At 54.9% G+C, this 111,536-nt stretch carries 127 protein-coding genes, 1 tRNA gene, 1 pseudogene and 1 riboswitch (1 of these 130 only partly in view); of the genes and pseudogenes, 49 read left to right on the top strand and 80 right to left on the bottom strand.

The window, feature by feature from the left end:
* Together JK231_RS11345 and JK231_RS11340 are read right to left on the bottom strand one after the other, a co-directional pair.
* Positions 1-327, bottom strand: partial view of a circularly permuted type 2 ATP-grasp protein gene (locus JK231_RS11345; protein ID WP_097118120.1) — the start only. The gene continues 1,113 nt to the left of window position 1, outside the view; 327 of the gene's 1,440 nt are visible here — the first part of the coding sequence; it begins with the start codon at positions 325-327; the stop codon falls past the left edge of the window.
* A gap of 125 nt (positions 328-452) precedes the next feature.
* Positions 453-1,067 (bottom strand): cupin domain-containing protein, encoded by a 615-nt coding sequence (locus JK231_RS11340; protein WP_034828453.1) that lies wholly within the window; start codon positions 1,065-1,067, stop codon positions 453-455.
* A 253-nt stretch (positions 1,068-1,320) separates the two neighbouring features.
* Between JK231_RS11340 and JK231_RS11335 the strand changes: the two genes are divergently transcribed.
* Positions 1,321-1,803: a YlaC family protein gene (locus JK231_RS11335; RefSeq protein ID WP_097118122.1), complete on the top strand. Its 483-nt coding sequence runs from the start codon at positions 1,321-1,323 to the stop codon at positions 1,801-1,803.
* Between the two features lie 171 nt (positions 1,804-1,974).
* On the opposite strand, the gene JK231_RS11330 is transcribed toward JK231_RS11335, so the two are convergent.
* The 3 genes from JK231_RS11330 to JK231_RS11320 all read right to left on the bottom strand — a co-directional run bounded on the left by JK231_RS11330 (position 1,975) and on the right by JK231_RS11320 (position 7,851).
* Positions 1,975-3,390, bottom strand: coding sequence for a PLP-dependent aminotransferase family protein (locus JK231_RS11330; RefSeq protein WP_211728564.1), 1,416 nt, complete (start codon positions 3,388-3,390; stop codon positions 1,975-1,977).
* A 108-nt stretch (positions 3,391-3,498) separates the two neighbouring features.
* The gene (locus JK231_RS11325) at positions 3,499-5,589 is read right to left on the bottom strand and encodes a bifunctional diguanylate cyclase/phosphodiesterase (RefSeq protein ID WP_211728563.1); all 2,091 of its coding nucleotides are present in this window, start codon (positions 5,587-5,589) and stop codon (positions 3,499-3,501) included.
* 159 nt (positions 5,590-5,748) lie between these two features.
* Positions 5,749-7,851: a bifunctional diguanylate cyclase/phosphodiesterase gene (locus JK231_RS11320; protein ID WP_160833675.1), complete on the bottom strand. Its 2,103-nt coding sequence runs from the start codon at positions 7,849-7,851 to the stop codon at positions 5,749-5,751.
* A gap of 547 nt (positions 7,852-8,398) precedes the next feature.
* Between JK231_RS11320 and JK231_RS11315 the strand changes: the two genes are divergently transcribed.
* The 5 genes from JK231_RS11315 to JK231_RS11295 are packed head-to-tail and all read left to right on the top strand — an operon-like array spanning position 8,399 to position 13,627.
* Positions 8,399-8,968, top strand: a complete 570-nt coding sequence (locus JK231_RS11315) for a spore coat protein U domain-containing protein (RefSeq protein ID WP_045814784.1) — start codon at positions 8,399-8,401, stop codon at positions 8,966-8,968.
* A gap of 22 nt (positions 8,969-8,990) precedes the next feature.
* Entirely contained in the window at positions 8,991-9,506 is a 516-nt protein-coding gene (locus JK231_RS11310; RefSeq protein WP_211728562.1) for a spore coat U domain-containing protein, read from the top strand.
* A gap of 25 nt (positions 9,507-9,531) precedes the next feature.
* Positions 9,532-10,230, top strand: a complete 699-nt coding sequence (locus tag JK231_RS11305) for a molecular chaperone (RefSeq protein ID WP_211728629.1) — start codon at positions 9,532-9,534, stop codon at positions 10,228-10,230.
* A complete protein-coding gene (locus JK231_RS11300; protein WP_211728561.1) occupies positions 10,227-12,665 on the top strand; it encodes a fimbria/pilus outer membrane usher protein in 2,439 nt (812 codons plus the stop codon). The genes JK231_RS11305 and JK231_RS11300 overlap by 4 nt, the downstream gene beginning before the upstream one ends.
* Positions 12,662-13,627: a spore coat protein U domain-containing protein gene (locus tag JK231_RS11295; RefSeq protein ID WP_211728560.1), complete on the top strand. Its 966-nt coding sequence runs from the start codon at positions 12,662-12,664 to the stop codon at positions 13,625-13,627. Before JK231_RS11300 ends, JK231_RS11295 begins: the two co-directional genes overlap by 4 nt.
* Before the next feature lie 167 nt (positions 13,628-13,794).
* On the opposite strand, the gene JK231_RS11290 is transcribed toward JK231_RS11295, so the two are convergent.
* From JK231_RS11290 to exbB, 3 genes are all read right to left on the bottom strand, one after another.
* Positions 13,795-15,117: an MFS transporter gene (locus JK231_RS11290; RefSeq protein WP_160833681.1), complete on the bottom strand. Its 1,323-nt coding sequence runs from the start codon at positions 15,115-15,117 to the stop codon at positions 13,795-13,797.
* A 181-nt stretch (positions 15,118-15,298) separates the two neighbouring features.
* Positions 15,299-15,721, bottom strand: a complete 423-nt coding sequence (exbD, locus tag JK231_RS11285; RefSeq protein ID WP_034828432.1) for a TonB system transport protein ExbD — start codon at positions 15,719-15,721, stop codon at positions 15,299-15,301.
* A gap of 5 nt (positions 15,722-15,726) precedes the next feature.
* Entirely contained in the window at positions 15,727-16,455 is a 729-nt protein-coding gene (gene exbB / locus JK231_RS11280) for a tol-pal system-associated acyl-CoA thioesterase (protein ID WP_072017041.1), read from the bottom strand.
* Between the two features lie 353 nt (positions 16,456-16,808).
* Here exbB and JK231_RS11275 point away from each other — a divergent pair, with 353 nt between their 5' ends.
* The 5 genes from JK231_RS11275 (at position 16,809) to JK231_RS11255 (ending at position 21,733) form a co-directional block, all read left to right on the top strand.
* Positions 16,809-17,783, top strand: a complete 975-nt coding sequence (locus JK231_RS11275; protein WP_097118131.1) for a TRAP transporter substrate-binding protein — start codon at positions 16,809-16,811, stop codon at positions 17,781-17,783.
* 49 nt (positions 17,784-17,832) lie between these two features.
* Complete coding sequence (locus JK231_RS11270) at positions 17,833-18,339, top strand: TRAP transporter small permease (protein WP_097118132.1); 507 nt, start codon at positions 17,833-17,835, stop codon at positions 18,337-18,339.
* Between the two features lie 15 nt (positions 18,340-18,354).
* Positions 18,355-19,641, top strand: a complete 1,287-nt coding sequence (locus JK231_RS11265; protein WP_034828425.1) for a TRAP transporter large permease — start codon at positions 18,355-18,357, stop codon at positions 19,639-19,641.
* A gap of 133 nt (positions 19,642-19,774) precedes the next feature.
* A complete protein-coding gene (metC, locus tag JK231_RS11260; RefSeq protein ID WP_211728559.1) occupies positions 19,775-20,965 on the top strand; it encodes a cystathionine beta-lyase in 1,191 nt (396 codons plus the stop codon).
* 105 nt (positions 20,966-21,070) lie between these two features.
* Entirely contained in the window at positions 21,071-21,733 is a 663-nt protein-coding gene (locus JK231_RS11255) for a DedA family protein (RefSeq protein WP_038644709.1), read from the top strand.
* Between the two features lie 152 nt (positions 21,734-21,885).
* Here the strand turns inward: JK231_RS11255 and JK231_RS11250 are convergent, their stop codons facing one another.
* The gene (locus JK231_RS11250) at positions 21,886-22,794 is read right to left on the bottom strand and encodes an AraC family transcriptional regulator (RefSeq protein ID WP_058961925.1); all 909 of its coding nucleotides are present in this window, start codon (positions 22,792-22,794) and stop codon (positions 21,886-21,888) included.
* A 205-nt stretch (positions 22,795-22,999) separates the two neighbouring features.
* On the opposite strand from JK231_RS11250, the gene dkgA reads away from it, so the two are divergent.
* The gene (gene dkgA, locus JK231_RS11245; RefSeq protein ID WP_034828419.1) at positions 23,000-23,827 is read left to right on the top strand and encodes a 2,5-didehydrogluconate reductase DkgA; all 828 of its coding nucleotides are present in this window, start codon (positions 23,000-23,002) and stop codon (positions 23,825-23,827) included.
* 156 nt (positions 23,828-23,983) lie between these two features.
* Here the strand turns inward: dkgA and ftsP are convergent, their stop codons facing one another.
* The 3 genes from ftsP to parC form a co-directional block, all read right to left on the bottom strand.
* Positions 23,984-25,411: a cell division protein FtsP gene (gene ftsP, locus JK231_RS11240; protein WP_034828418.1), complete on the bottom strand. Its 1,428-nt coding sequence runs from the start codon at positions 25,409-25,411 to the stop codon at positions 23,984-23,986.
* 109 nt (positions 25,412-25,520) lie between these two features.
* On the bottom strand, positions 25,521-26,258 hold the full coding sequence (locus tag JK231_RS11235; protein WP_058961927.1) for a 1-acylglycerol-3-phosphate O-acyltransferase: 738 nt from the start codon (positions 26,256-26,258) through the stop codon (positions 25,521-25,523).
* A 38-nt stretch (positions 26,259-26,296) separates the two neighbouring features.
* Entirely contained in the window at positions 26,297-28,570 is a 2,274-nt protein-coding gene (gene parC / locus JK231_RS11230) for a DNA topoisomerase IV subunit A (RefSeq protein WP_097118135.1), read from the bottom strand.
* Between the two features lie 411 nt (positions 28,571-28,981).
* Between parC and JK231_RS11225 the strand changes: the two genes are divergently transcribed.
* The 6 genes from JK231_RS11225 to JK231_RS11200 all read left to right on the top strand — a co-directional run bounded on the left by JK231_RS11225 (position 28,982) and on the right by JK231_RS11200 (position 34,428).
* Positions 28,982-30,544, top strand: coding sequence for a PRD domain-containing protein (locus JK231_RS11225; protein WP_211728558.1), 1,563 nt, complete (start codon positions 28,982-28,984; stop codon positions 30,542-30,544).
* An 18-nt stretch (positions 30,545-30,562) separates the two neighbouring features.
* Positions 30,563-31,033, top strand: a complete 471-nt coding sequence (locus JK231_RS11220) for a fructose PTS transporter subunit IIA (RefSeq protein ID WP_034828413.1) — start codon at positions 30,563-30,565, stop codon at positions 31,031-31,033.
* Between the two features lie 24 nt (positions 31,034-31,057).
* Positions 31,058-31,372: a fructose PTS transporter subunit IIB gene (locus tag JK231_RS11215; protein WP_211728557.1), complete on the top strand. Its 315-nt coding sequence runs from the start codon at positions 31,058-31,060 to the stop codon at positions 31,370-31,372.
* A gap of 11 nt (positions 31,373-31,383) precedes the next feature.
* Positions 31,384-32,475: a PTS fructose transporter subunit IIC gene (locus tag JK231_RS11210; protein ID WP_034828408.1), complete on the top strand. Its 1,092-nt coding sequence runs from the start codon at positions 31,384-31,386 to the stop codon at positions 32,473-32,475.
* Positions 32,476-32,484: 9 nt separating this feature from the next.
* Positions 32,485-33,336 (top strand): class II fructose-bisphosphate aldolase, encoded by an 852-nt coding sequence (locus tag JK231_RS11205; RefSeq protein WP_211728556.1) that lies wholly within the window; start codon positions 32,485-32,487, stop codon positions 33,334-33,336.
* A 228-nt stretch (positions 33,337-33,564) separates the two neighbouring features.
* On the top strand, positions 33,565-34,428 hold the full coding sequence (locus tag JK231_RS11200) for a ketose-bisphosphate aldolase (RefSeq protein WP_034828403.1): 864 nt from the start codon (positions 33,565-33,567) through the stop codon (positions 34,426-34,428).
* 85 nt (positions 34,429-34,513) lie between these two features.
* Here JK231_RS11200 and JK231_RS11195 read toward each other — a convergent pair whose 3' ends face one another.
* Positions 34,514-35,278, bottom strand: coding sequence for a transporter substrate-binding domain-containing protein (locus JK231_RS11195; RefSeq protein WP_045831819.1), 765 nt, complete (start codon positions 35,276-35,278; stop codon positions 34,514-34,516).
* Between the two features lie 163 nt (positions 35,279-35,441).
* On the opposite strand from JK231_RS11195, the gene JK231_RS11190 reads away from it, so the two are divergent.
* Entirely contained in the window at positions 35,442-36,023 is a 582-nt protein-coding gene (locus tag JK231_RS11190) for an NAD(P)H-dependent oxidoreductase (protein WP_034828398.1), read from the top strand.
* 31 nt (positions 36,024-36,054) lie between these two features.
* Positions 36,055-36,363, top strand: a complete 309-nt coding sequence (locus JK231_RS11185; RefSeq protein ID WP_034828396.1) for a putative quinol monooxygenase — start codon at positions 36,055-36,057, stop codon at positions 36,361-36,363.
* 38 nt (positions 36,364-36,401) lie between these two features.
* On the opposite strand, the gene JK231_RS11180 is transcribed toward JK231_RS11185, so the two are convergent.
* The 6 genes from JK231_RS11180 to nudF all read right to left on the bottom strand — a co-directional run bounded on the left by JK231_RS11180 (position 36,402) and on the right by nudF (position 41,819).
* On the bottom strand, positions 36,402-37,301 hold the full coding sequence (locus tag JK231_RS11180) for a LysR substrate-binding domain-containing protein (RefSeq protein ID WP_211728555.1): 900 nt from the start codon (positions 37,299-37,301) through the stop codon (positions 36,402-36,404).
* A 67-nt stretch (positions 37,302-37,368) separates the two neighbouring features.
* Positions 37,369-39,264 (bottom strand): DNA topoisomerase IV subunit B, encoded by a 1,896-nt coding sequence (gene parE / locus JK231_RS11175; RefSeq protein ID WP_160833686.1) that lies wholly within the window; start codon positions 39,262-39,264, stop codon positions 37,369-37,371.
* A gap of 47 nt (positions 39,265-39,311) precedes the next feature.
* Positions 39,312-39,893 carry an esterase YqiA gene (gene yqiA, locus JK231_RS11170; protein ID WP_058961936.1) on the bottom strand — a complete coding sequence of 194 codons (582 nt, stop codon included), beginning with the start codon at positions 39,891-39,893 and terminating at the stop codon, positions 39,312-39,314.
* A gap of 3 nt (positions 39,894-39,896) precedes the next feature.
* Complete coding sequence (cpdA, locus tag JK231_RS11165; RefSeq protein ID WP_034828383.1) at positions 39,897-40,724, bottom strand: 3',5'-cyclic-AMP phosphodiesterase; 828 nt, start codon at positions 40,722-40,724, stop codon at positions 39,897-39,899.
* Positions 40,725-40,761: 37 nt separating this feature from the next.
* Entirely contained in the window at positions 40,762-41,187 is a 426-nt protein-coding gene (locus JK231_RS11160) for a DUF1249 family protein (RefSeq protein ID WP_034828381.1), read from the bottom strand.
* Positions 41,184-41,819 carry an ADP-ribose diphosphatase gene (gene nudF / locus JK231_RS11155; protein WP_058961938.1) on the bottom strand — a complete coding sequence of 212 codons (636 nt, stop codon included), beginning with the start codon at positions 41,817-41,819 and terminating at the stop codon, positions 41,184-41,186. The genes JK231_RS11160 and nudF overlap by 4 nt, the downstream gene beginning before the upstream one ends.
* Before the next feature lie 212 nt (positions 41,820-42,031).
* On the opposite strand from nudF, the gene tolC reads away from it, so the two are divergent.
* The 3 genes from tolC (at position 42,032) to JK231_RS11140 (ending at position 45,507) form a co-directional block, all read left to right on the top strand.
* Entirely contained in the window at positions 42,032-43,504 is a 1,473-nt protein-coding gene (gene tolC / locus JK231_RS11150) for an outer membrane channel protein TolC (RefSeq protein WP_160868635.1), read from the top strand.
* A gap of 141 nt (positions 43,505-43,645) precedes the next feature.
* Positions 43,646-44,335, top strand: a complete 690-nt coding sequence (locus JK231_RS11145; protein ID WP_097118143.1) for a DUF1190 family protein — start codon at positions 43,646-43,648, stop codon at positions 44,333-44,335.
* Positions 44,336-44,343: 8 nt separating this feature from the next.
* Positions 44,344-45,507: a glutathionylspermidine synthase family protein gene (locus JK231_RS11140; RefSeq protein WP_160833689.1), complete on the top strand. Its 1,164-nt coding sequence runs from the start codon at positions 44,344-44,346 to the stop codon at positions 45,505-45,507.
* 37 nt (positions 45,508-45,544) lie between these two features.
* Here the strand turns inward: JK231_RS11140 and ygiD are convergent, their stop codons facing one another.
* Together ygiD and ribB are read right to left on the bottom strand one after the other, a co-directional pair.
* Positions 45,545-46,330: a 4,5-DOPA dioxygenase extradiol gene (gene ygiD / locus JK231_RS11135; RefSeq protein WP_097118145.1), complete on the bottom strand. Its 786-nt coding sequence runs from the start codon at positions 46,328-46,330 to the stop codon at positions 45,545-45,547.
* A 220-nt stretch (positions 46,331-46,550) separates the two neighbouring features.
* The gene (ribB, locus tag JK231_RS11130; RefSeq protein ID WP_034828370.1) at positions 46,551-47,207 is read right to left on the bottom strand and encodes a 3,4-dihydroxy-2-butanone-4-phosphate synthase; all 657 of its coding nucleotides are present in this window, start codon (positions 47,205-47,207) and stop codon (positions 46,551-46,553) included.
* Positions 47,208-47,318: 111 nt separating this feature from the next.
* Positions 47,319-47,468: riboswitch (FMN riboswitch) on the bottom strand.
* A 171-nt stretch (positions 47,469-47,639) separates the two neighbouring features.
* Here ribB and JK231_RS11125 point away from each other — a divergent pair.
* Complete coding sequence (locus tag JK231_RS11125) at positions 47,640-47,945, top strand: accessory factor UbiK family protein (RefSeq protein ID WP_034828368.1); 306 nt, start codon at positions 47,640-47,642, stop codon at positions 47,943-47,945.
* Positions 47,946-48,181: 236 nt separating this feature from the next.
* Here the strand turns inward: JK231_RS11125 and hldE are convergent, their stop codons facing one another.
* From hldE to JK231_RS11110, 3 genes are all read right to left on the bottom strand, one after another.
* Entirely contained in the window at positions 48,182-49,609 is a 1,428-nt protein-coding gene (gene hldE, locus JK231_RS11120) for a bifunctional D-glycero-beta-D-manno-heptose-7-phosphate kinase/D-glycero-beta-D-manno-heptose 1-phosphate adenylyltransferase HldE (protein ID WP_097118146.1), read from the bottom strand.
* Positions 49,610-49,736: 127 nt separating this feature from the next.
* The gene (gene glnE, locus JK231_RS11115; protein WP_211728554.1) at positions 49,737-52,595 is read right to left on the bottom strand and encodes a bifunctional [glutamate--ammonia ligase]-adenylyl-L-tyrosine phosphorylase/[glutamate--ammonia-ligase] adenylyltransferase; all 2,859 of its coding nucleotides are present in this window, start codon (positions 52,593-52,595) and stop codon (positions 49,737-49,739) included.
* Positions 52,596-52,626: 31 nt separating this feature from the next.
* On the bottom strand, positions 52,627-53,937 hold the full coding sequence (locus tag JK231_RS11110) for an inorganic triphosphatase (protein ID WP_211728553.1): 1,311 nt from the start codon (positions 53,935-53,937) through the stop codon (positions 52,627-52,629).
* A 204-nt stretch (positions 53,938-54,141) separates the two neighbouring features.
* Between JK231_RS11110 and JK231_RS11105 the strand changes: the two genes are divergently transcribed.
* Together JK231_RS11105 and JK231_RS11100 are read left to right on the top strand one after the other, a co-directional pair.
* On the top strand, positions 54,142-54,765 hold the full coding sequence (locus tag JK231_RS11105; protein ID WP_034828360.1) for a TIGR04211 family SH3 domain-containing protein: 624 nt from the start codon (positions 54,142-54,144) through the stop codon (positions 54,763-54,765).
* 141 nt (positions 54,766-54,906) lie between these two features.
* Complete coding sequence (locus JK231_RS11100) at positions 54,907-56,139, top strand: multifunctional CCA addition/repair protein (protein ID WP_211728552.1); 1,233 nt, start codon at positions 54,907-54,909, stop codon at positions 56,137-56,139.
* A 17-nt stretch (positions 56,140-56,156) separates the two neighbouring features.
* On the opposite strand, the gene bacA is transcribed toward JK231_RS11100, so the two are convergent.
* A complete protein-coding gene (bacA, locus tag JK231_RS11095) occupies positions 56,157-56,975 on the bottom strand; it encodes an undecaprenyl-diphosphate phosphatase (protein WP_211728551.1) in 819 nt (272 codons plus the stop codon).
* Positions 56,976-57,166: 191 nt separating this feature from the next.
* The gene (gene folB, locus JK231_RS11090) at positions 57,167-57,526 is read right to left on the bottom strand and encodes a bifunctional dihydroneopterin aldolase/7,8-dihydroneopterin epimerase (RefSeq protein WP_034828354.1); all 360 of its coding nucleotides are present in this window, start codon (positions 57,524-57,526) and stop codon (positions 57,167-57,169) included.
* A gap of 107 nt (positions 57,527-57,633) precedes the next feature.
* Here folB and plsY point away from each other — a divergent pair, with 107 nt between their 5' ends.
* Positions 57,634-58,233, top strand: coding sequence for a glycerol-3-phosphate 1-O-acyltransferase PlsY (plsY, locus tag JK231_RS11085; RefSeq protein WP_034828352.1), 600 nt, complete (start codon positions 57,634-57,636; stop codon positions 58,231-58,233).
* A gap of 30 nt (positions 58,234-58,263) precedes the next feature.
* Here the strand turns inward: plsY and tsaD are convergent, their stop codons facing one another.
* Positions 58,264-59,277 (bottom strand): tRNA (adenosine(37)-N6)-threonylcarbamoyltransferase complex transferase subunit TsaD, encoded by a 1,014-nt coding sequence (gene tsaD / locus JK231_RS11080; RefSeq protein WP_211728550.1) that lies wholly within the window; start codon positions 59,275-59,277, stop codon positions 58,264-58,266.
* A gap of 278 nt (positions 59,278-59,555) precedes the next feature.
* Between tsaD and rpsU the strand changes: the two genes are divergently transcribed.
* From rpsU to rpoD, 3 genes are all read left to right on the top strand, one after another.
* Positions 59,556-59,771: a 30S ribosomal protein S21 gene (gene rpsU / locus JK231_RS11075; RefSeq protein WP_001144069.1), complete on the top strand. Its 216-nt coding sequence runs from the start codon at positions 59,556-59,558 to the stop codon at positions 59,769-59,771.
* 118 nt (positions 59,772-59,889) lie between these two features.
* Positions 59,890-61,635: a DNA primase gene (dnaG, locus tag JK231_RS11070; RefSeq protein WP_045814813.1), complete on the top strand. Its 1,746-nt coding sequence runs from the start codon at positions 59,890-59,892 to the stop codon at positions 61,633-61,635.
* Positions 61,636-61,999: 364 nt separating this feature from the next.
* Positions 62,000-63,844, top strand: coding sequence for an RNA polymerase sigma factor RpoD (gene rpoD / locus JK231_RS11065; protein WP_034828348.1), 1,845 nt, complete (start codon positions 62,000-62,002; stop codon positions 63,842-63,844).
* A gap of 48 nt (positions 63,845-63,892) precedes the next feature.
* On the opposite strand, the gene JK231_RS11060 is transcribed toward rpoD, so the two are convergent.
* The 3 genes from JK231_RS11060 to JK231_RS11050 form a co-directional block, all read right to left on the bottom strand.
* Positions 63,893-64,651: a substrate-binding domain-containing protein gene (locus JK231_RS11060; RefSeq protein ID WP_160833694.1), complete on the bottom strand. Its 759-nt coding sequence runs from the start codon at positions 64,649-64,651 to the stop codon at positions 63,893-63,895.
* 88 nt (positions 64,652-64,739) lie between these two features.
* On the bottom strand, positions 64,740-65,255 hold the full coding sequence (gene mug, locus JK231_RS11055; protein WP_160833695.1) for a G/U mismatch-specific DNA glycosylase: 516 nt from the start codon (positions 65,253-65,255) through the stop codon (positions 64,740-64,742).
* A complete protein-coding gene (locus JK231_RS11050) occupies positions 65,252-65,839 on the bottom strand; it encodes a TetR/AcrR family transcriptional regulator (protein WP_211728549.1) in 588 nt (195 codons plus the stop codon). The genes mug and JK231_RS11050 overlap by 4 nt, the downstream gene beginning before the upstream one ends.
* A 136-nt stretch (positions 65,840-65,975) precedes the next feature.
* Between JK231_RS11050 and JK231_RS11045 the strand changes: the two genes are divergently transcribed.
* Positions 65,976-66,758, top strand: coding sequence for an SDR family oxidoreductase (locus JK231_RS11045; RefSeq protein ID WP_211728548.1), 783 nt, complete (start codon positions 65,976-65,978; stop codon positions 66,756-66,758).
* 203 nt (positions 66,759-66,961) lie between these two features.
* Positions 66,962-67,037 (top strand) — tRNA-Ile (locus JK231_RS11040).
* Between the two features lie 140 nt (positions 67,038-67,177).
* Here JK231_RS11040 and JK231_RS11035 read toward each other — a convergent pair.
* The 8 genes from JK231_RS11035 to JK231_RS11000 are packed head-to-tail and all read right to left on the bottom strand — an operon-like array spanning position 67,178 to position 73,902.
* A complete protein-coding gene (locus JK231_RS11035; RefSeq protein WP_211728547.1) occupies positions 67,178-67,396 on the bottom strand; it encodes an ogr/Delta-like zinc finger family protein in 219 nt (72 codons plus the stop codon).
* A 58-nt stretch (positions 67,397-67,454) separates the two neighbouring features.
* Positions 67,455-68,552: a phage late control D family protein gene (locus tag JK231_RS11030; RefSeq protein ID WP_211728546.1), complete on the bottom strand. Its 1,098-nt coding sequence runs from the start codon at positions 68,550-68,552 to the stop codon at positions 67,455-67,457.
* Positions 68,549-69,034, bottom strand: coding sequence for a phage tail protein (locus JK231_RS11025; protein WP_211728545.1), 486 nt, complete (start codon positions 69,032-69,034; stop codon positions 68,549-68,551). Before JK231_RS11025 ends, JK231_RS11030 begins: the two co-directional genes overlap by 4 nt.
* Positions 69,031-71,706 (bottom strand): phage tail tape measure protein, encoded by a 2,676-nt coding sequence (locus tag JK231_RS11020; RefSeq protein ID WP_211728544.1) that lies wholly within the window; start codon positions 71,704-71,706, stop codon positions 69,031-69,033. Before JK231_RS11020 ends, JK231_RS11025 begins: the two co-directional genes overlap by 4 nt.
* Complete coding sequence (locus tag JK231_RS25665; protein WP_268810652.1) at positions 71,699-71,812, bottom strand: GpE family phage tail protein; 114 nt, start codon at positions 71,810-71,812, stop codon at positions 71,699-71,701. Before JK231_RS25665 ends, JK231_RS11020 begins: the two co-directional genes overlap by 8 nt.
* A 23-nt stretch (positions 71,813-71,835) precedes the next feature.
* Positions 71,836-72,144, bottom strand: a complete 309-nt coding sequence (locus JK231_RS11010; RefSeq protein ID WP_211728543.1) for a phage tail assembly protein — start codon at positions 72,142-72,144, stop codon at positions 71,836-71,838.
* A gap of 60 nt (positions 72,145-72,204) precedes the next feature.
* Entirely contained in the window at positions 72,205-72,720 is a 516-nt protein-coding gene (locus JK231_RS11005; protein ID WP_211728542.1) for a phage major tail tube protein, read from the bottom strand.
* Between the two features lie 12 nt (positions 72,721-72,732).
* Positions 72,733-73,902: a phage tail sheath protein gene (locus tag JK231_RS11000; RefSeq protein WP_211728541.1), complete on the bottom strand. Its 1,170-nt coding sequence runs from the start codon at positions 73,900-73,902 to the stop codon at positions 72,733-72,735.
* Positions 73,903-74,125: 223 nt separating this feature from the next.
* Between JK231_RS11000 and JK231_RS10995 the strand changes: the two genes are divergently transcribed.
* A complete protein-coding gene (locus JK231_RS10995) occupies positions 74,126-74,407 on the top strand; it encodes a hypothetical protein (RefSeq protein ID WP_211728540.1) in 282 nt (93 codons plus the stop codon).
* Between the two features lie 625 nt (positions 74,408-75,032).
* On the opposite strand, the gene JK231_RS10990 is transcribed toward JK231_RS10995, so the two are convergent.
* Positions 75,033-75,641, bottom strand: coding sequence for a recombinase family protein (locus JK231_RS10990; RefSeq protein WP_211728539.1), 609 nt, complete (start codon positions 75,639-75,641; stop codon positions 75,033-75,035).
* A 118-nt stretch (positions 75,642-75,759) separates the two neighbouring features.
* Between JK231_RS10990 and JK231_RS10985 the strand changes: the two genes are divergently transcribed.
* Positions 75,760-76,191, top strand: coding sequence for a tail fiber protein (locus JK231_RS10985; RefSeq protein WP_349291518.1), 432 nt, complete (start codon positions 75,760-75,762; stop codon positions 76,189-76,191).
* Positions 76,191-76,796, top strand: coding sequence for a tail fiber assembly protein (locus JK231_RS10980; RefSeq protein WP_211728538.1), 606 nt, complete (start codon positions 76,191-76,193; stop codon positions 76,794-76,796). Before JK231_RS10985 ends, JK231_RS10980 begins: the two co-directional genes overlap by 1 nt.
* An 87-nt stretch (positions 76,797-76,883) precedes the next feature.
* On the opposite strand, the gene JK231_RS10975 is transcribed toward JK231_RS10980, so the two are convergent.
* The 7 genes from JK231_RS10975 to JK231_RS10945 all read right to left on the bottom strand — a co-directional run bounded on the left by JK231_RS10975 (position 76,884) and on the right by JK231_RS10945 (position 82,283).
* Positions 76,884-77,843, bottom strand: coding sequence for a hypothetical protein (locus JK231_RS10975; RefSeq protein ID WP_211728537.1), 960 nt, complete (start codon positions 77,841-77,843; stop codon positions 76,884-76,886).
* Positions 77,844-77,996: 153 nt separating this feature from the next.
* Complete coding sequence (locus JK231_RS10970) at positions 77,997-78,602, bottom strand: tail fiber assembly protein (RefSeq protein ID WP_211728536.1); 606 nt, start codon at positions 78,600-78,602, stop codon at positions 77,997-77,999.
* Positions 78,602-79,849, bottom strand: coding sequence for a phage tail protein (locus JK231_RS10965; protein WP_211728535.1), 1,248 nt, complete (start codon positions 79,847-79,849; stop codon positions 78,602-78,604). The genes JK231_RS10970 and JK231_RS10965 overlap by 1 nt, the downstream gene beginning before the upstream one ends.
* Positions 79,846-80,454, bottom strand: coding sequence for a phage tail protein I (locus tag JK231_RS10960; protein ID WP_211728534.1), 609 nt, complete (start codon positions 80,452-80,454; stop codon positions 79,846-79,848). The genes JK231_RS10965 and JK231_RS10960 overlap by 4 nt, the downstream gene beginning before the upstream one ends.
* On the bottom strand, positions 80,451-81,365 hold the full coding sequence (locus tag JK231_RS10955) for a baseplate J/gp47 family protein (protein WP_211728533.1): 915 nt from the start codon (positions 81,363-81,365) through the stop codon (positions 80,451-80,453). The genes JK231_RS10960 and JK231_RS10955 overlap by 4 nt, the downstream gene beginning before the upstream one ends.
* On the bottom strand, positions 81,352-81,705 hold the full coding sequence (locus JK231_RS10950) for a GPW/gp25 family protein (protein ID WP_211728627.1): 354 nt from the start codon (positions 81,703-81,705) through the stop codon (positions 81,352-81,354). Before JK231_RS10950 ends, JK231_RS10955 begins: the two co-directional genes overlap by 14 nt.
* A complete protein-coding gene (locus JK231_RS10945) occupies positions 81,705-82,283 on the bottom strand; it encodes a phage baseplate assembly protein V (protein ID WP_211728626.1) in 579 nt (192 codons plus the stop codon). The genes JK231_RS10950 and JK231_RS10945 overlap by 1 nt, the downstream gene beginning before the upstream one ends.
* 92 nt (positions 82,284-82,375) lie before the next feature.
* On the opposite strand from JK231_RS10945, the gene JK231_RS10940 reads away from it, so the two are divergent.
* On the top strand, positions 82,376-82,633 hold the full coding sequence (locus JK231_RS10940; RefSeq protein WP_211728532.1) for a hypothetical protein: 258 nt from the start codon (positions 82,376-82,378) through the stop codon (positions 82,631-82,633).
* 10 nt (positions 82,634-82,643) lie between these two features.
* Here the strand turns inward: JK231_RS10940 and JK231_RS10935 are convergent, their stop codons facing one another.
* The 12 genes from JK231_RS10935 to JK231_RS10885 all read right to left on the bottom strand — a co-directional run bounded on the left by JK231_RS10935 (position 82,644) and on the right by JK231_RS10885 (position 88,471).
* The gene (locus JK231_RS10935) at positions 82,644-83,090 is read right to left on the bottom strand and encodes a phage virion morphogenesis protein (RefSeq protein ID WP_211728531.1); all 447 of its coding nucleotides are present in this window, start codon (positions 83,088-83,090) and stop codon (positions 82,644-82,646) included.
* Positions 83,083-83,514 carry a phage tail protein gene (locus tag JK231_RS10930; RefSeq protein ID WP_211728530.1) on the bottom strand — a complete coding sequence of 144 codons (432 nt, stop codon included), beginning with the start codon at positions 83,512-83,514 and terminating at the stop codon, positions 83,083-83,085. The genes JK231_RS10935 and JK231_RS10930 overlap by 8 nt, the downstream gene beginning before the upstream one ends.
* Positions 83,477-83,719, bottom strand: coding sequence for an Rz1-like lysis system protein LysC (gene lysC, locus JK231_RS25505; RefSeq protein WP_249221684.1), 243 nt, complete (start codon positions 83,717-83,719; stop codon positions 83,477-83,479). The genes JK231_RS10930 and lysC overlap by 38 nt, the downstream gene beginning before the upstream one ends.
* The gene (gene lysB / locus JK231_RS10925) at positions 83,610-84,035 is read right to left on the bottom strand and encodes an Rz-like lysis system protein LysB (protein ID WP_349291520.1); all 426 of its coding nucleotides are present in this window, start codon (positions 84,033-84,035) and stop codon (positions 83,610-83,612) included. Before lysB ends, lysC begins: the two co-directional genes overlap by 110 nt.
* Positions 84,035-84,406, bottom strand: coding sequence for a DNZ54_00345 family protein (locus JK231_RS10920; RefSeq protein ID WP_211728528.1), 372 nt, complete (start codon positions 84,404-84,406; stop codon positions 84,035-84,037). Before JK231_RS10920 ends, lysB begins: the two co-directional genes overlap by 1 nt.
* Before the next feature lies 1 nt (position 84,407).
* Positions 84,408-84,917, bottom strand: coding sequence for a lysozyme (locus JK231_RS10915; protein ID WP_211728527.1), 510 nt, complete (start codon positions 84,915-84,917; stop codon positions 84,408-84,410).
* Positions 84,898-85,110, bottom strand: a complete 213-nt coding sequence (locus JK231_RS10910; protein ID WP_058973331.1) for an HP1 family phage holin — start codon at positions 85,108-85,110, stop codon at positions 84,898-84,900. Before JK231_RS10910 ends, JK231_RS10915 begins: the two co-directional genes overlap by 20 nt.
* Before the next feature lie 3 nt (positions 85,111-85,113).
* Positions 85,114-85,317 carry a tail protein X gene (locus JK231_RS10905; RefSeq protein WP_211728526.1) on the bottom strand — a complete coding sequence of 68 codons (204 nt, stop codon included), beginning with the start codon at positions 85,315-85,317 and terminating at the stop codon, positions 85,114-85,116.
* Positions 85,317-85,781 carry a head completion/stabilization protein gene (locus tag JK231_RS10900; protein ID WP_211728525.1) on the bottom strand — a complete coding sequence of 155 codons (465 nt, stop codon included), beginning with the start codon at positions 85,779-85,781 and terminating at the stop codon, positions 85,317-85,319. The genes JK231_RS10905 and JK231_RS10900 overlap by 1 nt, the downstream gene beginning before the upstream one ends.
* A 100-nt stretch (positions 85,782-85,881) precedes the next feature.
* Positions 85,882-86,529, bottom strand: coding sequence for a terminase endonuclease subunit (locus JK231_RS10895; protein ID WP_211728524.1), 648 nt, complete (start codon positions 86,527-86,529; stop codon positions 85,882-85,884).
* A gap of 3 nt (positions 86,530-86,532) precedes the next feature.
* Entirely contained in the window at positions 86,533-87,600 is a 1,068-nt protein-coding gene (locus JK231_RS10890; protein WP_211728523.1) for a phage major capsid protein, P2 family, read from the bottom strand.
* A gap of 16 nt (positions 87,601-87,616) precedes the next feature.
* Positions 87,617-88,471 (bottom strand): GPO family capsid scaffolding protein, encoded by an 855-nt coding sequence (locus JK231_RS10885; protein WP_211728522.1) that lies wholly within the window; start codon positions 88,469-88,471, stop codon positions 87,617-87,619.
* Between the two features lie 142 nt (positions 88,472-88,613).
* Here JK231_RS10885 and JK231_RS10880 point away from each other — a divergent pair, with 142 nt between their 5' ends.
* A complete protein-coding gene (locus JK231_RS10880; RefSeq protein ID WP_211728521.1) occupies positions 88,614-90,380 on the top strand; it encodes a terminase ATPase subunit family protein in 1,767 nt (588 codons plus the stop codon).
* On the top strand, positions 90,380-91,417 hold the full coding sequence (locus tag JK231_RS10875) for a phage portal protein (RefSeq protein WP_211728520.1): 1,038 nt from the start codon (positions 90,380-90,382) through the stop codon (positions 91,415-91,417). The genes JK231_RS10880 and JK231_RS10875 overlap by 1 nt, the downstream gene beginning before the upstream one ends.
* 55 nt (positions 91,418-91,472) lie before the next feature.
* Here the strand turns inward: JK231_RS10875 and JK231_RS10870 are convergent, their stop codons facing one another.
* The 11 genes from JK231_RS10870 to JK231_RS10820 form a co-directional block, all read right to left on the bottom strand.
* Positions 91,473-91,646: a hypothetical protein gene (locus tag JK231_RS10870; RefSeq protein ID WP_249221671.1), complete on the bottom strand. Its 174-nt coding sequence runs from the start codon at positions 91,644-91,646 to the stop codon at positions 91,473-91,475.
* Between the two features lie 84 nt (positions 91,647-91,730).
* Complete coding sequence (locus tag JK231_RS25500) at positions 91,731-92,270, bottom strand: hypothetical protein (protein WP_249221670.1); 540 nt, start codon at positions 92,268-92,270, stop codon at positions 91,731-91,733.
* Positions 92,271-92,796: 526 nt separating this feature from the next.
* Positions 92,797-92,985 (bottom strand): hypothetical protein, encoded by a 189-nt coding sequence (locus JK231_RS10860; RefSeq protein WP_211727663.1) that lies wholly within the window; start codon positions 92,983-92,985, stop codon positions 92,797-92,799.
* Between the two features lie 101 nt (positions 92,986-93,086).
* The gene (locus JK231_RS10855; protein ID WP_211728518.1) at positions 93,087-95,096 is read right to left on the bottom strand and encodes a replication endonuclease; all 2,010 of its coding nucleotides are present in this window, start codon (positions 95,094-95,096) and stop codon (positions 93,087-93,089) included.
* On the bottom strand, positions 95,089-95,406 hold the full coding sequence (locus JK231_RS10850; RefSeq protein WP_211728517.1) for a DUF5405 family protein: 318 nt from the start codon (positions 95,404-95,406) through the stop codon (positions 95,089-95,091). Before JK231_RS10850 ends, JK231_RS10855 begins: the two co-directional genes overlap by 8 nt.
* Complete coding sequence (locus tag JK231_RS10845) at positions 95,403-95,630, bottom strand: TraR/DksA family transcriptional regulator (RefSeq protein ID WP_211728516.1); 228 nt, start codon at positions 95,628-95,630, stop codon at positions 95,403-95,405. The genes JK231_RS10850 and JK231_RS10845 overlap by 4 nt, the downstream gene beginning before the upstream one ends.
* The gene (locus JK231_RS10840; RefSeq protein ID WP_211728515.1) at positions 95,630-95,857 is read right to left on the bottom strand and encodes a DUF2732 family protein; all 228 of its coding nucleotides are present in this window, start codon (positions 95,855-95,857) and stop codon (positions 95,630-95,632) included. The genes JK231_RS10845 and JK231_RS10840 overlap by 1 nt, the downstream gene beginning before the upstream one ends.
* Before the next feature lie 68 nt (positions 95,858-95,925).
* Positions 95,926-96,264: a DUF5347 family protein gene (locus JK231_RS10835; RefSeq protein WP_211728514.1), complete on the bottom strand. Its 339-nt coding sequence runs from the start codon at positions 96,262-96,264 to the stop codon at positions 95,926-95,928.
* Positions 96,228-96,419, bottom strand: a complete 192-nt coding sequence (locus JK231_RS10830; RefSeq protein WP_110867359.1) for a phage filamentation protein Fil family protein — start codon at positions 96,417-96,419, stop codon at positions 96,228-96,230. Before JK231_RS10830 ends, JK231_RS10835 begins: the two co-directional genes overlap by 37 nt.
* Before the next feature lie 2 nt (positions 96,420-96,421).
* Entirely contained in the window at positions 96,422-96,931 is a 510-nt protein-coding gene (locus tag JK231_RS10825; RefSeq protein ID WP_211728513.1) for a phage regulatory CII family protein, read from the bottom strand.
* A 34-nt stretch (positions 96,932-96,965) separates the two neighbouring features.
* Complete coding sequence (locus JK231_RS10820; protein WP_211728512.1) at positions 96,966-97,202, bottom strand: regulator; 237 nt, start codon at positions 97,200-97,202, stop codon at positions 96,966-96,968.
* An 89-nt stretch (positions 97,203-97,291) separates the two neighbouring features.
* On the opposite strand from JK231_RS10820, the gene JK231_RS10815 reads away from it, so the two are divergent.
* From JK231_RS10815 to JK231_RS10800, 4 genes are all read left to right on the top strand, one after another.
* Complete coding sequence (locus tag JK231_RS10815; RefSeq protein WP_211728511.1) at positions 97,292-97,897, top strand: phage repressor protein CI; 606 nt, start codon at positions 97,292-97,294, stop codon at positions 97,895-97,897.
* A 9-nt stretch (positions 97,898-97,906) separates the two neighbouring features.
* The gene (locus tag JK231_RS10810; protein ID WP_211728510.1) at positions 97,907-98,920 is read left to right on the top strand and encodes a tyrosine-type recombinase/integrase; all 1,014 of its coding nucleotides are present in this window, start codon (positions 97,907-97,909) and stop codon (positions 98,918-98,920) included.
* A gap of 201 nt (positions 98,921-99,121) precedes the next feature.
* The gene (locus JK231_RS10805; protein ID WP_211728509.1) at positions 99,122-100,582 is read left to right on the top strand and encodes an ATP-binding protein; all 1,461 of its coding nucleotides are present in this window, start codon (positions 99,122-99,124) and stop codon (positions 100,580-100,582) included.
* 806 nt (positions 100,583-101,388) lie between these two features.
* On the top strand, positions 101,389-101,862 hold the full coding sequence (locus JK231_RS10800) for a GNAT family N-acetyltransferase (protein ID WP_097118155.1): 474 nt from the start codon (positions 101,389-101,391) through the stop codon (positions 101,860-101,862).
* Between the two features lie 141 nt (positions 101,863-102,003).
* Here JK231_RS10800 and JK231_RS10795 read toward each other — a convergent pair whose 3' ends face one another.
* The 3 genes from JK231_RS10795 to JK231_RS10785 all read right to left on the bottom strand — a co-directional run bounded on the left by JK231_RS10795 (position 102,004) and on the right by JK231_RS10785 (position 104,259).
* The gene (locus JK231_RS10795) at positions 102,004-102,939 is read right to left on the bottom strand and encodes a transposase (protein WP_211728508.1); all 936 of its coding nucleotides are present in this window, start codon (positions 102,937-102,939) and stop codon (positions 102,004-102,006) included.
* Positions 102,940-103,363: 424 nt separating this feature from the next.
* Positions 103,364-103,597 carry a hypothetical protein gene (locus tag JK231_RS10790; RefSeq protein WP_160833699.1) on the bottom strand — a complete coding sequence of 78 codons (234 nt, stop codon included), beginning with the start codon at positions 103,595-103,597 and terminating at the stop codon, positions 103,364-103,366.
* Positions 103,598-103,614: 17 nt separating this feature from the next.
* The gene (locus JK231_RS10785; protein WP_097098556.1) at positions 103,615-104,259 is read right to left on the bottom strand and encodes a DNA methyltransferase; all 645 of its coding nucleotides are present in this window, start codon (positions 104,257-104,259) and stop codon (positions 103,615-103,617) included.
* A gap of 345 nt (positions 104,260-104,604) precedes the next feature.
* On the opposite strand from JK231_RS10785, the pseudogene JK231_RS25495 reads away from it, so the two are divergent.
* Positions 104,605-104,793: pseudogene (locus JK231_RS25495) on the top strand (IS110 family transposase); the annotation flags it as partial.
* Positions 104,794-104,813: 20 nt separating this feature from the next.
* Here JK231_RS25495 and JK231_RS25490 read toward each other — a convergent pair.
* Together JK231_RS25490 and JK231_RS10775 are read right to left on the bottom strand one after the other, a co-directional pair.
* Entirely contained in the window at positions 104,814-105,113 is a 300-nt protein-coding gene (locus JK231_RS25490; protein WP_249221694.1) for a hypothetical protein, read from the bottom strand.
* Between the two features lie 53 nt (positions 105,114-105,166).
* Positions 105,167-105,421 (bottom strand): hypothetical protein, encoded by a 255-nt coding sequence (locus JK231_RS10775; RefSeq protein ID WP_249221693.1) that lies wholly within the window; start codon positions 105,419-105,421, stop codon positions 105,167-105,169.
* Between the two features lie 297 nt (positions 105,422-105,718).
* Here JK231_RS10775 and JK231_RS10770 point away from each other — a divergent pair, with 297 nt between their 5' ends.
* From JK231_RS10770 to JK231_RS10760, 3 genes are all read left to right on the top strand, one after another.
* Positions 105,719-105,946, top strand: a complete 228-nt coding sequence (locus JK231_RS10770) for a hypothetical protein (protein WP_249221669.1) — start codon at positions 105,719-105,721, stop codon at positions 105,944-105,946.
* Between the two features lie 714 nt (positions 105,947-106,660).
* On the top strand, positions 106,661-106,969 hold the full coding sequence (locus JK231_RS10765; protein ID WP_211728507.1) for a hypothetical protein: 309 nt from the start codon (positions 106,661-106,663) through the stop codon (positions 106,967-106,969).
* Positions 106,970-107,200: 231 nt separating this feature from the next.
* A complete protein-coding gene (locus JK231_RS10760) occupies positions 107,201-107,464 on the top strand; it encodes a biofilm development regulator YmgB/AriR family protein (RefSeq protein ID WP_211728506.1) in 264 nt (87 codons plus the stop codon).
* Positions 107,465-107,485: 21 nt separating this feature from the next.
* Here JK231_RS10760 and JK231_RS10755 read toward each other — a convergent pair whose 3' ends face one another.
* The 5 genes from JK231_RS10755 to JK231_RS10745 form a co-directional block, all read right to left on the bottom strand.
* Positions 107,486-107,656: a hypothetical protein gene (locus tag JK231_RS10755; protein ID WP_231568837.1), complete on the bottom strand. Its 171-nt coding sequence runs from the start codon at positions 107,654-107,656 to the stop codon at positions 107,486-107,488.
* A gap of 117 nt (positions 107,657-107,773) precedes the next feature.
* A complete protein-coding gene (locus JK231_RS25660) occupies positions 107,774-107,905 on the bottom strand; it encodes a hypothetical protein (protein WP_255253270.1) in 132 nt (43 codons plus the stop codon).
* Between the two features lies 1 nt (position 107,906).
* Complete coding sequence (locus tag JK231_RS25655) at positions 107,907-108,029, bottom strand: hypothetical protein (RefSeq protein ID WP_254919502.1); 123 nt, start codon at positions 108,027-108,029, stop codon at positions 107,907-107,909.
* 102 nt (positions 108,030-108,131) lie between these two features.
* Positions 108,132-108,368 (bottom strand): hypothetical protein, encoded by a 237-nt coding sequence (locus JK231_RS10750; RefSeq protein ID WP_211728505.1) that lies wholly within the window; start codon positions 108,366-108,368, stop codon positions 108,132-108,134.
* A 203-nt stretch (positions 108,369-108,571) separates the two neighbouring features.
* A complete protein-coding gene (locus JK231_RS10745; protein WP_045816976.1) occupies positions 108,572-108,832 on the bottom strand; it encodes a hypothetical protein in 261 nt (86 codons plus the stop codon).
* A 219-nt stretch (positions 108,833-109,051) separates the two neighbouring features.
* Between JK231_RS10745 and JK231_RS10740 the strand changes: the two genes are divergently transcribed.
* From JK231_RS10740 to JK231_RS10735, 3 genes are all read left to right on the top strand, one after another.
* Positions 109,052-109,576, top strand: a complete 525-nt coding sequence (locus JK231_RS10740; protein WP_249221668.1) for a MerR family transcriptional regulator — start codon at positions 109,052-109,054, stop codon at positions 109,574-109,576.
* 36 nt (positions 109,577-109,612) lie between these two features.
* Complete coding sequence (locus JK231_RS25485) at positions 109,613-109,792, top strand: hypothetical protein (protein WP_249221667.1); 180 nt, start codon at positions 109,613-109,615, stop codon at positions 109,790-109,792.
* Between the two features lie 205 nt (positions 109,793-109,997).
* Positions 109,998-111,158, top strand: coding sequence for a diguanylate phosphodiesterase (locus JK231_RS10735; protein ID WP_211728504.1), 1,161 nt, complete (start codon positions 109,998-110,000; stop codon positions 111,156-111,158).
* 39 nt (positions 111,159-111,197) lie between these two features.
* Here the strand turns inward: JK231_RS10735 and JK231_RS10730 are convergent, their stop codons facing one another.
* On the bottom strand, positions 111,198-111,500 hold the full coding sequence (locus tag JK231_RS10730; RefSeq protein WP_052127596.1) for a hypothetical protein: 303 nt from the start codon (positions 111,498-111,500) through the stop codon (positions 111,198-111,200).
* Positions 111,501-111,536: the final 36 nt, after the last annotated feature.

The raw sequence follows: 111,536 nt of genomic DNA, 5'->3' as shown, positions 1-111,536 counted from the left end.
ATGGTAGATATCATGCAGGAAGGCATTCAGGGCTTGCACGCGCTGGCGGATGCCGCGATCGAGCATCGCCCACTCACTGGCCGGAATAATACGCGGCACGCTATCGAACGGGATGAGCCGCTCCGCGCCGCCGTCTTCACCATAGACGTTGAAGGTGATGCCCACGCGATGAAACAGCAGTTCCGCTTCTTCGCGTTTCCGCGCCACAGCCTCTTTGTCCGCCTGTTGTAACCACTCCCAGTAATGCTGATAGTGCGCACGGTGTTCGCCGTTGCTCAATAACATCTCATCATAGAAGTGTGACGCTATCTGGTAGCTTTCTTTCATGATTTACCCGGCGCTTGTCAGAGGACCTGGATCCTCTCCTGCACAAAGTGTGCCAGAGGCTCACGCCCCAAACGGCACACGCACCCCGATAGTGGAGCAGCGCCGAATAACACTCAGATTGCACCTTACTGGTGCATTAGCTGCTGCGCAATTGGCAGCCAGATATCCGTCATCGCTCCATCGCCCCCCGTGAAAGGATCGCGATGCGGCAAAGGTACGCGCGCGATCTGATCTTTCGCCGCGCGTAAACGAGAAGGTTCATCACGCACGGTTTCCGGGGACATCCCTTCAGGATAGGCGCCAACGGCGAAAAAATCGTCTGAGGCGAACACCTGTTTATGGCCGACACCGGCGGGGATCAGCACCGCATCACCCTCACGTAGCGTCACCATACGGCCGCTATCGCCGCCAAACAGCACTTCCGCCCAGCCCGACGCGACGCCCAGAATTTCATGGGTGTTGGGATGGTAATGGGTGTAAGGGAAGATTGGCGCGCGCCACGCGGCCGGCCAGCCGTTAGCCGTGAAGGTTTTTTCAAACCATTCGGCGCTGTTGCTTTGCAGCTCCTCATCATAGTCAGGCGCAATGCCGGGCCAGATGATCAGCGGCAGCAGATTGTTAGGCACACCGCCTGAGGGCTGCGACAGCATCAAATGCTGCGGATTATTTGATGAACCTGCAGAAAAGGTACCGGCGGCGAAAGACATCAGTAACAGCAGGCTGGAAGTGTTGGCAGTCATACTCTTTCTCCGGGAAGCCACGTTGCTTAATTGTGGCAAACCCCGACGGCATTACAATGTGCGCCCGCCGACAAAATTCACATAAAAGAATGATTTACCTTACTAAAGCCAAATTACCTGGCAACATATTTAACATTTTGTGGGACCGGAAAAGCCGCCAATAAACTGTTATAAAAAAACACCTCAATTCTGTATCTGATTCGCTTCACTGTTATGTGATTAACTGGCAGGCAGTAACATTCAGAGGTGAACTATGGAAGCGATCAAACAAATTCTGCTCGATGAAATCGCCACGCTTAACCGTGAAGGCCAGCGCGATAATCTGCCACGCTTTAGCTTATCATTCCTTAAAACCCATCCGGGGCTGTGGGCGATCATGTATCTGTGTTACGCGCTGTGCGTGGCGCTGATCTTCTCCACCGACATGCTTGGCTGGCCAGCGTTTTGGTTCGCCACCGCCTTTGTATTGGTGATGAGCTTCCTGATGCTGATGGATATCAACCCCAAATACCGCTTTGAGGATATCGACACGCTGGATTTGCGCGTGTGCTACAACGGTGAATGGTATTATGTGCAGCCGGTTTCGCAGCAGGCGCTGGATAAGATCGTGGAAAATCCCGGCACGCCCGACCGCGTGCGCAGCGGCATCGATCGCCTGATGAAGCAGAAAGGTGAGGTGGATTTTTATGATGTTTATTACCTGACATGGGGCAATAAGCAGGCAGCAACTATCTGATGAATATCGTCTTGCACGAGATGCGAGACAGCACAGGCTACAAAAATCTGACGCGATGTTGTCAGGTTGCCCTGCAGGTACAACCGGCACATTGATGACAATTCAGACTGACCACATTGGTCATCCTTTGTGGTCAGTCGTCTCGGGGGCCAACATTTTGCGGCAGAGCCCTTAAGCCGACGCCAACTGAGCAATCAATTTCCCTAACGTCTCCACCGCCGCCTCGGCGCGCGCATCCCACGGCCAGGCGGTGTTGAAGCGAAAACAGTGGCTGAATCCTTCACTGCCCGAGAACAGCTGACCGGGCGCGATGCTGATGCCCTCTTTCAACGCCAGATGATAAAGCTGCGTCGTATTGATCTGTTCCGGCAGCGTAATCCACAGGAAATAGCCGCCCGGCGTATCACCGATCTGCGCATCAGCAGGCAGCACACGGCGCAATGCTTGCTGGGCCAGTTGCTTACGCTTTGCCAGCGTCTGGCGCAGCTTCTTTAAATGCGTGTCGTAACTGCGGGTGCTGAGGAAGTCGACCAATGCCAGCTGCATCGGCGCGCTGGTGGAGAGCGTACTCATGAGCTGAATACGCTGTACGCGCTGTGCATAGCGCCCGGCCGCCACCCAACCGACGCGAAATCCCGCTACCAGGTTCTTCGAAAAGCTGCCGCAATGCAGCACATTCCCCTCGCGATCAAAAGCTTTGGCGGGCAAAGGCTTGTCGTGGCCGCTGTAGAGATCGCTGTAAACGTCATCCTCAATCATCGCGACCTGGTAGCGCGACAGCAGAGTGACCAACTGTTGTTTTCGTTCAGCGCTCAGGGTAAAGCCCAGCGGGTTTTGTCGGTTAGTCATCAGCCAGCAGGCTTTGACCGGCCAGCGTTGCAATGCCTGCTCCAGCTCGTCGAGATCGATGCCCTGCTCAACATCGCTGGCGATGGCAATCGCATTCAGTTTCAGGCGTTCAATCACCTGCAAGGCACCGTAGAAAGAAGGATTTTCAATCACCACCCAATCACCGGGTTCGGTCACCGCTTGCAGGCTGAGGTTGAGCGCTTCCATCGCGCCGTTGGTGATGACGATATCGTCCGGCGACAAGGTGATGCCCTGCTGGGCATAACGTTGCGCCAGAATTTTCCGCAGCGCTTCGTTGCCGGGCGGCAGGTTATTCAAGGCATCACTGGGTTTCAGATTGTGCGAGACTTTGACCAGCGAGCGCATCAACTGACGCTGCGGAAAGAGTTCGGGATCGGGAAAGGCAGAGCCAAACGGCATGATGCCAGGGTCACGCGTGGCTTGCAGCACATCAAACACGAAGCTGTTGGTGTCCGCCTGCTCGGTTTTGGCAATCGCCTGTGTCGGCAAACGTGGGCGGCTTTCGGCAGCACGAGGCGCAACGTAGTATCCGGATTGCGGTTTTGACAGGATCCAGCCCTGGCTTTCCAGCACTTCATAGGCGTGCATCACCGTCATCAGGCTAAGGCCGCTCTGCTCCGCCTGCTGACGTAATGACGGTAGCTTTTCGCCCGGCGGCCAGATGCGCGCTTCGATCTGCTTACGAAGTTGATCGACCAACTGCTGATATTTCGCCACCCTGGCTCCGATATGGGAAATGAGTGCGGCTATTTTCCCTCACCCTGGCCCCTTCCCGCAAGCGCGAGAGGGGATGGTTGGGATGAGACCATCATCGCACACATGCCCTTACGGCAGCTGCACCAGCTGCTGCTCATTTTCGACAAAGTTCGGCAGTTCGTGGATGCGTTCCGGCGGCACCGGTTTGCCCAGCAAATACCCCTGCAAGGTATCGCAACCCAGGCCGGTGAGGAACGCTTGTTGATCCTGCGTTTCCACCCCTTCCGCCACCACTTTGAGATCCAGTGACTGCGCCAGTGCCACAATGGCGGAAACGATGGTGGCATCTTCCGATTTTGCCTGCAGTTCATTGACGAACGCGCGGTCGATCTTCAACTCACTGGCGGGCAAACGTTTGAGATAAAGCAGGCTGGAGTAACCGGTGCCGAAATCATCGATCGAGGCTTTCACGCCCATATCCGTCAGTTGCGTCATGATACGCACACTCTCTTCCGGATCACGCATCGCCGTGGTTTCCGTCACTTCCAGCGTCAGCAATTCGGCCGGGATCTGATGCTTCGCCAGCGCCTGCGTCACGGTTTCCACCAGGTTGCTCTGCTCAAACTGCAGCGCGGAGAGATTCACCGCGACCGACCAGTGTGGATGGCCCTGCAGATGCCAGCAGTGCAATTGACGGCAGGCTTCGTTAATCACCCAGTTACCGATGTTGATGATCATGCCGGTCTTCTCGGCAATCGGCAGGAATTTGTCCGGTGCCAGCAAACCGCGTGTCGGATGCTCCCAACGTAACAGGGCTTCAAAGCCGAGAATCGGGCCGCTCGGCGCACAGTATTTTGGCTGATAGAACAGACGTAACTCTTCGTTATCCAGCGCTTGCCACAGATCGTTATTCAGCTGTAGCTGCGACTGCGCGAGGGTATTCATCGACGGCTGGAAGAAGTTGTAGCCGTTACGACCATTGTTTTTGGTGTGATACATCGCCGCATCGGCGTTAAACATCAGCTCGCGATCATCTTGACCGTCGCCGGGATAGACCGCGATGCCGATACTCAGTGACACCACCAGCTCATAGCGTGAAATATCAAACGGGCGATCGACCGCTTTCACCAATGCATCCGCTACCGCTGCGGCGTCATTGGGCTCATCGATTTCGATCAGCAGCACGAACTCGTCACCGCCCATACGTGCCAGCGTGTAGTGCCCTTTCATCTGGCCGATCATGCGCTCGGCCACGGCAATCAGCAGGTTGTCACCCACATGGTGACCAAAGGCGTCATTGACCGCTTTGAAGCCATCCAAGTCCATGAACATCAGCGCAAACTGCGACTTCTCGCGATTGGCTTTGTTGATCGATTGCTCCAGACGATCTTCCAGCAAAATACGGTTTGGCAGGCGCGTCAGGTTATCGTGCAGAGCCAGTTGCGCCAGCTCGCGATTGGCTTCCGCCAGCGAGTGCGCAAGGATGGAGGTGCGCGCTTGCAGGCGTGCATCCAGCATCGAAACCAGCAACGTAATGCCGAGGATCGCCAGCGTCACCACGGTGACCACAATCGCCAGCCAGTTGCTGTTAACGCCCATGTGCGTGGCATGACTCATCATCGGGAAGCTGGCCGCGGCCATACCGGTGTAGTGCATGCCAGCAATGGCGCAGCCCATTACCACCGAAGCACCGAGACGCAGAATGTTCACGCGACCATGTCCTTCGCGCAGGTTAAAGGCCAGCAACAGGGCCGCCCCCGATGCCACCAGCGCAATCACCACTGAAGCGGCGACCCAGCCCCAATTCCAGACGATGCCCGGCGCAAACATCAGCGCGGCCATGCCCATGTAGTGCATGGCGACCACGCCGGAACCGAGCACCAAAGCCCCGCCCGTTAAGCGCCGCCAGGATAAATCATGCGATGAGCACACCAGCCACAAGGCAAAAATTGATGCCAGGATTGCCACTGCCATCGACGTCGCCGTCAGCAGCGGATCGTAGCTCATCACCATATCCAGGCTCATCGACAGCATGCCGATGAAATGCATCGCCCAGACGCCTACGCCCATGGCGAATCCACCGCCTAATAACCAAACCAGCGCCACCTTGCCAGTTGAAGAAGCCACGCGTCCCGCCATATCCAGCGCGGTAAACGAGGCCAGCATCGCCACCAGAATGGAAACGATGACGGTAAACGAATCGTACGAAGTCACTAACATAGTGATTTCCCAAGTTAAAGCCGTTATCAATCAGCTGTGGTGTTATGAAAAAAAGTCAACGCTATAGGTTTTATGGTGTGTTTTATCGGCAGGAACACTGCCGATTTGAGTCTTTGAACGATGAAACCTTCCGATGCGGAAGAAAATAAAAATGATTTATCAGGCGCTGGTTAAGGGCAGCGGGTGCTCAGCAAACAGTGGCGGTGCATTAAACACAGCGGTAAATTCACCGATACGCTCCGCCGGTGTTGGCTTGCCCAGCAGATAGCCCTGCAGCGTGTCAAAACCGAGCCCGGTCAGCAGACGCTGCTGTTCTTCGGTTTCTACCCCTTCGGCCACCATGCGCAGATTGAGACTTTGTGCCAGCGTCAGCATCGCGCTCACGACGGTGGCGTCCTCGCTGTCGGCACGCAGGCTGTTAATAAAGGCGCGGTCGATTTTCAGTTCGGTGGCTTCCAGATGTTTCAGATGCAGTAAATTGGCATAGCCGATACCAAAGTTATCGATCGCCACTTTCACGCCGAGCTGATGCAATTCTGCAATGCGCTGCTGGCTGAACTGCGGGTCGCGCATCGCGATATTCTCGGTAATCTCCAGCATCAGCGCCCCCTCCGGCAGCTGATAGCGCAGCAGTGCATGACGCAAGCTGTCGATGAGATCGCGCTGATGGAATTGCAACGCCGAAAGGTTAACTGACACGCTCCAGTCGCGGTTGCCTTCATCGTGCCACTGTTTTAACTGACGGCACGCTTCGTTGATCACCCAATTGCCCAGCGCCACGATTTGCCCGGTTTTCTCCGCACGCGGCAGGAACATATCCGGCATCAGTAATCCGCGACGCGGATGTTGCCAGCGCAGCAGCGCTTCGAAGCCCATGAGCACCGTGCCGCCTGCGCGGAATTTTGGCTGATAAAACAGGCACATTTCCTGGTATTCCAGCGCATTCCACAGGTCATTCGCCAGCGCCAGCTGATGCTGTGCCACGGCGCTCATCATCGGTTCAAACAGACACCAGCCGTTTCGGCCGCTGTGTTTGGTGTGATACATGGCGGAGTCGGCGTTGAACATCATCTCCTGCTGGCTACGACCGTGCTGCGGGAACACCACGATGCCGATACTCAACGACACCCGCAGTGAATAACGATCCAATTCAAACGGCGCATCAATCGCATTCACCAGCTGCTGCGCCAGCGCCGAGGCTTGTAAATCATTGTATTGTGGACACAGCAGCACAAACTCATCGCCCCCCAGTCGCGCCAGCAGCACGCCCTCGCCCAGCTGCACGCGCAGACGTTCGGCGACCGCGATAAGCAGGCGATCGCCCACGTGATGGCCCCAGGTATCGTTGACGGCTTTGAAGCCATCGAGATCCATAAACATCAGCGCAAAAGTCTCATCCTGCAACGTGGCTTGCTTGATCTGCGCCGTCAATTGCTGCTCCAGCAGCACGCGGTTGGGAAGCGAGGTGAGATTGTCATGCAACGCCAGCTGGCGCAGTTCACTGTTGGCACGCTTGAGCTTGGCCGCCAGACGCGCCGCGCGTAGCTGAGCGTCCAGCATCGAAACCAGCAGCGTGACGCCGAGAATGGACAGCGTGATAATGGTCACCCATACCGCCAGTCCATCCTCACTGATGCCATGATGTTGCTGCATGGTGCTTGGCACGCTGTACTCCGCTGCCGCCATGCCGGTGTAGTGCATTCCGGCGATGGCAATACCCATCACCAGTGCCGCGCAGACGCGCATGATCCACACGCTCTCGCCCTGACGCAGATGAAACGCCAGCCACAGTGCTGCCCCCGAGGCGGCATAGGCAATCACCACGGAGAGTGCGACCAACGGCATGTCCCAGCGAATCGCCGGTTCAATCATCAGGGCATTCATGCCAATGTAATGCATTGCCACCACGCCGCTGCCGAGTATCAGGGTGCCACTTAACAGCCGACGTGGGGTCAGATGGCTGCCCTGAACACCTTGGGCGAAGGCGAAGATGGCAGAGAGGATCGCCACCAGCAGGGAAACCGTGGTGAGGGTAATGTCATAACGCATGGTCATCGGCATCATCATCGCCAGCATGCCAATGAAGTGCATCGCCCAGATGCCAATGCCCATCGCGGTGCCACCGCCAATCAGCCACATTTTCGCCAGGTAGCCGCGTGATATCGCGACGCGTCCTGCCGTATCCAGTGCGGTAAACGCAGCAATGAAGGCCACGATTAATGAAACCGTGACCAGAACGCTATCCCAGGTAACCAGCAGCATGTGCGCTCCTAAACTCAGCCCGCTGCGGAGCAGGTGCTGTATCGTCAAAAAAGTTCAAAGAGTTCGAAACATTGATTAAGGGTGAGTAATGACCGCACGCAGTGAGGCAGAGGGGGGAGCCGATCCAGATAATTCTGGAAACACCACGCTATGTTTTTTGTTTTTCATCATCCGTCGCAGTCAGAAAAATTAATAATATCTGATTAATGCACGAACATAACATTGAAAGATTAATCGCGGTAGAGGGTGAAATCACTCGCTGTTTAGTTTTTTTAACCGGTTGTCACTCCTAGCGATTACTGCATTATCGGCGAAAATTGTGAATTGATTAATGAAAAATCTAACCGCAACGCTCCCAGTGTTGATTTGCTGATCTATAGTAAAGAAAACTGATATAAATCATAAACCCTCCATCTAAGAATATTCCTAGATGTCGGGCACTTACGCAGTAAAGTCGATCGTGGCTCTTGTTTGACTTCGGATTCGTTACATAAATGAATCACCAGGTGAAAAAGCACTGACTACGGATAATCAGTAAGGAATGATTATGAAACTCAAGCTTTTTCTTTTGGCGTCCAGCCTGAGCGTAGTGCTCGCCCCTCATGCGGCTTTTGCCGCCACCACAACGGGAACCATTAATGCGACCCTGACCCTGACCACCGGCTGTCTGGTGAATGGTCAGTCTGCCACCACAGGCGTCAACTTCGGTACCCTGAACTTTGGTAGCAGCGCCGCAACCTTCGATACCCTGAATGCCACGTTGGTCGGCGCATCAGGCAACGGTATCTATGTTCGCTGCACTACCGGCCAGACTTTCAACGTGCAGGTCACCAGCAGTAACGCCGCGCCAGCGACCATTTATGGCACCGTCAGCGGCCAGCCGCGCTATCTGATCCTCGGTTCCAATAACACCCAAGGCATTGCCTATACCCTGTATAGCGATGCGGCATTCACCACCGCCATCGCCAATAACACCAACATTGCCGCCAGCGGCACCACGGACCCGACCTTAGGCACTAACTACGCCATTTATGGTCGTGTGGTGGGCGGCGGGTTTAACCCACTGATTCCGGCAGGGACTTATACCGACACCATTAACGTTGCGGTGAACTACTGAGGTCAGTTGTGGGGTAATCAGGGTGGCCGTGGTGCAGCGTTGGGTGCACATTGCAGGCGGCCTCGCCCTGCTGATAGGGAGCGTCTCTGCCTGGGGGTTGCCAACCGCAACCTTTCAGGTCTCTGCATCAGTAGTGGCAGGCTGTGTTGTCTCCGGTACCAATACCGGGGTCTTTGGCACGCTTAATTTCGGTAGGCAATCTGGCGTATCGTCCAGCAGCGTGAGCGCCAGCTATGTGCAAAGCACCACCATCATTCTCGCCTGCACGCCAGGCACCGCCGTTAGCATGAGCATTAATGGCGGCGCCAATTACTCTACTACCCGCAATCTCAAGGTCTCGGGTAACACCAATACCGTGCCCTATTCCCTTTACACCAACGCGGCACACACCACGGCTATCCCAGTGAATAGCGCCGTGGCGCTGAGTTACAGCAACGCCAATAACATTACTTTGCCGATTTATGGCCTGTTAACGCTGCCCGGCCCCACACGCGCCGGCACTTATACCGACACCTTAACCGTTACGCTTAGCTGGTGACGGCAGTGATAAAGAAGGATGAATAATCATGAACCTGCGCGCCCTGTTACTGTTGTTTATCATGGCACTAATGCCTGCTGCCCACGCTGCCAATTCGCTGATGATTTGGCCCATCGATCCCACCATCAATCCCGATGATAAAGCCAGTGAGCTTTGGCTGGAAAACCGTGGGAATGCCACCACCATGATGCAGGTGCGCATCTTTAGCTGGCTGCAAGTGGGCGGTCAGGAACAGTATCAAACTCAGCAGCAAGTGGTCGCCAGCCCGCCGATGGTGCGCCTCGAACCGGGTCAGAAACAACTGGTGCGACTCATTAAGCAGGGCGCGCCGGAAGCGGGACGCGAAATGTCCTACCGCGTGGTGCTGGATGAAATCCCTACGCCACGCACGCCCGGCGAAAATCAGGCGGGATTAACCTTCCAGATGCGCTATTCGGTTCCGCTGTTTGTTTATGGTAACGGCGTCACCAGCGACAGTGCGAAGCCGCATCTCAGCTGGCAACAGGTGGACAGTGGTGGCAAACGCTCGCTGGAACTCACCAACCGTGGCAATGGCCATGCGCGGCTGAGTAACGTCACCATCGGTGGTCGCCGCCTGGGCAATGGCCTGTTTGGCTACGTACTGGCAAACAGCAGTAACCGCTGGCCATTAACCAGCAGCGTGAGCGGTGAGCTGTCCGCAGAAGTGAATAAAGGGCACTGGAGCAGCGCGGCCGCGCGTTGATGACGTTTTCGCTGCATCCCTGCACGTTGGCAGTGGCTAGCGTGCTATGCCTGTTACCTCAAATCAGTAGCGCGGAGACCTTTTCCGAGCTACCACCGCCCCCTGTGCTGGAGAACAACGCCAGCGGTCAGCAGTACATGCTGGAGCTGGTGGTGAATCAGAACGCGCGCGGCGATATCGTGCCGGTGGAGCGCAAAAACGGCGACTTTTGGCTGCGCAGTGGCGATTTACAGCGTGCCGGTATCCCTGCGGAGAAACTCCAGGGCGAGCAAATCGATGTGAATCAACTTGCGGAGGTGAAAGCAGAATATGACGAGCGCCGTCAACGCCTGTTGCTCACCGTTCCGACCGCCTGGCTGCCCGGCCAGGTGATCGGTAAAGATCAGCGCGGCCCTCGCTACCCGGGGCGCGCCAGTAACGGTGCGCTGCTCAATTACGACTTTTACGCCACGCGTACCGATAATGCCGGTTCCCGCCTGTCGAGCTGGAATGAGCTGCGCGTGTTTGGCCCCAGCGGGCAATTCTCCACCAATGGCGTCTACACCCAACAACTGGAAGGCGGTGTCAGCGGTCAGCAAGAGGGATACATTCGCTACGATACCTGGTTCAGCAATGAAGATGAGAACGATGCAATTAGCTGGCGCGCCGGGGATCTGGTCACCGATGCGCTGAGCTGGAGTAACAGCGTGCGTCTGGGTGGCGTGCAGATTGCGCGTGATTTCAGCGTGCGACCGGATTTGGTCACTTACCCGCTACCGGCGTTTTCCGGCCAGGCCGCAGTGCCCTCTTCCGTCGATCTGTTTATTAACGGTTATCGCAGCACGCAAGCCAATGTGCAGCCGGGTCCGTGGTCGCTGACCAATGTGCCGTTCGTTAATGGCGCGGGCGATGCGGTGATCACCACCACCGATGCCGTGGGGCGCCAGGTCACTACCACGCTGCCGTTTTATGTCTCCAGCAGCCTGCTGCGACAGGGTTTGTCGGATTACTCCTTCTCGGCCGGTGCTATTCGTGAAAACTACGGACTGGAGAACTTTGACTATGGCGCAGCAGCAGCCAGCGGCTCTTATCGTTATGGGTTAACCGACTGGCTGACGCTGGAGAGCCATGCGGAAGGCAGCGACAGCGTGGCCACCGGCGGCGCTGGGGGATTGGTGAAGCTCGGCAGCTGGGGCGTGGTCAATGGTGCGCTGGCACAAAGTCAGATGGAAGGTAAACCCGGCACGCAATACAGTTGGGGTTATCAATACAACAACAGCTGGTTTAGCCTCGGCACGCAGCATGTATTACGCACCGCCGATTACGGCAATCTGGCGCTGGTCGGCAGCCGGGGCGACAGCGCCAACACCAGCTACTCACTGGCGCGACGCAGTGCGCAGTACACCGCCAGCGTGTCACTCAATCAATACGGCAGTCTGGGCCTGGCCTACTTTGATATTGCCGGCGGATCGGGCGATCGCACCCGTTTATGGAACCTGTCGTGGAGTAAAAATCTGTGGGGTAACAGCAGCCTGTATATCTCCGCCAGCCGCGATCAGGAACAGGGCGACTGGGGCGGTGCCATCTCTTTGGTGATCCCATTCGGCGAGCAGAGCAGTGCTTCGGTGAGCTATGAGCGCGATCAGCAGGGCAACAACAATCAGCGCCTCTACGTGTCACGCGCTATGCCGACCGATGGTGGCTTTGCGTATGATGCGGCCTGGGCCAATCAGGGTGGCGACAGCGGTGATTACCGCCAGGCAAGCCTGCGCTATCGCAATAACAAAATCGACACCTCAGCCGGATTCTACGGTGATAACGATAACACCACGCAGTGGGCCGATTTCACCGGTTCGCTGGTGCTGATGGATAACCGCGTGTTTGCCGCCAACGACATCAATGATGCGTTTGTGGTGGTGAAAACCGATTACCCGGATGTCACGGTGCGCTATGAAAACCAGGCAATGGGACGCACTGATAATCAGGGCTATTTGCTGGTGCCATCGATCAGCAGTTACTACGGCGCAAAATACGATATCGATACCCTGGATTTACCCGCCGATCGCACCGCACCCAAGGTGGAACAGCGTTTTGCGGTGAAACGGAAAAGCGGTTACCTGCTGAACTTCCCGGTGGAGCGCCTGCGTGCCGCCAGCGTGGTGCTGCACGATAAACAGGGGCAACCGTTGCCGATCTCCAGCCAGGTGCTGCGCCCGAATCAGGGTACGGAATATATCGGATGGGATGGCATTGTCTGGATGGAGAATCTGAGCGCTGAAAACCCAATTCATGTCGTGACGCCTGATGGGCGCAGTTGTGATACCACGCTGACCATTGCGGACGGCCAGCCAAAAGCGCTGGAGACCTACGGTCCGCTGACGTGCGACCTGCCGTCGCCGTCGCCGGGTTCGGCGGTCATCACGCCCAATAATTCACAGTCAGGAATTTCACCATGAGAAAGATTTTTTTGCTGCTGGCGCTGTTTATCTTGCCGGGCACCAGTTATGCGCTTTGTGGTTTATCGGCCCCAACGGCGACCTTTGGCTCCGTGACCACCTTCGCGGTGGGCTCCACAGTGCAGAACACCTCCAGCACCACCAACGTCAACTGTGGGTCAGGTACGCTGTCGTTGCTGGGCACCGATAACGTCACTTACGCCTTCACCACCGCGACCTATCTTAGCGGCGCGCGCGCGGTGTTGAAAACCGCCAGCACCGGCACGGACAGTATTCCGATTCAGATGTGTATCGACAGCGCCTGTGCCAGCGAACTCACGCAGGGGTCTAACCACGTTTACAGTTCATCGGCGTTGTTAACACTGGGCAGCACGCTCAATTTCAATATTCCGCTCTATTTCCGCACAGTGCCTGGACAGGTGATTGCCGCAGGCAGTTATACGACGACGATTACGCTCACTGTGAGCTATACGGTATGTGCCGGGTTGAACGTAGCAGGTTTATGCGTGGGTACGGTGCAAACCAGTACCGGCACCGCGATGCCGATTACCGTTAACCTGGTTGTGACCAATGATTGCACCACCATCACCGCGCCCAATGTGAGTTTTGGCAGCGCACCCTTGGTGGGAAGTTTCTCCACGGTACAGCAGACGATTAACGTGGTGTGTTCCAAAGGCAGCACCTTCACTGTGGGGTTGAGCAATGGCAGCTATAACAGCGGCACCACGCGCCAGATGGCGAGCGGCACCAACCGGCTGGCTTATGACATTTATAAAGGCACCACCACCACGACACGCTGGGGCCCGACTGGCACTGACCGCTGGAGTAGCGTCAGCGCCACCTCTCTGAACGCGGATCTGGTGACGCGCAACTTCACCTATACAGCGCAGATTCTGACGACGCAGAATACGCCAGCGGCGGGGAGTTATACGGATAGCGTGGTGGTGGATCTGTCGTTTTAGGCAGGGCATGGGCGACGATGTCGCTTGTTAAGAGGCCCGATGATTGCGTTTCACTGCGCCATACCCACATATCTGCATAAACAAAAAAGCAGCCCCTTCAACAAGGGGCTGCTTTATTCGAATCGCTTCTTAACGGGCTGATATGAGGCCCGTTGTCAGCCAGGGCGTTACAGCGAAGCTCCCACCGGCGTGCCGCCATGGCGCGCCTGATACTGTTTCACCATGCGGCCAATCAGCAGCGTCCCGATCAATCCGCACACCGCCGCGAATGACAACCACACGCCGGGCATCGCTTTATCACCCGTGGCATGGATCAGGTAGCTTGAAACTGCTGGCGTGAAGCCACCAAACAGCGCGGTCGCCAGGCTATAAGCCAGTGAGAAGCCGGTGGCGCGCACTTCAGCCGGCATAATTTCCGCCAGATAGACCACCATCGCACCGTTATAGCTGGCATACAGGAACGATAACCACAATTCCGCTTCCACCAGATGCGCAAAGGTGGGCGATCCCACCAGCCAGTGCAGCACTGGCCAGGTGGTAAGAATCATCAGGATAGTAAAAGTGATCAGCAGCGGGCGGCGTCCTATGCGGTCTGACAGCGAACCCATCACCGGCAGCCAGATCAGGTTAGAGATGCCGACAAACAGCGTCACCATAAAGCTCTGCTCGTCGCTCATCATCAACACGGTTTTGCCAAAAGTCGGGGTGAAGGCGGTGATCATGTAGAACATCACCGTGGTGGTCACCACCATCAGCATCCCCGCCAGTACCAATGCCCAGTTCTCACCGACCGAGCGCATAATCTGTCCCATGGAAGGATGCTGCTTGCGCTTGCTGAACGCTTCGGTTTCTTCCAGCATGCGGCGGATCCAGAACAGGAACGGCACAATCATACAACCGACCACGAACGGAATACGCCAGCCCCATTCGGTGACCGCATCCTTCGCCAGCAGATGGTTCAGGCCGAGGCCGAGCAGCGCCGCGAAGATCACCGCAACCTGCTGGCTTCCAGACTGCCAGCTAACATAAAAACCTTTGCGTCCTTTTGGTGCTACTTCAGACAGATAAACTGACACACCGCCCAATTCCACACCCGCAGAGAAGCCCTGCAGCAAACGACCCAGCAGAATCAGAATCGGTGCGGCGGCACCCAGCGTGGCATAGCCCGGCACCAGGGCGATGGTGAGTGTGCCCAACGCCATCAAGCCCAATGTCAGCAACAGTCCTTTACGGCGTCCGTGATGGTCGATGTAGGCACCCAGAATAATCGCGCCAAGTGGACGCATCAGGAAGCCCGCACCAAAGGTCATCAGCGTGAGCATCAATGAAGCAAAGGGATCATCTCCGGGGAAAAAGGTTTTGGCGATCGCCGTAGCGTAATAGCCAAACACCATAAAATCGTACATCTCAAGAAAGTTACCGCTGGTAACGCTAAAGATGGTTTTGGCCCCGCCTTGCGATGGCTTTTGTAAAGATTGACTCACGCTCATGTTGTCCTTCCTGGGTTTTTCTACCGTTGTAGCGGGTTGCGCCAGGAATAGATGTGATCAGCCTCACCATTGCAGTTTACAAAAGTGATACCAAAAGTAACAAGAAATTAACATTGACGGCGGGAGAAAATAGAAAGGGCCGCTTTCGATGGCGGCCCTTATGAGCGATAAGAGGGGGGATTTATTTCTTCACCGTCTCCATGCCCATCAAACCAATCTTCAGATAACCCGCTTCACGCAATTGATCCATCACGCTCATCAGGGTTTCATAATCCACTGACTTATCCGCCTGGAAGAAGATGGTGGTGTCTTTCTTGCCTTCGGTCTGCGCCGTCAGCGCATTCACCAGCGTCTCTTTGGTGACCGCATCGTTGCCGATATAGATCTGCTTATCTTCCTTAATAGATAGATAAACCGGTTTTTCCGGACGCGGTTGCGGTGCGCTGGTGGAGGCAGGCAGGTTAACACGCACATCCACCGTGGCTAATGGCGCGGCGACCATAAAGATGATCAGCAGAACCAGCATAACGTCGATAAACGGCGTCACGTTGATTTCATGCATTTCGCCATCGCCTACCGAGTCATCGTTTAAACGCATCGCCATAATACTTATCCTACGCGCAGTTTCTGTGCCGCCGTCGGACGGGTCGCTTCTTTCGCGGTGTCCACATTGCCGAGATCCAGATCGCGGCTCTGCAGCAGCATCACCTGCGCCGCAACATCACCCAATGAGGCTTTGTAGCTGGCAATCATGCGCGCGAAGACGTTGTAGATAACAACAGCAGGAATAGCAGCAACCAGACCAATCGCGGTCGCCAGCAACGCTTCTGCGATGCCCGGCGCCACAACAGCGAGGTTGGTGGTCTGGGTTTTAGCGATACCGATAAAGCTGTTCATGATGCCCCAAACGGTACCAAACAGACCGATGAAGGGTGCAACAGAACCGATGGTAGCGAGGAAGCCGTTACCGCGACCGGCATGACGGCTGAATGCCGCAACGCGACGATCAAGGCGGAAGCTGGTACGTTCCTTAATGCCATCAAGGTCTTCGGTACCTGCAGAGAGTTCCAGCTCATTCTGCGCATCGTTCAGCAACACCGCACTATGGCTGTTACTTTTGAAGCTTTCAGCGGCGCGGTAAGCATCATTAAGCGAACGCGCTTCGCCCAGCGCCTGCTGTTCGCGTTTCAGGCGACGTTTCGCCCCGCTCAGCTCAGCAAACTTGCCGAAGAAAATCGCCCAGGTGACAACCGAGGCCAGTAAAAGGCCAATCATCACCACTTTTACCACGATATCGGCATGCTGATACATGCCCCAAACGGAGAGGTCCGTTTGCATCAAATCACTGGCTACCACGCTGCGTCTCCAACTTCTGTTGCACAGTTCACGATTGAAGCGCGGATCATAGCAAAAAAATTGACCGAAGTGATAGTAGTTCTCATTACTATTTACAAACGATTAATGCTTCAATTTCTAACAATCTATGTGGTTTTTATGGATGCGCTGGCTGATGTTTTACAAATGTGACCTAAACTGAAAATTTATTAAAACATCGTTTCAAAATGTGATGTATTTCATCCAATCAACATTTGACCACTTTTTCGCCAGCGCAATTTCACTATTCTGAGCCAGCCCTTCCCGATTGTGGTGTGCCTGACACCGCTAATGATCATCAAGCTGGAGCAATAATAATGACATCTAAAAAACGACTCACGATTGCAATCTCTTCTCTGGTTATGCTGCTGGCGAGTGGTGCTCACGCCAAAGTGTTAAAAGTCGCGGAAGTACAGCCCGCCGGTTATCCCACCGTGGTCGCGCTGCAACATATGGGCGATAAGTTAAAAGAAGCGACACAAGGACGATTAGAGTTGAAGGTCTACGCTGGCGGCGTGCTGGGCGATGAGGATCAAACGCTGCAACAGGTTCAGCTCGGCGCGATTGATATGATTCGCGTCTCACTGGCCCCGGTGACCACCATCGCCCCTGAAACCAGTGTGCTAACCCTGCCCTATGTGTTCCGCGATGAAGACCACATGCACAAGGTGCTGGATGGCGATGTCGGCAAACAGATTGTCGAAAAATTCGATAACGATCCCCGCACGCGCATGGTGTTCCTCGGCTGGACCGACGCGGGCACACGCAACATGATCACCAAAAAACCCATCACCAAACCCGAAGATTTACAGGGGATGAAAATTCGCGTGCAGAACAGTGCCATTTCACTGGCCACGCTGAAAGCGATGGGTGCCAATCCTGTGGCAATGGGCGTCAGCGAAGTGTTTAGCGCCATGCAAACCGGCGTGGTCGATGGCACAGAGAACAATCCACCGACGTTTGTCGCCCACAACTATCTTCCCGTGGCGAAGTACTACACCCTGAGCGGCCACTTTATTCAGCCGGAGATGATCCTGTTCTCTAAAGCCTCGTGGGGACGGCTTTCCGCAGAAGATCAGGCGCTGCTGAAGAAACTCGGCAAGGAAGCGCAGGATGAAGAGCGCCAGCTGTGGGCCACTTACACCGCCCAGTCAGTGGAGAAAATGAAAGCCGGCGGCGTGACATTCCAGGACACCAACCGCGATTACTTTATGAAAGCCACGCAACCGGTGCGCGACCAGTTTGGCGGCAATTATCAGGATCTGATGAAACAGATTGCGGATGTGAAATAACCCTCTCAGCGCCGCGCGACCGCGTGGCGCCTTGCTCAGGTAATGAAGCATGAATGCATATTCCCGTTTGATGGATGGGCTCTATCTGTTGTGCATGGGCATCGCGGCGGTAGCCCTGTTGATCATGGTCACGGTGATACCCATCGGTATTTTCGCGCGCTATGTGCTAAATGGTGCCCTCTCATGGCCGGAGCCGGTCGCTATCGTCTGCATGATCATCTTTACCTTTATTGGTGCGCCCGTCGGATTGCGGGCAGGCACACACATTTGTGTGTCGATGGTGACCGATCGCCTCTCTGAGGCTGGGCAAAAATGGGCACAACGGCTGTGCAACCTGCTGCTGATCGTGGTGTGTCTCATCCTGCTGCAGGCCAGCTACAGCTTGTGCGAGGCCATGTGGATTCAACCGCTGGCGGCAATGCCTGCTGTGACGTATGGCGAAATGTATCTGCCCATTCCAATCGGCGCGCTGTTTACGCTGCTGTTTGTGATCGAGCGAATACTGAATGGCGATCAAAGTCAGCGTCCGCTGGTGACGCTGGGCGGCACACACTAAATTCGGAGCACTAAAATGGATGCTTTCATTCTGGTTGGTAGTTTGGTGTTGCTGCTGTTGGTCGGCTTTCCGGTGGCGTTTGCCGTGGGGTTTGCCGCTTTTATTGGCGCCTGGTGGATTGATTTGCCACTGGAAGCCGTGGTGATTCAGATCACCAACGGGGTCAACAAATTTTCACTCCTCACCATTCCGTTCTTCATTTTGGCCGGGGCGATCATGGCCGAGGGAGGGATTGCCCGCCGCCTGGTGAACTTTGCCTATATCTTCGTCGGTTTTATCCGCGGGGGCTTGTCGTTGGTGAATATCGTGGCATCGACATTTTTTGGCGCCATTTCAGGATCGTCAGTGGCCGATACCGCCTCGATCGGGTCGGTGATGATCCCGCAAATGGAGCAGAAAGGTTATCCGCGAGATTTTGCCGCCGCCGTGACCGCCAGCGGTTCAGTGCAGGCGGTATTAACGCCGCCCAGCCATAACTCCGTGATCTACTCGCTGGCCACCGGTGGCGTCGTTACCATATCCTCGTTGTTTGTTGCGGGTATTATCCCGGGGCTGATGCTGGGATTCTGTTTGATGGTGATGTGCCTGGCGTTCGCACGCAAGCGCGGTTATCCCAAAGGCGAAGCCATTCCGTTGCGTCAGGCGGTGAAAATCTTCTTCGATGCGTTCTGGGGACTGTTTACCATCGTCATTATTTTGGGCGGTATTCTTTCCGGCATTTTTACCGCTTCGGAATCCGCTGCGATCGCCTGCCTGTGGGCGTTTTTTGTCACGATGTTTATTTATCGCGATTTCAAATGGAATCAGCTGCATATTCTGGTGTTTCGTACCATCAAAACCGTCACCATTGTGATGGTATTGATTGCCTTTGCGGCGGGCTTTGGCGCAGTGATGACCTTTATGCAACTGCCGACCATGATCACCGATGCCTTCACCAGCATCTCTGATAATAAATACGTGATTCTGATGTGCATCAACGTGTTACTGCTGGTGATCGGCACCTTGATGGACATGGCCCCTATTATTCTGATTTTAACCCCTGTCTTGCTGCCCGTTGCCACCAGTCTGGGCATCGATCCTGTGCATTTTGGCATGATTATGATGACCAACCTGGGTATCGGTCTGATCACCCCGCCGGTCGGTACCGTGTTGTTCGTTGCCAGCGCGGTCAGTAAACAGAAAATTGAGCAAGTGGTGACGGCCATGCTGCCCTTCTACGTCACGCTGTTTTTCATCCTGATGCTGATCACTTACGTGCCCGCGCTATCGCTGTGGCTGCCGCATGTCATGGGTGTGATGTAACGCGAAATCGCAGGGACGCGCTTTTGCCCGGCCAATTCATCGACTGACTCCGATAATCCGCAATCAGGGTCAACCCACTGCGGTGTTTCGTGGTAACGTGGATGTTTTGTGGTAAGTGTCAGGAAAGGCAGTGATGGCAACGAATAAAATTGATACCACGCTGGTTAGCGCGGGACGAAGCAAACGTTACACTCAGGGCTCAGTTAACAGCGTCATTCAGCGCGCATCTTCACTGGTTTTTGACACGGTTGCTGACAAAAAACGGGCGACGGCAGGTCGTGCATCGGGCGAGCTTTTTTATGGTCGCCGTGGCACCCTCACCCACTTCTCGCTGCAAGACGCCATGACCGAACTGGAAGGCGGCGCGGGTTGCGCGCTATATCCGTGCGGTGCAGCGGCAGTATCCAATGCGATTATCTCTTTTGTCGAAGCGGGCGATCACATTCTGGTGAGCGGCGCCGTGTATGAACCGACGCAAGATTTCTGCACCAAAATTCTCAGTAAGCTGAATGTCACCACCACGTTCTTTGATCACTGCATCGGCAGCGAGATCAGTGAACTGATTCAGCCAAACACGCGCGTGGTATTCCTCGAATCTCCCGCCTCCATCACCATGGAAGTGCAGGACATTCCCGCCATCGTCGCCGCCGTGCGCGCGAAAGCGCCCGACGCGATCATCATGATTGATAATACCTGGGCGGCGGGCGTGTTGTTTAACGCGCTGGAGCATGGCATCGATATTTCGATTCAGGCGGGCACCAAATACATTATTGGTCACAGCGATGCGATGATTGGCACCGCCGTCGCCAATGAACGTTGCTGGCCGCAGCTGCGTGAAAACTCGTACCTGATGGGCCAGATGGTGGATGCCGATACGGCATACATGGCCAGTCGCGGCTTGCGCACGCTCGGTACGCGTTTGCGCCAGCATGAAGAGAGCGGTTTGCAGGTTGCCGAATGGCTGGCCGCTCAACCGGAAGTGGCGCGCGTTAACCATCCGGCGCTGGCGCAGAGTAAAGGTCATGAATTCTGGCAGCGCGATTTCAACGGCAGTAGCGGACTGTTTTCCTTCATCCTGCATGAAAAATTGAGCCGTGAGCAGCTGGCGAATTACCTCGATCACTTCCACCATTTCAGCATGGCTTATTCCTGGGGTGGCTATGAATCACTGATTCTGGCCAATCAACCGGAAGAGCTGGCGGAGATTCGCCCGGCAGGCGGCGTCGATTTCGACGGTACGCTGGTGCGTTTGCATATTGGTCTTGAACACGTTGATGACCTGCTGAACGACCTGAAAGCGGGCTTTACGCGCTTAAAACAGTAAATATTTAAACAAAACCTAAACCATTTCGTGCCGCATCGGTGAGATCAACGTCTGCGATGCCACAGATGGTTAAAATAGAATCCTTGTGACTCGATGGGATAGCAGATGGGTGTTTTACATGAGATTGTCCACGCGCTCTGGCATCAGGATTTTGCCGCGCTGGCCAATCCGGATGTCGTGTGGATTGTCTACGGCGTGATGTTTTTAACGCTGTTTCTGGAAAACGGTTTGTTGCCTGCCTCTTTTCTGCCGGGTGACAGCCTGTTGCTGCTCGCAGGCGCCATGATTGCCAAAGGCGTGATGGATTTCGTGCCCACCATGGTGATTCTGACCACTGCCGCCAGCCTGGGTTGCTGGTTGAGTTATTTACAGGGACGATGGCTGGGCAATACGCGGATGGTCAAAAGCTGGTTGATGCATTTGCCGGCGCAATATCATCAGCGCGCCTGGAATCTGTTTAACCGCCACGGTTTGATGGCGCTGCTGGTCGGGCGTTTCCTGGCGTTTGTTCGTACCTTGCTGCCGACCATGGCGGGCATTTCCGGTTTACAGAATGGGCGCTTCCAGCTGTTTAACTGGCTGAGCGGCGCGCTGTGGGTCGGGATTGTGGTCGCCATGGGCTATGGCATCAGTCAGGTGCCGTTTATCAAGCGTCACGAAGATCAGGTGATGGCGGTACTGATGGTGCTGCCGATGGTGTTGCTGTTTGTCGGTCTGACCGGCAGCATCGTGGTGATCTGGAAAAAACGCCGCCAGAAAACGAGCTAATCCGATACGGGTTGCCATAAATGGTAACCCTTCAATGGTTCAGTGCAGTTTCGTCGCGCGCGCATTTATGCACATTTGGCCATTCAGATGGCGTCTGACAGCAACCATTCGCTCAGGGCCATTTCGTTAAATGCACATTTATCTGCATTTTTTCAGGCGGCGTCAAACGGTAACGTTTGGCGCACGCGGCTGGCTTCCTCTCCCGGCGTCACGCCGAAATAGCGTTTAAACTCCCGCGAAAACTGCGAAGGGCTTTCATAGCCCACGCGCACCGCTGCCGCACTGGCTTTCATCCCATCCTGCAACATCATTAATCGTGCCTGATGCAGACGATAGCGCTTAAGGTATTGCAGCGGCGAGGTTTGGGTGACGGCTTTAAAGTTGTGATGAAACGCCGAAACGCTCATGTTCACTTCGGCTGCCAGCATATCGACGCTGAGGCTTTCGGCGAAATGGCTTTCGATGCGTCGCAAGGCGCGCGCAATCTGGCTGAACTGGGTCTGACGATTCACCAGCGACAGCAGCGCACCGCCAATCGGGCCGGTGAGCACATAGTAGATAATTTCCCGCACCAGCTGTGGGCCCAGCACGCGCGCATCACGCGGATGGCTCATCGCATCCAGCAAACGCTCGGCAGCGCACAGCATCTCTTCACTCATAAACGCCGAATGGATACCAGAAGTTTGCAACTGCGGCTGAAATTGTTCGTCGTCGCCAATATCCATCAACAGATCCTGCAAGCTGGCGATATCCACGCTCAGGCACATGCCGGCCAACGGCTCTTCCGGAGTGGCTTCGGTTTCGCACTCCACCGGCAGCGGTACGGTCAGCATCAAATACTTCGTGGCGTCGTAATGAAACACCGTGCTGCCGAGATAACCGGTTTTACGTCCCTGAAAAAGAATCACAATGCCGGGTTGATACATCATCGGCGTGCGCGGAAGCGTTTCGCAGGCGTAGATGAGCTTGACGTTTTCCACAGCGCACAGCGGCTTACGCGCATCATTCATTAGCGCGGTTACGCGCTGCGCCAGCTGGCGGCAAAGGGCATCGTTCGGCATGGATCACTCTCAGGCAGCAAAAAAATCAGTGTGCCGCAATGCTGCTCAAAGCTCCACCCTTCAGCAGAATCAGGCAAGATTCTGGCAGAAATGACCAGGGTAAAAGGGCGAGGTGATTGCCACAATGATCCTGCGGTTGAGTTTGTTGACTAGACTTAACCACAGCGCTTTTACGGTAAGTCACTGCGACAGATAAGGAGCAACTATGGCAGAGCAACCCATTATCAAACTGCACGACGGCAATATGATGCCGCAACTCGGACTCGGTGTCTGGCAAGCGAGTATCGAGGATGCCCGGGCGGCGATTGTCGAGGCCCTAAAAGTAGGCTATCGCTCGATTGATACCGCCGCCATCTACAAAAATGAGGAAGCCGTCGGTCAGGCACTGCAGGACACCGATGTCGCACGCGAAGACATTTTCATTACCACCAAACTGTGGAATGACGACCAGCAGAACGGTCAGCAGGCGATTGAGACCAGCCTGAAGAAGCTGCAACTGGAGAGCGTCGATCTCTATCTGATGCACTGGCCGTGCCCGGAAAAAGATCACTACGTTGAAGCCTGGAAAAAGATGATTGAGCTGCAACAGCAGGGCTTAACCAAAAGCATTGGCGTCTGTAACTTCCATGAAGCCCATCTCAAACGCCTGATCGATGAAACAGGCGTCTCGCCGGTGGTGAACCAGATTGAGCTGCACCCGATGCTGCAACAGCGCACCCTGCATGCATGGAACGCACTGCATCAGATCCAAACCGAATCCTGGAGCCCGCTGGCGCAAGGCGGTAAAGGAGTATTCGATCAGGAGATCATCCGCGAACTGGCGAAGAAATACGGTAAGACCCCAGCGCAGATTGTCATTCGCTGGCATCTGGATAGCGGATTAGTGGTGATTCCAAAATCGGTGACGCCGGAACGTATTCGTGAAAACTTCCAGGTGTTCGACTTCAGACTGGAAAAACCCGAGATCAGCGAGATCACTAAGCTGGATAAAGGAAATCGTTTGGGGCCGGATCCGGAGAGCTTTAACGGCTAAGTCGGCACCGTTTAACCGCCAGGCGAATACGGTCAATGCGTGCTCGCCTGTATTGGCTTCACAACAGCCATGCGGTCATGTGCGGGTTGCTATGAATCGTGACCCTGTCGATTTGACAATCTGTTGTAAGGTGCGCATCACTGCGCACCTTTTTTCTTATGGCACCGGATTGACCTGCAACTGCCCCGCCGTGCCGCGGTCGGCTAATTCCAGCGTCTGGCTGTAGTAGACAAACGGGAAGTGATCCGACGAACTCTGCGGGAAGCTCACCAGCAACTCCACATCACCATCTACCCATACCGTATCTTTCCAGCCGCGATCTTCGCCCATCGGCTGTGCGCCATTGACGCTTTTGATCAGGAACATCACGCCCTGAATATGCAGCGATTGCGGGCGATCGGCATGGATAATCCAGCGTTCAAAGGTGCCCTGTTGCACCGTGGTGTCGATGCGGCTCATGTCCCACAGTGCGCCATTGATGCCCGGCACACTGTCGCCAATGCGGAATTCGCGCGTGCGCACCGCCACGCCATCCAGAATCTGATCCGCTAATAAACGCATCGGCAGATTGTCGGTAACCAGCGGCAGTAAGCCGGTTGGCCGCAGGCTCAGAACCAGCGTGTTGGCGAGGATGGAGGAAGGTTCAAACAGACCACGCAGGCGATCCATCAGGCCCGCCGCAGTCCCTGCCGTAATCGAGACTTCATCGCCCTGCGACATATCCACCAGCACTTCACGGCGTTCACCGGGTGCCAGCGACAGCGTTTGCACCGCAACGGGCGCAGGCAGGAAGCCTTGATCGCTGGCAATCACGGTAAACGGACGATTATCCGAGAAGCTCAAATCAAAGCGACGCGCGTTCGAAGCATTCAACAGGCGCAGACGCACCCAACCACGCGACACCTCGACATACGGATTCTGCACGCCGTTGACCAGCAACGTATCCCCGAGGAAACCGCCGTCTGATGGTGGGTTATAAACCGGCGTGGCAAAGTTATCGAGACGCTTGTCCTGGATAATCAGCGGGAAGTCATCAACGCCATAGTGTTTGGGCAGCGGCAGCGCTTTGCTGACGTCATCTTCAATCAGCCACATGCCCGCCAGACCGTTGTAGACGTGTGGCGCCATACGATTTGGCGTATTGGCGTGATACCACAAGGTCGATGCGCCCTGACGTACCGGCAATACCGGCGCCCAGTCAACGCCGGCTGACATCATGCGCGGTGCACCGCCCATTAAGGCACCCGGCACCTGCAATCCACTTACCGTCATCGCCACCGGTTCGTTGAGACGGTTGCTGTAAATCAACTTCACGTCATCGCCGCTGTAGACGCGCACCGTGGGACCGAGGTACATGCCATTAATACCCCAGACCGGCACTTTATTGTTATTACCGCTAAATGACCAATGGCTGCGTTGCAGCGTCAAAAAGAGCGGTTGGCCACGGCGAGACTCAAGCAGTGGCGGAACAGGAAGCGGCACATCGCCCATCGGAGCCGCAGCGTAGGCGGCATAAGGCATGCTACTGGTCGCCAGCGCAACACCGGCGGAAAGCTGAATAAACTGACGTCTGCTGCAAGACATAAAACTTCAGACCTTTTGAGCGGGGCGTGAAGACGCCGTGTCCATGTTGTTCTTGTTAGTGAGTTTTTGCTGTGATGAGCACGGGGCAGCGTTTCTACCCCGTGGATGGCTAGAGTTTACCGTTTTTTTCGCGTTCGGCGACTTCGGCGTTCAATTCTTCCAGCTTAGCAGACATTAATTCGCGGCAGTGGGTGGCTAATTTGCGCACCGAGGTGGTTTCAAACTGTTTGGTATCCACTGGCGGCAGCATTTCAACAATCACCAGGCCGTTGTTCCAGCGATTAAGTTTCACTTTGCCGTGGGTATTCGACACCACCACAGGAATGATCGGCACACCTGCTGCCACTGCAGCATGAAACGCACCGGTTTTAAACGGCAGTAAACCACGGCCACGGCTGCGGGTACCTTCCGGGAACATCCAGAATGAAATCTTCTTTTTATTAAACTGCTCGACCAGTTCACCGATGGTGCCATGCGCTTTGGCGCGGTTATCACGGTCAATCAGCAAATTACCGGTCAGCCAGTAGAGTTGACCAAAGAATGGGATCCACAGCAGGCTCTTTTTGCCGACTGTGACCGTGGTCGGCTGCACGATCTTCGCCGCCGTGATCATGTCGTAATTGTTCTGATGGTTGGCAATGTAAATCGCATTGCCATAGCTCTCCGCGTCGGCGGGTTTGCGCAACTCGACTTTGACGCCAAACACCGTCGACAGGCGACCAAACATATGGCCGAACGTCGCCACATGGCGAGGATTACGCGGTGAGAACAAACACCAGATACTGCCGAAGATGCACACCAAAATCGAATAAACGATAACAATAATCGTGCGTAAAATTAGTAACATAGCTTCCTCAAGTTGGGCAATCCATTGCCTGGTCAGTCTTATTCTTCGCTACTGGCGTCACTTTTCGGGCGCGCTGGCGCGTTCACTTCCACGCTATCAATGCGCTGCAGGCCACGCGACACGCTGCCACGACGACCGCGATCGGCACGCACTTTTTGCAGATCTTCATCGCGCATAATCAGCTTACGCTTGCCGACATACAGGGTAATCGAACTGCCCGGCGGCAGAATCAGCAACCACTGCAGCTTATCCACGCCCGCAGCGGCATCCGCTGATGGAATAGAGATGATTTTATTACCTTTGCCTTTCGACATCTGTGGCAGATCGCCCACCGGGAACATCAACATACGTCCGGCCTGGGTAATCGCCAGCAGCATATCATCGCCCGAATGCACCGCCATTGGCGTCATCACTTTGGCATTGTCTGGCAACGTTAGCAGCGCTTTACCGGCGCGGTTGCGCGAAATCAAATCGGCAAAGGTACAGATAAAGCCGTAACCCGCATCGGAGGCCATCAACAGTTTTTGGTCGTCCGCTTCCATTAGCACCTGTTCAAACGCGGCACCTGGCGGTGGCGTCAGTTTGCCGGTTAGCGGCTCGCCCTGCCCGCGCGCCGACGGCAACGAGGTTGGATCCAGCGTATAACTACGGCCGGTGGAGTCGATAAAGGCCACTGGCTGGTTACTCTTACCGCGTGCGGCGGCGAGGTAACTGTCACCGGCTTTGTAACTGAGACCGGTTGGATCGATATCGTGGCCTTTGGCGCTGCGCACCCAGCCCATCTGCGACAGCACAATCGTCACCGGCTCGGCACTCACCAGCTCGGTTTCGCTCAGCGCTTTAGCTTCTTCACGCTCATGCAGCGGTGAACGGCGATCGTCACCGTAGGTCTGGCTATCTGCCAGCAATTCTTTCTTCAGCAGATTGCTCATCTTGCGTTCGGACGCCAGAATCGCCTGCAGTTGATCGCGCTCTTTCTCCAGCTCCGCCTGCTCACCACGAATCTTCATCTCTTCCAGTTTGGCGAGATGGCGCAGTTTCAGTTCCAGAATGGATTCGGCTTGCGTATCGCTGAGTTCAAAGCGCGACATCAGCACTTGCTTAGGCTCGTCCTCGGTACGGATGATGTGAATCACTTCATCAATGTTGAGGAACGCCACCAGCAAACCTTCGAGGATATGCAGGCGGCGCAGCACGCGCTCTAAACGATAGTTCAGGCGGCGCGTCACGGTATCGCGACGGTACACCAGCCATTCAGACAGGATCTCCAGCAGGTTTTTCACCGCCGGACGGTTATCCAGCCCAATCATATTCAGGTTAACGCGATAGCTCTTTTCCAGATCGGTGGTGGCAAACAGATGATTCATCACCTGCTCCACATCCACACGATTCGAGCGTGGCACAATCACCAGACGCGTTGGGTTCTCGTGGTTGGATTCATCACGCAGATCTTCCACCATCGGCAGCTTTTTATTGCGCATCTGGTTAGCGATCTGCTCCAGCACGCGCGCACCGGAAACCTGGTGCGGCAGTGCAGTGATCACCACATCGCCATCTTCTTTCTTCCACACCGCGCGCTGACGGATCGAACCGCGCCCGCTTTGGTAGATTTTACGGATCTCGCTGCGCGGCGTGATGATCTCGGCTTCGGTCGGATAATCCGGGCCCTGCACAATATCCAGCAACTCATCCAGCGTGGTGTTGGGTTTGTCGATCAGCTTCACCGCCGCTTCCGCCACTTCACGCAGGTTGTGCGGTGGGATATCGGTGGCCATGCCCACGGCGATACCGGTGGTGCCGTTCAGCAGGATATTCGGCAGACGTGCCGGCAACATCTTAGGCTCCTGCATGGTGCCGTCAAAGTTCGGGATGTAATCGACCGTGCCTTGTCCTAACTCACCCAGCAAAATCTCGGCATATTTGGAGAGGCGTGACTCGGTGTAACGCATCGCGGCGAAGGATTTGGGATCGTCCGGCGCACCCCAGTTGCCCTGACCATCCACCAGCGGGTAGCGATAGGAGAATGGCTGTGCCATCAACACCATCGCTTCATAACAGGCGCTGTCGCCATGCGGATGGTATTTACCTAATACGTCACCGACGGTACGGGCAGATTTTTTGAATTTGGCGCTGGCATTGAGGCCCAGTTCCGACATTGCGTATACAATTCGGCGCTGCACCGGCTTGAGGCCATCGCCGATATACGGCAGTGCGCGGTCCATGATCACGTACATGGAGTAGTTCAGGTACGCGTTTTCCGTAAATTTGTGCAGGGCAAGACGCTCTGCACCATCCTGCGTCAATTCGCTCATTAAGCTCGCATCCTCACTTCGTGGCCCGCAACGGCGGGGCATCCGGCGCTCATTTGGCGAGGATAGTACCTTATTCGTGCGAGTTAGTCACAGGGAAGCCAATGACCGCAGGCAGAATCGTATGGCATTAAATAACGTGATATCGGTTGGAAAATGAAAAAGGAATGAGATCAATATCACAATCAATATCCCCATTAATATGTGAGCAGGATCGCAATTAATTATTAACAATTTCAGGTGTATTAAAGCTGTCCGTAATCATGGACAACATTTAGTATTGTTGCTTACACCGTCCTTTCCTAAATTTATACTCCATAAGACATCAATATTGCGCTCCTGATTTCTGGCATGAAGAAATAGATAACGAGGAAATAATATTAAAAACGCTTTGCCAAAATAAAGGGTGACCGAATGCAAATACTGACTTCGCGACAACACCGTTTAGTCAAACTGCTGTTGCAACATGCTGCACCGCAGCCGATCAGAGAATTAGCCCTACAGTTGGGCGTGTCAGAAAAGACGATTCAGCGCGACTTGCAGTGGCTGGAAAGCTGGCTTGGTAGCTGGTCACTGACGCTGGAGAAAACCCCAGGCCGCGGCGTGCGTTTGCGGGTTGATGATATCCAGCAGCGCCTGCAACTGGAGCAGCAACTCAACGGCGATGAAAGCAGTGCCGATGCGCTGGGGCAAAACAGCCGCCGAGTAAAAATTGCCTCGCAGTTGCTGAGTGACGCCCCGCGTGCGACCTCTATCAGTAAGCTGTCGGAACGCTATTTTATCAGCCACGCCTCGATTGTGAATGACCTGAAAGTGATTGAAGAGTGGCTACAACCGTTGGGTTTGACGCTGCAACGTGGGCCAGGTGGCACCCATATCGAAGGTAACGAACAGGCGCTGCGTCAGGCAATGGTCTCCCTGATCAATGATGTGATGCAGCAAAACGTTGCCGGTACGCCGCTGTTGCCACGTCTCGATCCCGGCAGCCAGCAGGCACTGGTGCATTATTTTGGCGATGAGGATGTGGCTTTTGTGCAGACGCTGCTGCAACAGATGGAGCAGCAACTCAGTTACCCGCTAGGCGATGCCTGGTATCTGAACCTCTGCACCCATATTCTGATCATGATGCATCGGATGGCGCAGGGGAATGCGCTGGCACTGGCCACTCTGGCCACAATGCAGGATCTCGATCAGCGCATATTACTGATTGCCCAGCAAATGGTGACGCAGATTGAACAGCGGATGTGCTGTGCCCTGCCCGCCGATGAAGTGGGTTTTATTTATCAATATATCGTGTCATCCGGCATTGTGGTGGAAGAGCGCGGCGATAATGCGCCGATGCATAATCAATTCTGCACCGCAGAGTCCGTAAAAATAACCTGTGAATTAATTGATCGTTTCGCAGCCTTTATTCAGCAAGATTTAGCGCAGGACCGATTATTATTTGACGGCTTACTGGTGCATATAAAGCCACTATTAAATCGACTCAAATATCATATTCATATTCGCAATCCGCTGCTGGAGGATATTCAGCAGGAAATGAAAGGCATATTTTCGTTAACGCACCAGGCGATGCAATTAACCGCTCGCACTTACGGGCTTTCGCCAGTGGCTGACGACGAAATCGGTTATCTCTGCGTGCATTTCCAGGCCGCGCTGGAGCGGCAAATTGCCCATAAACGCATTCTGGTGGTGTGTTCCAGCGGCGTGGGGACGTCGCATCTGCTGAAAAGCCGCATCCTGCGGGCGTTCCCTGACTGGGAAATTGCGGGTGTGGTCTCTGCCAGCAATCACGCCGCGTTTTGTCAGAACCAGACAGTGGATTTAGTGATCACCACTATCCATCTCAACGCCGGGCCAATCCCAGCAGTGTATGTGAGTGCATTTTTTAACGATGACGATATCCGGCGGGTCACTGACGCCATGATTGGCAGCCAGCTGCCGTACGGCGCGCACTGCGCGTTGGCTGAACATTAATTGAATGAGGTAAAACCCATGGACATTTCCCGCATTCTGACGCCACGCCGCGTTAACCTGGCGCTCACCGCCACCACCAAAGAAGAAGTGATCAACGAACTGACCGATCTGCTGTATCAGGACGGCGCCATCACCGATCGTGCAGCCTTTATTGAAGATGTCTGGCTGCGTGAAGCTGAGGGCTCAACCGGGTTCGAAAACCACGTTGCCATTCCGCACGGCAAGTCTTCCGCCGTCCAACACACCACATTAGCCATTGGTCGTACCCAACAGGATATCCCCTGGGAAACGCTCGATGGCAGCCAGGTGCGCTGCATCATCCTTTTCGCGGTGCGACTGGAAGATCAGAACACCACCCATATTCGCCTGTTGTCGCAGGTGGCCAGCGCGCTGGCCGATGATGAGGTGATAGCCCAACTGCTGGTGGAAAACGACCCCAGCAATATCATCCGGCTGTTTAGCCAGTACGCCGAAACCGACCTCTGTTAATCCCCTAACTTTTTGAGGTGACACATGAATATCGTCTGTGTAGCGGCCTGCACGGCAGGCATCGCGCATACCTATATTGCGCGTGAAAAACTGATCAAAGGCGCTCATGCACTGGGCCACACCATCCACGTTGAAACCCAGGGCACCATCGGCACTGAAACCGCGTTGACGCATGAAGACATCGCTGCCGCTGACGTGGTGATCCTCGCCATTGATGTGAAGATCAACGGTGAAGAACGCTTTCAGGGCAAACCCATTGTACGAGTGAAAACCGAAGTGGTGATCAAGTCACCGGTGAAATTCCTCGAAAAAGTGGCGGATTCACTGGCGCGTGCCTGAGGAGATCCATCATGAACGACAACAAACGTCAGTACGGACAAGAGATCAAAGGCCATCTGCTCACCGGGATATCCTGGATGATCCCGCTGATCGTCGCCGCCGGGATCTGTATCGCGCTCGGCCAGGTGATTGGCGGGCCGGATGTCGGCAAGCAAACCGGCACTATCGCCTGGATGTTGAATCAGATCGGCGGCTGGGGCATGGGCTTGATCGTGCCGCTGATCAGCGCGGCCATCGCCTACTCCATCGCCGATCGTCCCGGCTTTGCGCCCGGTTTGATCGTCGGTTTTATCTGCGGGCAGATCGGCACCGGTTTTATCGGCGGTATGCTCGGCGGCTTCCTGGTGGGTTACACGGTATTGCTGTTGCGCCGCACCATTAAGCTGCCGCAGTCAATGCAGGGGTTGATGCCGATTATGGTGCTGCCGGTGTTGAGCACCATCATCGCCGGTCTGTTGATGATGACCTTTATTGGCCAGCCGATTGTCTGGCTGCAGAAGGCGCTGATTCATCTGCTGGAATCGATGCAGGGCGGATCGAAGTTTGTGCTGGGTGCGGTGCTGGGTGCGATGGCGACTTTTGACTTCGGCGGCCCCATCAACAAAACCATGTCGCTGTTCGCCGACGGCATGCTGGTCGACGGGATTTATGGCCCGGAAGCAGTGAAGTTTGTCGGCTCAATGATTCCGCCGTTTGGCATCACGCTGTCGTATCTGCTGACGCGCCATAAGTACACCAAAGCGGAGAAAGAGGCGCTGAAAGCCGCCTTCCCGATGGGTATCTGCATGATCACCGAAGGGGTGATTCCGATTGCGGCGCGTGACCTGCTGCGTGTGGTCGGCAGCTGCGTGGTGGCCTCTGCCATCGCCGGTGGGCTGATTATGGTGTGGGGCGTGGAAGCACCGGTGCCGCACGGCGGCATGTTTGTGGTGCCGCTGTTCACCAAACCGCTGATGTTCTGTCTGGCGCTGGGCATCGGCACCGTGGTGTGTGGCGTGATGCTGTCGCTAATGAAGAAGCCAGTGACGCAGGCAGATGAAGAGTTCGATGACGTGGAAGCCCCTGGCGTCCGCGACGAAGAGATCAAATTCACACTGGAATAAGGAGCCACCATGTTTGCCATGATGAATGACCTGATTCAGGCCGCCGCTAAGCAGCAATATGCCGTGCTGGCGATAAACTGCTTCAACCTTGAAACCGCGCGGGCGGCGATTCAGGCCGCCGAACAGCAGCGTGCACCGCTGATATTGAATGTCTATCAGGGTCACAGCACACACTTCCCACCCGCCGTGGCGGTGCCGCTGGTGCAGGCGCTGGCGAAAGACGCCACGGTACCGATTGCGCTGGCGCTGGACCACGGCAAGGCCTTTCCGCTGATTGGTCAGGCGTTTCGCGCCGGCTTTACCGGCCTGATGATCGATGCCTCTGCCGATCCGCTGGCCGAAAATATTCGCCAGACCGCAGCGGTAGTGAAGATGGCGCACACCGCTGGCGTTTGCGTCGAAGGCGAGCTGGGGCATATCGCCGATGCGCCGACCTACGAGTTAGCCGATGCCTCCGTGAAGATGACGCAGGTTGCTGACGTGCTGCCGTTTATTGAGCAAACTGATATCGATTTGCTGGCGATTTCGGTGGGCACTGCGCACGGGCTGTATCCAGCGGGCGTGAAGCCGAAGATTGATTTCCAGCGCTTGCAGGAGCTGCATGCGGTCTCAACACGCCCATTGGCACTGCATGGTGGTTCGGGCACATCCGCCGAGGATATTCGCCGCGTTAGTCAGCATGGTGTGGCGAAGATTAACGTCGGTGCCGCCGTGTTTGATGCCGGTAAAAACGCGGTTGAGCAGGCGCTGAAACAGCATCCGCACGCGGAACTGGCCGATCTGCTTGGGCTGATGGAATCCGCCTGCCGTGAAGTGGTGATTGAGTATCTGAGCTGGTCGGGATCGGCTGGCAAAGCGTAGTGCTCGGGCGCGCTCACCCTAAATGCATAGCGCTGAAACGAACGCACGTGATTTGACGCATTTATACGCACCTGAAAAGCCGCTTCGGTCATCGTGATTTAAAGCAGCGGCAAGATACCGCGCGATACGTCGTGCAGCAACAGGATGCAGAAGCATTTCCCTTTTTATCCATCATCGGGTCGGCGCACGCGTCGGCTCTGGTAAAACTCACGTTGAGGAAATATTAACATGTTGATTTCAATGAAAGAGATGTTGGCACCGACTCGTGAACACCGCTACGCCATCGGCGCATTTAACGTAGCAGACAGCTGCTTTATCCGTGCCGTGGTGGAGGAAGCCGAAGCCACTAACACCCCGGCGATCATCTCGATTCACCCGAGTGAGCTGGAGTTTGTGACCGATGAATTCTTTGGCTATGTGCGGGAACGCACGCTGAAGAGCAAAGTGCCCTTCACCATTCATCTCGACCACGGTGCATCGATTGCGCAGGTGCTGCGCGCCATCCAATGTGGATTTACGTCAGTGATGATTGATGGATCACTGCTGCCGTACGAAGAGAACGTGGCGCTGACCAAAGAGGTGGTGAAGCTGGCGCATTCGGTGGGCGTGTCGGTAGAAGGTGAACTCGGCACCATTGGCGATACCGGCACCACCGTGGAAGGTGGCGTTAGCAAAGTGATCTATACCGAACCGGCGCAGGCAGAAGATTTTATCCAGCGCACCGGCGTCGATACTCTGGCAGTGGCAATTGGCACCGCGCACGGTATCTATCCAAAAGATATGAAGCCGGAACTGCAGATGCATATTCTGAAGGATATTGCCCAACGCACCGATATTCCGCTGGTGCTGCACGGGGGGTCTGCTAACCCAGATGCGGAGATTGCTGAGGCGGTGACCCTCGGCGTGGGCAAAATCAATATTTCCAGCGATATGAAGTACGCCTACTTCGCTAAACTGCGCGAAATTCTGGCGCGTGAAACCTGGTGGGATCCCAATGTGATTTATCCGGAAGCGATTACCGCCGCCAAAGCAGTGATTCGCTACAAGATGAATCTGTTTGGTGGATTGGGTAAAGCGAGTTTGTATCGCTGAGTGCTCGAATGGGGCCACGTTGCCCCTTTTGAGCCACGCAATAATCGCGCCGCTCCAGTAGCGGCGCGATGCATCAGGCATGAGTTTACTTAATCACACCCAGCCACTGCGAGGCGATCTGCGCATATTCGCCGGTGGCGGTGCTGAGATGTAGCCACTGATCGACATACAGTTTCCAGCTCATATCATCACGCGGAATCATGTAGGCTTTTTCACCATACTGCATCGGCTTATCCGGATTGATGGCGCACAGCGTCGGGTAGTGCTTCATCTGGAACAATGCTTCGGACGCATCCGTAATCATCACATCGGCTTTCTTATCCACCAGCTGCTGGAAAATACCGACGTTATCGGCCAGTTGCAGCGTCGACTGCGGTAAGTGGCTGTGCACAAAGGCTTCATTAGTGCCGCCAGCAGGTTCAATCACCCGCACGCTCGGCTTGTTGATCTGCGCGACGGTTTGGTATTTGTCTTTATCATCACAGCGCACCAGCGGGATTTTGCCATCCACACCCAGCGGCTCGGCAAACCAGGCAATCTGCTGGCGTTTTAAGGTAACGGACACGCCACCCAGCGCGATATCACACTGCTTCGCCACGAAATCGTCACTCATGGTTTTCCAGGTGGTCGGCACCCACTGCACTTTGGCGCCCAGACTTGCCGCCAGTGACTGCGCCATGCTGATATCCAGCCCTTCATACTGCCCATCGCTGCGCAGATAGCTGTAAGGCTTGTAGTCTCCCGTGGTACAGACTTTCAGGGTTTTACTGCTACGAATCTCGTCGAGGTGGGATTGCGCCGACGCAGCGCCACTCACCAGAAGTAATGCACTCAGTATCGCGGTTTTCATGGTTTCTTCTTTTTTATGTTGATGTTGGTTTGCGCGCGGATTGTTGCATAGCCCTGCGCATTGTTGCTTTATTAGCAAAAGTCTTGTGATCAATCACGCATTTTTTTGCTTCGCCTGCGCGCGTACAGTGTGCGCCATCAACGGGAAACGGAGCGAATCATCCATGAGCAATATTTTAATCATCGACGGCGGTAAAACTTTTGCCCACTCGAAAGGCGAACTGAATCACACCCTCACTGACGTGGCAGCCAGCCAGCTGCGCGATCTGGGCCATAACGTAGTTGTCACCCTTGCAGACAGCGATTACAACGTGGCAGAAGAAGTGCAGAAATATCTCGACAGCGATGTGGTGATTTATCAGATGCCTGGCTGGTGGATGGGCGAGCCGTGGACGGTGAAAAAATACATTGATGACGTGTTCACAGAAGGCCACGGTTCACTGTATGCCAGTGATGGTCGTACGCGCAGCGATGCGGGCAAAAAGTACGGTTCAGGCGGTCTGATTCAGGGCAAAAAATACATGCTATCGCTGACGTGGAACGCACCGCTGGAAGCGTTTAATGATCCTGAGCAGTTCTTCGAAGGCGTGGGCGTGGACGGTCTCTATCTGCACTTCCACAAAGCCAACCAGTTCCTTGGCATGGAAGGTTTACCGACCTTTATCTGTAACGATGTGATCAAGATGCCGGACGTGCCGCGCGATATCGAACGTTATCGGACTCATCTCAGCCAGATCTTTGCTTAACTGTAAGCACACCGGGAAAAGAGGAAGCGCTATGTTAACCGTCGTTGCAGAAATTTGCGTCAAGCCAGGCCGCCGTCATGTGGTGCTGGAAGCCATCAATAAACTGATCCCCACCGTGCTGGAAGAAGAGGGTTGCCATCAGTATGACGCGCTGGTTGACCATCAGGCGCAGGTGCCGTGGAAGCAGAATTCACCAGATTCCATTTTCATGCTGGAGCAGTGGGAATCGCTGCGCCATCTTGAGCAGCATCAGCAAATGCCGCATATGGATGCGCATCGCGCCACGATTAAAGACGATGTGGTGGATGTGAAGATCCTGGTATTAGAGCCGGTTCGTTAATCGTCTAAGCCTCTGCCTCTGCCTGTGCAGGGGCTTTTTTATAGCAGGCGATCTTGTTCTATCTTCTCGCGCAGAAAATCGAGAAAACAGGTAATGCGCGAGGTCAGAGATTGATTACGGTAATACACGGCGTGAATCGGCAGGCGCCATTCGCGCGTTTCCTGCTCCAGCACCTGCACTAAATCGCCCCGCTCGCGATCTTTACGGCTGACAAAATCAGACAGGCGCGCAATGCCCTGTCCTGCTAACGCCAGCTGACACAACGTCTCGCCACTGGAAGCCGACAGCGTGGGCTTAATCTGCAAAAACTCACCCTCACTTTGCCAAACAGGCCAGACATTGTGTGCATCCAACTGACTGAAGCCGAGCAGCTGATGAGCTGCTAACGCCTCAACTGATTCCGGGCTGCCATACTGCTGCAGGTAAGCCGGGCTCGCCACTAAACGCGTGGCGCTGCTGCCCAGCACGCGGGCACGCAGCGTAGAATCACGCAACTCCCCGACGCGAATCGCGATATCGGTCTGCTGCTCCAGCAAATCGATCATGATGTCGTCGGTATTCAACTCCAGCTGAATCAGCGGGTAACGCTGTCGAAATTCCGCCACCAGCGGCACGATCACGTGCAGCATAAAGGGGGCGTTGGCATTGATGCGCAATCTGCCTGAAGGAATGTCTCGGCGCTGGGCGATCTGCTCTTCTGCCAGTTCTACCGACGAAAGGATCTGGCGCGCATGATCGAGGAAGATCAAGCCTTCCTCGGTAAGCGCGAGACGCCGCGTGGTGCGGTGCATTAGCGTGGTTTGTAATTTGCTTTCCAGCCGACTCAACGCCCGGCTGATACCAGAACTGGTTTGATCGAGCTGCTCGGCCGCCGCTGTGATTGAGCCGGTATCCACCACCGCCACCCAGGCGCGTAGCTCTTCCAGTGTGATTTTCACGTTCCTTTCCCCGGTAAAAATGTTTGGCTTGCCCAAATAACAAGGGACGCCGCAGCGTCCCAGGTCATCAAGCTTCCAGGTCGGCGAGGTCGCCTTTTTCCTGTAGCCAGTTACGGCGATCTTCAGAACGCTTTTTCGCCAGCAGCATGTCCATCACGCGCAGCGTCTGCTCGACATCATCATCGCTGACTGTCAGCTGCACCAGACGACGGGTGTTCGGGTCGAGCGTGGTTTCACGCAGCTGCAGCGGGTTCATCTCACCCAGACCTTTGAAGCGCTGTACGTTCGGTTTGCCCTTCTTGCGCTTCAGCTGCTCTAGCACGCCCTCTTTCTCGTCTTCATCCAACGCGTAAAAGACTTCTTTGCCGAGATCGATGCGATACAGCGGTGGCATGGCGACATAAACATGGCCATGTTGCACCAGCGAGCGGAAGTGCTTCACAAACAGCGCACACAACAAGGTGGCGATGTGTAAGCCATCGGAGTCCGCATCCGCAAGGATACAGATCTTGCCGTAACGCAGTTGGCTCAGATCTTCACTGTCGGGATCGATACCGATCGCCACAGAAATATCATGAACTTCCTGCGAGGCCAGCACTTCGTCCGATGAGACTTCCCAGGTGTTCAGGATCTTACCTTTAAGCGGCATGATCGCCTGATAATCACGATCGCGCGCCTGCTTGGCCGATCCACCTGCGGAGTCCCCTTCCACCAGGAAGAGTTCGGTGCGATTCAGATCCTGTGCACTACAGTCTGCCAGTTTGCCCGGCAGTGCGGGTCCGCTGGTGAGCTTTTTACGCACCACTTTCTTGGCCGCGCGCATACGACGCTGAGCACTGGAGATCGCCAGTTCGGCCAGCATTTCGGCGGCTTGCACGTTCTGGTTCAACCACAAGCTGAAAGCATCTTTCACGATAGCCGAGACAAATGCCGCGCACTGACGCGAAGAGAGACGCTCTTTGGTTTGACCGGCGAACTGTGGATCCTGCATTTTGACCGACAGCACGTAGGCGCAGCGATCCCAAATATCTTCCGCAGACAGTTTTACGCCGCGTGGCAGGATATTGCGGAACTCGCAGAACTCACGCATCGCATCCAGCAAGCCCTGACGCAGACCGTTGACGTGCGTCCCGCCTTGCATAGTGGGAATCAGGTTGACGTAGCTTTCGGTCAGCAGTTCGCCGCCTTCTGGCAGCCATAGTAACGCCCAATCCACCGCTTCCACATCACCCGCGAAGCTGCCGACAAAGGGTTTTTCCGGCAAGGTAGGGAGGCCGTTGACTGCTTCTGATAAGTAATCAGAGAGGCCGCCATGATAGAGCCATGTCTGCTCGGTATCATTGACCTTGTCTTTGAACACGATCTCCACGCCCGGACAGAGCACCGCTTTGGCTTTCAACACATGCGTCAGGCGCGACACCGAGAAGCGTGGACTGTCGAAGAAACTCTCATCCGGCCAGAAATGCACGCGCGTGCCAGTGTTACGTTTGCCGACCGTGCCGGTCACCGTCAGATCCTGCACTTTATCGCCATTTTCGAAGGCAATATCGTAGATCTCGCCATTGCGGCGCACGGTGACTTCTACGCGTTTTGACAGGGCGTTGACCACCGAAATCCCCACGCCGTGCAAGCCGCCGGAGAACTGGTAGTTTTTGTTGGAGAATTTACCGCCCGCATGCAGACGGCAAAGAATCAGCTCAACCGCTGGCACACCCTCTTCCGGATGGATATCTACCGGCATGCCGCGACCGTCATCGATCACTTCCAGCGACTGATCCGCATGCAGGATCACTTCCACGCGTTTGGCGTGACCCGCCAGCGCCTCATCGACACTGTTATCGATCACTTCCTGGCCCAGATGGTTTGGGCGCGTGGTATCGGTGTACATCCCCGGACGACGACGCACCGGTTCAAGGCCGGTTAAGACCTCAATGGCATCGGCATTATAACTTGATTGGCTCATCGTAACTGTCTGATTAGCAATAGGAATAGGGGTCCATCTCGCAGCAATCAGGGAGCATTTAATCCCAGAAAATCAATGATCTGCGCAAAATGGCGTTCGAATCCGATATAAGCATGATTGCCACCCTCTTCGACCGTTTGGCGGCACGCGCTGTAGTATTCCAGCGCCTGGCGGTAATCGAGTACTTCATCGCCGGTCTGTTGCAGCAGCCAGAGTAAATCGGGCGCTTCGAGAGGGTCAATCTGCATGACTTTCAGATCGTAAATGTGGCGTGACTCTAACACATATTGCTGGCCGGTGTAGGGATTACGGTTCTCGCCGAGATAATCCACCAGCAGCTCAAACGGGCGCACCGCTGGATTGACCACCACCGCCGGCAGCATAAAGCATTGCGAGAGCCAGGTCGCGAAGTAGCCCCCGAGCGACGATCCCACCAGGCCAAGTGGCTCACCGGCATACTGCATCACCAGCTCTTCCAGCATGCTGGCGGCTTCGGCGGGGAACGTGGGCAGCTGCGGCACCAGAACATTAATGTGCGGATGATGTTGCGCTACCCACTGCTGCAGTTGTGTGGCTTTGGCCGATTGCGGAGAGCTGTTGAATCCATGCAGATAGATCAGCGCCGCCATCGCTTAGTAGCCCTCGGAATCGAGATCGGGACGGAACAGATCGCTTTGCAGACGATTCACTTCGGTTTCCAGTACGCCATCTGCCTTCAGGGTTAACCAGCGCCAACCTGGCGCGACGTTATCGATGGTGAAGTTGGTGCAATGCGGTTTGAACTGCACGCAGGTCGAAGGAGAAGCCAGCACGCGACGACCATGCCAGTCGAGATCTAATTCCTGATGAATGTGGCCACACACCAGATTACGCGCACGCGGGAAGTGTTGCAGCACCGCTTCTAATTGATGGGGATTGCGCAAGCTATGCTGATCCAGCCAGGTACAGCCGGAAGCGAGCGGATGATGGTGCAGCAGCACCAGCGTATGGCGCTCAGGATGCAGGCGCAGCGCCTTGTCGAGCCACTCGAGTTGGTACTCGCTTAACATGCCATGCGGCACACCAAAGACCTGACTATCCAGCAGCACCAACTGCCAGTGCTCACCCAACAGCACATGTTTATCGGAAGCGATTCCGGCATCGGCAAGTGTATTGACCATCGCGGGCTGAAAATCGTGATTCCCCGGCAGCCAGACACACGGCTTTGGCAGGCGTGAAATGCCCGCTACAAAGTGTTGATAAGCTTCGACGGTGTGATCCTGGGCGAGATCGCCGGTGGCGATAATCAAATCATAATCGCGCTGTTGTGCCATGATGGCGTCCAGCACCGCATCAAAACTCGACCAGGTATTTACCCCAAGCAGCGATTGATGTTTTCCTGCAAAAAGATGGGTGTCCGTGATTTGTAAAATCCTGATATCGGCCCCATTTGCCGCAGGAAGAGTAAGCAGGCTATCCAAAGCGTTTCCTTTCTCTCCACGCCATAGTTGTATGCTATCAGCAGACCGGCACTGCTACAGCACCGTGCGCCAGACAATAGCGCAACCAATCTGCAAGAAACTGGTTAATCTGATGTTTTTCATCGCGCTGATGCAGTTTTTTATTAGGATAATCATAGCGCGCTTTGAAGCGATAGATCTGCTGAGTGGAACACACTTCAGCGACCATCGCATCATGGTACAGCCGAACGGACATGGATGGCAGGCTCCAGTAACTTACTGCCGGGGCCACCTGGCGAATCTCCACCAGCGTGGTATAACGCGTCGACTCTTGAATAGTCAGCTGATAACGGGCGCCGCTCACCTGATAGATCACCGACGCGCCTGCCTCGTCATCACGCGGCAGCAGGCGACGCAGTTGGGCGAAATTGGTTTCGCACAATCGCATCATTTCGGGAAAGTCAGGGGTATAGCGCTGTTTCATTTTAGCTTCCACTCTTGTCGTAGTTTTTCATGGTGCAACGCCAGCCATTGCAGGGCGATGACAGATGCCGCGTTATCAATAATCCCCTCTTCCACCCAGCGATAAGCCTGTTCGCGGCTCACCACATGGACAAGAATATCCTCATTCTCTTCCTCCAGCCCGTGATTTCCCTCTGCCAGGCTGGCATCCACTTCGCCCACCAGCACCGACAAACGTTCAGACGTTCCGCCTGGGCTGGCTAAGTAATTCACTATCGGTTTCACACGCCCGACCTTGAGGCCTGCTTCTTCTCCGGCTTCGCGACGCGCCACATCTTCCGGCGTTTCACCGGGTTCAATGATACCGGCCACCATTTCCAGCAGCCAGGGCGTTGGGCTGGAATCATAAGCCGGGATGCGAATCTGTTCGATTAGCACCACTTCGTCGCGTAAGGGATCATAGGGTAGCAGCACGGCGGCGTGTCCGCGCTCAAAAACTTCGCGTACCACCTCACCGCTCATCTCGCCATTAAAGCGGCGATGGCGGAAACGGTAGCTAATAATGGAAAAAAAACCATCGTAGCGTGTATCGCGTGCAATAATTTCTACATCGTTTTTTGTGAAAGTCACAGGGGATTTTTTTTCACCCGCCATCATCTGGTTCCTTATGCAGATTGGGATGGAGCGAAGAAAAGCCAACCCTTGTGCTCCGTCCGAGTGGTTCTTTCTGAATTATTTACGTAAATTAGGGGAAGAAGGCACGTTCAGCCAACTTATCTCTGACGCCGCCTCTGTAGAATCGGCGATTATTTTTTGGCTTACCTGCAGCACTACCAGTGCAATTTGCTGCAACAAAAGGAATGCAAATGAAAAAACTGCTCCCACTTTTTATTGGGTTGAGCCTGGGCGGATTTAGCCTTGCCAGCCAGGCAGAGAACCTGTTGCAGGTTTACCAGCAGGCGCGCCTTAGCAACCCGGATCTGCGTGCTTCAGCCGCTGACCGTGATGCAGCCTTTGAGAAAATTAACGAAGCGCGTAGCCCTTTATTGCCACAGCTCGGTCTGGGCGCAGATTATACCTATAACAACGGTTACCGTGACAGCAGCGGTCTTCATTCCAACACGACCAGCGCTTCTCTGCAATTAACACAAACCATTTTCGATATGTCGAAATGGCGTGCGCTGTCGCTGCAGGAAAAAACCGCCGGGATTCAGGATGTGACTTATCAGGTTGCACAGCAGGATCTGATTCTGAATACCGCAACGGCGTATTTCAACGTGTTGAAGGCGATTGATACCCTTTCTTACACAGAAGCGCAGAAACAGTCGATCTACCGCGAATTGGATCAAACCACCCAACGCTTTAACGTGGGTCTGGTGGCGATCACTGACGTGCAGAACGCCCGTGCGCAGTACGACAGCGTGCTGGCCAGCGAAGTGACCGCGCGTAACAACCTTGATAACGCGGTGGAATCGCTGCGTCAGATTACCGGTATGGATTATCTGGCACTGGCTTCACTGAATATCGATCGTTTCAAAACTGCACGCCCGGATGCCGTTGCTTCCTTGCTGAAGCAGGCTGAAAGCCGCAATCTCAGCCTGTTATCTGCACGTTTGAGCCAGGACCTGGCGCGCGAGCAAATTCGCTCTGCAGAATCTGGTCATATGCCAACGCTGGATCTGACTGCCTCTACTGGTGTGTCTAACAGCAAATATGGCGGCAGCCGTGCTAACCAGAGTTCTGGCACCACTGACTCCATCACGGGTTCCAACCAGGTTGGCCTGAGCTTCTCCCTGCCGCTGTACAGCGGTGGTTCGGTGACCTCGCAGGTGAAACAAGCGCAGTACAACTTTGTTGCCGCCAGCGAACAGCTGGAAGGCGCACATCGTAGTGCGATCCAGACCGTGCGTTCTTCGTTCAACAACGTCAACGCGTCGATCAGCAGCATCGATGCTTACAAACAGGCCGTTGTGTCTGCTCAGAGCTCATTGGATGCGATGGAAGCCGGTTATCAGGTGGGTACCCGTACCATCGTTGATGTGCTGGATGCGACCACAACCCTGTTCAACTCTAAACAGCAACTTTCTGATGCGCGTTACAGCTACCTGATTAACCAGCTGAACATCAAATATGCGCTGGGTACGTTGAATGAGCAGGACCTGCAGCAGCTGAACAGCACGCTGGGCAAGGAAATCACCACCGCACCTGAAGTGGTGGCACCGGAAAACAGCCAGCAGGCTTCACGTGTCGATAATGGTCCGAAAACTTCGGCACCTTCAGCCGCCGCGAAAGCGCGCCCGGCTGCCGCGCACAGCAGCGGAAATCCTTTCGGTAATTAATCCCTTAAGGGGCCGCTTGCGGCCCCTTTCGCATTCAAACGTATAACAACGTAAAGATCCCCCAGCCATCCGGCTTCTCGCTTCATTTTCCACCACTCATCACCTATCCTAAGCCCCACCTTTGGGCACAGGATGAAAATAATGAAACGGACTAAACATATTCGTCATGCCGCTTTTCGTAAAAGCTGGCAGGCACGCCATTTAACGCCAGTGGCACTCGCGGTGACCGCAGTGTTTATGCTGGCTGGCTGCGAACAGAGCGATGAGACAGTATCGCTGTATCAAAATGCGGATGATTGTGCGAAAGCTAACCCTAGCCAGAGCGCGCAATGCACCACTGCGTATAACAATGCGAAGAAAGAAGCCGAACGCACCGCACCGAAATACGCCACGCGCGAAGATTGCGTCGCAGAGTTCGGTGAGAATCAGTGCCAGCAAACTCCTGCCCAGGCCGGTGTCGGTAGCACCAACAATGCCGAAGCGCAGCAGAGCGGTAGCTTCTGGATGCCGCTGATGGCCGGTTACATGATGGGTCGCATGATGGGCGGCGGCGCGGGCTTTGCGCAGCAACCCTTGTTCTCACCGAAAACCCCGAACAGCCCGGCTAACGGTCAGTTTGTCGATGCTTCCGGCAAAAACTATGGTGCAGCGACCTCAGGCCGCAGCATGAACGTGCCGAAAACCGCCATGGCACCTAAGCCAGCGACCACCTCCACCATCACGCGTGGTGGCTTCGGTGAGAGCGTTGCGAAACAAAACACCCTGCAGCGCAGCAATGCCACCAGCACCAATCGCAGCAGCACTGGCAGCAGCCGCTCGATGGGAGGCTAAGCCGTAGTATGCAACGTATTGCTATCAGCGAACGCCCGGACTGGCGCGAAAAAGCCAACGAATACGGCTTCCAGTTTCATACCATGTATGGCGAACCTTACTGGTGTGAAGACGCTTACTACCAGTTCACCCTGGCACAGGTTGAGCAATTAGAAGATACCACCGCCGAACTGCATCAGATGTGCCTGCAGGCGGTGGAAAAAGTGGTGAACAGTGATGAACTGCTCACCCGCTTCTGCATTCCCAAACACACCTGGGACTTCGTACGAGACTCGTGGAAGCTGCGTCAGCCGTCGCTCTATTCCCGCCTGGATTTAGCCTGGGACGGTAAAGGCGATGCCAAGCTGCTGGAGAATAACGCCGACACGCCGACCTCTCTGTATGAAGCCGCCTTTTTCCAGTGGATCTGGCTGGAAGATCAAGTCAATGCGGGCAACCTGCCACAAGGCAGTGACCAGTTTAATAGCCTGCAGGAAAAGTTGATTGAGCGCTTTGCCGCGTTGCATCAGGAGCACGGTTTTAACTGGCTGCACTTTGCCTGCTGCCGTGACACCGAAGAAGATCGTGCCACAGTACAGTACATGCAGGATTGCGCCACCGAAGCCGGCCTGCCGAATGAATTCCTGTATATCGATGAAATTGGGTTGGGTGAAAGAGGCCAGTTTACCGATCAGCATGATCAGGTGATCAGCAACCTGTTTAAGCTTTATCCGTGGGAATTTATGCTGCGTGAAGTGTTCTCCACCAAGCTGGCAGATGCCGGTGTGCGTTGGTTAGAACCGGCGTGGAAAAGCATTATCTCGAATAAAGCGCTGCTGCCGCTGCTGTGGGAAATGTTTCCTGACCATCCCAATCTGCTGCCCGCCTACTTTGCCGACGACAAAAATGCCCCGCAGATGGACAAGTACGTGGTGAAACCGCTGTTTTCACGTGAAGGCGCCAATATTCGCATCATTGAAAACGGCCAGGAGATCGCCCGTGCTGAAGGCCCGTACGGCGAAGAGGGAATGATCATCCAGCAATTCCATCCGTTGCCGAAGTTCGGCGACAGCTACACCTTGATCGGTAGCTGGCTGATTGACGATCAACCTGCTGGTATCGGCATTCGTGAAGATCGCGCGCTGATCACTCAGGATCTGTCACGCTTCTACCCGCATACCTTTATCGAATAAATGCTGTGCCGCCCGTCAGACACGGGCGGCCAGTGCATTAGCTGACCTGCACCGAAAGCATACTGATAGCGCCCATCTCCATCCCTTCCACCGGAATGCTGATCGACTCCTCAGCTGCACGCGCGCCGAGGATATACAGCAACGGCAGATAGTGTTCTGGCGTTGGGTTGGACATCTCTGCACCTTCGTGCTGCAAATAATTCACCAACGGATGATCTGCTGCTTCACCGGCAAAGCTCAAATTCTCACGCACAAATTCATTGAAGCTTTCAGCCCACGGATAGCTTGTGGCGGCACCCTGCCAGCGCAGCATCCGCAGGTTATGCACCACGTTACCGCTGGCGACGATCATCACGCCTTCGTCACGCAGCGACGCCAGTTTGCGACCTAATTCGAAGTGCCATTGCGCCGATTGCGTCCCATCGATACTTAACTGCACCACCGGTATATCGGCTTGCGGATACATTTTTGCCAGCACGCCCCATGAGCCGTGATCAAATCCCCATTCCTGGTCGGCATGGACGTCAATCGGTGCCAGCAGTTCGATCACTTGCTGTGCCAGCTCTGGCGAGCCCGGAGCCGGATAACGCACATCAAACAGCGCCTGCGGGAAGCCACCAAAATCATGGATGGTGCGAGGATTATGCATGGCCGTTACCGCCGTACCGCGTGTGTACCAGTGTGCCGACACCGCGAGAATGGCGCGCGGACGTGGCAATGTTGCACCCAGATGCTGCCATGCGCGGGTATAGGTATTGTCTTCCAGTACGTTCATCGGGCTGCCGTGACCTAAAAACAGGGCGGGCATACGGTTGTGGCTCATGATGGTTCCTCTGACGAAAGTGTCGCTTTATTAGCCGCTACGATACGCGCTTTCGTGCCGGGATTAACGCTGATAACTGTGATGATCTCTATCAGAGAATTTGAATAAGAATTTGCGTAGTGGTTGGGCGGTGAAGATGAGGATTAAAGGTGCACTTTCGCGCGAAAAAAAATCCGCAGCCTGTAAAAACCGCGGATCTTTTGATGACGATAACTGAGGCTTAACTTGCCTGGCGCGTTTCACGCTCGCGGCGATAAGCCACCAGATCTTCAATCGTTACGACCGGCATATCGTGTTGTTTGGCAAACACAATCGCTTCTGGCGCATGCGCCATGCTGCCGTCGTCATTGGTCAATTCACACAGCACACCGGCGGGTTTGAAGCCTGCTAATGTCACCAAATCGATGGTGGCTTCAGTGTGACCACCACGCGTCAGCACACCGCCTTCGCGCGCGCGCAGCGGGAAAACATGGCCTGGACGGTTGAGATCGCTCGGCTTCGCGCCATCTGCCACAGCGGCACGAATGGTGGTGACGCGGTCAGCGGCAGAAACACCGGTGGTGACACCTTCCGCTGCTTCAATGGTGACGGTAAAGCCGGTGCCATAAGAGCTGGTGTTGGTTTCTACCATCATCGGCAGATCCAACTGCTGGCGGCGTTCTTCAGTAATGCACAAGCAGACAATGCCGCTGCCGTGGCGAATGGTTAATGCCATTTGCTCTACGGTCATGGTTTCGGCGGCAAAGATCATGTCACCTTCGTTTTCACGATTTTCATCGTCGAGCACCATCACACCGCGACCGTTGCGCAGCGCATCGATGGCGCGTTCTACACGCTGTTCCGGCGTGCCAAATTCAGAAAGAAGCGTCTGATTCATGGTAAAAAACCTTATAAAAAATATATGAGTTACCAGAACCAGGGCGTGCTTAGGAGTGCGCAAATAATACACATGGCAAAAACGTGACGCGGGCCTAAGCCCGGCTGATGTCGTTACCCTCTCCCATCCGGACTCTAACCGTCGGCCCCGGAATTACACCGGATCTGCTGACCTTTCACTTTGCAGTGAAAGCGCTCGCGGGCTTTCAGCCGAAGCTGATTTACCGCCGGTGGGGAATTTCGCCCCGCCCTGAGAATAAGCGAGGTCACTATAACGCCAATCATCTGGACGGGCAATCGACAAAAGCGCAAATGCTTTTGCATTTACTGCGATGCGGAATTCAGGTTTAACCTTTTCGTTTCAGGCATTACACTTAACCTTTGTTGAGTCGGAACACGTGCTGTTATCAGCCACCGCAACCAGGAAATCATCATGATCGACACGAAAAAAATTGAACAACTGGCTCGCCAGGTCCATGAAGCCATGCCAAAAGGGATTCGCGACTTTGGCGACGATGTCGAAAAGAAAATTCGTCAGGTGCTGCAGGCGCAGTTAACCCGCATGGATTTGGTGAATCGTGAAGAGTTTGATGTGCAGACGCAGGTACTGCTGCGCACGCGTGAGAAGCTGGCGGCACTGGAACAGCGCCTGGCGAAACTGGAAAGTGAGAGCCCTGCTGCACCGGCACCTGCGGTGGTGACACCGGACCCGGCGGGTAAGATCGACACTCCGCAGTAATTCGCTGACTCGGCGGCGTATATTGCTCGAAAACACTCGCTGAGCTTACATTGCTCGCAGACAACAACAGGCGGCCATTAGGCCGCCTGTTTAGTCAGAATACGCTTGCTTCTTCGCTCGCCGTTAGTGATAGCGAATCATCTGGAATCTTAGTGCTCGCGTGAGTGGCTGCGAATCATTGAAAACCCCAGTGCTCGCTTTTGATGACAGCGAATCTTCTGGGATCTCAATGCTCATCATGAGTGGCTGCGAATCGTCTTGATGATGTTAGTGGTGGAGATACCGTCTTCAAAGTTCAGCACGCGCACGTCACCGCCGTTGGCCCAAACCTCTTTACTGCCCGCGATATCTTCCGGCTTATAATCGCCGCCCTTCACCAGCAGATCCGGTAACACACCCGCGATCAAACGCTGTGGCGTATCTTCTTCAAACAGCACCACCCAATCCACTGCTTCCAGCGCACCGAGCACGATCATGCGGTTTTCCTGCGGGTTAACCGGACGGGTTTCACCTTTCAGACGTTTGGTAGAAGCATCGCTGTTCACCGCCACAATCAGGCGATCGCCCAGCTTACGAGCGTTGGCCAGATAAGAAACGTGGCCCGCATGCAGGATGTCGAACACGCCGTTAGTCATCACCACTTTTTCACCGCGCTGACGCGCCAGCGCCACAGCCGCTTTTAGTTCAGCTTCGGTCATCACACCAAATCCGCTATCCGGACGGGCGTGAATCGCATTTTCCAGCTCAACGGTGCTCACGGTGGACGTACCGAGTTTACCGACCACCACGCCGGCTGCCGCATTGGCGAGGAAACAGGCTTCTTCCAGGCTATCGCCTGCTGCCAGCACGGCGGCCAGCACGCCAATCACCGTATCGCCTGCGCCGGTGACGTCATACACTTCCTGCGCTTGCGTTGGTAAATGCACTGGCGCTTTGCCTGGTTGCAGCAGCGTCATGCCGTTCTCAGAACGGGTGACCAGCAGCGCAGAGAGATCATAATCAGCGATCAGCTGCATGCCGCGGCTGACAATCTCTTCTACGGTTTTGCATTTACCCACTACGGCTTCGAATTCAGACAGGTTAGGCGTCAGCAGAGTCGCGCCACGATAGCGCTCGAAATCGGTGCCTTTCGGATCGATCAACACCGGCACGTTGGCTTCACGCGCCAGCTGAATCATGGTTTGCACGCTGCTCAACGCGCCTTTGGCGTAATCTGACAGCACTAACGCACCCGCTTGCGCCAGCGATTGGCGCATACGATCGTGAATAGGCTGCGGATCAACCTGCTCGAAACCTTCTTCAAAATCGAGGCGAATCAGCTGCTGATTACGCGAAAGCACGCGCAGTTTGGTAATGGTCGGATGGCTTTTCACCGCGACAAAATCACAATCGACTTTGACCTTTTCCAGCGTCTCACTCAGCACACGTGCCGCATCATCTTCACCGGTCAGGCCAATCAAACGCGAGCCAGCACCCAGTGCAGCAATGTTCATTGCCACGTTGGCCGCGCCGCCTGGACGCTCTTCGATGGTATCGACTTTCACCACCGGTACCGGGGCTTCAGGCGAGATACGGCTGGTTGGGCCATACCAGTAGCGATCTAACATGACATCGCCAACAACCAGCACAGCGGCTTTGCCAAAAGCGGGCAGTGTTACTTTCATTCCAAAGACTCCAGACTACGGTCAAAATTATGCGCGGATAATAACATACCCCGATGAGACTTCGAGCCACAGGTGCGTGGGCTGCGCGCCTTCCTGTAGGCCGGGTCACTAAGGGCGAAGCGTTATTTTACGCTTCCGCGCTATCAGATTCGGTGGCAGCCAGCCAGCGTTGCCAACTGCGATGCACGGCAGCCCGCTCAGTAGCAAAAGATTCCGGTGCGACGTGCCCCGGCAGCTCCTGCAATGCGAGATGGTGCAATGCATCACGCAGCGTGACATACGCGTGAGTCAGCGCCTGCGCTTCTTCTGCATCCATGATCTCCTGACGCGCCATCAGCTCAAAAATACGCACATTGTCTGACCAGCGCGTCAACGCAGGCTGCTCTGCCGCGTAGCCTAAGACAAGATATTGCGCGATGAATTCAATATCGGTGATGCCGCCTTCATCAGTTTTGATCTCCCAGCGTCCTTTGTGTTTGTTGCTGAGGTGGGCACGCATTTTCTCGCGCATTTCACGCACTTCTTTTTGCAGTGCAGGACGCTCACGCGGCAGGCAAAGAATGCCGCGACGGAGGTCATTGAAGCGATCGCAGAGCGACGTCTCACCAAACACAATACGCGCACGCACCAGCGCCTGATGTTCCCAGGTCCAGGCTTCATTACGCTGATAATCATCGAAGGCGGCAAAGGTACTCACCAGCATGCCCGCCGCGCCAGACGGACGCAGCCGCGCATCGACTTCATACAAGATGCCTGAGGAGGTGCGCGTGCTGAACAGATGCATCACGCGCTGCGCCAGCCGCAGGTAAAACTGGCGGCCATCAATCACGCGTTCGCCATCGGTTTCCGCATCATCCGGACAATCATGCAGGAACACTAAATCCAGATCCGAGCTGTAACCCAGCTCCCAGCCACCCAATTTGCCATAGCCAACCACAGCAAAACCGCGCTCGCTGTCGCTGGTGAGGTGCGAAGGACGACCATAGCGCTGCACCATCATTTGCCACGCTTGCTGCACCACCGATTCGATAATGGCTTCCGCTAGCCAGGTTAAGTGATCGCTCACTTTCATCACCGGCAGCGTTTCAGCGATATCGGCAGCGGCAATGCGCAGATGCTGCGCCTGCTTGAACTGTCGCAGCGCTTCCAGCTGCTGTTCTTCATCATCGGTAGGAATGCGCAGCAGATACTGGCGCAATTCATCGCGATACGCATCGGTGGCTGTCGGCTGGTACAGCGTGGCGGGATCGAGCAGTTCATCCAGCAACAGCGGATAACGTGCCAGCTGGCTGGCGACCATCGGCGAGGCGGCACACAGGCGGATCAGATGACGAAGTGCGCCGTGGTATTCCGTCAGCAGCTCCAGATAAGTGCTGCGGGTTAACACACCGAGCAGTAGCGGCGTCAGGCGACCCAGTACCACATCGGCATCTTCGCGTGGACAGACTTCACTCAACAGGCGCGGCATCAGTTGATCAAGCGCTAAACGCCCACGCGGCCCGATGGTGCGACGGCTGACATCCTGGCGGAAACTGTTGAGCGATTCGTACAGCGCATGACGTTGCGCTTCGTTCAGCTGCGGCACAGCAGGAATGAGATCGCTCTCCTCCAGCGTGTCCTGCCACAAACCAGCAAATTCAGCCAGCTGCGGTTGATCGTCAACGTCTGGCGCATCATCACCAATCAGTTCATCAAAGATACTGCGCACGCCTGCCATCTGCTGCTCAAGCTGCACCATCAGCGCATCCCAGTCCGCCGCGCCCATCGCCCAGGCTAAACGCTGGCGATCGAGTGGGTTTTCCGGCAGCGTTTGCGTTTGCTCATCGTTGATGCTTTGCAGCAGATTTTCCAGACGACGCAGGAACAGATAGGCCTCACGCAAATGTTCCACCTGCGCCGTACTCAGCAAAGCCAGTTCACCGATGGCCTGCAGCGTTGGCAGCAGGGAACGGAGCTGAAGTGAGCGCTCACGTCCACCACGAATGAGCTGGAACACCTGCACGATAAATTCGGTTTCGCGAATGCCACCCGCGCCGAGTTTGATGTTGTCTTTCAGGCCACGACGGCGCACTTCACGGGCAATCATGCCTTTCATGTTGCGCAGCGACTGAATCACACTGAAATCGATGTAGCGGCGATAGACGAACGGACGCAGCATCTGCTGCAGTTCCTGGCTCCAGTGGCCCTGGTCGTCGCCCATCAGGCGCGCTTTGACCATCGCGTAACGCTCCCAGTCGCGACCCTGCTCCTGATAATAGTCTTCCAGCGCAGCAAAGCTCAGCACCAGCGGGCCACTGTCACCAAACGGGCGCAGACGCATATCCACGCGATAGACGAAACCATCCACGGTAGGCTGATCCAGCACTTTGATCAGGCGCTGACCCATGCGGGTAAAGAATTGAGCGTTATCGAGTTCACGACGGCCGCCTTGCGTCACACCGTTTTCCGGCCAGGCAAAAATCAGGTCGATATCGGAAGAGAAGTTGAGTTCGCCGCCGCCCAGCTTGCCCATACCGAGGATCAGCATGGGCTGCGCTTCACCGGCTTCATTGCAAGGTGTGCCAAAATCGCGGCTGCAATCCTGCCACACCCAGTCACGTGCAGCGGCGATGAGGACCTCCGCCAGCGTGCTGAGTTGCGTCAGGCTCTGTTCGGTACTGGCGTGTTGCAGCGCCTGCATCCACGCTATACGCACCAACATATGGCGGCGGAACAGGCGCAGTTCGCGCATCAGGGAAGTTTCATTTTCCACGCCCGCCAGCGCCTGATTTAGCCAGGCACTGTAGTGTTGCCACTCATCTGGTAGAGGCGGTTGCTGCTGGAGCTGTTGCCACCACTCCGGATGCTGCTGCAGGTTATCAACGATAAAGTCACTAAAGGTCAGCGCGCCCGCCTGCTCTGCCGTAAAGGCGGAAGGCGGCATATTCAGGCGCTCGGCCACGATAGCTAACTGCGCCTGCATCAGCGCCGGTAACGGTAACAACATCTTCCCTCCCTGATTCGATTGTGCGTCCGACTTAGCGTTTCACTCCGCTATTCAGCCAGAACGGCGATGGCCGAATGGCCAGATTAACCAGTTGAATCAACCCGCGCTCCTGCTGGATGCGAATCGCATGCTGCAGCTCCTGCCAGCCTGCCAGCCAGACATTCACCTCTTCCGCTGGATAAGCCCCTGCCAGCAGATGCACCGCTAAAAGCTGGCGATTCAGGCGCGTGGATTTGTCCTGAAATTCGTTAAACAGCTGCACGTCGACAAAGGTCTCACGCAGATCGGCAGCAATACGGCTGAGCATGATATCGCTGAAGCGTTTGAACGAACCTTGCAGCTTGCTTTTGCTCTTATCATCCAGCCAGTTCTGCCATTGTGATTCCACCAGCCAGTGAGTAAGTGCTAACTGGGCATCAACAGAGACCGTAGAAAAACAGGCGGTTTCCGCATCAATTTCTGCATCTGCTAACAGCTCATCGAGACGCGTCAGCTTCTGACGCAGATCGCTGCTCGCCTTGCGCGGCACCAGCGCACCAAATAGCGAGAACGCCTGTCGCAGGGTTTCCAGCGCATCCATAACCGCTTCTTTGGCATCGGCATTTCCACGCAGCCACACTTCTTCATGGTACTGCCACTGGTTAAGACCGGCGGTCATCGCGTTGATCATGCCCTGCTCTACCGTGGCTTTAGCGCCGATTTTTTGTAGCGCTAATGCACGCAGCGGACGGGCAGGATTGCCCTGAGCCAGCTGATAACCGCGCGCGGCTTTGCTCAAGCTGCCCAGGCGCAGGCCGCCTGCGGTGATCAAGGCTTCAGCGAACTTCAGCATGTCGGCGCGCTGGCCGCTTTTCAGCTCCAGCTCCACTTCGTACAGCGGCTCGCTCAATTCACCTGCGGCAACGTCTCCGCGATCAAACGCCACTTCAATTTCGCTCTCACCATACTGCACCAGCCAGGCTTCACGCTGGAAATGGGTGCTGAACAGCGGTTGCAGGCGCTGCTGTAATGCCGCCACATCGGTGCCTTCTGGCCAGATTTCAGCCGGCAGCTGGGCGATATCCAGCGTTGGCTCGGTGAGGTCGACGTTATATTCCGGGCGCTGATGCAGACCGCCCACGGTTTTGCCGGCGGCCTTCAGCGTCATCTCATAACGCTGATCGACACCGCGGATGCGCAGGCCCATATCCCAACGACGTAGCTGATTGTCATCGGTCTCAAAATAGATGTTGGTCAGCTCGCGTGCGGCGAAGTGCTGATGTGGCCACGCGGCAAGGGTTTCACCGAGTTTTTCGGCGGTTTGTGGTGTGGCAATGAACTTTAATTCGATTTCGATGGTCATAATTTTTTATTCAATACGCTGCTGGCACTTACGAGTTTAATCTGGCGAAGAGTAATGCACCGGAAGCCCGCTGTCTCCGCTTTCTTTTGCTTTTACGACCCTTTTCGCACCAGATTGAGACCAGGATAGTTCTCATTCAGATTTTTGAGAAGCGTCTCCAGACTGTGCCGGTAATTTTACGCCATTAAGAAAAAACGACATCGAATGAAAAAAATCACACTTGCTGCCCTTTCTTTGCTGGCATTTAGCGCCATCGCCCCCGTTCATGCTGCTGACGAAAAGCGTTATATCTCCGATGAATTATCCACTTGGGTACGCAGCGGCCCGGGCGATCAATATCGCCTGATTGGCAAGCTGAATGCCGGAGAGGAAGTCACCCTGTTGCAGGTCAACAACGATTCCCAATATGGCCAGATTCGTGATGCCGAAGGGAAAACCAACTGGATCCCACTGTCCCAGTTGAGTGCCGAACCGAGCCTGCGCACTCGCGTGCCGCAGCTGGAGCAACAGGTCAAAGATCTCACCGCTAAGCTGGCGAATATCGACAACAGCTGGAATCAGCGTACTTCTGAAATGCAGAGTAAAGTGGCGAACAGCGACGGCACCATTGACGGCCTGAAAGCGGAAAATCAAAAGCTGAAAAATGAGCTGATTGTCGCGCAGAAAAAAGTCAGCGCCGCGAACGTCCAGTTGGATGACAAACAGCGCACCATCATCATGCAGTGGTTTATGTATGGCGGCGGCGTGTTAGGTGTTGGCTTACTGCTTGGTTTGGTGCTGCCGCACATGGTGCCGCGCCGCAAGAAAAACGATCGCTGGATGAACTAAAACCGCCACGCCGATTTGTTCTTTTCTTCAAGGGGATCGTAAGATGCCCCTTTTGGCGTGCCCGATATTTAGCCAAAGTATGCAACAATAACGCAACATGCGTGCACGGCGCGCAGAATACATTGCCTCTGGAGTGGTTGAGTGAAGACGTTTCTGGTCGGTGGCGCGGTGCGTGATGCCTTACTGCGTTTGCCGGTAAAAGATAGAGATTGGGTGGTGGTCGGTGCCACACCTGAAGCGATGCTGGCACAAGGTTATCAGCAGGTGGGCCGGGATTTTCCGGTTTTTTTGCACCCACGCAGTCGTGAAGAGTATGCACTGGCGCGTACCGAACGCAAAAATGGCAAAGGCTACACCGGTTTTGTCACACAATTCGCCCCAGACGTGACGCTGGAGCAGGATTTGCAGCGCCGTGATCTCACCATCAATGCCATTGCGCAGGCCGGCGACGGCAGCTTAATCGACCCTTATCGCGGACAGCAGGATTTGGCGAAACGCACCCTGCGCCATGTCTCATCCGCTTTTAACGAAGATCCACTGCGCGTGCTGCGCGTGGCGCGTTTCGCTGCCCGTTTTGCCCACCTCAATTTCCGTGTCGCGGATGAAACGCAGGCCTTAATGCGTGAGATGGCGGAGAGCGGCGAGTTAGCTGACCTCACGGCCGAACGCGTGTGGAAAGAGACCGAGAAGGCTCTGCTGACCCGCAATCCGCAGGTCTATTTTCAGGTATTGCGTGACTGCGACGCATTGCAGGTGCTGTTCCCGGAGCTGGATAACCTGTACGGCATTCCGGCGCCGATCAAATGGCATCCCGAAATTGATACCGGCGTGCACGCGTTAATGACGCTGACGATGTCTGCCGCACTGTCAGAGGAATTGGATGTGCGCTTTGCCACGCTGTTCCATGATGTCGGTAAAGCACTGACGCCGCCGGAAAAATGGCCGAGCCATCATGGCCACGGTTTAGCCGGTGTGCCGATTGTCGAAGCGCTGTGCCAGCGGCTGCGCGTGCCCAATCAGGTGCGCGATCTGGCGCTAATCGTCACCGAATTCCACGATATCGTCCACACCATTGAACGCCAGTCGGCGGAATCACTGGTTGCCCTGTTCGATCGCATTGATGCATGGCGCAAGCCCGATCGCGTAGAGAAGATGGCACTGACCAGCGAAGCCGATGCGCGTGGTCGCACCGGAATGGAAAGCATGGCCTATCCACAAGGCGATTATCTGCGTCAGGCGTTTGCGCTGGCTCAGGCGGTACCAACGAAGGATGTGGTCGCAGAAGGTTTTAAAGGACCAGCCGTGCGGGAAGAGTTGACGCGTCGTCGGGTGATGGCAGTGCAGGATGGGTTGATCAACGTGCGGCCAGCATAACCGGCCGCACGCCGCGCTTACATGAAGATGGCGTAAACCGCCGCCGCCACAATAAAGCGATAGATAGCGAACGAAACAAACGAGATACGCTTAATCAGTTTCAGGAACACTTTGATCGCCAGCAGAGCCACGATAAAGGCGGTCACGAAGCCGACGGCAAACATTGGGAAATCCTGCATTGTCAGGAAGCCCATGCTCTTGTAGAGATCCAATCCGGTGGCACCAATCATCATCGGCACCGCAAGGATGAATGAGAACTCTGATGCAGCATAACGGCTCACGCCCATCAGCATACCGCCAGAAATGGTGGCACCCGAGCGCGAGAAGCCCGGCCACAGCGCCAGACACTGGAAGCAACCAATCATAAACGCCTGGCGGTAAGTGATATCATCGATACCTACCGCTTTAGGCTGTTTAGGTTTGAAGTACTCAGCCACCAACAGCAACACGCCGCCGACGACCAGTGCGTACATCACGTTAATCGGATTAAACAGGCTTTTGATTTGATCGTGCAGCAGCAAGCCAATCACCACCGCCGGAACCATACCTAACAAAATGTGAATCAGGGTCAGTTTCCCGGTTCCAGTGCCTTCATGCGGCTCTTTACCGAAGTGAATACCAATCAGTCCGAACAGGCGACGCCAGAACATCACCACTACCGCTAAAATTGAACCCAGCTGAATGACGACTTCAAAGGTTTCAGCTTTATCGCCCTCGAAGCCCAACAGATGGCCAACGATGATCATATGGCCCGTAGAAGAGACCGGCAGGAATTCCGTGAGGCCTTCCACAACCCCCAGGATTGCAGCAACCCAAAGCTGGTGAATATCTGCCATCAAAATTTTTCCTCTATCCGTTTTAAACAGTAAAAAGGCGGTCGCAAGGTGCTACCGCCTAAAATTATGCCTGCGCCACGCTGAAGGAAACCTTAAGAAAATCGGCAACTTCGCGTCCGTTAGCGCAACGGCCTCAAGTGAGACACACCATAATTTGGTTTGGTTTCATTGTGATGGCAATCACGGATGATTTATTTAGGAATAGTCCCGCGCTCGATACGCACGCCAACGGTCGCTGCCTGGGCCACCGCGCCAGGTTTCCCGACCTTGATGCGTACACCGGGCGTTTTGAAACGATTCATCAACAGATCGGCAATTTCTTCCGCCACGCGTTCGACCAGGGCAAAGCGCTGGCCCTGCAGATGATTGAGGATAACCTCGGTGACATCGGCGTAGCTCAGACAGTCGTTCACATCGTCACTCACCGCAGCACGACGGTTGTCCCACGCCATTTCGACATCGAGCACCAGCTTCTGCTGCATGCCCTGTTCCCAGTCGTAAACGCCAATGGTGGTGAACACGGTGAGTTGTTCTATAAATACGATATCCATGATGTCAGTCTCTGTTTTTGGCTAAGCCGGATACCACTTCCGGCGGATTATGCGTATTATCCACGCTTATCGAGAACAAAACGACCCAAAAGGAACGGTACGAGGCTATGAGTGCTATCGCGCTTGGTATGATTATTTTCGCGTATCTTTGCGGCTCGATTTCCAGTGCGATCCTGGTTTGTAAACTCGCGCGTTTACCCGATCCGCGTACCGCCGGCTCCGGCAACCCAGGTGCGACCAACGTGTTGCGCATTGGTGGCAAAGCCGCTGCGGCTGCGGTACTGATCTTCGATGTGGCAAAAGGGATGATTCCGGTGTGGATCGCCTATCTGCTGCACGTCACGCCGATGTATCTCGGCTTAACCGCGATTGCCGCCTGTCTCGGCCATATCTATCCGGTATTCTTTCGTTTTCGTGGCGGTAAAGGTGTGGCGACGGCGTTCGGTGCGATTGCACCCATTGGCTGGGATTTGACGGGATTGATGACCGGCACCTGGCTGCTGACGGTGCTGCTGAGCGGCTACTCCTCGCTGGGCGCGATTGTCAGTGCGCTGATTGCCCCGTTCTACGTGTGGTGGTTCAAACCGCAGTTTACCTTCCCGGTTTCGATGCTCTCCTGTTTGATTCTGTTGCGTCATCACGACAACATCCAGCGCCTGTGGCGCGGGCAGGAAAATAAGATCTGGAAGCGGAAAAAGAAGAAATAAAAAAACCGGCGCGATGCCGGTTTTTTCGTTTTAGATAGCGGGCAATTCGGCCAGTGGCCAACGTGGCCGGACGCTGACGCCCAATCCACCGCGTGTGCCACCTTTCAGCCGCACCATGCCAGCGTAGGCAATCATCGCGCCGTTATCAGTACAGAACTCCGGGCGTGCATAAAACACCTCGCCACCGCGCTTTTGCATCATCTCGGCCATACGCTCACGCAGCGTACGGTTGGCGCTGACACCACCGGCAATCACCAGGCGTTTAAAGCCGGTCTGCTCCAGCGCGCGTTTGCATTTGATCATCAGCGTATCCACCACTGCATCCTCAAACGCACGGGCGATATCGGCACGCGCCTGCTCATCTCCGTTATGTTCACGAATGGTGTTGGCGGCGAAGGTTTTCAGACCCGAGAAGCTGAAATCCAGCCCTGGGCGATCGGTCATCGGGCGCGGGAATTTGAAGCGACCCGGCGTGCCCTGCTGCGCCATGCGTGACAGCATCGGCCCGCCCGGATAATCCAGACCGAGCAGTTTGGCGGTTTTATCGAAAGCTTCGCCAGCCGCATCGTCAATCGATTCACCCAGCAAAGTGTATTCACCAACACCCGTGACGCTGATCAACTGCGTGTGACCACCCGAAACCAGCAATGCCACAAACGGGAATTCCGGTGGATTGTCTTCCAGCATCGGCGCCAGCAGATGGCCTTCCATATGATGCACAGGCACCGCAGGCACATTCCACGCAAACGCCAGCGCACGGCCGACAGTCGCCCCGACTAATAGCGCACCAACCAAACCTGGACCGGCGGTATAGGCCACGGCATCAATGTCTTTTGCGGCTAATCCGGCTTCTTTCAGCGCAGCCTGAATCAGCGGAACGGTTTTACGCACGTGGTCACGTGAGGCCAGTTCGGGCACCACACCACCGTAATCAGCGTGCAGTTTGACCTGGCTATATAATTGATTCGCCAACAGACCGGACGCATCGTCATAAATCGCGATGCCGGTTTCATCGCAGGACGTTTCAATACCCAGAACTCGCATAGCTTTTATCACCCTCTTCTTGCGGCGCGCAGTGTAGCACAGGCGAATCACACGCTGGACGACTTTGCCAGGAAAAAGTGTTTTTCTGTCGCACAAAGAGTGCGCTATACTCCACGGCCTGAAAAAACCGGCAGCCGCGATGGCATATGTCTCTGTTGGTTCTAAATTGTTCATGGTGCTTTACAACTCGGCTACGGCTGGAGTAAAATGCTGCACCATTTTAAAAGTGCTGGCGCCGCAGTCAGCAGCAAAACCGAATTTATCGAGGTAAGAGTTACATGCCGGTAATTAAAGTACGTGAAAACGAGCCTTTCGACGTAGCACTGCGTCGCTTCAAGCGTTCTTGCGAGAAAGCAGGTGTTCTGGCGGAAGTTCGTCGTCGTGAGTTTTATGAAAAACCAACGACTGAGCGTAAGCGCGCTAAAGCGTCTGCTGTTAAGCGTCACGCCAAGAAACTGGCTCGCGAAAACGCACGCCGCACTCGTCTGTACTAATTTCTTTCGGAAGTTCGCTTCCGCCGCGTGTTAAACGCAGACAGAGTCAAGTAAGAGGCCGTGCTTTCCGAAAGGAAGCGCGGCTTGTTGCCGTTTATGAGCTGAAAAACCGGGGCTTATGGCTGGACGAATTCCACGCGTATTTATCAATGACTTACTTGCCCGCACGGATATCGTGGATCTTATCGATGCCCGCGTTAAGCTGAAAAAGCAGGGTAAGAACTATCACGCGTGCTGTCCTTTTCATAACGAGAAAACCCCCTCTTTCACCGTAAGCGGTGAGAAGCAGTTTTATTACTGCTTCGGCTGTGGCGCCAAGGGTAACGCCATCGACTTCCTGATGAATCACGATCGTCTGGATTTCGTTGAAAGCGTTGAGGAGCTGGCCACGCAACACGGCTTAGAAGTGCCGTATGAAGCGGGCAACGGCCCCAGCCCGATGGAGCGTCATCAGCGTCAAAGTCTGTATCAGCTGCTGGAAGGCCTCGACGGTTTCTATCAGCAAAGCCTGCGTAACCCGCAAGCGACATCTGCACAAAATTATCTCGCCACACGCGGTCTCAGCCAGCAAGTGATCGATCACTTCGCGATTGGTTATGCGCCAGCAGGCTGGGATAACGTGCTGAAACGTTTTGGTCAGCAGAAAGAGGACCGCGAATCCTTGATGGAAGCGGGCATGCTGGTCAGTAACGATTCCGGCCGCACTTATGATCGTTTCCGCGATCGCGTGATGTTCCCGATTCGCGATAAGCGTGGGCGCGTCATTGGCTTTGGTGGACGTGTACTGGGCAACGATACGCCGAAGTACCTTAACTCGCCGGAAACACCGATTTTCCATAAAGGCCGTCAGCTATATGGCCTGTATGAAGCGCAAAAGAATCATCCGCAGCCAGCGCGTTTACTGGTTGTAGAAGGCTATATGGACGTGGTGGCGCTGGCGCAATTTGGCATTGATTATGCCGTTGCCTCGCTGGGCACCTCGACCACCGCTGAGCACATTCAGCTGCTGTTCCGCTCTACCGACACGGTGATTTGCTGTTACGACGGTGACCGCGCGGGGCGCGAAGCCGCATGGCGTGCACTGGAAACCGCATTGCCTTACATGAATGACGGTCGTCAGCTACGCTTTATGTTTTTGCCAGATGGCGAGGACCCGGACACGCTGGTGCGTAAAGAAGGCAAAGAGGCGTTTGAAGCGCGGATGGAGCAGGCTTTACCGCTCTCCACGTTTTTATTCGACAGCCTGATGCCGCAGGTCGATCTGAGCACGCGTGACGGTAAAACCAAGCTGGCCACGCTGGCGCTGCCGTTGATTAGCCAGATCCCCGGTGAAACTTTACGCATTTATATGCGTCAGAATCTGGGTAATAAACTCGGCATTCTGGACGATAACCAGTTAGACAAGCTGATGCCAAAGCAGGCAGAAAGCGGCACTGCGCCAACGGCTCCCCCGTTGAAGCGCACCACCATGCGCGTGTTGATTGCGTTACTGGTGCAGAATCCGCAATTTGCCGCCATCGTTCCTACGCTGGACGGGCTTGAGCAGTCAAAAATGGCGGGTTTGCCGCTGTTTGTGGAGTTAGTCAGTCGTTGTACGGAGAATCCTGGCCTGACGACCGGACAGCTACTAGAGTTATATCGCGGGACAGAATTTAGCCAGCCCCTTGAAACGCTGGCCACCTGGAACCACATGATAGTGGATGAAGAAGCAGAAGCCGTGTTCCAGGATTCACTGGCGAGTCTTTATGACTCAGCCCTTGAACAGCGCCTTGAAGCGCTTATCGCTCGCGACCGTACCGAAGGCCTGAGCGCCGCCGAACGCCGCGAGTTCTGGGCCTTAAGCCAGGCATTAGCGAAAAAATAAGATTATTACCGGGTCAGAACTGTGAAGGCTGTGAAAGCACACATTCTGACTTGGGTGTACGGTTTTCGCTTTTTTAAGCACACCGTACGAGGGCCGTCGGCGTCGAAGCCAGTTTCGTTACCGCCAGCGCGCAGCAACCGGAGCGTACTGAAGTACGTGAGGATTGCGAGCACTGCCGGGGACGAAAATGGCGAGTAAGCCAGGCCCGCTAAGAAAGAACTCAAGCGGCTTAAGTGCCGATATATGAAGGGTCGATACCCTGGCCGCGTTGAAGGCAGCGGCAAAAGAACAACGCCTTCACTGTTATAGTTGGCTCGCTGCCGACCGACACCAATCTAATTAACAGAAGTGTGGATACCGTCTTATGGAGCAAAACCCGCAGTCACAGCTTAAGCTGCTTGTCACCCGTGGTAAGGAGCAGGGCTATCTGACCTATGCTGAGGTCAATGACCATCTGCCGGAAGATATCGTCGACTCCGATCAGATCGAAGACATCATCCAGATGATTAACGACATGGGTATTCAGGTTGTTGAAGAAGCACCTGATGCCGATGATCTGATGCTGAATGAGAACAGTACTGATACTGACGAAGATGCCGCAGAAGCTGCCGCGCAGGTACTCTCTAGCGTTGAATCTGAAATTGGCCGTACTACTGACCCTGTGCGTATGTATATGCGCGAAATGGGTACCGTCGAGCTGCTGACGCGCGAAGGCGAAATCGACATCGCTAAGCGTATCGAAGACGGTATCAACCAGGTTCAGTGCTCAGTTGCCGAATACCCGGAAGCCATCACCTATCTGCTCGATCAGTACGATCGTGTGGAAGCGGGCGAATCTCGCCTGTCTGACCTGATCACCGGCTTTGTTGACCCGAACGCGGAAGAAGATATCGCGCCAACTGCCACTCACGTGGGTTCTGAACTGTCTGAAGAAGACCGTAACGACGACGATGAAGAAGACGAAGATGGCGACGACGACAGCTCTGACGATGATAACTCCATCGATCCAGAACTGGCGCGCGAGAAGTTCAACGATCTGCGCACGCAGTACGAAACTACCCGTACCGTAATCAAAGCTAAAGGCCGCAGCCACGCTGATGCCGTTGCAGAAATCAATAACCTGTCTGAAGTGTTCAAACAGTTCCGCCTGGTACCGAAGCAATTCGACTACCTGGTGAACAGTATGCGCGTCATGATGGAGCGCGTGCGTACGCAAGAGCGCCTGATCATGAAGCTGTGTATTGAAATCTGCAAAATGCCGAAGAAGAACTTCATCACCCTGTTCACCGGCAATGAAACCAGCCCAAGCTGGTTCAAAGCGGCGCTGGCCATGAATAAACCCTGGTCAGAGAAACTGCTTGAAGTTGAAGATGATGTGACGCGTTCACTGCAGAAATTGCAGCAGATTGAAGAAGAGACCGGCCTGACCATCGAGCAGGTTAAAGACATCAACCGTCGCATGTCGATCGGCGAAGCCAAAGCGCGTCGTGCGAAGAAAGAGATGGTTGAAGCGAACTTGCGTCTGGTTATTTCTATCGCGAAGAAATACACCAACCGTGGCCTGCAGTTCCTCGATCTGATTCAGGAAGGTAACATCGGCCTGATGAAAGCGGTTGATAAGTTTGAATACCGTCGTGGTTATAAGTTCTCAACTTATGCGACCTGGTGGATTCGTCAGGCTATCACCCGTTCTATCGCCGACCAGGCACGTACCATCCGTATTCCGGTGCATATGATTGAGACCATCAACAAGCTCAACCGTATTTCGCGTCAGATGCTGCAAGAGATGGGCCGTGAGCCAACGCCGGAAGAGCTGGCTGAGCGTATGCTGATGCCAGAAGATAAGATTCGCAAAGTGCTGAAAATTGCTAAAGAGCCGATCTCTATGGAGACGCCGATTGGTGATGATGAAGATTCACATCTGGGCGATTTTATCGAAGACACCACGCTGGAGCTGCCGCTGGATTCTGCTACCTCAGAAAGCCTGCGTTCAGCCACCCACGACGTGCTGGCGGGTCTGACTGCACGTGAAGCGAAAGTCCTGCGTATGCGTTTCGGTATCGATATGAACACTGACCACACGCTGGAAGAGGTTGGCAAACAGTTTGACGTTACCCGTGAGCGTATTCGTCAGATCGAAGCCAAGGCGCTGCGTAAGCTGCGTCACCCAAGCCGCTCCGAAGTGCTGCGTAGCTTCCTTGACGATTAATCCTCGTTAAGACGAAAAACCCCGGCTTGCCGGGGTTTTTTATTGCCTTCAAAACGGCGTCAGCCCTTTTTCCTGCATCATTTTGCGCGCGTTATCGCTCTGCAGATACTTCACAAACTGCGCCGCTGCCTGCTTCTGCTGGGTGCTACGCGTAATCACCGCGCCGTATAGCGTATCCTGCTGCACCGCTGGCGGAATCAGCCCGACAATGGTAATCCCCTTCACCGCCTGCAGCTCACTGTTCTGCTGGAAGCCCAGCTCCGCTTTCCCTTGTGCCACCGCTTCACCCACTGGTGTGGCAGGGATCACAGACACTTTGCTGGCGGTCTTCGGCCCCAACTCCAGCTTGCTCAGCATCTTGCCTTGAATATATTTGCCGCTGGCACTGTCTGATATCGCGATGCTGGAGGCTTCCGTGAGGACCTGTTTGAATTTCGCCACCGTACTAATATCCGGCGGCGTCATGCCCTGCTTCACCGCCATCGCGATATAAGAGTGCGCCAGCACCTGATGGCTGCTGCTATCCACAAATTTGGCCTGCTCCAGCGGTTTGATGGCGTAATCGACCATCACCAGCACATCGGCATTATCCTGACGTTTCAGACGATTAGGGATCGCCTGTGGCGTATCGCCCATCGATGGCGCCGCTTCCAGCTGCAGGGTATTGCCGGTTTGCTGCTGATAATCCTGCTTCAGGCTCTCAATCACCGGATACATGCCACCGGAGCTAAATACTTTCAGCGTCTCTGCCTGTGCCGTCTGTTGCGCCATCACCAGCAGCGCCGCTAACGCGATTGTGCGTTTCATCTTCCCTCTCTTTATTTGCCATAAAGATTTGGGTTTAGTCAGAAACCGCAAATTGAACAACTTTAGGGCCGCGTTAAGCGGAGCACGCTCACGCGTTATTCTGTAACCAATCATGAAGTTGGCGATAAGCTGTTGCCATCTCCTCTATCGTCGCGCGGTTCAACCCGCTGGGATTGGGCAGCACCCACAAACGCGTTTCGCCCAAGGTTTGCGGCTGCTCGCCCCACTCCACTTTGCGTTGTCGGAACGCTTTCTGGAACGCATCTTTACCCAGCACCGCCAGCGCACGCGGCTGATAGCGTAAGATCTTCTCCTGCAAACGCGCCCCGCCATCGCGCAGCTCATTACCCGCCAACTCATTGGCCTGAATGGTGGGACGCTCAACCAGCATAGTGATGCCACAACCGGTTTCCAGCAGCCGCTGCTCCTGTTCCGGTTTCAGCAATTCGCGGGTAAAACCGGCCTGATGGATCACTTTCCAGAAGCGATTGCCGGGATGGGCAAAGTGAAAGCCGGTGTGCGCCGAAGACTTACCCGGATTGATGCCGCAAAACAGCACCTGCAAATCCGGTGCAATGATGTCCTGAATATCGTGCTCGCTCATGCACTCTCCAATCCTGCGCGCTGTTTCACCGAGCGACGGCTAACCGCCAGCATATTGCGCGCTTCCTCATCATCCGGACAGGCGCGCGCCAGCGCCACCGCACCGACCATTTCGGCCAGCATACTCGCGGCGACATCATCAGCCTGCGGATGGTGCATTTCGATGAGTGCCTGCGCCAGCCGTTGCAGCACCGCCTCGCGACGTTGCGAGAACAGCGTGCGTGTTTCAATCGGCAGATGGGCAATCTCACTCACCAGCGCAGGCATCGGGCAGCCTTCTCCCGGCGTGTTGCGATGATGCTCAGAAAGATAGTTGTCGATCAGTTGGGTCAATCGCTCGGCTGGATCTTCGAGTTGGGTGATGGCGGCAAAGCGCTGTGCCGAATCGGCAAACATCTCGGCAATCACCGCTTCAACCAGCGCTTCCCGCGAATCAAAGTGCGCGTAGAAGCCGCCGTGAGTTAATCCCGCGCGCTTCATCAGCGCCGCTACGCCAATGCCTTCAGTGCCGCATTCACGCATCACCACTGCTGCCTCATCCAGTATACGCTGCCGCGTGCGCGCCTTGTGGCTCAGCTTTTCCATCTCTCACCATCCTGCTCATCGTTAATGGCAATCAGTGTAATTATTACGATCATCATATTCCAGCTTGACGAAAAATATGATGATCGTCATATTAAGTTCCATCAGATATGACAACCATCATTTACAGGAACCGACCATGACACAGCAACTGGCTTTGATTACCGGCGCATCCAGCGGCATTGGTGCAACTTACGCGAAACAGCTGGCCGCGCGCGGCAGCAATTTGATTCTGGTGGCGCGTGATGAATCGCGTCTTAACCAACTGGCGCAGTCGCTACGTGACGCGCACGGCGTGGAAGTGAGTGTGCTGGCGGCCGATCTGACGCGCACTGAAGATTTGCAACGCGTGGCGCAAACCCTTGCGGACAACGAGCGGATTACGATGCTGGTGAACAATGCCGGGATGGCAGTTGAAGGCGAGTTCGTCGCGGGTGATATCTCGCAAATACAAACCATGCTGACGTTAAACATTGTGGCGCTGACGCAGTTGGCACATGCAGCCGCGCAAGCATTCCACCGTCGTGGTACGGGAACGATTGTGAATATCGCTTCAGTGTTGGCGCTGGTGAATGAAATGGCGAATGGTGCGTACAACGCCAGTAAGGCCTTTGTGCTCTCGCTGACGCGCAATATGCAGCGTGAGCTGGCGGAGAGTGGCGTGCGTATTCAGGCGGTATTGCCGGGCTTAACCCGTACCGAGATCTTCGAGCGCTCGGGGAAATCGGTTGATGACCTACCGCCAGAAAGCGTGATGGAGGTTGAGGATTTAGTCGCAGCCGCGCTGCACGGAATGGATAGTGGCGAGCTGATCACCATTCCTTCAGTGGAAGATCTGGGACTATGGCAGAGCATGGAGAGCGCGCGCTTCGCCATCCTGCCGTATATCTCGTTGAATAAACCGGCTTCGCGCTATTTGTGAGTTTTGAGTGGTGATTGAGATGAGGTGGAAGGATGCCCTTGTCTCAAAAACCTGCTGAGGTTGTGGGCTGATTGAGCGATCTTAGGTGGTGGATAGGGATTTTTGCTTGGAGATCAAGGAGTCAGAGATTGTTCTAATTTTCACCAACCGATTGGCGAACGCTGGATCACCCCTCCGAGATACTTTATAATCCCCGCTCCGCTGGCCCCTTAGCTCAGTGGTTAGAGCAGGCGACTCATAATCGCTTGGTCGCTGGTTCAAACCCAGCAGGGGCCACCAAATTTAGTGATTAAAATCATTCATTTAAGCCACCTTCAAAGGTGGCTTTTTTGTTTTTTGAATCTACCATTGGCAGCAAAATGGCAGCAGATATTATCCTACTAAAAAAAAACCCGCCGAGGCGGGGATGTATTTTGAAGTTATAACCAGAGAGTACCTTGCAAACTCCGATCGGGGTGAGGGGGGACCGGTTTGATGTTCCCCGGACTCATAATGATCTCTGCCACAGTCTCATGAGATTTGAATGTACAACTGCAATTAATATTTTGGCACTGGTTGTAACGTTCTTTGGTCGTTTTAGACACCTGAAAACTGCTTCGAGTATGTGCGGCATTCCCGCAAAGTGGACAATTCATCATTTAAGTAACCACCCCATTTGTGATTTCAATGCACATAATAACCAAATTGAGATATTTGTCATTGCATTTCAATTGAATCGATTTTCACCTCTAAATCTATACTCGTCGTGTAACCACTGCCTGCGCTCAGGCTATGCGTCAGTGTGGTAACAATCCATTCTCCTGCATCGATAACATGCTTGTATCCGCTGACCTTTACTGGCATTTCGGTGTAAAGATCTGCACGGCCATGCGCCAGCTGGATGGAGAAAGATGCAACGCCGCGTTGCAGACGCTCCCACTGCATCTTAGCGGCACGCTCGGCGTTGGTCCGGTTCGCGTAAGTGCGGCCCAGAACCAGTACGTTCTCATCGGTGCCGATTAGATAATCGCCCTGCTTCGCCTCCGGCTCTTTTTTCTTTGCCGTGGTTTTGGGCCTGCGCTTAACTTTCGCCTGCGGCTTTTTGGCCGGTTCTCGGGTATGCAGCCAGCTCGCAATCACACCGGTGTAAGCGTCACGGTCTGCCAGTATGAACCGGTGGCCATCACCGTCTTTTCGCTGAAGCGTAATTACCGGCAGCGCTTTCCCGCTGGCAGTCTTGCCCTGGCCCTGCCGGATAAACAGCAGGCTGCCGTTCTTCACGCACGCAATTGCACCGCACTGTTTTGCCAGCCGCATCAGAAAACTTGCGTCTGACTCGTTGGTCTGGTCGAGGTGGTCAATGTCCATTTTTGCTATGTCCTGACCCAGCGCCACCGCCAGCTTGTGCCGCCCGGCAATATCCTTCACCATCTCGCCGACGGTGGTTTTATGCCAGGACTTCTCCCGCTTCGTGTTCAGCGTCTGCCGGAAATCCGCGCTGCGTGCACGCAGCACCAGACGGTCTGGAGTCCCGGTATGTTCAATTTCATCAACGGTGTAGGTTCCTTTGGGAAACAGCGCTTCACCCTGCCAGCCCAGCGCCAGCGAGAGCGACACGCCCCGTCGCGGTAACTTCAGCTGACCGTCGGCGTCGTCCAGTTCGATGTCCAGCTGGTCCGCCTCAAAGCCTCGATTGTCCGTAAGCGTCAGGCTCAGCAGCCGCTTTTCAACCTTCTGCGTAATGTCTGCGCCTTCCAGCATCAGCCGGAAGGCGGGGGATTTTGTCCGCCCGTTAATCCACTGATTTGCCATCATGAGAAAAGCCCTCCCGCTGCGGCGGTTATTTTACCGGCGGCAGTGGTCGCGGCGCTCTGCATGGCGGAAAGCTGATCGCTCAGGCTGCCAAACATTTCACCCAGCGATTCGTCGGTGCGCTTCAGCGTGAGCGTAAAATCAATGCGGCGGCACACGCCGCTGCTGAAGAACTCCGCTTTGGTCTGGCTCAGGCTCTCTATCACGTACATGCCGTAAATGGTGCCGCTCCCCTCAATCAGCGGCCACGCCCGGCCCAGCTCCGCAATCTGCTCCAGCGCAAAAAGCGACAGTCTGCCACCGGTAATCTCCGGCAGCAGCACACCGGACAACGTAATGGTGTCATTGTCCGGCCCCAGGAACTGCAGAGAGGGGCGCACACCCACACGGTTATTTGCCGGAAAGCGCCAGCTGCGCTGGAGCTGCAGCTCCTGATATGGGACCGTTTTCAGCATGAATACGAACATGCCCAGCGTCATCATCATTCGTCAAATCCTCCCCTGTCGCGGTAGCTGCTGCGGGCGCGGGCCTGCGCCTGACGCTCTTTGGCTTCCAGCCTGCGCATCAGCTCGTCCAGTAAATCGTTAGCGCTCTGTCCCGCCTGCTGCACAATGTGAATATCGTATTTCCCGTGCATCACAATGGCCGGTTGCCCTGCCGTGCTGCCACTGCCTGCACGACCTGCCTCAGACGGTGCGGGCAGGCTCATGGGATGCAGCGGTGCGGCAGTAGCGGATGCAGCTGCTCCACCCAGCGCCAGTGCGGCCATGGCGGCCAGTTGCGCGGTACGCCTGCGGCTGGTCACGTTCACCGGACCGTTAATCAGCTCCGGGCCGTTCTCCCCGACAATTCCCGTCTGCCCGGACGGGATATTACCGCCGATGTCGTACATGCGCGGGAATCCCCCTGGCGGCAGCACCACTTTACCGTCCGTATTGACCGCAGCCGGACGGGGTGGCATCAGCGACGCGCCGGTTTTATCACCGCCGGGCTTCAGAAAGTCCGGGAGGTAGTCGGTGAGTGAGGAAAGCTTGCTTTTCAGTGCGTCCCACTTCTGGCTGACGCCTGCCAGCAGGCCGTCAATCATCTTTGAACCCGCCTCCTGAAAGCGCGCGGGCAGCGCCTGCACGTCGGACACAATCTCATCCCACTTAGTGCTGATGTACGAGCGAATGGCTGTCCAGATGCTGCTCACTTTTATGCTGATAGCATCCCACATCGCGGCAAATTTCGGCCCGAGCGTATCCCAGTTCTGCCAGATATAGAGTGCACCGGCAGCAATCAGGCCAATCACAGCCAGAATGGGGTTCGCCATCATCAGCCGCCCCAGCCACAGCACGCCGTTACCGACGATGCCGATAGCGCTCTTAATCAGCCCGAACGCGCTAAATACCTTAATACCCAGTACGCTGCAGCTCATCCGAATGAGCGCCAGGGGCCCGAGTACAGCAGCGGCTGCCAACGATAGGGCGCCAATGGCCGTTACGGCGATGGCAAATCCGGCTGCCATTCTGAACAGCGCCGCCGTAAGTTGCGGATGCTGCTGTACAAAATTGCCCAAGGCGCTGGCAAGGTCGCCCAGCCAGTCAACCAGCCGCTTGAGGTCAGGCGCAACGGTAGCCCCAATCGCCGACAGGGCATTGGTGAACGAACCGCCAGCCGCGTCCCAGCGGTTCGCCAGCGTCTTGAGTGATGCGTCCACTCGCTCGCGGAGAGAGGCCTGATTGTCGAGTTTGGCGGCGGTTTCCCTGTAGCCTTCAATGCCCTTGCTGATCATGATGTTCAGCGCCTGCAATGTTTCAGCATCATCACCAAAAAGGGTGTTAAGCACCGACTGGCGTTTTCCGTCGTCAGTGATTTTCTTCAGCTTCGCCAGCTGCGCATACAGGTTTTCCAGCCCGGCAAACTGCCCCTTTTTGTTCTGGAAGTTGAGTTTAATGCCGGTGCCCGCCAGCTCATCGTTGGCCTTGCCAATTTTCTTGTTGTTCAGCGTGGCCTGAAAAATCTTGCGGTAGGCGTTACCCGCAGACTCACCGGCCATGCTTGCCTGATCGGCCATCACCAGCAGCGGCGCGAAGGTCTTCGCGGCGGTAATGCCCTTTTGATGGATGATGTCCATCGCGCTGCCGATTTTGGAAAAGCCCTGCAGCATGTTGTCCGAATCTACACCCGCATAAAATCCCTTCTGGATGATGTCGGTGAGCGCCATCATATCCTTCTCGCTGGTCTGCGTGGCGTCCTGCAGCTTCGCCGCAAACTCGGCTGCGTCGGTGGGGGCCATCTTCAGCTGTACGCCGAGATAGGCCGTGGCCTCCCCCAGACCACCCAGTATCGCCTGCGCGCTCATCCCCTGACGGCGCAGCATGGTCATCATGTTCTGGAAGTCTGCCGTGGTGCCGGGCAGCTTGTCGCCCAGACTTACCGCCAGACGGTTAATCTGCTCATATTCCGGCAGCACCTTTGCTCCCGGCCCCATCATGGACGCGGCCAGCTGCGTGGCGGCGCTCTCGGAGTCAGCATAGGCCCGAACCGGTGCCATCAGCGTGACGCCGGTGGTCGCACCCGTGGCAACCATGCCCGCGCCGTTTCCGGCAAGCTTATTGCGTGTTTCGGTCAGCTTTTCGTGACGCGCCCGGATGGCTGCGAGCTTCTGCTGCCGCTCACCCAGCCTGCGCAACTCTGACTGCTGGCGCTGAATGGCTCCGGTTGCCGCCTGCGCGTCCGTTTTCAGCTGACGCTGTGCGGCGCTCAGCTGCTTGGTGTCAATGCCCGCCGCGCTCAGCGCCTCTCGCTGGCGCTGGACAGACAGGCGCAGCCCGTTATAGGTCTGCTGCAGCTGGCTGGCGCGGTTCTTCGCCTGCTCCAGCACGCGTTCCTGTGCGGCGGTGGGCCGGTTGGTTTCGGTGAACTGCACCGCAAGGCGCGCCGCTTCCTCGCGGGCAGCCTTGAGATTGTTGGCGGTGATGGCAAGCTGTGAGCGCGATTTGCGGAAGCCGTCAATACGCCCCGCCTGCTCGTTGAGGGTTTTCAGGCCGTCTTTGCTTGCCTTCAGCGCGGCGGCCAGCTCTTTTGAGCCGTCGCGCGCGTTACGAAAAGGGCGCGTGATTTTATCGACCGCGCTAAGTACCACCTGCAGGCGCAGGTTTGTGTCACTCATCGTCACCGGCTCCGCTTCGCTGGATCGCTTTATGCCGCCATGCCAGCACGTCCGTCAGGGATTCCGCGTACATGACCGGCGGCGGCCAGTGAAAGACGGTAGCAATATCGGCTACCAGATCTTCGACCGTCAGGCCATCAGGGAAGCTGACAGCGCCGACTTCGGCAACAAAAAAGTCACCACCTCAACAGAGAGCGACAGCAGGTCCGCCGGGTCCATTTCCGTGATTTCCTGCGTGGTCAGCGCCGGGCTTGTGACGCGGGGCAGCACTACCATCATGGCGTTTACGTCCATGTCCATCAGCGCCTGCAGGCGGGTACCGCGCAGCGCACCGGACTGCGGCTTGCGAACGACGACGCTTTTAATCTCGGTTTTGCCGCGCAGGATCGGGGTGTCCAGCACAACGGTTTTTTCAGATGGTGCGGTTTTGTCTGTCATGATGCGTTTCCATGGAAATAAAAGGATGAAAAGCGGCAGGCCCGAGGCCCGCCGGATAAACTACAAGCCGAGCGCGTTACGGTGCGCTTCCATCAGGTCCTTGCCGTCCACAATGTGGATCATGTTCACGATATCAATCTCGTAAACCACTTCACCGTTAATGGTCAGCTTGGCGTAGCTGTTGGTCGCAGACACCTTGGTGGTGCTGGATTCGCCGGTCTTCCACTCGCCGGAATCCAGCTCCTTATAGCGTCCGCGCGTGACCAGCTCGACCGCCTGCATCTCGCCGGTGTCGTCGCGCTGAATGGAGCCGGTAAAGCGCAGCTGAATACCGTCCACCGTTTCGGTGCCGAGCTGCTTAAATAGCAGCGACTCGGTGCCGCCCACGGTGAACTCCGTATCCAGCGCGCCGTCGTCCAGCCCCATGTCGATATCCACCGCACCGGCCATGCCGCCACCGCGATATTTTTCGAACTTGCGCGTGACCTTGGGCAGCGTCAGGGACTCAACCAGCCCCTGCCAGTTGCTGCCTGCATTGAACAGGTTCAGGTGCTTGAGCTTGCGGGGTAATGCCATGTTTCCGTCTCCTTATGCGCTGACGCGGCTGGCAAAGTTGACCAGATACTGGTCGGTGATGCGCTGACGCAGCAACAGGTTTTCCAGCGGCGGCACCGGCGTGTAGTCGTAATCGATCAGCAGCTTGCCCGCCTTGAGCGTGTCCTTATCGTTCACGCTCTCATCCAGCCAGCAGTCCGCACCGATGAGATAGCCCTGATTGACCAAGCTGCGCAGCTTCGCGCGGATGCTCTCAATAATGTCGCGTGCCAGCGACGGGTTCAGCGGGCCATCAACGGACCACATCTGCGCCTCGGCCATGGTGTCCATCAGCACCTGCGCGGTGCGGGTGTAACATTCGAACTGGAATAGCGCGTCGTCGCTCAGGCAGCGGGAACCCCAGAAGCGATAGCCATCCTTGCGGATCAGCGTGGTGACATCGTTCTGGTTCAGCAGCCCGGCGTCGGTGGCCGGATCCTGCAGGTCCCAGAACACGTCTTTGGAAATGCCTGTGACACCGTTCACCCCCACGTTCGACAGCGACTTATGCCAGCCGGTCTGTTCATCAATCTTGGCGCGCAGGCCCAGCGCACGGGCAGTGGCATACGCCGTCGCGTCCGCTTTAAGCACGGTGTCAAAGCTGATGAAGTCAGGCCAGATAAGCATGCCCTCGCGCTGGCTGAAGTTGGCGCGGTAGGCAATAGCGTCTTCCACGCTCTCACAGCCGTAGGCTGACAGGTAGGCGAAGCCGCGCAGGCTCTGCGCCACGCTCAGCAGTTCGGTGGCAACGGCCTTGGTGTCGTGACCGGGTGCGCCAAGGATGCGCGGCTTCACGCCACACACCGACTGCGCGGCCAGCAGCGCTTTCATCCCGGTGCGCTGGCCGTTAGTCACGCCGCCAACGATGTTAGCTGTGGTTTCCGCCTCGGTCTGGCCCTGCGGCACTCGGACCACAACGGTAACGGGCTTTGACTGGTCGGCGATAGCGTCCAGCGAACGGGCGAGCGTGCCGGAATCGCCCGCTTTACCGCTGGCAGTGAGTACATCGGTCAGCAGTACCGGGCGATTGAGCGGAAACGTCGCCGCGTCGGCGTCGTCGCCGGTGCAGACCAGACCGACAATCGCCGTGCTGACGGTGGTAATGGTTCGGGTGCCCTCGTTGATTTCCTCAACGCGCACACCGTGGTGATAATCCTGTGCCATGTGGCGGTTCTCCTGTGAAGGGGTTCCGCTATGGTCATCGTTCGCTTTGTCGCGCGCATCCGTCAGGCATTGTGTGAGGGTTCACACAATTTTTTCTCGAACGGACCGATTCGTCAGTGCCAGATTTAAACAGGAAAGCGAGGAGGATTATAATCAGCCTACGTGCAACCTACTAATGGCGCTCTCCGCCTGATAAATAACAGGACCGCAAAAGGAGATGATAATGAAACTGGCCCCGAAGCATTTTCGTCTGCTATCCATCATGCAGGAGAGAGGTTCGGTTCCGGCGGACAAAATGCCTACCGTAATGGAAAAACTCGTAAGACTTCGATTGGCTGAATATTTCTATGGGGAAGAATGGCTCCAGGTGAGTGAGCGCTACCGCCTGACTCCCAGAGGCCAGTGGGTTATTGCAGCATACGATGCAAGAATTGAAATGGACAAGCAACGGAGTCAGTTTCAGGGAAGTTTAAAGCGGTGCGTAAAGTTGCCCCCTAAAATTTGACATAAGTGGTCGGCTGGCTGAGGCTTAATTTGATTCTAAGTAAGCCTATCCGTACCAGCTTTGGGTCACACGTGCTCCCGTGTGGCCCATTTTTTCCTTCATAACATTAGATAAACTTATCATTTTAATTGCATCTGGTGAAAATTATGTCATTATCTCTAAACAGTAGGGTGGAACTGTTTGTGACGTGATTGTTGTATTAAAGGATTTCCTGTGTTTACTTCCCTGCCCGACACTCCCATTCCTGGGTGTCGGGATTTTTTTATCTGTCACTCGACCAGCTTCCAGAAATGCGCATTGACGCTCTTGCGAAGATTATCAGAAAACACTTTTCATTTTTTGCATTTAAACATAGTGCTGAGGCGAACACGCTGTGACTTGACGAATAGTCGAAGAGTACTAAGCTTGCCCTTATTCTAATAAAATAAGCATTTTGAAATCCGCATTGCTATGCCGCGCCCTCCAGCGCGGCTTTTTTTCTTCCTAATAATCACGGTACTGACTGTTAAGTTTCTAATCGTCAGGATTGAAACAAATCATTAACCACTATTTAAGTAATGCTAATATCTCCGTGCGATTATCCTTGTCGCGAATTTCTTTATTTTTTTCCGCCCGGCATACCTGGTCAGGTTGCGGGATTTTTTTTATCCTTTTCAATTAACCTTCCGGTCCTGAGCTCGCCCTGCCTTTTTGCGGGTATGTACCGATAAAGCGTTTTGACTGATACCTCTGTCACCAGTGCAATCTGATGCAAAGAAGCGCCTTTCACCAGCATTCTCTCTGCTCTGTCCACCACATCCGGCGTCATAATCCTCCGTCTGCCACCAATGCGTCCTTTTTTACGTGCAGCATCCAGCCCGGCGCGGGTGCGTTCGATGATCAATTCGCGTTCCATTTCAGCGAGTGCGCCCATGACGTGAAAGAAGAATCTGCCCATTGGGGTGCTGGTATCTATGCTGTCGGTCAGGCTGCGAAAGTTAACGCCTCTCTCGCGCATTTCTTCGGTCATCATGACCAGATGACGCATACTGCGACCGAGGCGGTCAAGCTTCCAGACTATCAGCGTGTCGCCCTGCCCCAGAATGCGCAGTGCCTTTTTCAGGCCCGGCCTGTCAGTGGTTTTTCCACTGATTTTGTCCTCCAAAATCAGGTCACAATTTGCACTGATGAGTGCATTGCGCTGGAGATCCGTATTCTGTTCATTTGTTGACACCCTGATGTAGCCAATCTGCATTGATTCCGCCCCGCTTAAAGCCGGAAAGAATGCCATTCATAGACAAAAACTTGCCAGGACTATCTTTCTCAAAAACCTTGGTTTAGGAGATGGCTCGTCACTGCCAGTCGGCGTCCCGGTGCCTTGGTCATTAGCCATTCCGCCAAAAGGCTGGCTCAAATGTAACGGAGCAGCTTTCAGTGCTTCAGATTATCCACTGCTTGCCAAGGCGTTTCCCTCACTCAAGTTACCCGATCTACGAGGCGAATTTATTCGTGGCTGGGATGATGGACGCGGAGCTGACACTGGGCGCACTCTACTTTCAATACAGAGTGATGCACTGCAGCGCCTTACTGGCACACTTGAAATGGGGAACGGTATAGGGTTAATGACCAGTCCGCATGCATCGACAGGTGGCGTTTTTTCAGAGGGACCTGAACGAGTGCAAACTCCAGTTACGCAGAGCAAAACCGGGAATGCGATCAGTTTTGATTCAATAAATGTAGCGCGTTCGGCTGCTGAGACCCGTCCACGTAACGTGGCGTTCAACTACATTGTGAGAGCTGCATAATGAGTACAGAAAATGAAATAGTGCTAGATATAACAGGCCTAGCAAATATATCAGGAATTATAACTGTTTATAACTTTGCACCTGATAACGGTCTTTATATTGGGAGCAGTTTAGAATTCTTGTCAAAGGGGGTGGGCATTCCTGCTTATTCTACAATATATGCTCCCTTTGCGGAGGAGCAAGGTAAAGCATGTATTTATAACAATGAAAAGTGGAAGCAGGTGGCAGATCATCGTGGCGAAACGGTTTATCTTAAGAAAACCGGGGAGGCCATTACGCTAAATCATCTTGGGGACTATCCCGAAAACATAACATTAATGAAACCGAAAACAAAGTTTGATAGGTGGATTGGCGAAGGCTGGATAACTGACACGGCGCTACAGCATCAAGCGATCATTGACGAGCAACAAGCACAAAAGGATATACTTATTAGTGAAGCCTTAAGTGTCACTCAGGTATGGCAAACACAGTTATTGCTTGGCATCATTTCTGATACAGACAAGGAAAAACTTAAATTATGGATGCAATATCTTCAGGCAGTCAGAGCCATAGATGTTGTATCTATGACTGTAAAAAAATGGCCTGACCGCCCAATAGTTGACTAACAGTGATTGGTGTGATTTTTTTATCTTAGACATCATAGATGTAACCAAAAAAATACGCACCAAGAAAATACAAATCATCTCAAATGCTTAAGTAAATAAGTAACTTTTTCTATCCCAGTAGAGTTTATCATGACCCATACATGGGCATTCTAGTTCTGAAACTAAGAATTTAGGCACTGAAGTAGTATTGAAAATGCTGTGAAAATTAGATTTCAAAGGGTTATTAAATATGTCATTTCCATATTGACTAACCAATAAGATGTGAATTGCAGCTACCGCATTTATCACAGCTTCTAAAGAAGCTTTGTTTTTATTAGCTCCACGATTATGTTTGACTGCATTATATGCATTATACCAATCTAAACTTGCCGTTGGTCTATTTTCGTCCCAATCCTTAAATGGCGACCAATTTTTTAAATTAGGATAAAAGTCAAGACTTACTGAGTACTCATTTAGTTTTAAAAAATTAAGGCTCTTCACATAATCTTTTGTGCTAAATCTATCTTTATCTGGCATATATTTGTTATCAGCAAGGAAGTTTTGTAGTAGGTACTCAACTTCAGTGCATGCAATTATAAGTAACTCTCTTATCTTACTTCCAAAGCATTGTAAGTTACCGATGTCAGGGTCTATGTAATTGAAAATTAGGTTCAATGAATCCAGTATGTTGCTGAAGGATCTTATTTCGTCAAGAAATTTCGGCTCAATTGATTGCTGATTGAATATTCCTGGCTCCCCTCTATTTATTCGCGGGTAATATATCCCCGATTGTAATTTTTTTGAGGCATTAATAACTATTGGCGTGTATGGGCAACGGTCGTAAAGTTGATGCCAAGAAAAATACCCAATCGCCTTGTAAGTTTCATTAAGATTAATCGCGTCCGGGAAAACCTCATTGTAATTATTTTCCCCTTGCAGCCAGTGACTCCATCGGTAATGGTAAACTCTTGATAACAAGCCAGAGTTAATATACAAGAAGCAATCCTCTTCGTTGCGCTGGAAGAAACCAAACACTCCCCCCTCTAATTCAAAAACATAATTCTCCATAAAGCCATCCCATTTATGATTAAATTATCACTGCTAGCAAACTTCGGATTGCTATTTAATTCTAGATCCTAAGGTCCGATGCCAATCTAATTTTAAGTGCACTTTAATCTAGATTAAATTAAGAGAATTTTAAAGAAAATTAGGTCATGTAATCTAGAAACTTTCAGGCCTTCGCGGCCAATCAATTTCGGGCGCTGTTTTTAAATCGATGCTCTGCAGAGTTTGGATATAGAACATCCATCTCGTAAGAGAAGCTTTATCAACATCGTTGATCATGCCTAGTAAAAGCTGAGTTTGCCATAAGTGAATTATTCCCCCTGCCTCGCTGATAAGCTCCGCTTTTATAGCTTCAGCTGAACTTAACTCGGCCTGCTTTGCGGCTTCGTTGTCTGTCACCCAACCGATGCCACCCCATTTATCAAAAGCTGTAAGAGGTTTTAAAAGGGTGGTGTTGGGCGGATAATCGCCAGGCATTGTCACAGTTACGGCTTCTCCCGTTACAGTGCTGTACACTGTTTCGCCTCGGTGATCGGCGACCTGTAGCCAGTTTCCATTGTCAAACATACACACTTTGCCCAGAACATCAGCAGGGGGAGCTTGAGTGGTTGCGTTCGCAGGGATGCCAAGTCCCTGCGTCAGAAATTCCTGACTGCTGCCGGAATAAAGTCCGGTGTTGGGGTCGAAGCTATAGACGGTCAGAATGCCCGATGACTGCGCCAGCCCTTTCTCATCCAGCATCACCTCTTTTTCATCGGACATTATGCAGCCCTCACAATGTAGTTAAGTGCGATGTTTCGCGGACGGGTTTCGGTTGCGGTATTGCCAGACGCGCCACTGGATGTGACCGTCTGCGTATTATCAACGCTGTAAGTCGAATCAAGGCTACCGCGATCGCTGTCTGTTGTTCGCAGTGGCACAGCAACGGTGTGCGTGTGTTGCTGGAAAGCGTGCCCCTGACTGCTGAGAAGCGTTCGACCGCTATCTACGCCTCGCCCGTCATCCCACCCTCGGATAAACTCACCGCGCAGATCGGGAAGAGCGAGCGATGTGTAAGCCTTCGCCAGCTGAGGGTAATCCGTCGCGCTGAATGCCGCCCCGTTGCACTTTAGCCAGCCGCTAGGTGCCGTCGCTAAAGGCCACGGTACTGGCACACCAACCGGCAGCGCGGAGCCATCTCCTAAACCAAGGTTTTTGAGAAAGCCGGACACATCGGCAATATCTGCGCCGTTCTTCGCGATATCCATTTTCCCGGCAAGCTTGTTCAGTACTGTCGTGGAGAAATTCGCGTCACCGCCCAGCGCGTCTGCCAGCTCCTTCAGAGTATCGAGCGCGGCAGGCGCCCCCCCTGCCAGTGCCGTCAGTGCGGCCTGCACAAAGGCGGTAGTTGCCAGTTGCGTTGAGTTATTTCCTGCCGCTGCGGTCGGCGCTTTTGGCGTACCGGTCAGCGTGGGGCTGGCCTTGGGGGCGTACTGCGTATGCGGATCGGTGGCCTTCAAGTGCGCCGCCAACAGGCTGTCAGCGTACTGGCGCACCTCCGTGACTTCCTCATCCACATACTGGCGGGTTGCCAGCACCACGGACGGGTCCACCTTCAGCGTGACCGCATCGGTGCTGCTCACGATAATCAGCATGCGCAGTCGCTGCGTACGCCCGCTGCCTTCCTGTAGTTGTGGCTTGTAAGTCTCAGCGGTATTGCAGACCGCAATCAGCGTGCCGTCGGCATCAAACAGGCCCATTTCGCGGATCCAGAATCCGCCTTCGGTTTCTGGGATAATCTGCTCGGCGATAATCTGGCTGCCGTTGGCGGTGTCCACGGTAAGCGAATTCAGCGCAGCGCGGCGCACCTCACTGACCAGCTTTGTCTGGCTGGCGTTCGGCGTGGGCGTCACGCCGCCGCCGTCGCCCACGGCCATCTGCGTGATGTTGAGTTTGGTGCCCAGCGATACGGCGTTAGCAATCTTGGCTGCGCCAAGGTTTGTTACGATTGCATAAAATTTCTGTGTCATGGTCCCACTTCCAGCAGGTCGATTATATGAACCGCCGCGCCCGAGTAACTCTGGCCGCTGACGGCGATAATGTCAGGGGTATAGGGGTAAACAGTCAGGTCATCACCGTCGTAACTGGCGGCACCCACAAAGCACTGACCGCCGCTCTGCAGGTTGATGGACATGCCGAGCATGTGGCGGCTGCAGGGCTTGGCGTCGCTGATAAGCCGCTCCAGCTCCTGATAGGTGTCTTCCGTGATGCCCTGCTCCTGCACGCCGATATCCAGGCGAAAGGTGCCGGGTGCCTCATTATTGTTCCACCACTCGATTACGCGGATCAGAAAACCGAATGGCTCCACCACGCGCCGGATAGCGCTGATGGTGCCCTTGTGCTGATGAATGTAAAACGCATCCTGCACTACCTGCCGCTTGACGACCTCAGACCAGCTCTCGTCCCAGCGGTCTACCGAAAACGCCCAGGCGAGATAAGGCAGAAAGTTCGCCGGGCAGGTGGCCGGATTCCACAAATCGCGCAGCGGCACGCTTAAATCCGATATCCCGCTGCACGCCTGCGCCAGACGACGCTCAAGCGCAGACGAACCCGGCGGCAGCAGGCTCTGACTCATGCCAGTACCTCATCATCCGCCACCGACACGTCGGTGCCCGTGCAGTTGCCCGCCTGCGTGCGGTCCATGATGATGTCCGCCGCCGGTTCGATCATTTCCACCCAGTCCACCCCGGCCACGCGCAGCACTGCCCCGTAGGACTCCCGGCGGACGCTGCGACCCAGCTTTTTCTGCTCGGTGAGATAGGCGGCGAGCTTCGCGTTTGCCGCCTCAAGGCAGGGAGCGGCGGCCACGCCGTCGAACAGGTGCAGCTTTGCCTTCACGCTGTAGTTGTGAATGGTAGCCCCCTGTATGGACACGCGGTCCGCCACCGGGCGCACGTTCTCGGCATTCAGCGCGGTGTTCACTGTGGTCAGTAAATCCGCCGCCGCCGTGCCGTCACCCTCACGGCTCAGTACTGTAATTACCACCGTGGCCGGTGACGGGCTGGTCGCGGACACATCCTGTACCCGGCCATCGGCGCTTTTGGCGTGAAACTCATAGGCCGCCGTTGGCCCGGCCACGCTCAGCCCCTCAAAGGCTTCGGGCACGCGCACGCGCAGCGCGTCGTCGGATTCCATTACCGCCTCAACGGGCGGCACGGCGTCCGGGTTGGCCGGGGTGACGGCCAGGCGTTGCACGTTGCTGCGCGCGGCCAGCTGGTCGAGATCGCTGCCCAGCGCATAGGCCACCATGACGGCCTGTGCCGCCTCGTTAATGCGCTGGCGCAGCAGGATTTCCCGGTAAACGCTTTCCTGCAGCGTCTTGACGATAGGATCGGATTCCAGCGCAAGCACGCGGCGCACCGCCGCCTGTTCGTCCACCGGATAGAGCGCAATCAGTGCCTCTTTACGCTCAGCCAGCAGCGTTTCAAAGTCAGGAACCTCTATCACTTCCGGCGCGGGCAACTGCGAAAGGTCAATTACCGCCACTGTTCTCTCCTGTAGATACGGACATAGCAACCGGCGAGCCGTCATCACGCTGGCCGGTGAGTTCCACCACCATTGAGCCGTTCATGGCGGTGGTGATGTTGACGGTGCTGAGCTTGATGCGCGGCTCCCATCGGCTGAGGGCGGTATAGACTGCCGCCATGACCTGCAGGCGGATCACTTCGTTCTGCGTCTGGTCAATGAAAGACGACAGCAGCGAGCCGTATTCGCGACGCGCCAACCGGCTGCCCTCCGGCGTCATCAGAATGTCGCGCACGCTCTGCCGGATGTGTTCAATGTCCGTCACCGCTTCGCCGGTCTCCCGGTTCATGCCGAGATACATCACTGCGGGCCTCCTGACATATCGCCGCCGGTCTTCACCTTGTCGTGCAGGTGCTTGTCTGCCACAACGCCGTTAGAACTCATCGACCCGCCGCCCTGCGTCACGTCACCGTTCATCACGGTGTCGCCGTTAATGCTGGTCTGACTGGCCTGCACCCCGAACAAATCCGTAATCAGCTGAATGCCGTCAGCTGCCTCAATGCGCACACTTCTGATGTTCTTAATCAGCAACTGGCCGGTTTCCGGCTCATACTGGAACCAGCCGCCATCAGCAAACTCGGTCACGCTGCCGTCGTCAGAATCTGATGGCGGCGGGAACGAGTCGGAGTAAATCGAGGGCAGCGCGAAGGCGGTTTCAAGGTTGCCACCGAGGCTCAGCAGAACGACCTGCTCACCGATGGAGGGTTTCCACCATGTGCGGGTTTTACCGGCGCGGAAGGTGAGCCAGCTGATCCAGTTGGTTTCAAGGTCGCCCGTTTTCACCCGGCACAGCCAGTTGGCCTTATCCACCTCGGACACTGTGCCGGTGCGGATCAGGTTGGTGATGAGGCGCATAATTTCAGTGAGTTTTTCATTCATACCTGGAGAGTGCCAGCAATGCCATGCATCGGCACCCGCCGGGCATTGTCTGGCGGATGGCACAATGAAACCCGTCATTTAAGGGGGCAAACATGGTGGTTTATCAGGTCAGCGTGATGGCGCACGGGCCGGTGCGCATTCGCAAGGTGCAGGACGGCGACGGCGACGTGGTGTTTCTGTTTGGGGATAAAGGCGTGGTGGTGTTTGAACAGATAGCCCGCTATGGGGTGCGATATATCACCGACAACCCGGACCTGATTCATATGCTGGACTTCACGCACGGCAAGGCCCTGAAGGAAACGCTGCCCAATACGCACCCCGGCGTGCATGCGGTGGTATTCGGCGACTGACAAAAATCAGTTATTCGCTAAGCCAGCGCAGCAGGGTTTCGCGCACGACATTTACCACCTCGCTGCTGATACCGAGCAACGGGCGCTCGGCATACTGCGCCGTGGTGCCGCGACGGTTTACCCGGTCCCGCAGACCGTAGTGATGCACGCGGGCAAGACGCTGCACGGCAGGCACAAACGAGACTTCAGCGGTGTCGTCAGTGGCCTGCGCCTTCAGATACTTCGCAGTTCTGAGCTTTGCAAACATGGCGCGGCGGATGCGCCCTTTTTTACTGCGTGGAGTGACGCGGCGCGGCTCCCATGCGGTGCCGTCCGGCGAACGCTGCGCGGTGATGTTCGCCTGCTGAATGCGGCGCAAGTCGCGCGATACCTCGCGCAGCATCTTTTTACGGGCCGCCGGTTCAAGCTGCGCCAGTAGCGCGTTCAGCCAGGCGTCCACCTCATGCAGTTCAGCCACGTTTCACCGTCCAGAATTCCTCCGGCGTCTCCGGCTCCGGTAAGGCCTCCACGCGGGTTTTGCCGTCCACCGTTGTTGCCACGACGCGCTCGGTCAGCTTCAGGTTTATGCTGATGTCGCAGCGGTCATTGCCGAGAATATCCACCTCAAATGAAAACAGTTTTTCCCGCTGGTCGCTGTTCTGCAGCGCGTCCGGCTGGTTTTCCCTGAGCCAGAACATCACCGGCGCCATCAGCAGGTTCTGGTCGCCGGTAAAGTCGGTGATGACGATATTCAGCGTGTAACGGTATTCCCACGACAGCGAGGCCGCGGACGTGGCAACCAGCTGGCCGCTGTCCACGAACAGGTGCAGCCGGTCCGGGTTTTCTGCCACGTAGGGCACGGACTTATTCAGGGCGCTGCGCAAGGACTGCGGCTTGTTCATCGTCTTTTTCCTGACAGCTGATGATGGTGTCTACCTTATCTGCACACGCCGCCCAGGCGGCCTCGGTTTCATCCAGCAGCGCGTTCAGATCGTCGTTACTGCGCGGCCCTGCCGGGTCCAGCTGGCAGCGAGTGATTTTGGGACAGCCACTCACGGTAAGATTCACCTCCGGCGAGGGCCGGTCGCTGGCGCAGCCGGATAACAGGATCAGGCAGAGGGGTATCAGCCCAGCGGCGAAGGTCTTCATTTTCACGTTTCAGTTCCTCAATAGTGCGCTGCCGGTCGCGTATCAGCCTGCCGTTCTGCTCGGCGGCGGCGTACAGCTGCGTCTGCGCCCGGCTGCTGGTCTGCGTCAGAATATTGAGGGCAATCAGCTGGCCGTTTTTCTGCGACAGCTTTTTGCCCTGGCTCGCTATAGTGGTTGTCTGTATTTCGATACGGCTGTGCGCGTTGCCGAGCCGCCACGACTGCACGCCCAGCAAGGCCATTACCACAATCAGCACCACAACCAGCGCGCGGATCATGCTGTGACCCGCTCAAGTTCGGGCCTGAGCATGCCTCGCTGAAACCCGGCCAGCAGGCTGACCAGCGCCGTGAGCTTCCAGCCCGCTCCCCACATCACCCCGGCGATAAACACGCGGTGATACCACCTGAGCGGTACGCGCTCCGTCAGCCGCGCAAACCGCATCAGCCATGCAAATACCTGTTTCCGGTCGCCGCCGGTCAGGGTGCAGGCATACAACCCGCCAAAGCTCACCAGCATCCACGCGATAAAGTCGGCCCACATCAGCGCCGCCACCGGATAGCCTGCAAAGCTGCCGTGATAAACGCTGACCAGCGTCAGCAGGGTGCCGAGTACCGCCGTAAACCACCACGTTTTCAGTAACTGCATGTCACACTCCTTTCAGGCACCATGCCAGCTCACGCTGACGACGATTATCTATGCCCTGATTAAATACGCCTTTGACGTATACCCAGCGCGGCAGCTGATAGCATGCCTCGCGCCACTTACCCTGTTTCAGCAGCACCACCATGGTTGAACCGCAGGCGTTGCCGGTGCCGACGTTGAACGCCAGCGACACCAGCGCGTCATAGACCTGCTGCGGCATGGAAACCGCCACGCAGCGCGCCAGTGCCGCCTCGACGCGTAACACGTTGGTGATGAAGTTCCCCGCCGCCTGCCGCTCGGTAATGCTTTTGCCCGGCACCACGCCGGACGTGTTACCAATGCCGTCGGTCCACGTTCCCGCGTCGCACTGGTAGGGCTTAAGGCGGCACCCTTCGGCGTCGGCGATAAGCCGCAGCCCCTCCGCCGAGGTGTGCAGCTGCTGAAAGCCCGGCAGCGTGGCGGCAATGGCCAGCACCGCACCGACGGCGCAGCGCTTAACGGTTTGCAGATTCATAGTCCTCCCGCGTGATGCGCCCGCGTGCCAGCAGCTGATAGGTTTTGTGCTTGTAGTACCAGCTGATGAGCGCCATCAGCAGGCCGATAAGCACCCCGGCCACGGTGGACACGTCCTTGAGGTTCATGCCACCCAGCCACGCCATCACCACCGCAATGCACCAGGTGATAAAGGTGCTGATTTTCTCCCACATGATTCAGTCCCAGAGCTGGACGGCCTGCACGGTGGCCGTTGTTGTCACGTCCGGCAGCTCCACTTCCAGCCCGTGCGGCAGGATGGGGCCGTACTCAGCCAGCCCCGGATTCGCCTGTAAAATCTGCTCGGTCATGCCCTGCGTGCGCCCGTAGTGACGCCAGCAGAGCGCGTCCACCGTGTCGTACTGATGCGCACGCACCTTCATCAGATAAGCTCCACGGTGCAGTGCGGCAGGTTCTGCACGCGGCTGATGGCCCAGCGGGCGTCACGCCATAAATCACCAGTGGCGTCCGCCAGCTCCTCGCCGCGCTTTACGGCGGCGGCGGTGGCGTCAAAGTCCTGATAGCGTTCGTTGAGCACGGCGCGCGTCCAGCACCACACCGCATTCTGATAGTGATGCAGTCGGGCGCTCTCACCGGCCAGCTGCTCGCCCGGCACGTCGGCCAGCAGATTAAAGCCGCGCAGCTCCTGCTGTTCGCGCCACGGGTACAGCTCCGCGTTTACCTCCGACATCGCGGTGAGCACAACCTGCCGCAGCCGATCCGGCGTCACGGTGCCGTCAACGCGCATCGATACGCGAAACTTCGCCATATCAACGTCCGGCCAGAATGAATTGTTGGGGATAACGTCCGGCGCCCCCGTCGCCTTCTGCGGCGCTACGAATTCCATAACTTGCTACTCCTGAAAAGGGTGGGCGGTGGACAGGGTTTTGATGAGGCAAAAGCCTGTCGCCATCCCGTGCCGCCCCGCGCGTGGGCACGTCCGGTTATCAGCTGGCGTTGCGGATTTTCCGCGCCAGCTGCTCAATGTCTTTTTTAACGCCGCATTTCTCATCGAGCTGCAGCGCGCGGGTCAGGTGATTAAGTGCGGACGCCGGGCTGGTTTCGGTGAGCAACCAGCCGATGGACTTGTGCAGGCGGGCGCGGGATTGGTCCGGCATATCCAGATCGCCAATCACGTCCAGCGTCTGCAGCAGTAAATCCACGTCAAACTCCACGTTTGCCAGCAGCGCGTTCTTCGCGGCGTCGGCCATTTCCTCGGCCAGCACCGTCTGCGCGTTGCGGTTGCCAATCGGCATTGACCAGTTACGGCGGATGGCGTGACGGCCAATCGCCAGCGCACCGGCGTAATCCCCGGCGTCAATGCGCCAGAGCATGACGAACATCACCACGTCATCCTGTTGTTCGGCATCAGCGGCCAGCACGCCGTCCACCCACGGTACATACCGGGGCAGCACTTCGATTTTGATTTCGGCTTTTTTAACGGTGGACTGAATGCCCTTGAGGCGGCGGCGGTCTTCACCGAGCTGCATCAGCATCAGCTCATAGCCGCTGGCGTGGCGAACACTGCCGCCCTGACGGGCGGCCTGTTCAGCCTGAACGCGCTGGCGGTGTTGCCGGGCGGGACTCAGGCTCATTGGTTACTCTCCGGTGCCGGTTTCGGTGCTGGCAGGTGCTGAGAAATCACCGATTTCGATGTTTTCAACCAGCGCGGCGCAGCGGTAGTCTTCCACCACGTAGGCCTCGTTGACCGATTCAAAATTTTCAATGCGGTCGCGTTTCGGGTTGTCGATCACCGAACGGCGGCGGGTGTCTTCCTGCCAGTACACGGACAGGTTGTCCAGGCGGGTGATCAGCACAGCCTTTGGCGGGAAGAACGGCGCGCGTACCGCCTGCAGGCCGCCCATGCGCTTCTGGCTGATGATGAGGTCGGCCGCCAGCTTCTCGGTATTGGCCTGCTCGCTATTGACCAGCGGGAAGTACTTATCGGACAGAAGCTCGCGCCCGCAGATCACCACCAGTTCGTCATCGTCCTGGAAGATAGGATCGATAAGCTCATTAACCGCATCCATCACCAGCGCGTCGAGGTTGACGTAAGCGCCACCCTTGCCGACCTTCACCGGCGCGGCGGTGGTTACGCCGTCCTTAGTGGTGCTGCCCATCACGTTGTCCGCCGCGTCTTCGCGCAGCTTCTGCAGCCAGCCCTTGTTCACGTCCTGCAGCATCGGATTCTTCACGCGGTCCGAGGTTTTGGCGCGCTTCTCACCATTAAAACCGATGGTGATGCGGTCCAGCGCCTGACGCTTCACGATGGCGTCGCGGATACGGGTCTGGAAGTCCTGAAACTTCGCCCACATGTCCAGCTTGGCGTAGGTGATCGCGGTATCAAAGTTGGTCTGCTCGCACTTGTACTCAACGCCGCTCATATCGGTCGGGTCGGTAGGCTCACGGTCCTTCGCGGAGGTATCCGTGGTGCCCGCGATAGAGCCGCCGATGCCGAGGCCGAGCAGCTGGCCTGACTGCTCGCTGACGCCTACCACGTTGACCAGCGTCAGGAACGCGGCGGACTGCTGAATGGTGTCTTCCAGCGTCTGCGCCACGGACGGCTCAACGTTGAACTTGCTCGCCAGCTCCTCGACCGGCACGCCGTTCAGGGTGGCCAGCTGCGTCAGGTAGGCGTTAAACGCAAAACGGGTGTTCTTTTTCATGGGGTGTGCTGCTCCTTTAGCAGTTGGTCAGTTGTGCCGATGGCGTGTGGCTGCCCGGCGCGCGCTGGCGAAAATCTTTGCGACCGTCTTCACGCTCCAGCTGCGATTTCAGTTCGGTGAACGCTTCGCGCTGCGTCTTCAGATCATCCAGCTGTTCGTTCAGGGAGGCTTCCAGCTGATTCAGGCGCTCCGCCTGCTCGCCCAGCGCCTTGTCGGTGCGGGTGCTGAAACCCTGCTGCTCGGTGGCAATCAGCTCAACCGCCTGATGCACGTCGCTGAAGCGCGCGGCATCGGTCTGCTGCTGTTTGCTGAACATGGCTTTAATGCGGGTGAACAGCGCGGGCTTTTCCTCCGGCGCGTCTTCCAGCTCGATTAGCGTTTCGGTGGCGGCGGTAAACAGGTTTTCCGGGTGCTGCTTGCGGTTCGCCAGCGGGTTTTGCTCCGCTTTCGCGCTGAACGCCAGCATTTCGGTGCCGAGGCTCGCCGGGTCATCGGTGGCAGCGAGTCCGACCAGATAGGCCTTGCCGGTGTCGGCAAACTTGGTGCTGACTTCCATGGAGGTGAAAAGCTTCTGGCCCTTTTTCACCAGCTCCACGAGGGCATCTGTAGGCAGGATGTCAGCGTACAGCGCCATTTTTCCGGCAAGCGGCCCGTCGCTGATTTCCTCGGCGACCAGCGCGCTCACCGTGCCGTAGCGGTTAAAGGTGCTGTCCGGCGCGTAAGACTTCAGGTGCTCCAGATTGATGGTCGCGGTGTACACCGCCGGGTTGTAGGCGGCGGCCATCTGCACCAGCCATTCGCGGGAAATCTCGCGCCCGTCCGTGGTGGCACCTTCCACCCCGATACGAAAACGCTTTGCAGTTACTGTCATGAGCCAGGCTCCGTTAGGTAAAACGTCTGAGAGCCTTATGGTTGCGGTGAGAGGGGGAACGAAACAACGCGGGGACGTTGTGCGGCAAACCACACAATGAGGCGCAGCGGAAAAGGTGACTGCGGGGCCGTATTTTGAGGCCATGACAACGACACTCGCCCCCGAAGACCTTGATCCCCGCAGGCAGGCTTTACTGCTGTACTTTCAGGGATACCGCATCGCCCGCATTGCTGAAATGCTGGGAGAGAAACCCGCAACCGTTCACAGCTGGAAGAAGCGCGACAGGTGGGGCGACTACGGCCCGCTTGACCAGATGCAGCTGACCACCGCCGCACGCTACTGCCAGCTGGTCATGAAGGAGACAAAGGAAGGCAAGGACTATAAGGAGATTGACCTGCTGGCGCGCCAGTCCGAGCGCCATGCGCGCATCGGGAAATTCAATAACGGCGGCAACGAGTCGGATCTCAATCCGAAGGTGGCAAACCGCAACAGCGGACCGCGCAAGCCGCCGGAAAAAAACGTGTTCTCAGACGAACAGGTGGAGAAGCTACAGGAGATTTTCCACGGCTCGATGTTCGGCTACCAGCGCCAGTGGTGGGATGCGGGCAACAGGCACCGCATCCGCAACGTGCTCAAATCGCGCCAGATTGGTGCTACCTATTACTTTGCCCGCGAGGCGCTGATCGACGCGCTGACCAGCGGGCGTAACCAGATTTTTCTCTCGGCCAGTAAGGCGCAGGCGCACGTCTTTAAGCAGTACATCATTGAGTTTGCCAAAGAGGTGGACGTGGAGCTGAAGGGCGACCCGATGACGCTCGCCAACGGCGCGTGCCTGTACTTCCTCGGCACCAACGCCCGCACCGCGCAGAGCTATCACGGCAACCTGTACCTGGATGAATATTTCTGGATCCCGAAGTTTCAGGAACTGCGCAAGGTGGCGTCCGGCATGGCGCTGCACAAAAAATGGCGGCAGACCTACTTTTCCACCCCGTCGAGCCTCACGCACAGCGCCTATCCGTTCTGGTCCGGCGCGCTGTTTAACCGTGGGCGCGCCAAAGCGGACCGCGTTGACATTGACCTGACGCACCCGAACCTGTCGCCGGGCCGCTTCTGCGATGATGGCCAGTTCCGCCAGATAGTCACCGTGGAAGATGCGGTGCACGGTGGCTGTAACCTGTTTGACCTGGACCAGCTGCGCCTCGAATACAGCCCGCCGGAATACCAGAACCTGCTGATGTGCGAGTTCGTGGACGATCTCGCCTCGGTGTTCCCTCTGCAGCTGCTGCAGAAATGCATGGTAGACAGCTGGGAGGTGTGGGACGACTTTGAGGCGCTGGCGCTGCGCCCGTTCGGCTGGCGCGAAGTCTGGATAGGCTACGACCCGGCGAAAGGGACGCAGAACGGCGACAGCGCCGGGTGCGTGGTGATTGCTCCGCCTGCCGTGCCGGGCGGCAAGTTCCGTATTCTGGAGCGCCACCAGTGGCGCGGCATGGACTTTCGCGCGCAGGCAGAGTCCATCAGACAGCTGACGCAGCAGTACAATGTCACCTATATCGGCATTGACTCCACCGGCGTGGGCCTCGGCGTTTATGAAAACGTGAAGGCGTTTTTCCCGGCGGTGAAAGAGTTTGTCTATAACCCGAACGTTAAAAACGCCTTGGTGCTGAAGGCGTTCGACATCATCAGCGGCAGGCGTCTGGAGTTTGACGCCGGGCACCTCGACATCGCGCAGTCATTCATGGCGATTCGCCGTTCAACCACGGCCAGCGGCAACCGCCCGACCTATGAAGCCAGCCGCAGCGAGGAAGCCAGCCATGCGGACTTAGCCTGGGCGACCATGCACGCGCTGGCAAACGAACCGCTGCAGGGCGAATCCGCCCACACCCGCAACATCATGGAGATTTTTTAATGAGCAAACGCAGGAACCGCACGCGCACGCAGCCCGTGCAGCAGATTAATATGACCGGCGGCGCGGCGGCAGAGGCGTTTACCTTTGGCGACCCGATACCGGTGCTGGACAGGCGTGAACTGCTGGACTACGTGGAATGCGTGGTGACGGACCGGTGGTATGAGCCGCCGGTGAGCTTTGACGGGCTGGCCCGCACGTTCCGCGCCGCCGTGCATCACAGCTCGCCGCTCAACGTTAAGCGCAACATCCTCACCAGCTCGTTTATCCCGCACCCACTGCTGAGCGGGCAGGCGTTCAGCCGCTTTATTCAGGACTATCTGGTGTTCGGCAACGCCTATCTGGAGAAGCGCACGAACCGACTAGGCGGCGTGATTGCGCTGGAGCCGGCACTGGCAAAATTCACCCGGCGCGGGACTGACCTGGACACCTACTGGTTTGTGCAGTACGGGCTGAACACGCAGCCGTACCAGTTTACGCCGGGCAGCGTGTTTCACCTGATGGAGCCGGACCTTAATCAGGAAGTTTACGGCCTGCCGGAATACCTGTCGGCCATCCCGTCTACCCTGCTGAACGAGTCGGCCACGCTGTTCCGCCGCAAGTACTACCTAAACGGCAGCCACGCTGGCTTTATCATGTACATGACCGACGCGGCGCAGAATCAGGAAGATGTGGACAACATCCGCAAGGCGATGAAAAGCGCCAAGGGGCCGGGCAACTTCCGCAACCTGTTTATGTACTCGCCGAACGGGAAGAAAGACGGGATTCAGATCATCCCGCTGTCAGAGGTGGCGGCGAAGGATGAATTCCTGAATATCAAGAATGTGAGCCGTGATGACATGATGGCCGCGCACCGAGTGCCGCCGCAGATGATGGGCATCATCCCAAACAACACTGGCGGATTCGGTGACGTGGAAAAAGCCAGCCGCGTGTTTGTGCGTAACGAGCTGATGCCACTGCAGAAGCGCTTTGAAGAACTGAACGACTGGCTGGGCGAAGAGGTGGTCCGCTTCAGTCCATATGTGTTAGATACTGAATAGCAGGCATAAAAAAGCCCGGCTTGAGGCCGGGCTTCATGCAAAACGCACTATGGAGTTAAGCAGCTTGCTGCTTTTCTTTGAGCTTACCGTGAAGCTCATTTCCTTCAAACTTGCCATCCTGCATCATATGTGGGGCCGCCTGAAGTAAGTCTTCCATTGCGACGCCCATACGGGTGAAAACGTCAGACACTGCGTAATGCTTCTGAGTTTTCTTGTCACTATGCGTCATAGTCATGATTTCCTCTTAGAGGTTTAGCCTCGTCATCCGGTGTGGATGTCAGGCGCAGCATTCTATCACTGCGCAAAAAATTATCTACTGTTTCTTGGAAGTAATGTAGCGCCGTACTACATCAGTTATTGTAGCAAAAGGTGCCGAAAGCAAGCTTATGTCACCCTTAAACCCAAATTTTTTATAATGCTCAGCAACTTTATGATTGAGAGCTTCTGGAATGCGTATCTCTTTGCAGTCCACTGCGCTACCAAAGAGATAGACCGCCCATAAAGTGATCATGAACATGTTGCCATAGAGCGGATGCCCTGTGTCATCATCCTTCACGAAAGATTCAACAAAGTGAATCTCAATCACACCAGCGTCCTCATCAAAGGTACACAATGCAGCGCCGGAAGGTATATGCCTTAACGGTCCAGCAAGCAGTTTCAGACAAAACTCAAACTTATCTGCGCGATTGCCAAAACGAGAAAAACCGTAATCCCACTCAAGCTGTGAGTATCCTGTCGTCAGGATCACATAATCCTCGTCGCTGATAGGACCAACAGCCAGCGGCAACTTCAGAGTATCGAGAAGAAACTGAAGGTTGCTGATACTTTGACTGGCGATCTGCTCTAAGTTCAATTCTATGTCCTTACAAACGGCATTTAAGGCGAACTACTTTAATGTCATTTTCGGACAAAGACTATAAATCTTTAATGGGATCGTACCAGCCGCAATTCAATGTTTGCCACCTATCACTGCAACTTGTGACAGAACACAAAATCTACAGCTATCCGCGAAAGTAATACAACTCTTTTTTGAACACTAATGAACAAACTCGCACAATCGTAACGCTCAAACCGCGTTGCAGAGTGCCTCAGTGGCATCCTGCCGGGGGCTTATTTAATGTGCCCCAAGGAACTTCCCACCATAACCAACGTCCCAGCGGCCCGGAAATTGAGCCGCATTTTGACCAGCTGCACCCTCAGCGCGCGCTCGTACCCCCGCCACGCCTGCCCACTTTACGTAACGGTTTTCATGCATTGCATTAAGTATGCAAAAGCCCGCCAGAAAAGGCGGGCCGGGGGAAAAGAGATCCATTTTGGATCATGCGATTTCATGCAGCATAGTCATGCATGATCACAGTGGACATTAGGACCACCAATTCTCACTCCAATTGATTCATCGAACGGCTGTATTCATGATTCCGCAAGCGCGCCATTAACTCATCAGTTAGCTCGGCGACCCACTCGATAGCCATACTTTTTTCCGACTCCGTGCAGTCACTAATAGCAACAAGTTTTAGAAACAAATCAATGCGCTGGAGCTTAACCGACTCCAAAAGATAATCCTGCATGCTTCCTCCTCATCATCAAACAACTGTATATGCGTACAGTATATAAAATGTATCTCAATGTGAAACTCTTTTTTATCTTTCAATGAGATTGCTCTAGATCGTCACTGGTCCAAAGCAGCTTCCTGTAGCCTTCCGTTCTGATAAAAAAGCCTTCGCCTCGCCCCCGCATTTAGGCTGCATCCTCTTTTCAACAAGCCTATTTCTTCATCATGCCCTTCAAATCCGCGAGCTTTTAACTCCATCTCTAAACGTCGGCGCTCGGGCCCCGTACAGTTATTGACAGAACTCCAAGGGGCGGCGATGCCGCCAGAAGGACCAGCCTCCGCTGACGCGTCGGCGAATTTGGCAACGGCTTCCCACTTCACCAGACGCGTGAATACTTCAGAATCTTGATAGTGAGGCGAGTAGATGCCCTGAACACGCTGCACGTCCTCCGCGTACTCGTTGCCCATTTCGGTGATTTCGTAGCAGAGACGGATCACCAAGTCATCACGCGCAACCAACGGGCCACCCTGCGCCATGGTGTAAGACGCCCAGCAGCTGGCAACGGAAGCAGACGCCAGCACGGCGTCCATCTTCTCGTTTGGTAGGCGCGTATCGCCGAGACGGCGCAACTCGCGCCATACAGTGACCGGCGCACCGCCAATCTGCTGGAACTGGCGGATGCGCCAGCGAGAAGCCCACGCGCAGACCGCTTTCGCCATATCACGCATGTTTGAGCCGGTTTCATCGTCCTTCTCGCCGTCCATTGCAAAGCCGTCGATATTTTTGGAGATGTATTTAGCGATGTAACCCGTGGCGCTGCCTTTAGAGGGATCGATAGGCTCAGCGTGAAAACGCGCTTTGCGCGCCTGCGCCGTGCTCAGTTCGTCGGCGTCTTCTTTGCTGGCATGCTCACGCATGATCTGCTGCACACGCTCGCGATGTTCCGGCAGCATAAACAGCAGCATGTGCCAGTGTGGCGTGCCGTCGTGATGAGGCTCAACGACACGGAAACCAAAAACATGGATTTCTTCGCGTGACAGCGCGGCGCGTATACGCGCCCAAACTCGGCAGAGATAGCGCTGCGTATCGCGCGGGCTTGAGCCGTTCCATTTGGTAATGAAACCGCCCTGACTGTAAACGGAGTGATAACGCGACGGCGCGGTGATCGTATAAAAGTCCCCTACGCAGCCGGTTTCGTTGGCGATGTCTTCAAAGCCGCGCATTCTGGTCATCAACTCGCGGCGGCGCATGGCCGGGTTCGCGGTGCTGCGGTTGACCATCTCGTCCATTGCGATACGGTCACCAGTCTCTTTGTTCATCAAGTCGTAGCGTTTGAAGAACTCGCGGTTGCGTTTCTTCTGCTCGACCCATTCGGCCAGCGTGCCGCGTGAAACGTAAGGCGAAGCAGATTTTTGCACCTGCCCAACAGCGATTGCCATGTGCTCGCGCTGGAGATCGCGCATCTGCTTAAGACGGCCGCGCCACCACTCTGGCGCCATCATGCGTAACAAACCGGATTGCGCCTTGCGCAGACTCAGCTCACCTTTGCAGGCTTTGAACTCCGCCCAATATGGCGGCTGCGTGCCGGTCAATGCGGCCAGCTCAGCAACGTAGCGATAAGCAATGCAGGTTATGGTCTGCTCGTCCGCTTCCTGTGGCATTGAGGTTTTATCGACAAACTCAGCCAGGCTGAGCGAAAGATAGGATGCGACTTTATAAGCCAGATCGCGCACGTCCTGCCGGTCAAGCGTAGGCAGACGATCAAGCTGCTTTATGAACGGCAGTTCATGTTGAGCGGCTTCATCAAGACGATAGCGACTGCGAACCAACTGGAGGCGTGGCAATACGCTCTGGCCGATAGTTTGGCGCAGAAACGCATTGGCCCGACGGCGGCCATTATTTGCTGAGAGGATTTTGCTGTAGCGATCGGCAAAGTAACCGGCCAGATATTCCGGCATATTTTGCAGATATTGGCTGCGCCAGTTGTGGTCCTCTGGATTCACATTCCAGAGACGGCGCTCAGAAAGGGACATATCCGCCGGAGCGGACATGCCAAAGACTTCACGCCGCTGCTGATTTACGGCGTGATATTCACCAGTAAGGAGATCAGGAAGGCTTTCAGACATGCGCGGCCTGAAGTTCAGCCAGCTCTTGCACTGCAGCCTCGACCAACTCAGCAATGCGGCGAGTTTCCGCCACAAAGCCCGCGATTGTGTTCATCTGCCCGCGCAAAACATGGCGACCAATGACATCAGCAGCCAAATCGCGCATGAGGAGCACTGCCGACTCATATACTGCCATGGTTTGCGGCACGCGCTGATGGACGCCATCAATCTCAAGCCAACTGAATTTCTCCAGCACCAACTGTTGAGGCTTGCCCGGCTCACTGGATTTCAACGCGCGCAATGCATAGCGATCATCAACCTGGACTCTCAAAGCGCGACCCCTTTGTAATGCACACTTTTCAGTTCGCTAATCTCTTTGCAGGTAACGCACAGCTCGACACCCGGCAGCGCTCGGCGACGCGCTTCAGGGATAGCTGCATCGCATGACAGGCAGAAAAACTCACTCGCTCCTGCAGGACGGTGAATAGCCGTTGCCAGATTACGCGCCAGTTCTTCCTGGACGCGCTGTTGAACCAGATCCATTGAGTCGGCCATTAGTGCAGCTCCCGTGATTGGTTCTCGAAGCGCACGGATTCTTTGTCCAGCAGTTCGATAATTTCAGCAGCTGACATTTCTTTGTTTCTTGCGTGAATCGCTAATGCTGCCAGGCGGACGGATACGGCCAGCGCATCATCTGATCGCTGCTCACTTTTGGCCTTACTCAGCATCGCGTTTAAAACTTCTGCATCGGCTTCAAAATTTTGGGTTTCAACATTTCGCATTTAACTCTCTCCAGAATTTGGGCGAAAAAATGCCCGGCGGGTTTACGCCATTTATTTTTTCGGGTTAATTAATTTGGAAGCGTTAGCTTCTTGGGAAATAAACTCACGACTGCGCGAAAGTGATTCATTGCACCTATCAGCGCGGTAATTTCGTCACTCGTCAATTCACTGTATTCAACGTTGTGACGTTCTTTATTGATGTTTGCCAAAAAGAAAATGGCGCTCATCGCTCGGTTATTTTGTTCGTACTGTGGATCACGAGTATTACGCATATCACTGATGAATCGCTTTATCTCATTACCGCAATCGCCGTACATCATGGTGCGAAGTGCGGCAATATGATTAAGCGCGCTAACTCGCTGCCCGGCGCTCATTTGAACAGTGATGCTTTCAGCTTTGTAAGCCATGTCGCTTTTTTCCTGTTTCCAGTTAAACCTGCCAGCAATTCGGCTTGAGAGTTTGCCGGGTGCCAGCGCCTGCCATTTTCAGCTGCAATCCAACCGTGACCGAATGCGTGTGAAGGGCTTTGCCGTTTTAGAAGCGGCGCCACTGAAAACGCCATAACTAAACAACCCCTATCGACGCGCCGATTCCGCTTAACATATCTGCAGTGCCAGCCATTGCAGGGTTTGAATGCACGCGCGTTTGAACAGCTATCGCAGCTAGGGTCAGGCAACGAATGCCTGCGTTAACGTTCTGCACAAATCCGCGTCGGCAGGCCGAGGTAAATTTCTTCTGACTGACTACGTCAGCAGCCAACTGCCCGACCTCGGCGGTAGCTTTGAGGACATAAGCCGGTAAGTTCTCCTGAGCGATTTCATTTACCGGCACGCATGGCAGGCATTGCAGTTGAGCCAATGCGCCATCAACCAGCGTTGAGTCTTCCGTCAGGTCGGTCAGTATCAGCATTTCACGAACGGTAAGCTGATGGACCTGATCCGGGTTTAGCTTGTTACGGATGGTTTGCGGATTGAACCCCGCCTTTTTAGCCAGCTGGATGATGTTGTGGTTTGCGGAAAACTCGCGGCACGCTTCATCAAAATGGCTATGTGTGGAGATACTGAAATCAAACATGCTTAATACCTCACGTTATCCCAATATGGATGTATCAAGCCTGCATTGTGATTTCACAGCCAGCAGCGGCTTCGATAGTGAGAGCAACCATGTTGATTTCGATAAGGCCGTTTACGCCCTCTTTCTTCCTGATAGGCAAACGGTTCTCGCGGTACATCTGGCGAACGGTGCCTTCCTTGTAACCTGTGCGACGGCAGAACTCTTCGACAGTAATGTACGGTTCCGAAATCACGAGATTGATTGATGGGCGCATTGAAAGTTTACGGGTCATGATGCACTATCCTCTGTTGAGTTCTAGCCAACTCTATTTATCACTATTAAACACGTCTTGATACGACGAGTGAATATTAGGATCACAAATTGGAAAGGTCAACGAAAGATTTTACGAGTCGTAAAGCACCAACTTTACCAGAGGGTGGTAAAGACCCGATTGAGCGTATCGTTCAAGCATACGGTTTTCCATCCCGACAGGCACTGTGTCGGCACTTAGATGTTTCTCAGAGCACTATGGCTAACCGCATAATGCGCGGGAACTTTCCTGCTGATTGGGTTCTCATTTGCTCGATGGAAACTGGTACTTCTCTTGAGTGGCTGACCTACGGACGCGGTGACTCGAACATCACAAATCAAGATGAGCCATCAACCAAAATCGAACTCAGAAAAATCACAAATGGGAACTTTTCATCATCTGATTGGGTTGAATATGACGCTCAACTCTTACCAAGTGATGTTAAAGCCCCACTGTTAGTACATTTCGAGAAACAGAATTACTTGGTTGATATGACCGCCGCAGAAATCACTGACGGGTTGTGGCTCATCGAGATTGATAAGCTCATTAGCATTAAAGAACTGTACCGTTTTCCCGGCGGACGCATCCGCGTTGAGAATGGCAAAGCCTCATTTGAATGCAAGGCAGACGACATCAAGGTTTTGGGCAAAGTCGTTGCCCGCACTGAGTTCCTTTAAAGGCGAAGCATGGCGATAAACAAATTACCCAACGGGAAATGGCAGGCACAGGTTTTCCCAAACGGCCGTGACGGCAAGAGGATTCGCCGCCAGTTTGCGACGAAGGGCGAAGCGCAATCCTATGAGAAGTTCGTGAAAGAACAGGCTCAAGATAAGCCCTGGCTGGGAGAGAAAGCAGATAAGCGGCGGGTAATTGAGCTGGTTGAATTGTGGTTCAACACGCATGGCATTACGTTGGCTGATGGTGAGAAGCGGCGAACCACAATGGCGTTCGCTTGCGAGGCAATGGGAAACCCACTCGCAACTGAGTTTAATGCAAAAATTTTTGCGTCTTATCGCGAGCAGCGGTTAAGCGGGAAGATCACCCGCTCCACTCGAGTGAAGACAGTTACGCCCCGCACGGTCAATTTAGAATTGGCGTATTTCAGAGCGATGTTTAACGAGCTGCGCCGGTTAGATGAATGGACCGCACCGAACCCGTTAGAAAACGTGCGGGAGTTTAAAATCAGTGAATCGGAGATGGCGTATCTCACCATTGAGGAAATTAGAACCCTTCTCGTCGAATGCGAGAACAACCGCTCCAAAGACCTAACGACCATTGTGAAAATCTGCTTGGCAACTGGCGCACGATGGAGTGAAGCCGAAGGCTTGAAGGGCAACCAAATCCGCGCCGGTCAGATCATCTACGTTAAAACTAAAGGTAAGAAAAATCGAGCGGTGCCGATAACTGAAAAATTACAGGCTGAACTGCCATCCAGCAGGAAAGCGCAGGTGCTCTTTAAACCATGCTATTCAGCTTTTAGAAAGGCTATGCAACGCGCAGGCATCGAGACACCTGCAGGGCAACTAACACATGTTTTACGTCATACCTTCGCGTCTCATTTCATGATGAATGGCGGCAACATCCTTGTACTACAGCGAATATTGGGGCACACGGATATTAAGGTGACGATGCGGTATGCGCACTTTGCTCCGGATCATTTATCTGAAGCGATGTTGCTGAACCCTCTTGATCGCATTTAAGTATAATGGTATTTGATAATAACAGGCTGATAAATTTAAGGAATCATAAAAAATCAGCCTTTTTCAAAGAATTCCAGAAAATCATAAATTAGTAACTCAACGAAATCATTAGTAATGGTGGGATATATCTTCTAATTACCTATCTTATGTAGGTTAAATAGGGGGTAGAATTCCTTAAGTTAGCATAAATAGGGATTAATTATGTTTATAAAATCAATGATTATCGAAAATTTTAAAGGCTTTCATGGCAGTCATAACTTTAATTTCAATGTACCTAATGGAAACACAGAGGGTAGCGGCCTAAATATATTTGTAGGAGAAAATAACTCTGGAAAATCTACAATTTTTGAGTGTCTCGATTTCATCAAAGATTCCACAAAAAAAGATCCAGAGTCCTTGCTAAACAAATCCAATCCGTCTATGGCATTGAACGACTTCATGGTCGAAGTAGTTTATACTGGAAATGTTTCAGGCTCCGTTAACGCTCATGTTCAAAATAATAAAAATCGATCCTTCTTAAGCTGTATATATCAGCATGGTGGAGCGGAGCATTTTAAAGTTAAAAGGTCATGGGATAGAAACTTCCCAGATGACATCAAAAAAATCAACTTCTGGGATAATGCCAATGGTAGTTATTCAAACCCCTCAGGAATCGATGCACCATTCAAGAAATTTTACGACAATAATTTTATATGGGCTGATACTAATCCGAGCGATGAATCTAAATTTGGTGCATCAACTATCTGCGGTTCCCTACTGAAAGAAATAGCATTAGGTCACACTAACACCCCCGAATATCAAAATTTTCAAAGTAGTTATCATGGACTCTTCAACAATCCGGCATCGCTATTGAGAAGTAAGATTGCTCAAATTGAAAATCAAGTACAGAATATATTCTCCTCTCAATTTGGCATGGCTAATATTTCATTTTCTTTTGAAGAATTACAAATTGAGAACTTCTTCAAGACTGCAAGCATTATTATTGATGATGGTGTGTCTGTACCAATGAGCGAAAAGGGGCATGGAATGCAGAGAGCCGTAGCTTTGGCACTGCTGCAAGTTTATGCAAATATAACATCTAATGTGGCTAATGCTGCGGTTTCGAAACCGTTTTATTTCTTTATAGATGAGCCTGAATTATGCTTACACCCTTCCGGGCAAAAAAAATTATTAGATGCTTTGATGGTTATATCAAAAACAAAACAGGTATTTATTACTACTCACTCTCCATTTATGCTTTCATCTCCATATCTGAAAAATACAGGCTTATTCATCTTCAATAAGACTAATAACAGTAGTTCCGTTACTACTGCAACAACTTCTCCCATGTTTCCATGGAGTCCTTCTTGGGGTGAGATTAGTTATAGAGCATATAATTTAGCCACTGTTGACTTACACAATGAACTATATGGTTATTTGCAAGAAAAGAATAGCCTAAAAACAATTTCTGATGTTGATCTATGGCTCAACTCTCAACTTATTACATCCAGTAAACAATGGACTAGGGAAAAGAATGGATTGCCACAGCAGCCATTGCCAACAACATTACAGTCATTCATACGTAACCATATTCACCATCCAGAGAACGTAACAATGCAAGCCAATCGTTACACCTATGGAGAATTAAAACAATCCATAGATCAGATGGTCCAGCTCATTTAATTTATAAATTAGGATTATTCAGCCTTCTTTGATAAAGAAGGCTGTTATATTATAACCTTTATTAATTGAGAATTCACAATCACTAATATATATAATGGTCATATGAAACTTCAGTTAATCCAACCCTTCCCAATTTTTTGGTTTTAGATTGGATTGGCAGCAAAGTGGCAGCAGAGCGCAACGCTATGTGCCACTTTTCATCACTATTCGGCCCAGAGAAAACATAGAAATCAGTAAGTTACTGATTTAACTCGCTTCAAAATGGGACTCATAATCGCTTGGTCGCTGGTTCAAACCCAGCAGGGGCCACCAAATTATCAACGACTTACCTCAGAAGCTACAGTTAAGCCGGTTTTCCAGGATACTCATAGGATACCGGTCATAAGTAGTTCAAAGTAGTAATCCCCTCACCCCACATTTAGCTAATCTCGTCACTCTAAGCTGTTTCAGCCCTAAAGCTACGTAGTAATCAGGTCACCTGTAGTATAAAGCTGCTCAGCAGTGCAACGTCTGCTTTGAGCGCAGGCTGTGTGAAAACTGTTTTGGTCGCTTAAACTGCCAAAGACAGGGCTGAAAACTGCGCTCATACGTAAAATCTGGCTCCGGCCAGCCAGTCGAGCACTTCCAGATTTTGCGTAGATACGCACACTTCAGTTTTGTGGCAGGGTTTTCACACAGCCTGAGCGAAAAACAGACGTAATGTCTCATTGAAAAAGGGCGCAGGATTATATTTTCGAAGAAGTCCTAAATGGTGCGATTTTCCATCAAGTGTTAAGGTCAGGCTTCCCGGAAATTCATAAACAGGAATGAACGTGAACATTTCAGAGATACATGAGTGGCATAAGAATAACTACTTGGTGAGTACAGACCGGAAGAAACTGGATGTGCAGGCTATCCATCTCTATCTTACGAGGTCAACATGGGCAAAAGGGATTGATCTGGATCTCGTCAGTGCATCAGTAGAAAACAGCCTTAATTTCGGTGTTTATCACGATGAAACCCAAATTGGTTTCGCGCGATTAATAACAGATTACGCTACGTTCGCTTACCTTTGTGATGTATATATCCTTGAGGAATACCAAGGAGAAGGGCTGGGAAGGTGGGTGATGCAGTGCATACATCATCATCCAGTTTTTGAGCGGCTTCGCAGGATCATGTTGTTTACAACCACAGCACCTTGGCTCTATGAAAAATTTGGGTACGAACCTGTTAATCGGGAAAACTATGCATGGAGCATCACACGGCCTGATATTTATACCCATGTAAAAAAGACTGGCTGACCTGTGGTCATATTCATCTCTGAGCTGGCGTATACACTCCTGAGTTTGCAATGTCCGCTTGGCACAAAACGGACCATTACCTCGTTCAGATCTAGTCCGGAGGCGTATCATATTTTTCACATTGGGCCATAAACTAATCCTTCAGCTATATGCCCAGTCCTTTTGATCACGGAACATAGCATTCATAATCGTAATAAATTTTCTGATACAGGCTGTTATAGCCACTTTTTTGGGTTTTCCATGTGCAACAAGCGACGTGTAGAAACTTTTAATCTGGGGGTTATATCTTACCGCTGAAAGCATTGCCATATAGAGTGTTGCGCGCAGACCGGACCTGCCGCCCCAGATAGCCCTTTTACCGCGGAGCTGCCCGCTATCCCTGTCATAGGGGCATACGCCAACCAGGGCTGAAATCTGCCTGCGATTAAGATGTCCCAGCTCCGGAAGCTGACTCAGGATCGCAGCCTGAGTTACCGGCCCGATACCTTTAACTGTTTCAAGCATTTTTCGTTTTGGAGAGAATGCAGCATTCTGATTCAGCTGGTCTTTTATTTCCTTATCAAGGGCATCGATCTGCACATTCAGGCACGCAATATGCTCCGCGATGTCCTTCTCAATCCAGGCGCCGCTTTTTTCCTGCAGCCTGGTGATTTCCATGACACGATTCTGCACCAGCTGACGCCGCCGCGTCAGGAGCATTGCCATATCCTGAAGTACTTTATCCCTGACAGGTCTGAACTCCGGTTTCATACGACGACCATATTCGCAGATTATCCTGGCATCAATGGGGTCGCTTTTTGCCACCTTGCTCATCGCCCGGGCAAAATTCTTTATCTGTAGGGGATTAATGACGGCAACAGGCAGACCCGCTGAAATCAGCATTGATTCAGCCAGAGAGTGATACCGGCTTGTGGCCTCCATGATAACGCCAGATATGTGAAGTCCTTCGAATTCCTTCAGCAGTTGCACGATGCCTGAGGCGGAGTTCTCCAGATGTATCAGTCGCTCTCTGGTGTCGATCCAGACATCTAAAGCGACCTTTGAAACGTCAATACCAACGGTTGTTTTATCGCTCATTTCAGTTCTCCCTGCCTTGCAGATACGGGCTTTAAGTGCGCCAGGCAATTGTTCGGGCTAATGCTGAAAAAGATGCTGCGCGGGATTGCTCCCCCTCGGGCTTTCAGCCCATGGAGACGATCGTGCTGCAGCATCTTGGGAACCAGATGAGTATAGAATCATCTACACCCCTCTATAAACATACAAGGAGACGAGCTTGTGCATCTTGAACACGCAGCGGCCGGGCTAAAGTGAAGTCACGGCACCGGCCGCAGACCGCACGGATTTTTATTCTCCCGCCGCAGGCGGCATCAATGAGGCGCGCAGCAACATCCATATTGTCTTGTCCACATCCCGGGTGCATATCCGCCCCGGAACCCTGTGGATAAAACTGGCCCTGCCGTGCGCCGGCAGGGATGCAGAGTGGCGCTCATTTTCTAATCAGTTACGCCCTCAGATGTTTCTTTATCACGGCCGCGCGCCGGTACAGTTCAACCAGGTCATTATCGATCCCCTCAATCAGCAGGCCGGCCATGCGCTGCTCGCGGCTGGCGCCCTGCCAGAGCTGGCGTGCAATCATGTCGCGCAGGCGCAGATGAAATTCGTACAGCGACTCTTCCAGGTCGGCCACGTCATCGGCCAGCGCGTCGTTATCAGGGTGCATAGTGTGATCGTTCATCGTGTTCTCTCCGTTCATCAGGCCGCACGGGCGTCGCGGTGGGCATACAGGCGGCGCAGGCCGGCGGCGTGGTACTGTTCCATCAGCTCGATACCAATCCAGCGGCGTCCGCAAGCCTGGGCGGCCACGCAGGTCGAACCGGAACCAGCAAACGGGTCCAGAACAATGGCGCCGGGCTGCGTGAAGGTCTCAATCAGCGGCCGGAGGGCGCTGACCGGCTTTTCGGTCGGGTGATGGCGGTTGCCGGTGTACTCCCACGGCATCACGTCCGGCAGCGGCTTTGCCGGCAGCGCCGGGCGCCCTTTGGCCAGCACGTAGGCGCTTTCATGCTGGTAGCCGACGAAGGCCGATTTTGAGGCGTAAGGCTTGGTGAAGACGATGTGGCCCACCACGCGGAACCCGGCCGCCTTCCATGCCTGCATAAAAATGTCTATCCGGTTCCAGCCGTAGAAGCTCACCGCCAGGCTGTTGTCTTTCAGCACCCGGAACATTTCGTTGCTTGCCGGCTGCACCCACTCGCTGTTCACGTCGTTGGCAATCGAGCGACCGGAACGGTCCTTAAAGCCGACGAGATATGGCGGGTCCGTCAGAATGAAATCAATGCTCTTATCCGGAAAGCCGCCCATAACCTGTACGCTGTCGCCGTGCATGAATCGAGACATAGTGATGCTCCTGTGTATGAAGGGGGCACCGGTAGTGGTGCCGTGACCTCCACACAGACGGGCGAACAGCAGAGCAAACAGGGGCGGATGCGCAAGCCGCACGCGCCGCCGGAGCGGACTGAATGTCCCGCGCACGGCGGGGAACGGGTGAGCACTCCGGCGACAGCTTCCCTTATATGTCGGTAAATATCTAAACTGACTTTGCAGGTCTGGCGAGGTCCGTGCAGCAGGTGAAGCTTCCGGGGCGCAAGAGCCCGTAAACAAGCGAGTGCGCACGGACTGAGCCACTCATCATTAGCCCGGACAGTTGTCTGAACCTAAATTCGTATCGTAATGAGGGGCACCATGAGTCAGCCGGATTTGCAGTGCATTGGTAGTGATGTGGCTAAGGCCACGCTGGACGTGGCCTCTACAGAGGAGATTATTCCTTTCACCGTCAGTAATGACACTGCAGGTTTTGAGGTAATTACTAACAAAATCAGCGGACTAAATATTTCTTTGATTCTGATGGAGGCCACCGGAGGCATGGAGGCGGAGCGCAACGACAACCTTTTTCATTCCTGCAGTGATGCCGCCATGACCGGCGACATCAGAGGATCGGCAGCTGCATACCGGGCAGCGCTATGCCCCTTTCTTCTCGAGCAAGACAGCATCGATGGCATCTCGAGATGCCACCAGTTAAATCCCTCGTTTGCATCATGATGGTCTTCGGCATACTCCATGGCCGCCGCAATCTCATCCGGCGTCATATCCGGGTTAATGCCGAGAAAATCCTCTGCCAGCCAGAAGGTGCCGCAGCACAGCTCGTCATCGCCGACTGCGGCCAGCCGCGCCCTGAATTCCCGTACGGTCATTGCTCTCATTACCTGTCCGGCGGGTTGTCCCGCCGCCTCCGGTTTTCTGATGATCAGGCAGCGTCTGTTTCAACACGTGCGGCAGGGATGGTGTCGGCACAGTGGCGCAGCAAATACCAGCTGAGACTCGTATCCGCATCGAGCGAGGCGTCGGCCAGCGCGATTGTGGCCAGCACCTCGTCGGGCGTCAGCTCTGGTGCCACGTCTTCGAAATCATCAGCTACCCACAGGTGCACCACGCAGGGTGTATCGGGTTCAAAGCGCAGCAGCTGTTGGGCCAGCTGGCCAGTGGTGAGAAGTTGATTCACGATTACTCCGGTCTACAGGTTGCACGGCATCAGCGCCGTGACGTCACGGCAGCCGGGCTATGGCGCAGGACGCAGGGTCGAAGGACGAAACCGCACGCGCCGCCTGAGCGGACTGAATGTCCCGCGAAGGGCGGGGAACGGGTGAGTCGTAAGGCAAAGCCTGCCTTGCGGACGAAGCGGCCCGGCTAAGGTGAAGTCACGGCGTAGCCCGACAGACGGAGGAAGGTTGCATGCATTTTTTGTATGTTTTAATCCGAATATGACTGCGCTCATGAAAATCGGGCGGCAGCCGAAGATATGATGTACACAACAGACAACTGCGAGTCACTACTCATGGCCAGAGCCCTGCCCCCGACCTATCTTCCCGTTTCCCCTTCCTGCCTGACAGAAAAGCTCCGTGAAATTGCGGACATGCTGGAAGTCCGCAGCCCGTTTATCCGCGCGGCAGAACGGCACTGCGCCACGGGAAGCCGCGGCGAGCCTGTAACGATTATCCGCATCGAGATTCAGGAGCAACCTGAGTAAGTCAGATATTTACGGTTAAAGTAAGGCGGATGACTGGCTCTGGCAACTCTATGCGCAGGGCCATATCAGTGCGGCCCCTTCCCGGGGCTTAAATTATTTTATGCACCGGGCACTTAAATATAAACTCGTACGACTCGCCTCTACCGATTAACTGAATGTCAGGTGACATCGGATATACAGGACGCCAGGTCCGGGAAGCGCCGCTTCGAACAAAAAGATTTATATTTAAGCACAGCGCCAGTGTGAAAGTGGCAGCATATTTTCGCTTCGGCAATCAGTCAGTCATTGGAGACGGAAAAAATAAATGAGAGAGTTAATGAACATATTCTCTGCAGGAAGCTCGTTATTGAGAAAAACCATTGCGTAGATCCTCTGGCTTTACTGCACCTGAACAGGATTTAGCAGTCTGCCTACGGGTGCGCCCTTTCGGAATCGGATGCGCATTACATGCACCGTGCTTCTGACAGTACGAGTTACCTGCTCTGACCCGGGAGCAGGCCAGAGTGAGAGATATTTTCTCAGGATGGAATTTACAACATCAATATATCAGAAAAAATATCAGCCACTTATAATAAAATGAAAAGATTCAATTTATTTATCCTTATTAATCGATAGTCGATAACTATGCACCTCATTTAAATCCTTCCCCGCCATTTGCTATAATAACAATATGGTTAAAATTATTCTCATTCATTTCTTAAGCGAGGTGTAAACGTGTTGTACAGCGAGGACATGACCGGTCACGCAGTTATTGGTGAAGCAGCAGTCAATCTTGCCGTGCGTGAAGAGGAAATATCCGTTGATGCTCTCCTGACGGAGCTGAACATTATGCTCAAAGCAGAGAAAACCAGCAGCCGCAGCCGGCGCATCAGCGATGCCATCAGCTGGCTGCGCGACTTCCGGACCGTCGGTTCACGCGGGGGCGCCGGTAAGAAATGGATGCTGTGTGATGCAGACAGCCCCAGTGCCGGCGGCGAGTCCACCATTCGCCTGCAGGCTGATGATGAAGATGAAATGAGATAACCACAACCTTCAGGAGCGGGCGCTCAGCGTCCGCCTTCACCTGACTTCGTAAGATGACTGCCTGCGCGCGCCATCATTAACGAAGCGCACCCCAGCGCCTTTTAACCTATAATTTCTCTGTTATCGGGTACGTTCTGCAGATGCAGAGCTCCCGGCCACACATTAACAATCCGCAACACCACTTTTACCGCCGTCATCCGCTCAGGATGCTCCGGCAGGGACCTTCACAGCATGAAAAATACCAACTCAGTGACCACAATCCGCACCCGCCTGCAGAGCAGCGGCGACGCGCTGGCGGCTGAAAGTCAGGAGCTTGAAGAGGCAATACAGGCGATCCTGGCCTCAGGCGGACAGCTGTCTAATAAAACGCTCATCACCCACGTCATTCGCGACCTTGAGCAGGAGCGTGACGCGCAGAGACAGGCGGTGCTGCGCAGCGTGCTGGAGCTTATCGTCAGTCACACGCCGGATGACGCCGGCGGGCAGGCCTTTTAACGCCTGCGCGACAGGGCTAATTCAGTTAAGTTTGGCGGCAAAAATCCGGATGGCCCGGCTGCAGGCCTCGCGCATGGCCATATCGGTACCGGACTCCTTCAGACGCCACAGCGTGCCGATAAGTTCGTGCGGGCTGACTGTCCCGCCCCTGTGCAGTACCTGCCTGATGGCCAGCCCGATGGCTTCGTGCATCAGTTCCTGTATTTCATTTTCGGTTTTCAGATGCGCTCCGCTTATTGGGGATATACACAGTGTATCGCGATAAGCGGCGCGCAGATATAAGCACCAAAAAAAACCGCCCGGAGGCGGTTAAATCAGCGGGGTGGCGCCCCGGTCAGGCGGAATGTCTCTGTCGCCGCCCGGCACCTCGTCTTCATGACCGGGCGCCGGCTCGTGGTCCGGCAGCGGGGTCGCATCGTCAGGCATCGGCTGGTCAGACATGCTATTTTCCGCCCTTCTGCTTCATGGTATCGCTGTCCCTGGTGTCTTTTTTGTTGCCCGCAGGCAGCTTGCTGTGGTCGGCGTCTTTGCCATCCTTCACATTTTTATCGTTACGGTCAGCCATGGTTACCTCCGTCACCCGGTATCGGGTAACGTTAAGTTTAGCCGCGTGACGGTACCGGAAGGTGAACAAATAACCGGTCTGTGACTTAAGCGTAAAAACCGCTCATTGCGCGGGCGGTGAAAGCGAGGCGTCCCGCGCTTCAGTCATGCTGTCGTCCACGCACAGGCGGCAGATGCAGGCCCGCATCTTCAGCTGCTGTGACGCGATCTGATACGCGTGCCGGTAGTTCACGGCCGAGCCCAGGAACTGACACTCCGGGTGGTCCTCAAGGCACACGCAGCCCTTCACGTGCAGCTGGTCCTGCTGCGCCATTCTGAGCAGATAATAAAACTGCCACATAAGCGGCCTCCTTCCATGATAAAAGGAGCAATGTATGCCTGAATATATATAACGGTGGAATTAATTTCTGATGCGATTTAAGCACGGGATATGCGGAGAGTGTCGTCCCTGACAGGTTCTCCGGCCGGTACACGCCTGAGCGCGACCGCTGAGGTCATCTTCATCGTCGTCTTCCGGCCAGAGCCGGACTACGTCCTTTGGCGTCAGTTCTTCTCGTCGTTCAGGCCCGCAAGGGTCTGCAGGTACGGCACGTGCCGGACGGCCTGCTCCGGCTCGTGGAAGCTCTTCAGCCAGCTTCTGGCTTCGGATATTTCAGTGAGCCGGTTATCGCTGCCGCCGGCCTCCGCCATGTGTCCGAGCTCGGCAATAAGCGATTGCACGCTTATTTCCTTTTCGCCCAGCGCCAGGCTCAGTGCCGCCTCGCCAATAATGACGTGCCCTTTCCCGTCGTGTTGAATAGACAAATTTACTACCTCCGTTTCACGTTGATGACAGCCTCACGTCACACTGTAGTCGCGGATGGTGAAAGCGCCCGGAGTTTATTCTGAAATTAGCCGTATCCGTAATAATTTATATCAGGTAGTGTGGTAATGAGACTCTCCGCGCGACGAGTTCCTCTCAAGCCCGCGCAGTTAAACCTCCGGCCCTGCCAGACAGGCTTTCTCCCCTGACGGACGCAATTTATGCCGTTCCATACAACTGATACCGTCTGCGGTATCGTGGGCGTGCTGCCTGAAACCCTGCGACGCTGGCGGCGGGCAGGCCTTATATCCCCGCCCTCAAAAGAAGGGTACTCGGACGCCCAGCTGGCGTGTGCGCTGCGCGTGCTGGATCTGACCGCCGGAGGCAATACGCTGTTTGACATTCACGCGACGCTGCGCTGGCCGGGGCTGGCGCTCAGGGGCGGCTGGACATTCCGCGAGGAGGATATGCTGCAGCTGCTCCACCGCCACACCGATGACGATGTGCGCCGGGAAATGCGCATGATGGCCACGGACTACTGTACCGACGACTTCGTTAACCGCTACCTGCGGCCGCTCAATCTGTGGCTGCGCAGCGATGCCAGTGAAGGCGCCACGGAACGACAGGGGCGCTTCCATGCGGCCGTACTGGCGCAGTGGAGCCTGATGGCTTCGGCGTCAGCGCGGCGTGCGGCCATCCCCCTGTTTCTGGAGGCGGTCAGCGTCACGGACAGCACTGAAATCTGAATGGAAGCCATCCGGCTGACGGGCCAGGGGTTCAGGGTGGAGGTTAATAATGCATGCAGCGGCATCCCTGCGAGCGCCCTGAGGCGCCACGACCATCACCTGAAGTGGTGCGGTAACGGCATCAGTGCAGCGATGCGCGACCACTTCCGCCTGAGCCTGGAGCGCGGTGAGGCCATTATGCTGACCGGCGGCTGGTCAGCAACGCTGATGAGCTGACAGCCGTCGCATAAGGTCGTCACCGTTCTTTCTGAGGTTTCACTGGTAGCATTCTGATACCTGCCCGCTGATACCTCTGCGCGGTGCAGCCTGCGCTGACCCGTAAAGCTCCGGGACGAGCCAGACCCGGCTACCGGTCCGGTTTGAGAAAGCGCGGCCGGCTGCTATGGTGCCCGTGACAATCTGCGGCAATACGGAGCCTGAAATGCTTACAACCATAATTTACCGGAGCCACCTGGCCGATGACGTGCCCGTCACCATTCTGCCGGACATGGTGAAGAAGGCCAGCCTGCTCAACGCCCGCCATCAGGTGACGGGCATCCTGCTGTTTAACGGCACGCACTTCTTCCAGATCCTGGAGGGCCCGGAACAGGGCGTGCTGGACATCTACGGCCGCATCTGCGCCGACCGGCGCCATCACAACGTGGTTGAGCTGATGCGCGACTACTCGCCGTCGCGGCGCTTCGGCAACCACGGCATGGAGCTGTTCGATCTGCGCCAACACCCCCGCGGCAGCGTGCTGCAGGCGGTGCTTGACCGCGGCACCTCTAAGTACCGCCTGACCTATGACGATCGCGGCCTGCAGTTTCTGCGAACCTTCGTGGAGGCCCGGGAGAAAGAAAACTACTTTGAGGTTCTGCCCGCCGACTACTGGGACTTTGTGCCGGATGAGAACGGGTCACCGGCCCCCGCCGCGGGCGTGACCTTCCGCCCGGTGGTCGACCCGCTCGGCCGTGAGGTCACGGCCCTTGAGGCCATACCCGATGATGCGCCGGAGGGGCTCTCCGGCGATGCGATGTACGTACATAATCTCGCTGCGGTCACCGGGGCGCTGCACAGAGCCGGCAGGTCATGCCCTGACGACATGATGCTCTACCTCAGCATTCTGCCCGGGACGCTGGTATCCGTTCCGGATGCCGTTGGTCGGATTGTCCGCGCCATCGACAGCGCTGAACTGGTGCCGCAGCAAATCATACTGGGCGTCAGCGAGACGGAGGTGATTTCTCAGCTGGAAGCATTTTCCGCAGCGGTGCGGCAGCTGAAGCAGGCCGGCATCAGCCTCTCTGTCGATAACTTCGGTGACGGCTCCGCCGGGCTGTCTCTGCTGGCGCACGTCCAGCCGGACCGCGTACGCATCGGGGCCGCGATCGTGCGCAATATTCACCGCAGCGGACCCCGCCAGGCGGTGGTGCACGCGGTGCTGCGCTGCTGTTCTGCGCTGGAGATTAACGTCATCGCGGCGGGCATCGAGCAGCCGGAAGAGTGGATGTGGCTGGAGGCGGCAGGGGTCACTGATTTCCAGGGCGCGCTGTTCACCGCAGAGGGGGCGGCCGTGGCCTGGCCGGAAACCCGCGAGGCCGTCTGAGGCGCAGGAACAGAACAGGGGCCCCCGGGCCCCGTATGATTAACAGGACGCGGCACGGTGAGGCGGAAGCTGCGTGGCCATAACGGCCGCGGGCACATCAGCCTTTTCCTGCCGCAGGGTTCTGCCGCGGTTGGCCTTTTCAAGCCAGGTGCGGAAATGCGTCATCATGGCCGCCGCATGCTGCGCGTCCGGCGTGCGGTAAATCAGCAGCCGGCTTTTGGTCTGGTTTGAGAAGTCGAGGGCATAAATCTCGATGACGGCCTCGCGCTGCTCGCTTTCAATTGCTGTGAAATGCATGTCAGGCCAGCGGTTCACCTTCAGCATAAACTCACTTAAAATCATTTTTTTTCCTCTTATTGTTTTAAAATCGGTACTCTT

This window comes from Pantoea sp. JGM49 (genome assembly GCF_018257655.1).
Lineage (GTDB): Bacteria > Pseudomonadota > Gammaproteobacteria > Enterobacterales > Enterobacteriaceae > Pantoea > Pantoea communis.
Note: the sequence above shows the minus strand (reverse complement) of the source record. Positions and strands in the feature narration are given on the sequence as shown.

Coding starts and splice junctions, on each gene's coding strand:
- JK231_RS11340 (WP_034828453.1), bottom strand. CDS start 1,067: ATGACTGCCAACACTTCCAGCCTGCTGTTACTGATGTCTTTCGCCGCC.
- JK231_RS11335 (WP_097118122.1), top strand. CDS start 1,321: ATGGAAGCGATCAAACAAATTCTGCTCGATGAAATCGCCACGCTTAAC.
- JK231_RS11325 (WP_211728563.1), bottom strand. CDS start 5,589: ATGTTAGTGACTTCGTACGATTCGTTTACCGTCATCGTTTCCATTCTG.
- JK231_RS11320 (WP_160833675.1), bottom strand. CDS start 7,851: ATGCTGCTGGTTACCTGGGATAGCGTTCTGGTCACGGTTTCATTAATC.
- JK231_RS11315 (WP_045814784.1), top strand. CDS start 8,399: ATGAAACTCAAGCTTTTTCTTTTGGCGTCCAGCCTGAGCGTAGTGCTC.
- JK231_RS11295 (WP_211728560.1), top strand. CDS start 12,662: ATGAGAAAGATTTTTTTGCTGCTGGCGCTGTTTATCTTGCCGGGCACC.
- JK231_RS11290 (WP_160833681.1), bottom strand. CDS start 15,117: ATGAGCGTGAGTCAATCTTTACAAAAGCCATCGCAAGGCGGGGCCAAA.
- exbD (WP_034828432.1), bottom strand. CDS start 15,721: ATGGCGATGCGTTTAAACGATGACTCGGTAGGCGATGGCGAAATGCAT.
- exbB (WP_072017041.1), bottom strand. CDS start 16,455: ATGCAAACGGACCTCTCCGTTTGGGGCATGTATCAGCATGCCGATATC.
- JK231_RS11275 (WP_097118131.1), top strand. CDS start 16,809: ATGACATCTAAAAAACGACTCACGATTGCAATCTCTTCTCTGGTTATG.
- JK231_RS11270 (WP_097118132.1), top strand. CDS start 17,833: ATGAATGCATATTCCCGTTTGATGGATGGGCTCTATCTGTTGTGCATG.
- JK231_RS11265 (WP_034828425.1), top strand. CDS start 18,355: ATGGATGCTTTCATTCTGGTTGGTAGTTTGGTGTTGCTGCTGTTGGTC.
- metC (WP_211728559.1), top strand. CDS start 19,775: ATGGCAACGAATAAAATTGATACCACGCTGGTTAGCGCGGGACGAAGC.
- JK231_RS11255 (WP_038644709.1), top strand. CDS start 21,071: ATGGGTGTTTTACATGAGATTGTCCACGCGCTCTGGCATCAGGATTTT.
- JK231_RS11250 (WP_058961925.1), bottom strand. CDS start 22,794: ATGCCGAACGATGCCCTTTGCCGCCAGCTGGCGCAGCGCGTAACCGCG.
- dkgA (WP_034828419.1), top strand. CDS start 23,000: ATGGCAGAGCAACCCATTATCAAACTGCACGACGGCAATATGATGCCG.
- ftsP (WP_034828418.1), bottom strand. CDS start 25,411: ATGTCTTGCAGCAGACGTCAGTTTATTCAGCTTTCCGCCGGTGTTGCG.
- JK231_RS11235 (WP_058961927.1), bottom strand. CDS start 26,258: ATGTTACTAATTTTACGCACGATTATTGTTATCGTTTATTCGATTTTG.
- parC (WP_097118135.1), bottom strand. CDS start 28,570: ATGAGCGAATTGACGCAGGATGGTGCAGAGCGTCTTGCCCTGCACAAA.
- JK231_RS11225 (WP_211728558.1), top strand. CDS start 28,982: ATGCAAATACTGACTTCGCGACAACACCGTTTAGTCAAACTGCTGTTG.
- JK231_RS11220 (WP_034828413.1), top strand. CDS start 30,563: ATGGACATTTCCCGCATTCTGACGCCACGCCGCGTTAACCTGGCGCTC.
- JK231_RS11215 (WP_211728557.1), top strand. CDS start 31,058: ATGAATATCGTCTGTGTAGCGGCCTGCACGGCAGGCATCGCGCATACC.
- JK231_RS11210 (WP_034828408.1), top strand. CDS start 31,384: ATGAACGACAACAAACGTCAGTACGGACAAGAGATCAAAGGCCATCTG.
- JK231_RS11205 (WP_211728556.1), top strand. CDS start 32,485: ATGTTTGCCATGATGAATGACCTGATTCAGGCCGCCGCTAAGCAGCAA.
- JK231_RS11200 (WP_034828403.1), top strand. CDS start 33,565: ATGTTGATTTCAATGAAAGAGATGTTGGCACCGACTCGTGAACACCGC.
- JK231_RS11195 (WP_045831819.1), bottom strand. CDS start 35,278: ATGAAAACCGCGATACTGAGTGCATTACTTCTGGTGAGTGGCGCTGCG.
- JK231_RS11190 (WP_034828398.1), top strand. CDS start 35,442: ATGAGCAATATTTTAATCATCGACGGCGGTAAAACTTTTGCCCACTCG.
- JK231_RS11185 (WP_034828396.1), top strand. CDS start 36,055: ATGTTAACCGTCGTTGCAGAAATTTGCGTCAAGCCAGGCCGCCGTCAT.
- parE (WP_160833686.1), bottom strand. CDS start 39,264: ATGAGCCAATCAAGTTATAATGCCGATGCCATTGAGGTCTTAACCGGC.
- yqiA (WP_058961936.1), bottom strand. CDS start 39,893: ATGGCGGCGCTGATCTATCTGCATGGATTCAACAGCTCTCCGCAATCG.
- JK231_RS11160 (WP_034828381.1), bottom strand. CDS start 41,187: ATGAAACAGCGCTATACCCCTGACTTTCCCGAAATGATGCGATTGTGC.
- nudF (WP_058961938.1), bottom strand. CDS start 41,819: ATGGCGGGTGAAAAAAAATCCCCTGTGACTTTCACAAAAAACGATGTA.
- tolC (WP_160868635.1), top strand. CDS start 42,032: ATGAAAAAACTGCTCCCACTTTTTATTGGGTTGAGCCTGGGCGGATTT.
- JK231_RS11145 (WP_097118143.1), top strand. CDS start 43,646: ATGAAACGGACTAAACATATTCGTCATGCCGCTTTTCGTAAAAGCTGG.
- JK231_RS11140 (WP_160833689.1), top strand. CDS start 44,344: ATGCAACGTATTGCTATCAGCGAACGCCCGGACTGGCGCGAAAAAGCC.
- ygiD (WP_097118145.1), bottom strand. CDS start 46,330: ATGAGCCACAACCGTATGCCCGCCCTGTTTTTAGGTCACGGCAGCCCG.
- ribB (WP_034828370.1), bottom strand. CDS start 47,207: ATGAATCAGACGCTTCTTTCTGAATTTGGCACGCCGGAACAGCGTGTA.
- JK231_RS11125 (WP_034828368.1), top strand. CDS start 47,640: ATGATCGACACGAAAAAAATTGAACAACTGGCTCGCCAGGTCCATGAA.
- hldE (WP_097118146.1), bottom strand. CDS start 49,609: ATGAAAGTAACACTGCCCGCTTTTGGCAAAGCCGCTGTGCTGGTTGTT.
- glnE (WP_211728554.1), bottom strand. CDS start 52,595: ATGTTGTTACCGTTACCGGCGCTGATGCAGGCGCAGTTAGCTATCGTG.
- JK231_RS11110 (WP_211728553.1), bottom strand. CDS start 53,937: ATGACCATCGAAATCGAATTAAAGTTCATTGCCACACCACAAACCGCC.
- JK231_RS11105 (WP_034828360.1), top strand. CDS start 54,142: ATGAAAAAAATCACACTTGCTGCCCTTTCTTTGCTGGCATTTAGCGCC.
- bacA (WP_211728551.1), bottom strand. CDS start 56,975: ATGGCAGATATTCACCAGCTTTGGGTTGCTGCAATCCTGGGGGTTGTG.
- folB (WP_034828354.1), bottom strand. CDS start 57,526: ATGGATATCGTATTTATAGAACAACTCACCGTGTTCACCACCATTGGC.
- plsY (WP_034828352.1), top strand. CDS start 57,634: ATGAGTGCTATCGCGCTTGGTATGATTATTTTCGCGTATCTTTGCGGC.
- tsaD (WP_211728550.1), bottom strand. CDS start 59,277: ATGCGAGTTCTGGGTATTGAAACGTCCTGCGATGAAACCGGCATCGCG.
- rpsU (WP_001144069.1), top strand. CDS start 59,556: ATGCCGGTAATTAAAGTACGTGAAAACGAGCCTTTCGACGTAGCACTG.
- dnaG (WP_045814813.1), top strand. CDS start 59,890: ATGGCTGGACGAATTCCACGCGTATTTATCAATGACTTACTTGCCCGC.
- rpoD (WP_034828348.1), top strand. CDS start 62,000: ATGGAGCAAAACCCGCAGTCACAGCTTAAGCTGCTTGTCACCCGTGGT.
- JK231_RS11060 (WP_160833694.1), bottom strand. CDS start 64,651: ATGAAACGCACAATCGCGTTAGCGGCGCTGCTGGTGATGGCGCAACAG.
- mug (WP_160833695.1), bottom strand. CDS start 65,255: ATGAGCGAGCACGATATTCAGGACATCATTGCACCGGATTTGCAGGTG.
- JK231_RS11050 (WP_211728549.1), bottom strand. CDS start 65,839: ATGGAAAAGCTGAGCCACAAGGCGCGCACGCGGCAGCGTATACTGGAT.
- JK231_RS11045 (WP_211728548.1), top strand. CDS start 65,976: ATGACACAGCAACTGGCTTTGATTACCGGCGCATCCAGCGGCATTGGT.
- JK231_RS11035 (WP_211728547.1), bottom strand. CDS start 67,396: ATGATGAATTGTCCACTTTGCGGGAATGCCGCACATACTCGAAGCAGT.
- JK231_RS11030 (WP_211728546.1), bottom strand. CDS start 68,552: ATGATGGCAAATCAGTGGATTAACGGGCGGACAAAATCCCCCGCCTTC.
- JK231_RS11025 (WP_211728545.1), bottom strand. CDS start 69,034: ATGATGATGACGCTGGGCATGTTCGTATTCATGCTGAAAACGGTCCCA.
- JK231_RS11020 (WP_211728544.1), bottom strand. CDS start 71,706: ATGAGTGACACAAACCTGCGCCTGCAGGTGGTACTTAGCGCGGTCGAT.
- JK231_RS11010 (WP_211728543.1), bottom strand. CDS start 72,144: ATGACAGACAAAACCGCACCATCTGAAAAAACCGTTGTGCTGGACACC.
- JK231_RS11005 (WP_211728542.1), bottom strand. CDS start 72,720: ATGGCATTACCCCGCAAGCTCAAGCACCTGAACCTGTTCAATGCAGGC.
- JK231_RS11000 (WP_211728541.1), bottom strand. CDS start 73,902: ATGGCACAGGATTATCACCACGGTGTGCGCGTTGAGGAAATCAACGAG.
- JK231_RS10995 (WP_211728540.1), top strand. CDS start 74,126: ATGAAACTGGCCCCGAAGCATTTTCGTCTGCTATCCATCATGCAGGAG.
- JK231_RS10990 (WP_211728539.1), bottom strand. CDS start 75,641: ATGCAGATTGGCTACATCAGGGTGTCAACAAATGAACAGAATACGGAT.
- JK231_RS10980 (WP_211728538.1), top strand. CDS start 76,191: ATGAGTACAGAAAATGAAATAGTGCTAGATATAACAGGCCTAGCAAAT.
- JK231_RS10975 (WP_211728537.1), bottom strand. CDS start 77,843: ATGGAGAATTATGTTTTTGAATTAGAGGGGGGAGTGTTTGGTTTCTTC.
- JK231_RS10970 (WP_211728536.1), bottom strand. CDS start 78,602: ATGTCCGATGAAAAAGAGGTGATGCTGGATGAGAAAGGGCTGGCGCAG.
- JK231_RS10965 (WP_211728535.1), bottom strand. CDS start 79,849: ATGACACAGAAATTTTATGCAATCGTAACAAACCTTGGCGCAGCCAAG.
- JK231_RS10960 (WP_211728534.1), bottom strand. CDS start 80,454: ATGAGTCAGAGCCTGCTGCCGCCGGGTTCGTCTGCGCTTGAGCGTCGT.
- JK231_RS10950 (WP_211728627.1), bottom strand. CDS start 81,705: ATGTATCTCGGCATGAACCGGGAGACCGGCGAAGCGGTGACGGACATT.
- JK231_RS10945 (WP_211728626.1), bottom strand. CDS start 82,283: ATGAATGAAAAACTCACTGAAATTATGCGCCTCATCACCAACCTGATC.
- JK231_RS10940 (WP_211728532.1), top strand. CDS start 82,376: ATGGTGGTTTATCAGGTCAGCGTGATGGCGCACGGGCCGGTGCGCATT.
- JK231_RS10930 (WP_211728530.1), bottom strand. CDS start 83,514: ATGAACAAGCCGCAGTCCTTGCGCAGCGCCCTGAATAAGTCCGTGCCC.
- JK231_RS10920 (WP_211728528.1), bottom strand. CDS start 84,406: ATGCAGTTACTGAAAACGTGGTGGTTTACGGCGGTACTCGGCACCCTG.
- JK231_RS10915 (WP_211728527.1), bottom strand. CDS start 84,917: ATGAATCTGCAAACCGTTAAGCGCTGCGCCGTCGGTGCGGTGCTGGCC.
- JK231_RS10910 (WP_058973331.1), bottom strand. CDS start 85,110: ATGTGGGAGAAAATCAGCACCTTTATCACCTGGTGCATTGCGGTGGTG.
- JK231_RS10905 (WP_211728526.1), bottom strand. CDS start 85,317: ATGAAGGTGCGTGCGCATCAGTACGACACGGTGGACGCGCTCTGCTGG.
- JK231_RS10900 (WP_211728525.1), bottom strand. CDS start 85,781: ATGGAATTCGTAGCGCCGCAGAAGGCGACGGGGGCGCCGGACGTTATC.
- JK231_RS10895 (WP_211728524.1), bottom strand. CDS start 86,529: ATGAGCCTGAGTCCCGCCCGGCAACACCGCCAGCGCGTTCAGGCTGAA.
- JK231_RS10890 (WP_211728523.1), bottom strand. CDS start 87,600: ATGAAAAAGAACACCCGTTTTGCGTTTAACGCCTACCTGACGCAGCTG.
- JK231_RS10885 (WP_211728522.1), bottom strand. CDS start 88,471: ATGACAGTAACTGCAAAGCGTTTTCGTATCGGGGTGGAAGGTGCCACC.
- JK231_RS10880 (WP_211728521.1), top strand. CDS start 88,614: ATGACAACGACACTCGCCCCCGAAGACCTTGATCCCCGCAGGCAGGCT.
- JK231_RS10875 (WP_211728520.1), top strand. CDS start 90,380: ATGAGCAAACGCAGGAACCGCACGCGCACGCAGCCCGTGCAGCAGATT.
- JK231_RS10870 (WP_249221671.1), bottom strand. CDS start 91,646: ATGACGCATAGTGACAAGAAAACTCAGAAGCATTACGCAGTGTCTGAC.
- JK231_RS10860 (WP_211727663.1), bottom strand. CDS start 92,985: ATGCAGGATTATCTTTTGGAGTCGGTTAAGCTCCAGCGCATTGATTTG.
- JK231_RS10855 (WP_211728518.1), bottom strand. CDS start 95,096: ATGTCTGAAAGCCTTCCTGATCTCCTTACTGGTGAATATCACGCCGTA.
- JK231_RS10845 (WP_211728516.1), bottom strand. CDS start 95,630: ATGGCCGACTCAATGGATCTGGTTCAACAGCGCGTCCAGGAAGAACTG.
- JK231_RS10840 (WP_211728515.1), bottom strand. CDS start 95,857: ATGCGAAATGTTGAAACCCAAAATTTTGAAGCCGATGCAGAAGTTTTA.
- JK231_RS10835 (WP_211728514.1), bottom strand. CDS start 96,264: ATGGCTTACAAAGCTGAAAGCATCACTGTTCAAATGAGCGCCGGGCAG.
- JK231_RS10830 (WP_110867359.1), bottom strand. CDS start 96,419: ATGGCGTTTTCAGTGGCGCCGCTTCTAAAACGGCAAAGCCCTTCACAC.
- JK231_RS10825 (WP_211728513.1), bottom strand. CDS start 96,931: ATGTTTGATTTCAGTATCTCCACACATAGCCATTTTGATGAAGCGTGC.
- JK231_RS10820 (WP_211728512.1), bottom strand. CDS start 97,202: ATGACCCGTAAACTTTCAATGCGCCCATCAATCAATCTCGTGATTTCG.
- JK231_RS10810 (WP_211728510.1), top strand. CDS start 97,907: ATGGCGATAAACAAATTACCCAACGGGAAATGGCAGGCACAGGTTTTC.
- JK231_RS10805 (WP_211728509.1), top strand. CDS start 99,122: ATGTTTATAAAATCAATGATTATCGAAAATTTTAAAGGCTTTCATGGC.
- JK231_RS10800 (WP_097118155.1), top strand. CDS start 101,389: ATGAACGTGAACATTTCAGAGATACATGAGTGGCATAAGAATAACTAC.
- JK231_RS10795 (WP_211728508.1), bottom strand. CDS start 102,939: ATGAGCGATAAAACAACCGTTGGTATTGACGTTTCAAAGGTCGCTTTA.
- JK231_RS10790 (WP_160833699.1), bottom strand. CDS start 103,597: ATGAACGATCACACTATGCACCCTGATAACGACGCGCTGGCCGATGAC.
- JK231_RS10785 (WP_097098556.1), bottom strand. CDS start 104,259: ATGTCTCGATTCATGCACGGCGACAGCGTACAGGTTATGGGCGGCTTT.
- JK231_RS25490 (WP_249221694.1), bottom strand. CDS start 105,113: ATGACCGTACGGGAATTCAGGGCGCGGCTGGCCGCAGTCGGCGATGAC.
- JK231_RS10770 (WP_249221669.1), top strand. CDS start 105,719: ATGATGTACACAACAGACAACTGCGAGTCACTACTCATGGCCAGAGCC.
- JK231_RS10760 (WP_211728506.1), top strand. CDS start 107,201: ATGAAAAATACCAACTCAGTGACCACAATCCGCACCCGCCTGCAGAGC.
- JK231_RS10755 (WP_231568837.1), bottom strand. CDS start 107,656: ATGCACGAAGCCATCGGGCTGGCCATCAGGCAGGTACTGCACAGGGGC.
- JK231_RS25660 (WP_255253270.1), bottom strand. CDS start 107,905: ATGTCTGACCAGCCGATGCCTGACGATGCGACCCCGCTGCCGGACCAC.
- JK231_RS25655 (WP_254919502.1), bottom strand. CDS start 108,029: ATGGCTGACCGTAACGATAAAAATGTGAAGGATGGCAAAGACGCCGAC.
- JK231_RS10750 (WP_211728505.1), bottom strand. CDS start 108,368: ATGTGGCAGTTTTATTATCTGCTCAGAATGGCGCAGCAGGACCAGCTG.
- JK231_RS10740 (WP_249221668.1), top strand. CDS start 109,052: ATGCCGTTCCATACAACTGATACCGTCTGCGGTATCGTGGGCGTGCTG.
- JK231_RS10735 (WP_211728504.1), top strand. CDS start 109,998: ATGCTTACAACCATAATTTACCGGAGCCACCTGGCCGATGACGTGCCC.
- JK231_RS10730 (WP_052127596.1), bottom strand. CDS start 111,500: ATGATTTTAAGTGAGTTTATGCTGAAGGTGAACCGCTGGCCTGACATG.